This window comes from Brumimicrobium oceani (assembly GCF_003143775.1).
Taxonomy (GTDB): domain Bacteria; phylum Bacteroidota; class Bacteroidia; order Flavobacteriales_D; family Crocinitomicaceae; genus Brumimicrobium; species Brumimicrobium oceani.
Genome location: NZ_QFRJ01000012.1, coordinates 1 through 94,001, shown reverse-complemented (window position 1 = coordinate 94,001; position 94,001 = coordinate 1). Strand labels below are relative to the sequence as shown.

90 protein-coding genes are annotated in these 94,001 nt (G+C 35.7%); 30 read left to right on the top strand and 60 right to left on the bottom strand.

Features of this window, described 5'->3' with window-relative positions:
* The 3 genes from DIT68_RS16450 to DIT68_RS13395 form a co-directional block, all read left to right on the top strand.
* The coding region (locus DIT68_RS16450; protein ID WP_199223424.1) for a hypothetical protein at positions 1-1,591 on the top strand (1,591 nt) is incomplete at its 5' end.
* 195 nt (positions 1,592-1,786) lie between these two features.
* Entirely contained in the window at positions 1,787-2,158 is a 372-nt protein-coding gene (locus DIT68_RS13400) for a hypothetical protein (protein WP_146194221.1), read from the top strand.
* Positions 2,159-2,160: 2 nt separating this feature from the next.
* Positions 2,161-4,905, top strand: a complete 2,745-nt coding sequence (locus tag DIT68_RS13395) for a T9SS type B sorting domain-containing protein (protein WP_109360324.1) — start codon at positions 2,161-2,163, stop codon at positions 4,903-4,905.
* Between the two features lie 95 nt (positions 4,906-5,000).
* Here DIT68_RS13395 and DIT68_RS16360 read toward each other — a convergent pair whose 3' ends face one another.
* The 16 genes from DIT68_RS16360 to DIT68_RS13315 all read right to left on the bottom strand — a co-directional run bounded on the left by DIT68_RS16360 (position 5,001) and on the right by DIT68_RS13315 (position 25,976).
* Positions 5,001-5,177 (bottom strand): hypothetical protein, encoded by a 177-nt coding sequence (locus tag DIT68_RS16360; RefSeq protein WP_158276193.1) that lies wholly within the window; start codon positions 5,175-5,177, stop codon positions 5,001-5,003.
* 62 nt (positions 5,178-5,239) lie between these two features.
* Positions 5,240-5,749 carry a hypothetical protein gene (locus tag DIT68_RS13390; protein WP_109360323.1) on the bottom strand — a complete coding sequence of 170 codons (510 nt, stop codon included), beginning with the start codon at positions 5,747-5,749 and terminating at the stop codon, positions 5,240-5,242.
* A 538-nt stretch (positions 5,750-6,287) separates the two neighbouring features.
* On the bottom strand, positions 6,288-6,788 hold the full coding sequence (locus tag DIT68_RS13385; RefSeq protein ID WP_109360322.1) for a hypothetical protein: 501 nt from the start codon (positions 6,786-6,788) through the stop codon (positions 6,288-6,290).
* 29 nt (positions 6,789-6,817) lie between these two features.
* Entirely contained in the window at positions 6,818-7,468 is a 651-nt protein-coding gene (locus DIT68_RS13380; RefSeq protein WP_109360321.1) for a CvpA family protein, read from the bottom strand.
* A 253-nt stretch (positions 7,469-7,721) separates the two neighbouring features.
* Positions 7,722-8,435 carry a YebC/PmpR family DNA-binding transcriptional regulator gene (locus DIT68_RS13375; RefSeq protein WP_109360320.1) on the bottom strand — a complete coding sequence of 238 codons (714 nt, stop codon included), beginning with the start codon at positions 8,433-8,435 and terminating at the stop codon, positions 7,722-7,724.
* Positions 8,436-8,606: 171 nt separating this feature from the next.
* Positions 8,607-11,015, bottom strand: a complete 2,409-nt coding sequence (locus DIT68_RS13370) for a TonB-dependent receptor plug domain-containing protein (RefSeq protein ID WP_158276192.1) — start codon at positions 11,013-11,015, stop codon at positions 8,607-8,609.
* Positions 11,016-11,831: 816 nt separating this feature from the next.
* Complete coding sequence (gene ruvB, locus DIT68_RS13360) at positions 11,832-12,827, bottom strand: Holliday junction branch migration DNA helicase RuvB (protein WP_109360342.1); 996 nt, start codon at positions 12,825-12,827, stop codon at positions 11,832-11,834.
* 111 nt (positions 12,828-12,938) lie between these two features.
* Positions 12,939-14,738 (bottom strand): cytochrome c oxidase subunit I, encoded by a 1,800-nt coding sequence (locus DIT68_RS13355; protein ID WP_109360317.1) that lies wholly within the window; start codon positions 14,736-14,738, stop codon positions 12,939-12,941.
* A 30-nt stretch (positions 14,739-14,768) separates the two neighbouring features.
* The gene (locus DIT68_RS13350; RefSeq protein ID WP_109360316.1) at positions 14,769-16,013 is read right to left on the bottom strand and encodes a cytochrome c oxidase subunit II; all 1,245 of its coding nucleotides are present in this window, start codon (positions 16,011-16,013) and stop codon (positions 14,769-14,771) included.
* Positions 16,014-16,046: 33 nt separating this feature from the next.
* Positions 16,047-17,255 carry a quinol:cytochrome C oxidoreductase gene (locus DIT68_RS13345; protein ID WP_109360315.1) on the bottom strand — a complete coding sequence of 403 codons (1,209 nt, stop codon included), beginning with the start codon at positions 17,253-17,255 and terminating at the stop codon, positions 16,047-16,049.
* Between the two features lie 34 nt (positions 17,256-17,289).
* Entirely contained in the window at positions 17,290-18,042 is a 753-nt protein-coding gene (locus tag DIT68_RS13340) for a c-type cytochrome (RefSeq protein ID WP_109360314.1), read from the bottom strand.
* Between the two features lie 3 nt (positions 18,043-18,045).
* Positions 18,046-18,585 carry a DUF3341 domain-containing protein gene (locus DIT68_RS13335; protein ID WP_109360313.1) on the bottom strand — a complete coding sequence of 180 codons (540 nt, stop codon included), beginning with the start codon at positions 18,583-18,585 and terminating at the stop codon, positions 18,046-18,048.
* Positions 18,586-18,588: 3 nt separating this feature from the next.
* Positions 18,589-20,340 (bottom strand): NrfD/PsrC family molybdoenzyme membrane anchor subunit, encoded by a 1,752-nt coding sequence (gene nrfD, locus DIT68_RS13330; protein WP_199223426.1) that lies wholly within the window; start codon positions 20,338-20,340, stop codon positions 18,589-18,591.
* Positions 20,341-20,370: 30 nt separating this feature from the next.
* Positions 20,371-23,766: a TAT-variant-translocated molybdopterin oxidoreductase gene (locus tag DIT68_RS13325; RefSeq protein ID WP_158276191.1), complete on the bottom strand. Its 3,396-nt coding sequence runs from the start codon at positions 23,764-23,766 to the stop codon at positions 20,371-20,373.
* Positions 23,767-23,798: 32 nt separating this feature from the next.
* Positions 23,799-25,106 (bottom strand): cytochrome c3 family protein, encoded by a 1,308-nt coding sequence (locus tag DIT68_RS13320; protein ID WP_109360310.1) that lies wholly within the window; start codon positions 25,104-25,106, stop codon positions 23,799-23,801.
* 417 nt (positions 25,107-25,523) lie between these two features.
* Positions 25,524-25,976: a 6-pyruvoyl trahydropterin synthase family protein gene (locus tag DIT68_RS13315; RefSeq protein ID WP_109360309.1), complete on the bottom strand. Its 453-nt coding sequence runs from the start codon at positions 25,974-25,976 to the stop codon at positions 25,524-25,526.
* Between the two features lie 452 nt (positions 25,977-26,428).
* Here DIT68_RS13315 and DIT68_RS13310 point away from each other — a divergent pair, with 452 nt between their 5' ends.
* Entirely contained in the window at positions 26,429-27,718 is a 1,290-nt protein-coding gene (locus DIT68_RS13310) for an alginate export family protein (protein WP_109360308.1), read from the top strand.
* 211 nt (positions 27,719-27,929) lie between these two features.
* On the opposite strand, the gene DIT68_RS13305 is transcribed toward DIT68_RS13310, so the two are convergent.
* The 9 genes from DIT68_RS13305 to ric form a co-directional block, all read right to left on the bottom strand.
* Positions 27,930-28,634, bottom strand: coding sequence for a Crp/Fnr family transcriptional regulator (locus DIT68_RS13305; RefSeq protein ID WP_109360307.1), 705 nt, complete (start codon positions 28,632-28,634; stop codon positions 27,930-27,932).
* Positions 28,635-28,777: 143 nt separating this feature from the next.
* Entirely contained in the window at positions 28,778-30,451 is a 1,674-nt protein-coding gene (locus DIT68_RS13300; protein WP_109360306.1) for an FAD-dependent oxidoreductase, read from the bottom strand.
* A 27-nt stretch (positions 30,452-30,478) separates the two neighbouring features.
* Positions 30,479-31,510, bottom strand: a complete 1,032-nt coding sequence (locus tag DIT68_RS13295) for a COX15/CtaA family protein (RefSeq protein WP_109360305.1) — start codon at positions 31,508-31,510, stop codon at positions 30,479-30,481.
* A 249-nt stretch (positions 31,511-31,759) separates the two neighbouring features.
* Positions 31,760-32,536: a class I SAM-dependent methyltransferase gene (locus tag DIT68_RS13290; protein WP_109360304.1), complete on the bottom strand. Its 777-nt coding sequence runs from the start codon at positions 32,534-32,536 to the stop codon at positions 31,760-31,762.
* A gap of 747 nt (positions 32,537-33,283) precedes the next feature.
* Positions 33,284-33,610, bottom strand: a complete 327-nt coding sequence (locus DIT68_RS13285) for a metal-sulfur cluster assembly factor (RefSeq protein WP_109360303.1) — start codon at positions 33,608-33,610, stop codon at positions 33,284-33,286.
* Positions 33,607-34,875 carry a hypothetical protein gene (locus DIT68_RS13280; protein WP_109360302.1) on the bottom strand — a complete coding sequence of 423 codons (1,269 nt, stop codon included), beginning with the start codon at positions 34,873-34,875 and terminating at the stop codon, positions 33,607-33,609. Before DIT68_RS13280 ends, DIT68_RS13285 begins: the two co-directional genes overlap by 4 nt.
* Positions 34,868-35,695 (bottom strand): DUF2249 domain-containing protein, encoded by an 828-nt coding sequence (locus DIT68_RS13275; protein WP_109360301.1) that lies wholly within the window; start codon positions 35,693-35,695, stop codon positions 34,868-34,870. The genes DIT68_RS13280 and DIT68_RS13275 overlap by 8 nt, the downstream gene beginning before the upstream one ends.
* Positions 35,696-35,717: 22 nt before the next feature.
* Entirely contained in the window at positions 35,718-36,290 is a 573-nt protein-coding gene (locus DIT68_RS13270) for a DUF1858 domain-containing protein (RefSeq protein WP_109360300.1), read from the bottom strand.
* A gap of 21 nt (positions 36,291-36,311) precedes the next feature.
* Positions 36,312-37,256: an iron-sulfur cluster repair di-iron protein gene (ric, locus tag DIT68_RS13265; RefSeq protein WP_109360299.1), complete on the bottom strand. Its 945-nt coding sequence runs from the start codon at positions 37,254-37,256 to the stop codon at positions 36,312-36,314.
* A 203-nt stretch (positions 37,257-37,459) separates the two neighbouring features.
* Here ric and DIT68_RS13260 point away from each other — a divergent pair, with 203 nt between their 5' ends.
* The 3 genes from DIT68_RS13260 to DIT68_RS13250 all read left to right on the top strand — a co-directional run bounded on the left by DIT68_RS13260 (position 37,460) and on the right by DIT68_RS13250 (position 40,034).
* Positions 37,460-38,044, top strand: coding sequence for a GNAT family N-acetyltransferase (locus DIT68_RS13260; protein ID WP_233244198.1), 585 nt, complete (start codon positions 37,460-37,462; stop codon positions 38,042-38,044).
* Positions 38,045-38,193: 149 nt separating this feature from the next.
* Positions 38,194-39,645: a sodium:solute symporter family protein gene (locus tag DIT68_RS13255; RefSeq protein WP_109360298.1), complete on the top strand. Its 1,452-nt coding sequence runs from the start codon at positions 38,194-38,196 to the stop codon at positions 39,643-39,645.
* A 38-nt stretch (positions 39,646-39,683) separates the two neighbouring features.
* Positions 39,684-40,034 (top strand): DoxX family protein, encoded by a 351-nt coding sequence (locus DIT68_RS13250; RefSeq protein ID WP_109360297.1) that lies wholly within the window; start codon positions 39,684-39,686, stop codon positions 40,032-40,034.
* On the opposite strand, the gene nadB is transcribed toward DIT68_RS13250, so the two are convergent.
* From nadB to DIT68_RS13205, 8 genes are all read right to left on the bottom strand, one after another.
* The gene (gene nadB / locus DIT68_RS13245; RefSeq protein ID WP_109360296.1) at positions 39,987-41,501 is read right to left on the bottom strand and encodes an L-aspartate oxidase; all 1,515 of its coding nucleotides are present in this window, start codon (positions 41,499-41,501) and stop codon (positions 39,987-39,989) included. The genes DIT68_RS13250 and nadB overlap by 48 nt on opposite strands.
* Positions 41,491-42,447, bottom strand: coding sequence for a quinolinate synthase NadA (nadA, locus tag DIT68_RS13240; protein WP_109360295.1), 957 nt, complete (start codon positions 42,445-42,447; stop codon positions 41,491-41,493). Before nadA ends, nadB begins: the two co-directional genes overlap by 11 nt.
* 1,240 nt (positions 42,448-43,687) lie before the next feature.
* Complete coding sequence (locus tag DIT68_RS13235; protein ID WP_109360294.1) at positions 43,688-44,059, bottom strand: hypothetical protein; 372 nt, start codon at positions 44,057-44,059, stop codon at positions 43,688-43,690.
* Between the two features lie 904 nt (positions 44,060-44,963).
* Positions 44,964-46,535: an L-piperidine-6-carboxylate dehydrogenase gene (gene amaB / locus DIT68_RS13230; protein ID WP_109360293.1), complete on the bottom strand. Its 1,572-nt coding sequence runs from the start codon at positions 46,533-46,535 to the stop codon at positions 44,964-44,966.
* Between the two features lie 177 nt (positions 46,536-46,712).
* Entirely contained in the window at positions 46,713-46,991 is a 279-nt protein-coding gene (locus tag DIT68_RS13225) for a Txe/YoeB family addiction module toxin (RefSeq protein ID WP_109360340.1), read from the bottom strand.
* A 1-nt stretch (position 46,992) separates the two neighbouring features.
* Positions 46,993-47,244 (bottom strand): type II toxin-antitoxin system Phd/YefM family antitoxin, encoded by a 252-nt coding sequence (locus DIT68_RS13220; protein ID WP_109360292.1) that lies wholly within the window; start codon positions 47,242-47,244, stop codon positions 46,993-46,995.
* Positions 47,245-47,688: 444 nt separating this feature from the next.
* Positions 47,689-49,041, bottom strand: a complete 1,353-nt coding sequence (locus tag DIT68_RS13210; protein WP_109360290.1) for a dihydrolipoyl dehydrogenase family protein — start codon at positions 49,039-49,041, stop codon at positions 47,689-47,691.
* Positions 49,042-49,103: 62 nt separating this feature from the next.
* Positions 49,104-49,349 carry a hypothetical protein gene (locus DIT68_RS13205; protein WP_109360289.1) on the bottom strand — a complete coding sequence of 82 codons (246 nt, stop codon included), beginning with the start codon at positions 49,347-49,349 and terminating at the stop codon, positions 49,104-49,106.
* A 176-nt stretch (positions 49,350-49,525) separates the two neighbouring features.
* On the opposite strand from DIT68_RS13205, the gene DIT68_RS13200 reads away from it, so the two are divergent.
* Both DIT68_RS13200 and DIT68_RS13195 read left to right on the top strand, forming a co-directional pair.
* Positions 49,526-49,864: a hypothetical protein gene (locus tag DIT68_RS13200; RefSeq protein ID WP_109360288.1), complete on the top strand. Its 339-nt coding sequence runs from the start codon at positions 49,526-49,528 to the stop codon at positions 49,862-49,864.
* 240 nt (positions 49,865-50,104) lie between these two features.
* The gene (locus DIT68_RS13195) at positions 50,105-51,331 is read left to right on the top strand and encodes a hypothetical protein (RefSeq protein WP_109360287.1); all 1,227 of its coding nucleotides are present in this window, start codon (positions 50,105-50,107) and stop codon (positions 51,329-51,331) included.
* 124 nt (positions 51,332-51,455) lie between these two features.
* Here the strand turns inward: DIT68_RS13195 and DIT68_RS13190 are convergent, their stop codons facing one another.
* Positions 51,456-52,172 (bottom strand): VIT1/CCC1 transporter family protein, encoded by a 717-nt coding sequence (locus tag DIT68_RS13190; protein WP_109360286.1) that lies wholly within the window; start codon positions 52,170-52,172, stop codon positions 51,456-51,458.
* Between the two features lie 261 nt (positions 52,173-52,433).
* Here DIT68_RS13190 and DIT68_RS13185 point away from each other — a divergent pair, with 261 nt between their 5' ends.
* Positions 52,434-52,979 carry a hypothetical protein gene (locus DIT68_RS13185; protein WP_146194220.1) on the top strand — a complete coding sequence of 182 codons (546 nt, stop codon included), beginning with the start codon at positions 52,434-52,436 and terminating at the stop codon, positions 52,977-52,979.
* Between the two features lie 58 nt (positions 52,980-53,037).
* On the opposite strand, the gene DIT68_RS13180 is transcribed toward DIT68_RS13185, so the two are convergent.
* The 8 genes from DIT68_RS13180 to DIT68_RS13145 all read right to left on the bottom strand — a co-directional run bounded on the left by DIT68_RS13180 (position 53,038) and on the right by DIT68_RS13145 (position 58,069).
* Entirely contained in the window at positions 53,038-53,607 is a 570-nt protein-coding gene (locus DIT68_RS13180) for a DUF2306 domain-containing protein (protein ID WP_233244197.1), read from the bottom strand.
* Between the two features lie 183 nt (positions 53,608-53,790).
* A complete protein-coding gene (locus DIT68_RS13175) occupies positions 53,791-54,366 on the bottom strand; it encodes a hypothetical protein (protein ID WP_146194219.1) in 576 nt (191 codons plus the stop codon).
* A 127-nt stretch (positions 54,367-54,493) separates the two neighbouring features.
* Positions 54,494-54,832 (bottom strand): hypothetical protein, encoded by a 339-nt coding sequence (locus DIT68_RS13170; RefSeq protein ID WP_109360282.1) that lies wholly within the window; start codon positions 54,830-54,832, stop codon positions 54,494-54,496.
* Positions 54,833-55,044: 212 nt separating this feature from the next.
* Entirely contained in the window at positions 55,045-55,434 is a 390-nt protein-coding gene (locus DIT68_RS13165) for a DUF302 domain-containing protein (protein WP_109360281.1), read from the bottom strand.
* 91 nt (positions 55,435-55,525) lie between these two features.
* Positions 55,526-55,771 carry a hypothetical protein gene (locus tag DIT68_RS13160; protein ID WP_109360280.1) on the bottom strand — a complete coding sequence of 82 codons (246 nt, stop codon included), beginning with the start codon at positions 55,769-55,771 and terminating at the stop codon, positions 55,526-55,528.
* 63 nt (positions 55,772-55,834) lie between these two features.
* Positions 55,835-56,713 carry a hypothetical protein gene (locus tag DIT68_RS13155; protein WP_109360279.1) on the bottom strand — a complete coding sequence of 293 codons (879 nt, stop codon included), beginning with the start codon at positions 56,711-56,713 and terminating at the stop codon, positions 55,835-55,837.
* On the bottom strand, positions 56,710-57,456 hold the full coding sequence (locus DIT68_RS13150) for a phosphoglycerol geranylgeranyltransferase (protein WP_158276190.1): 747 nt from the start codon (positions 57,454-57,456) through the stop codon (positions 56,710-56,712). Before DIT68_RS13150 ends, DIT68_RS13155 begins: the two co-directional genes overlap by 4 nt.
* The gene (locus tag DIT68_RS13145; protein ID WP_109360277.1) at positions 57,443-58,069 is read right to left on the bottom strand and encodes a 4'-phosphopantetheinyl transferase family protein; all 627 of its coding nucleotides are present in this window, start codon (positions 58,067-58,069) and stop codon (positions 57,443-57,445) included. Before DIT68_RS13145 ends, DIT68_RS13150 begins: the two co-directional genes overlap by 14 nt.
* 200 nt (positions 58,070-58,269) lie before the next feature.
* Between DIT68_RS13145 and DIT68_RS13140 the strand changes: the two genes are divergently transcribed.
* The 12 genes from DIT68_RS13140 (at position 58,270) to DIT68_RS13085 (ending at position 67,930) form a co-directional block, all read left to right on the top strand.
* Complete coding sequence (locus DIT68_RS13140) at positions 58,270-58,800, top strand: YceD family protein (protein WP_109360276.1); 531 nt, start codon at positions 58,270-58,272, stop codon at positions 58,798-58,800.
* Positions 58,801-58,821: 21 nt separating this feature from the next.
* Positions 58,822-59,013: a 50S ribosomal protein L32 gene (rpmF, locus tag DIT68_RS13135; RefSeq protein WP_109360275.1), complete on the top strand. Its 192-nt coding sequence runs from the start codon at positions 58,822-58,824 to the stop codon at positions 59,011-59,013.
* Between the two features lie 37 nt (positions 59,014-59,050).
* Positions 59,051-59,989, top strand: coding sequence for a phosphate acyltransferase PlsX (gene plsX, locus DIT68_RS13130; RefSeq protein WP_109360274.1), 939 nt, complete (start codon positions 59,051-59,053; stop codon positions 59,987-59,989).
* Positions 59,989-60,981 carry a beta-ketoacyl-ACP synthase III gene (locus DIT68_RS13125; protein ID WP_109360273.1) on the top strand — a complete coding sequence of 331 codons (993 nt, stop codon included), beginning with the start codon at positions 59,989-59,991 and terminating at the stop codon, positions 60,979-60,981. The genes plsX and DIT68_RS13125 overlap by 1 nt, the downstream gene beginning before the upstream one ends.
* A gap of 38 nt (positions 60,982-61,019) precedes the next feature.
* A complete protein-coding gene (accB, locus tag DIT68_RS13120) occupies positions 61,020-61,529 on the top strand; it encodes an acetyl-CoA carboxylase biotin carboxyl carrier protein (RefSeq protein WP_109360339.1) in 510 nt (169 codons plus the stop codon).
* A gap of 50 nt (positions 61,530-61,579) precedes the next feature.
* Positions 61,580-62,914 carry an acetyl-CoA carboxylase biotin carboxylase subunit gene (gene accC, locus DIT68_RS13115; protein WP_109360272.1) on the top strand — a complete coding sequence of 445 codons (1,335 nt, stop codon included), beginning with the start codon at positions 61,580-61,582 and terminating at the stop codon, positions 62,912-62,914.
* A gap of 158 nt (positions 62,915-63,072) precedes the next feature.
* On the top strand, positions 63,073-63,654 hold the full coding sequence (locus DIT68_RS13110) for a porin family protein (protein WP_109360271.1): 582 nt from the start codon (positions 63,073-63,075) through the stop codon (positions 63,652-63,654).
* A 68-nt stretch (positions 63,655-63,722) separates the two neighbouring features.
* Positions 63,723-64,082, top strand: coding sequence for a hypothetical protein (locus DIT68_RS13105; RefSeq protein ID WP_109360270.1), 360 nt, complete (start codon positions 63,723-63,725; stop codon positions 64,080-64,082).
* A 308-nt stretch (positions 64,083-64,390) separates the two neighbouring features.
* A complete protein-coding gene (locus tag DIT68_RS13100; protein WP_109360269.1) occupies positions 64,391-64,993 on the top strand; it encodes a DUF6992 family protein in 603 nt (200 codons plus the stop codon).
* 157 nt (positions 64,994-65,150) lie between these two features.
* Positions 65,151-66,374 (top strand): glutamyl-tRNA reductase, encoded by a 1,224-nt coding sequence (gene hemA, locus DIT68_RS13095; RefSeq protein WP_158276189.1) that lies wholly within the window; start codon positions 65,151-65,153, stop codon positions 66,372-66,374.
* Complete coding sequence (gene hemC, locus DIT68_RS13090; RefSeq protein WP_109360267.1) at positions 66,371-67,255, top strand: hydroxymethylbilane synthase; 885 nt, start codon at positions 66,371-66,373, stop codon at positions 67,253-67,255. The genes hemA and hemC overlap by 4 nt, the downstream gene beginning before the upstream one ends.
* Before the next feature lie 3 nt (positions 67,256-67,258).
* Positions 67,259-67,930 carry a uroporphyrinogen-III synthase gene (locus DIT68_RS13085; protein WP_109360266.1) on the top strand — a complete coding sequence of 224 codons (672 nt, stop codon included), beginning with the start codon at positions 67,259-67,261 and terminating at the stop codon, positions 67,928-67,930.
* Here the strand turns inward: DIT68_RS13085 and DIT68_RS13080 are convergent.
* From DIT68_RS13080 to DIT68_RS13070, 3 genes are all read right to left on the bottom strand, one after another.
* Complete coding sequence (locus DIT68_RS13080) at positions 67,917-68,810, bottom strand: S66 peptidase family protein (protein WP_109360265.1); 894 nt, start codon at positions 68,808-68,810, stop codon at positions 67,917-67,919. The genes DIT68_RS13085 and DIT68_RS13080 overlap by 14 nt on opposite strands.
* 5 nt (positions 68,811-68,815) lie before the next feature.
* Complete coding sequence (locus DIT68_RS13075; RefSeq protein WP_109360264.1) at positions 68,816-69,670, bottom strand: ChaN family lipoprotein; 855 nt, start codon at positions 69,668-69,670, stop codon at positions 68,816-68,818.
* Between the two features lie 181 nt (positions 69,671-69,851).
* Positions 69,852-71,111 (bottom strand): carboxypeptidase-like regulatory domain-containing protein, encoded by a 1,260-nt coding sequence (locus DIT68_RS13070; RefSeq protein ID WP_109360263.1) that lies wholly within the window; start codon positions 71,109-71,111, stop codon positions 69,852-69,854.
* Between the two features lie 278 nt (positions 71,112-71,389).
* On the opposite strand from DIT68_RS13070, the gene DIT68_RS13065 reads away from it, so the two are divergent.
* Positions 71,390-72,508 carry a DNA polymerase III subunit gene (locus DIT68_RS13065; RefSeq protein WP_109360262.1) on the top strand — a complete coding sequence of 373 codons (1,119 nt, stop codon included), beginning with the start codon at positions 71,390-71,392 and terminating at the stop codon, positions 72,506-72,508.
* Here DIT68_RS13065 and DIT68_RS13060 read toward each other — a convergent pair whose 3' ends face one another.
* Together DIT68_RS13060 and DIT68_RS13055 are read right to left on the bottom strand one after the other, a co-directional pair.
* Complete coding sequence (locus tag DIT68_RS13060) at positions 72,509-72,901, bottom strand: DUF7793 family protein (protein ID WP_109360261.1); 393 nt, start codon at positions 72,899-72,901, stop codon at positions 72,509-72,511.
* 470 nt (positions 72,902-73,371) lie between these two features.
* On the bottom strand, positions 73,372-73,737 hold the full coding sequence (locus DIT68_RS13055) for a hypothetical protein (protein WP_109360260.1): 366 nt from the start codon (positions 73,735-73,737) through the stop codon (positions 73,372-73,374).
* A gap of 144 nt (positions 73,738-73,881) precedes the next feature.
* Here DIT68_RS13055 and DIT68_RS13050 point away from each other — a divergent pair, with 144 nt between their 5' ends.
* Positions 73,882-74,166, top strand: coding sequence for a hypothetical protein (locus DIT68_RS13050; RefSeq protein WP_109360259.1), 285 nt, complete (start codon positions 73,882-73,884; stop codon positions 74,164-74,166).
* 95 nt (positions 74,167-74,261) lie between these two features.
* A complete protein-coding gene (locus DIT68_RS13045) occupies positions 74,262-75,116 on the top strand; it encodes a hypothetical protein (RefSeq protein ID WP_109360258.1) in 855 nt (284 codons plus the stop codon).
* 147 nt (positions 75,117-75,263) lie between these two features.
* On the opposite strand, the gene DIT68_RS13040 is transcribed toward DIT68_RS13045, so the two are convergent.
* From DIT68_RS13040 to DIT68_RS13020, 5 genes are all read right to left on the bottom strand, one after another.
* The gene (locus tag DIT68_RS13040) at positions 75,264-75,662 is read right to left on the bottom strand and encodes a hypothetical protein (protein WP_109360257.1); all 399 of its coding nucleotides are present in this window, start codon (positions 75,660-75,662) and stop codon (positions 75,264-75,266) included.
* 61 nt (positions 75,663-75,723) lie between these two features.
* A complete protein-coding gene (locus tag DIT68_RS13035; RefSeq protein WP_109360256.1) occupies positions 75,724-76,131 on the bottom strand; it encodes a hypothetical protein in 408 nt (135 codons plus the stop codon).
* A 4-nt stretch (positions 76,132-76,135) separates the two neighbouring features.
* Positions 76,136-77,365, bottom strand: a complete 1,230-nt coding sequence (locus tag DIT68_RS13030) for a serine hydrolase domain-containing protein (protein ID WP_109360255.1) — start codon at positions 77,363-77,365, stop codon at positions 76,136-76,138.
* Positions 77,343-78,047: a lipoyl(octanoyl) transferase LipB gene (gene lipB, locus DIT68_RS13025; protein WP_109360254.1), complete on the bottom strand. Its 705-nt coding sequence runs from the start codon at positions 78,045-78,047 to the stop codon at positions 77,343-77,345. Before lipB ends, DIT68_RS13030 begins: the two co-directional genes overlap by 23 nt.
* 3 nt (positions 78,048-78,050) lie before the next feature.
* Positions 78,051-79,037 (bottom strand): bifunctional phosphoglucose/phosphomannose isomerase, encoded by a 987-nt coding sequence (locus DIT68_RS13020; protein ID WP_109360253.1) that lies wholly within the window; start codon positions 79,035-79,037, stop codon positions 78,051-78,053.
* Positions 79,038-79,388: 351 nt separating this feature from the next.
* Between DIT68_RS13020 and DIT68_RS13015 the strand changes: the two genes are divergently transcribed.
* The 3 genes from DIT68_RS13015 to DIT68_RS13005 all read left to right on the top strand — a co-directional run bounded on the left by DIT68_RS13015 (position 79,389) and on the right by DIT68_RS13005 (position 82,485).
* Complete coding sequence (locus DIT68_RS13015; protein WP_109360252.1) at positions 79,389-80,084, top strand: response regulator transcription factor; 696 nt, start codon at positions 79,389-79,391, stop codon at positions 80,082-80,084.
* A gap of 384 nt (positions 80,085-80,468) precedes the next feature.
* Positions 80,469-80,903 carry a deoxycytidylate deaminase gene (locus tag DIT68_RS13010; protein ID WP_109360251.1) on the top strand — a complete coding sequence of 145 codons (435 nt, stop codon included), beginning with the start codon at positions 80,469-80,471 and terminating at the stop codon, positions 80,901-80,903.
* A complete protein-coding gene (locus DIT68_RS13005) occupies positions 80,896-82,485 on the top strand; it encodes a S41 family peptidase (protein ID WP_109360250.1) in 1,590 nt (529 codons plus the stop codon). The genes DIT68_RS13010 and DIT68_RS13005 overlap by 8 nt, the downstream gene beginning before the upstream one ends.
* A gap of 287 nt (positions 82,486-82,772) precedes the next feature.
* Here the strand turns inward: DIT68_RS13005 and DIT68_RS13000 are convergent, their stop codons facing one another.
* From DIT68_RS13000 to DIT68_RS12985, 4 genes are all read right to left on the bottom strand, one after another.
* Positions 82,773-83,165, bottom strand: a complete 393-nt coding sequence (locus DIT68_RS13000; RefSeq protein WP_109360249.1) for a hypothetical protein — start codon at positions 83,163-83,165, stop codon at positions 82,773-82,775.
* A gap of 59 nt (positions 83,166-83,224) precedes the next feature.
* Positions 83,225-84,781, bottom strand: a complete 1,557-nt coding sequence (locus DIT68_RS12995; protein WP_109360248.1) for a sensor histidine kinase — start codon at positions 84,779-84,781, stop codon at positions 83,225-83,227.
* A gap of 419 nt (positions 84,782-85,200) precedes the next feature.
* The gene (locus DIT68_RS12990) at positions 85,201-85,971 is read right to left on the bottom strand and encodes a nitrilase-related carbon-nitrogen hydrolase (RefSeq protein ID WP_109360247.1); all 771 of its coding nucleotides are present in this window, start codon (positions 85,969-85,971) and stop codon (positions 85,201-85,203) included.
* Positions 85,959-87,098, bottom strand: a complete 1,140-nt coding sequence (locus tag DIT68_RS12985; protein ID WP_109360246.1) for a methionine aminotransferase — start codon at positions 87,096-87,098, stop codon at positions 85,959-85,961. Before DIT68_RS12985 ends, DIT68_RS12990 begins: the two co-directional genes overlap by 13 nt.
* A gap of 114 nt (positions 87,099-87,212) precedes the next feature.
* On the opposite strand from DIT68_RS12985, the gene DIT68_RS12980 reads away from it, so the two are divergent.
* Both DIT68_RS12980 and DIT68_RS12975 read left to right on the top strand, forming a co-directional pair.
* A complete protein-coding gene (locus tag DIT68_RS12980) occupies positions 87,213-87,506 on the top strand; it encodes a type II toxin-antitoxin system HigB family toxin (RefSeq protein WP_109360245.1) in 294 nt (97 codons plus the stop codon).
* 1 nt (position 87,507) lies between these two features.
* Positions 87,508-87,864: a helix-turn-helix domain-containing protein gene (locus DIT68_RS12975; RefSeq protein WP_109360338.1), complete on the top strand. Its 357-nt coding sequence runs from the start codon at positions 87,508-87,510 to the stop codon at positions 87,862-87,864.
* A 148-nt stretch (positions 87,865-88,012) separates the two neighbouring features.
* Here DIT68_RS12975 and DIT68_RS12970 read toward each other — a convergent pair whose 3' ends face one another.
* The 4 genes from DIT68_RS12970 to DIT68_RS12955 all read right to left on the bottom strand — a co-directional run bounded on the left by DIT68_RS12970 (position 88,013) and on the right by DIT68_RS12955 (position 93,728).
* Positions 88,013-89,557: an acyl-CoA carboxylase subunit beta gene (locus tag DIT68_RS12970; RefSeq protein WP_109360244.1), complete on the bottom strand. Its 1,545-nt coding sequence runs from the start codon at positions 89,555-89,557 to the stop codon at positions 88,013-88,015.
* Between the two features lie 295 nt (positions 89,558-89,852).
* Positions 89,853-91,037, bottom strand: coding sequence for a hypothetical protein (locus DIT68_RS12965; RefSeq protein ID WP_109360243.1), 1,185 nt, complete (start codon positions 91,035-91,037; stop codon positions 89,853-89,855).
* Between the two features lie 357 nt (positions 91,038-91,394).
* On the bottom strand, positions 91,395-92,420 hold the full coding sequence (locus DIT68_RS12960; RefSeq protein ID WP_109360242.1) for a hypothetical protein: 1,026 nt from the start codon (positions 92,418-92,420) through the stop codon (positions 91,395-91,397).
* A gap of 9 nt (positions 92,421-92,429) precedes the next feature.
* Positions 92,430-93,728, bottom strand: coding sequence for an MBOAT family O-acyltransferase (locus DIT68_RS12955; protein WP_233244196.1), 1,299 nt, complete (start codon positions 93,726-93,728; stop codon positions 92,430-92,432).
* Positions 93,729-94,001: the final 273 nt, after the last annotated feature.

The window sequence follows — 94,001 nt, the reverse complement described above, 5'->3', positions numbered from 1 at the left end:
TAATTTCACTTTCAACAGTGGAACAGGAAAGGTTGAATTGACGACTGGATTAAATCCTGGAGTAAATACCGTGAGAATTAGCGTGACCAATGTTCACGGAAATGCTTTCGATGAAACTCAGATTGTTTACAGAAAGAAGGAAAAACCAACTCCGCCAACCGTACAAATTGTTACGCCAAATGCAAATCCGTTCAACACCGTGCAAGCAACACAAAACATTGTAGCAACTACAAGTTTCATTGCTTTAAAACAACAAGTGGAAGTACGCGTGAATGGAACAACAACAAATAATTTCACTTTCAACAGTGGAACAGGAAAGGTTGAATTGACGACTGGATTAAATCCTGGAGTAAATACCGTGAGAGTTAGCGTGACCAATGTTCACGGAAATGCTTTCGATGAAACTCAGATTGTTTACAGAAAGAAGGAAGAGTTAAAGCCACCTTTTGTAACTTTTGCTGCCCCTTTAAACGGACAGCCTGCAGTAACTCAAGCAAAGTATAGAATGAGCGCAAGGGTAGATAATATTAACTCAAAATCAGAGGTTCAGGTCTATTTCAATGGGCAAGTCATCAATCCAAGTGAGTACACTTACAGCTTGCAGTTCAAAACCATCAACTTCAAAACAGATTTAAAATTCGGGATGAATACATTTGTGGTAAAAGCCTCTAATTTAGCAGGAACCCACCAAGCAAGTGCTAAAATAGAACTCAAAAGAAATAATTTAGAAGAAGACGCTGGGCAAGTTGGGATCGAAAATAAACCCTGCGACTTACCAGAAATAAGAAATTCTGTTCCCCAAAGCACAAACTACTCTTCTGAGGTGGAAACTTTTAGTGTGCGTGCTTTCATTGAAAACATCAATAATGTCAATCAGATCGAAGTATATATCAACGGCAGAATTGTTGACGGTTATCTTTACAATGAAAAAACCAAAGTTTATTCTCATAAGATAAAACTAACTGCACGTCAGACCAAATACCTCATTAAAATCACGAATGATTGTGGTACCATAGAAAAGGAATTTACCTTTATTTATGACCCAGCTGAAACTTGTGGGGTAAGCTTCGATATGAAGAATAAGTATGCCGAATTCTGCTTAGTTACACCATCTGGAACTTTTATCAGTGGTACTTTACTCTCCAATCCTAATTTCAGCTATAAAGGAAAAGCTTCCTCACTTTATTTTAAAGCAACCGAAAACGGAAAAGCGGAGGTAAACGGAAAAGACTACACTTTGGTGAGTGGAAATTATTATCACTTTGCGGGTATCTTAACTGTTGATATTGGGAAAAACAAAGCTGGCTATTCAGGAAAATGGAGTGTTTGCATTGAATCACCCAGACTACCAATATTTGGAACAGGGAGCTCAAAACCTTCCAATCCTTGCGAAAACGCAACAAATAAAAAACCAAATACAGAATCTCGACCAAATGTTAGAGAAAAACCAGAATCGGGAAAAGTGAACACGGAAAGCAAACCTCCAATTAGGAAAAAACCAACGACAACAAAATCAAGTACTAAGGAGGACCAACCGGAAACAGAAAAAAAACCAAAACCAGAACCTCGAAACGTAAGGAGAAAAATATAGACTAAGAACAAAGAAAGAGATCAAGAGAGGTCTCTTTCTTTGTTTCAAGCCCTTAATCCCTAAATATTCTGCAAGGTAGATCAAAAGATTCATGATTTCATGCACTTATTCTAGCACAAGAGCAATTCGAAGTGTTATATTTGCCACCGTGCAACTATTTTTTAGGCTGCATCGTCTAATTTTAAAATGTATATTATGCTAAAAAGAACCATTCTATTTTTCCTGCTTTCGGTAGCCTTCTATGGTTATTCCCAGGAAAACCACGACAAAAGATTACTTGAAAGATATTCGAACGAAGAATTAACAAGTATGCAAAACAACAATCCTGAAGAATATGAAATCATTGTTCACGCTTTAAAAGTGGGGATTTCCATTGGCGACATTCAGGATGGTAAAGGAAAAGAGATTGTATATAATGGAGAACTTGACAAAGACCCAAGTTTAGATCATACTTACATCAGTTTAGGCCTAGAATTGAAAGATGACGCCTACCAATACTACAAATTTAAAGGAACAAATAAAATGGTAATTGTTCGCCCAAAAAATTACATCACCAAAATTAAATAATTATGAAAATATTATATTCAGTATTAACTATTTTGTTGTCTGTAGCAGTTTCTTATGGTCAATTTAATATTTCAGGGCCCAATTATCCGCCTTCAAATCCAATAACGTGTGCTACAAATTCAGACATTACAGCTGTTAACTTTTTTGATGATGGTGGTGCAGCAAGTGACTATGCTCCCGGCCAAACGCAAGTGGTAACTATTTGTCCAGACATGACGGGTGGAACACCAAAAATTCAAGCTTCTTTTGGAGGAACAGGTTTCTCTTGGGATGTTCATTCCAGTGATGAACTGAGAGTTTACGATGGACCTACCACTGGCGCTAATTTAATTGGAACTTACAACAATGCTAACTCACCTGCAGGTTTTGTAGCTGTTGCTTCATGGGCCAATGCTTCAGGATGTTTAACCTTCGAATTTGTCACAGATGGTGCTAACGAAGGAACTGGATGGGAAGCAAATATTGCATGTGTTTCTCCACCTCAAGATATGGAACTACATATTGAAGCTTTTGTAAACAATTCAACTACCAATGATTTATTTCCTCTAGACACAGGATATGTTGATATCTGCCAAGGCGATTCAGTTTTATTTGTAACCAACCCTGTTTTTCCTTATTCATTAGAAAATTCAGGAACTGGATATTCACAAAACATTACAAACGTTGACTTTTTATGGGAGTTTAGTGATGGTACTGTTGGACCAAATAATGACAGTGTTTGGTATGTTCCAAATGGTCAAAACGGAGTTTTTGTGCAATTAACAGCGACTGATTTGTATCCTCATAACACCTCAATAAGCGCCAAAGTTCGAATCAGTACTACACCAGTGTTTAATACTTCCGGACCAATTGAAGATTCTGTATGTTTTGGTTTAACAACAGATTTAATTGGTGGGGTTACAAATTCAGATACATCTGGAGTGAACATTCCACCAAATAGTTTTCAATTAGGTGGTAATTATGCTGGCTTGACCTTCTTACCTGATGGAAGTGGAAATATCTATACAACTGATATTAATATGAGTGGATTTCCTGCGGGTTCAGTTGTAACCTCTGCTGCAGATGTACAGCAAATGTGTGTAAATATGGAACACAGTTTCTTGGGAGATTTAGAAATGTGGCTGACCTGTCCTAATGGAACAGATGTGCTTATCTTTAATTCTTATGCCGCAGGTGGAACTTATCCTGGAGGTTTTGGAGGAGGTGGAACTTTCCTTGGCGAGCCTAATGATGGATTTGGTGCTCCTGGCCCAGGAAACGGGTATGAGTATTGCTTTTCTTCAGTAAACAACAACTGGGGAACATTCGCAACAGATTATCAAGCTAACACTATTCCAACAGGCCCAGGAGCTCCTACAGCAGGAAATACTGTAGACCCAAATGGTATTTATGCCCCAGAGGCAACATTTGCAGACTTCGCGGGTTGCCCTTTAAACGGTACTTGGACATTGAACGTTCAGGACAGCTGGGGAGGTGATGATGGTTACATTTTCGAATGGGGAATTTTCTTCGAACCATCACTTTACCCAAACAATGAAACTTACCAAAACACAATTGTAGATGCGTTCTGGACTCCAGATCCTACAATGGTTTCTAACCCAGCAAACGATACAGTTGTTTCTGTTGCACCTCCAGGAATAGGAGATTACCTCTATACTTTCAATGCAACTGATGATTTCGGGTGTTCTTACGATACAACTTTAACATTGCATGTTTTAGATACGCTTATTGATGTTACTACATTTGACCAATCTTTAGTTTGTCAAACAGATAGTGTTTTATTAAGATCTCAAGCTACAGGAACAGTTGAACCATTTGATTTTGCATGGGAAGGTGGTCAAGGAACTACAGGAGTAATGGCAGATACAGCATACTTCAGTGCTTTAGAGAATGGTGTTTTTGAATATCCATTTACAGTAACTGATGGTTGTGGATTTATAGTCAATGACACCGCCACAATTACCATGAACCAAACCTTAGCCATTGATACATTGATTCAATATATGGCCGATTGCGGCGAAGAAAATGGAGCGGTTTCTGGTATAGGAAGTGGATTTACAGGAACACCTAAATACAAATGGAAAGGCCCGGGGACTACTTTAGATAGCATAACCGCTTCTGTTTGGCCAAACAAACCAACAGGATGGTATTACTTTACTATTCAAGATGATGTTTGTATTGTAAGTGATAGTCTGTTCTTAGAACAAGATCCACCACCAACAGCAAGTTTTGATGCTAATCCTGAGTTTGGTTACGCACCACTTGATGTTACTTTTATAAATAACTCAGACCCTGCGACAACCTATTACTGGGACTTCGGAAATGGCGAATCAGCGATTGTTAACAACACAGACGACCAAAGTACCACATATCTAACACAAGGAGTTTATACGGTAACCTTAACTACAGAAAAAGGTGCATGTACAGATGATACAACGCGTAATATTGTTGTTACCCTTCCGCTGATTTATGAATTACCGAATGTATTTACGCCAAACGGTGATGGTGATAATGACTTCTTCACTATGAACGTAGAAAATGCACAAAGCGTAGAATTAGTTATTGTGAATCGTTGGGGTAATCTTGTTTTCGAAAGCACAGATATAAATGCAATGTGGAACGGTGAGGTAAACAACTCTGGTACCGAATGTTCTGACGGGACTTACTTCTATACCTTTACAATTGTAGATTTAACGGGACAAGAGAGAAAAGAACATGGATTTGTTCAATTGGTTAGAGATAACTAAAATTTCATAGTCAAACTTGATACTAACGAGGGGCAGTTTTGCTCCTCGTTTTTTTATGGAAAATCATAAGCTTACATTTAAATTAGCAATCAGATTTAATCTTTTAAAACCACTTTATAGCCAAAAGCTTTAACTGGAATTCTAACATTGATGTCATTCAAAATTCCTTCTTTTAAAAGCTTGAATTCTTCTTGAGAGTGGAAAACAAACTCCTCCCAATCATTTCTACTTGGTGTTTTATTGATTGCGTATTTCCAATGGTAGAATGCCAAAGCTAAAAAGCGCTCTTATCTTCTTCATTCTAATTGTAACCATTTATTTCCTAACAAGTTGCTTAAAGCCTGTCAATAATCGATTTATAAAAATCTATCAACGCCTTTGCAGCTCCAATTTTATCTTTTAAATGCAAGTGATATTCGGTTTTGATGAATAATGAATTATCGATTATTTCTGTTTTAATTGTTGGTTCAAAAAGGTTTTCTTTCGCTATATCTTTCATACCAGAAAAACCCAAAGCTTCGTCAAGAAACAATTTATTTTGAACAGTCTTAGATTTTACGCTAAAGTACCTTTTTCTCATGCAAAATAGATTCCTAAGGTGATTTCTACTGCTTATCTCAAAGTCTGGAAGCATTCCATTTAATACCTCCATTTCAACAGTCCCCGTATTACTTGCTCCATACTCATTGATCAGCGTTATTTTGTGATTATTATAGGGAATAGAAACCATAAGTCTACTCATTGTAACGGACACACCAGTTCCTAGGAGTTTGGCTTTGTACTCTTGATGTTCTATGCTTGCACCATCATAAGCCGCAGTTAATAATTCGTATTCTTTTATCACTATGTTATAATATTTCTTAATCTTAAACCCATCTAATTTAAGTATAGATATTCACCAATTTTCGTCAATTTTACAATTATGATTATTTCGTTTTCCACAAAAGAAGAATCAAAAAGAATGGAAGAGGAACGCTTTTTAGATTTGACTCCTTCGGAAAGACTCATGGAGTTATCAACTGTCCTATTCCGTGCAACTCTTTTCTAAAAATGTGACTCATAAAAATAAATGCCTATCCGATACTTTACCAGTAAATATATCTAACCCAACCATAATGTGATTCAGCGTTAAACTAACAAGATCCTTCGCAAATTTCTTTTTTCAAATGGTTGAAAAAAGAAATCCGCTTCAGAATGCCATTAAGTTAGGGACATATTTCAATTGAGAGGGGAAAAGCAAAAGCGCTTTAGCGCTTTTGCTTTTCCCCTCTCAATTGCCTCCCAACGCCTACAACTGTCATCCTGACTAGGGTTGGAAATCTTAATTTTTAACCCGGGAAGGATCTGGCCTAGTTAAATAGAGTACCTTATTATTTCATTTTTCAATTTCTCTTCTTCCGTTTATTCCATTTAAAATCTCTTCTATTTACCAGGATAAATCGTGCGTTGATGAACAATTGATTGGTTTCTGTGAAGAGTTTAGAAGGCGTTAAAAACATATACCCTGCTCTTACATGCAAACCAAAAATCTTGTAACCAATAACCGGAGCAATTCCGTAGCGTTCCGTTTTGAAATTAGAACGTAATGTAACATCAAAACCATAAGTTAAATCGAAACGACTTGCTTTGTGCCAATAACCTGCATTTACTCCTAAAGCATTGTTTGGTATATTGTATTCCAGTCCAGCATGTAAAGCATTTGTTTTTGGTCTTTTAAAATTGATTTCTTTAAATTGTGCTTCCATACCAATTTCCCCCACTAAGAATTTACCTTGTTGAAGTCCAAAATAAGGACCTAACTTCCTAACACTCGGATCTAATAAAGGCTTTTTATTTGATTTTTGAGCAGAAATAGGCAGGCTTATTAGTACTAAGCCCAGCATTAAAAAAAGTTGAAAAATGTACTTCAATTTTATTGTTCATTGGTGTTTAAGGAATCTCGATATTGCTCTTTTAGCATCTTCAAATCGTCCATTGTTAAGCCTAGGCTATCTGCATTCCTTTTAAGCAATTCCATGTCATCCAAGTTAAAATCGTATTCTTTTGAAAGGGTTTCATTAACGCTATTCTTTAACCAAATTGTACTTTCTTCAATGGCAGGAATGGTTGCAGATGCTGTTATTTTTACGGGGTCATACAAATAAGATTCCTCTTTTACATCTAGCGGAATAAAACTACCTCTTTCATCGTAGGTTTCAATCAAAATAATTAAAATTGACAAAGTATAAAGCATTTTAATGACTCCGAAGAATAAGCCTAAAATTTTATTAACTGGACTAAGGTTCACTACTTTCAGCATGCGTTCAATCATCTTTCCAGCGAAATAAACCATGGCACCAACCGCTAAAAACGTGAGGGTAAACGCAACAACGGGAAGATATCTACCTTCAATATTAATTTTGTCTTTAATTAAGTCTGATGTCCAATCTGAAAAATGAATACCAGCATATATTCCCACCAATAAAGCCAGTAAAGTAAAAACCTCCACGATTAATCCCTTTCTAAAACCCACCCAAGCGGCGTACATTAGCGGTACAATAATGACAATATCAACAAAATTCATAAGGCTAATTTACAACACTATTATTTAGCAGTTCTCCTGCGTTTAAAATGTTGCTAACAATAGACCTTTGATTTGTTCAGTTTTCGATAGCTTTTTGTAGTCGTTCACTTCGACAAGTTCAATCAACGGTCATCTCTTCGGAATCATTCAATTAGCCATTCACAGAGCATAATCTCACTGACTGAGGCTGCCGAAAGCAGTGAAGGCGTTGAAGGCATTGAAAGTAAGACAGTGCTTTGTCTTTTTAAAGCGATTAATCAATATTGGTGAAAACCTGTTGAATATCGTCGTCGTCTTCAATTTTGTCAAGGAGTTTTTCTATTTCCAAAGTTTGCTCTTCATTCAAATGAATAGGTGCTGTTGCAAACCTTCTCAATCCAGAAGTTGTTACTTCAATATTCTTTTCTTCCAAGGCCGCTTGAAGTGTTCCAAAACTGGTATAATCTCCATAAATAGTAATTACACTGTCTTCATCTTGTTCAATTTCTTCCAATCCAGCATCAATAAATTCAAATTCCAATTCTTCAATATCCAGACCTTCAGATTCTTTGATTTCGAAAACTGCTTTACGATTAAACATAAATTCGATAGAACCATTAGGAACCACTTGTCCGCCTGCTTTGTTGAAATAAGACTTCACATTCGCAACAGTTCTGGTGGTATTATCCGTAGCGCATTCAACATAAATTAAAACTCCATGAGGAGCTTTCCCCTCATAGTTTACTAATTCATAATTTTCGACATCTTTTGAAGTTGCTCTTTTAATAGCTTTCTCGATGTTGTCTTTAGGAACATTTTTTGCTTTCGCATTTTGAATTGCCGAGCGCAGCGTAGAGTTCATAGCTGGATCTTCTCCGCCTTCCTTTGCCGCCATCGTTATTACCTTTAATAATTTTGGAAACAACTTAGACATTGCACCACTTCTCTTTTCCTTAGAAGCTCTTCTTACCTCAAATGCTCTACCCATAATGCTTATTCGTTTTTTTACAAACCAAATGTACTATTTTTAAACGATAAAAAATTGACTTGTGTTTTGATTTTTTTATCCCATTACAAAAATAAGGGCAGACCTGCGTCCACCCTATTTCTTATTATAATGAATTCAAAAACAAACTACCTCAAAAATTGACAGAATAGCTTAAAATTTATATCCAATAACTATTGCGAAGTTTCTTGGAGTAACACGATTGATAAACCTTGTTCGATAAGCATCATATCCAACAGTATTCATAATATTATTAGCCAAAATCCTCACATTGAAATTTTGCAAAGTCTTATCTTTTACATTTTTAAAGTCATAATTTACTTGAGCATTCAATAATGAGTATGCTTTATTATTCCATGGCTCTACATTTGGAGAAATTCCGTGGAAGTCTACATTACTCTGTGTCCAATCATTGTAAGGTCTTTCGCCTAAATAATAGAATCCAGCACCTAAAGACAGTCCCTTTAAAGCCTGGTTTTCGAAAGAATAATTTAAGTATACATTTAGCGTGTGATCTGGTGTTCCATTTGGCGAAGAGCCTGGCACAAAGGTCGTGTGCTCTTTGTATTGCGCATCAATATAAGAGTATCCAATTATTAATTCTAAGTTCTCCAATAATCGACCAACAAGCTCTATTTCTACACCTTTTCTTTCATCATTTCCTCCTTGAAAATAATAATTTTGAAGCTCAATTAGTCCTGTTACAGGGTTTTCTTTGGCCGCTTGAATATTCATACCTTTATTAGTAATGAAGTAATAAGTTGCGTTAAACCTCAAACGGTCTTTAAACCATGATGATTTTATTCCCGCTTCAAATTGAGAAATAGTTTCATTTCCTAAAGGATTGCCATCTATATCAAGATAGGCCGCTGTTCGTGGATTTGTGCTGTTGGTATAAGAACCAAACAAACTCAATTCCTTCCAAACCTTGATCATCGCACCGGTCACAGGATTAATAAAAGTTTCTGTAGTGTTTGCATTCGCTAAAGGACTATAGCTATTTGAAGTTCCAAAACGTACACCACCAAAGAGTCTAACCCGTTCTCCAATTTGCAAAACTTCTTGCGCTGAAACACCAATACCACTTGTGGTTGATTCTTGGGTGTCAGTTAATGTAAAATCTTCTATATCCGCTCCTAAATCATTGTTCACTTCATTGGTAACATTTATTGTATCAACGACTAATGAATTAAAACTACTTGTTGTTAAATCCGTCGATCTGTAGTCAATACCTGCCTGAAAAGTGTGCTTAAAAATGCCTGTTTTAATTTTATGTCCTATTAAATCCATTTGGATAACCATACTTTTGTCATGTCTAGCATTATTTTTCCCAATTGATCTTTTGTACATCGAATTTTCAAAAACATTGATGTCTAAACTATCATTTCTATCCAAAGCATTAAGAGAAGAAACAACGGCATCTGAATTATAATCTGCGAAGTAAGCTGCACCCCTCAAGTATAATTTTGGAGAAAGGTCTCTTCTGAAACGTGCAGTATAAGTTGTAGTTTTCTGAATTGCATTGTTCCCTCTAAACCCTAAAAAGCGATCCATTGGCAATTCATATATAGCATTGGTTAAATTGTCCTGATCCATGTTTACAGTTCCGGGATCAAAAGCCCTTACATCGTCCAGGTAATCCAATTCTAAGATGATTTCTGTTTTATTGTCAGGTCTAAAAGCCAAAGAAGGATTAATATAGAACTTTTCTTGTCCAATTCCTTCAATGTTCTGGAATGTTCGGATGTTTTCATAGGCTCCATTTATTCTGAATGAAACTCTACCCTCCTTTCCTATAACATTTTCGACATCGAATGTAGGTCTAAATTGATTAAAAGAGCCCACTCTCATCGATACATTTCCTCTGTTCTGGAATTTAGGAGATTTAGTCACAATGTTTATAATACCACCTGGACTCCCTAAATCTGTAGCCGCACCCATTGTAATAGAATTTGCTCCTTTCAAAACTTGAATTGATTCAACACCAGAAAAATCCGTTGAAAAACCTGACCCTCTAAAATCAGTATGAATTCTAACTCCATTTTTCAAGACCGGAATTCCACGAAAACCACGGGAAGACATACTTTCTCTAACACCACCATATGTTGCATAAGTATAAATACCGGCAACGTTTCTTGTAGCCTCGGAAATACTTAAATTCCCTTGTTGTTCAATTAGCTTTTCAGATATAATAGAAATACTCTGAATTTGCTCTGTTGGCAATAATGGCAAGCGGGTAATAGCATCCAGTTTATCGGGTTGCTTTTCTTTTATTCCAAAGACCTCCATTTGATCAAGTACTTTTACTGGAAATGAAAGCGTTTTATTGAATACAGTAGTTTCAGAATTTACGATTAAATCATTTTCTTCAGGGATGAATTTCTCGCTATTAAATTGAACAGAATATGAACCGTATGGAATTCCAGTTAATATGTAATTCCCATTTTCATCAGAATAAGTATTAACAGCCAATTCACTTATAAGAATATTAACCCCAGCTATAGGCAGTGGTTTACTTGAAGTAACTTTTCCATAAACAACACCTGTTTGACCCCAAGTCATATTATTAAAACAAAAAATTAGGAACGAAACTAAAATGCTCTTTGATATAATATTTAAATTTTTCATGTTATTGTTATTTAGACTAATTATAAATAATCGTTATTTTCGGAGACAAAAGTAGAGGATTTAAACACAAATTAACATCCCCTTTTTATGGTATTTATTGAATAATAGTGCCCAAAAGCTAATGTTTATTGAAAACAATTCATGAAATCAATCTCGTTAATACAGATAACTTAACCGCTGACGCCAAAGCAGTTAAAAATGTACCTAGCGCCTGACTACCAACACAAGGTAATTTATTGCATCGTAACAAAGAAAATTACCAACAATTTAGAAGAAAATTATTTAACAGATAAAAGTTGCTTTTTACTCAACCTTTGCAGTATATTAGAAGAAATGTAAAAGAATACAACAATGCTTGAGTTAAGTAAGAATATTCTAACGAAAGTTAGCTTTGACAGACAACTCTTTCAAAAGGAGTTAGAAAAATCTGTTAAATGGATCAATAAATCCGAAGATCTGCATTCTTTAAAAGAATGGTGTATGATTGAGTTTGGCCAACTCTACCCTTCAATTCTAAAAAAGGTTTTTTATAAGAAATAAAAAAAAGGAGCATTAATGCTCCTTTTTTAATTAGAATATTAAGTCCATAGAACATAGTTTAGGTCAACTCATATCTCGAGTTAGACCGAAAATGCGTTACCGCAATAATAACAGCCTAAAATAAGAACTGAGCCAGTTAAGATTACCCAAGTTTAGATTGATTTGTATCAGCAATATATATCAATTACTCCAATTTTTTATGATTCTTTTTTAGAATAAATCTCCTTGAGAACTAGCAGGTTTCTTTCCTAAATGCTCATAAGCCTTAGTTGTCACTTTCCTACCACGCTGCGTTCTTACTAAAAAACCTTCTTGAATTAAAAAAGGTTCGTAAACCTCCTCAATAGTTCCTGCATTTTCACCCACAGCAGTAGCCAAAGTAGTTATTCCAACAGGACCACCACTAAACTTTTCAATCAAAGCGGTAAGAAGTCGGTTATCCATTTCGTCCAAACCATTTTGATCTACATTGAGTGCAGTTAAGGCAATATTGGTAATTTCAATATTGATTGTACCATTCCCTTTTATTTGAGCAAAATCTCTCACTCTTCTAAGCAATGCGTTAGCTATTCTAGGTGTCCCCCTACTTCTACTCGCAATCTCATACGCTGCATCATGCTGAATAGGAATATCTAGTAAATCTGAAGAACGATTAATAATGGAGGTTAGAGTTTTAGCATTATAATACTGCAAACGAGCATTGATACCAAATCTAGCTCTTAAAGGTGCCGTTAATAGCCCTGAACGAGTAGTTGCGCCTATTAAGGTAAATGGATTTAATGCGATTTGCACAGTTCTTGCGTTAGGCCCTGAATCAATCATAATGTCTATCACAAAATCCTCCATAGCCGAATAAAGGTACTCCTCTATAACAGGAGACAGCCGATGAATTTCATCAATAAACAGAACATCTCCTTCACCCAAGTTCGTAAGTAAGCCAGCAAGATCTCCTGGTTTATCCAAGACGGGTCCAGAAGTTACCTTAAAACCAACTTCCAACTCATTAGCAATGATATTGGCCAAAGTCGTTTTACCCAAACCTGGTGGGCCATGTAGTAAAACATGATCTAAAGGTTCATTTCTCTGTTTCGTTGCTTGTACAAAGATTTGAAGATTCTCAACAATCTTTTTTTGGCCAGTAAAATCCTCTAACGACTTCGGACGTAAAACACGATCGAAATCAGAGTCTGGGTTGTTATTCTCCATTTTGTAATCAAAATCCTCCTCTTCTTCCACTTTCTTTATAATTGGTTATCAAATATAAGAAAAGCCCAGCACACAAAATGTACTGGGCTTTATAAATATTATATAATAAGACTAATGCTCTTCTTCACCCGGCTTTAATGGAACTGTTTGAGGAATAAAGTCCTCTTCCGCTCCTGGCTTAGAATAATCATAAGGCCAACGGTGAACAGTTGGTAATTCTCCAGGCCAGTTCCCGTGACCAGGAAGAGCTGTTGGAGTCGTCCATTCCAATGTATTTGACTTCCAAGGATTTAAAGGAGCTTTTGGACCTCTGAAAATACTGTAAAAGAAGTTAAAGAAAAAGAACAGTTGTCCGAACGCACCAATAATTGCGAAAACGGTAATAATTACGTTCAAGTTTAACATCATTTCACCCGCTGTAGGATTAAACGTATCAAAAATGGAGTTGTCATAGTATCTTCTTGGCGCTCCACCAATTCCTACAAAGTGCATTGGCAAGAAAACTCCATAACCACTTACAATTGTAGTCCAGAAGTGAGCATAACCTAATCGGTTATTCATCATCCTACCATACATTTTTGGGAACCAGTGATAAACACCAGCAAACATACCAAAGATAGCTGAAAGTCCCATTACGACGTGGAAGTGAGCGACTACGAAATAAGTATCATGAACTTGAATATCCAATGCAGAATCGGCAAGAATAATACCTGTAACACCACCTGAAATAAATGTAGAAACTAATCCTACTGCGAAAAGCATTGCTGGAGTAAATACAATTGATCCTCTCCAAAGAGTAGTTAAATAGTTAAATACCTTTACAGCAGAAGGAATTGCAATTAATAATGTCGTAAATACGAAAACACTACCTAAAAACGGATCCATACCCGACACAAACATGTGGTGTGCCCAAACAATAAAGGACAAGAACCCTATAGCTAATAACGATCCAATCATCGCACGATAACCGAAGATAGGTTTACGTGAATTAGTTGAAATCACCTCAGAGGAAATACCCAAAGCTGGTAGAAGTACAATATAAACCTCTGGGTGCCCTAAAAACCAGAAGAGGTGTTGATAAAGAATTGGTGAACCACCAACATTATCTAACATCTCACCTCCAACGATAATATCACTTAGATAGAAAGAAGTACCCATCACCCTATCCATGAACAATAACAACGCCGCAGATAATAAAACTGGGAATGCCAATACACCCACAATTGCAGTAACCAAGAATGCCCAAATTGTTAGTGGCAATCTAGTCATTTTCATTCCTTTCGTTCGAAGGTTTACAATCGTTGAAATGTAGTTCAAAGATCCAATCAAAGATGAGGCGATAAAAATAGTTAGGGATATTAGCCAAAGTGTCATTCCTAATCCAGATCCAGAAACCGCTTGAGGTAGCGCGGACAATGGAGGATAAACAGTCCATCCAGACATTGCAGGACCTGACTCAACAAAAAGAGAAGCCAACATGATAATGGAAGACAAATTGAACAACCATGCAGACATCATGTTAATAAATCCAGATGCCATATCTCTTGCACCAATTTGTAAAGGGATCAATACGTTAGAGAAAGTACCACTCAATCCTCCTGTCAAAACGAAGAATACCATAATAGTACCGTGTATTGTTACCAAACCAAGGTACATGTCTTGGTTAAGAATTCCCTCTGGCGCCCAACGGTCACCCAAAAACATATTTAAAAAGTCTGAAGATTCTCCAGGCCATGCTAATTGTATTCTAAAAAATACAGACAACATCATCCCTACAAGACCCATAAATATAGCAGCAAGCAAAAATTGCTTACCAATCATTTTATGGTCGTAGCTGAAGATGTACTTTGATACAAAGCTCTCTTCGTGGTGATCGTGTTCGTGAATTGCTTCTTGAGCTGCAGCTGCCATGTTGTAAAATATTTATTTATTGATAAATGATTAATTCTCTATAACTCTACTTGCGATTGACTCGTAGTACTCAAGCAATTTAGCTTCATTACCTTCAATCCAAGGTGTTCCATCGTAAGTTGCTTTTGTTTTCTGCCATTCTAAAAACTCTTTTGGTTCCAGTACTTTTACAGACATTTTCATTCTATAATGAGAACCACCACAGATTTTGTTACACAACATTGCGTACTCAAATTCTGGGTTGTTTAGTTTTCTCTTCATCTCATCAGAAGAAAAAATTGGCTGGAATTTAAAGTAAGTTGTCATCCCAGGAACGGTGTTCATTTGCATTCTGAAATGAGGGAAAAACGCACTGTGAATAACATCTTTAGAACGGAAGGAAAGGTTATATTTTTGTCCTTTCAACAATACTAAACTATCCTCTAAAATCACATCGTCATTTGCCAATTCATCCAAAGAATCAGAATAAGTAATAGACATCGCTTCCAAAAGTCTAGACATTCTCTCTTTTCTACCTAGCTCCGTCTCCAAGTTTTTACGTTCTTTCGCAGAAAGCATGATTGTACGATCATTCAACTGGTTTTCTAACCTCTCAATACCATTTTGACCAGGCTCTCCTACTTTCATTAAAGATAGAGAACGCTCTATGTTGTCCTTAGTCATAATAGCATAAGGATTCTCAGCAGTTGTAAGCTTATAATCGAACTTACCAAGTTCATTATTCATACCTGAGTAACGCGCAGTCCAAGCAAACTGATATGCAAATATTTCAATATTCTCGAATTCCGCACCCGCTTTTTCTGTGGTATCATTCCAAGTTCTCAATCCTAAAATAATGATCACTGAAAGCACAGCCGCTGGAATCACTGTCCAAACCATTTCTAGTTTATTATTGTGGGCATAGTAGAATGCTTTAACACCAGGTTTCCTTGCATACTTCCAAGCGAAAACAAATAACAACGTGTTTGTTAAGAAAAATACTGCAATAATAATGATCCAATTAAGGTCAAACAGCCAATCTATTTCTTGTCCATGTGCTGAAGCTGCTGGTCCCAAATCAACGTAACCATATTCCAGCATCATATAAATAAAACCAGCGTAAAGAGCAACCATGAAAACAAGCATCATGTTCGCGTTGAATTTATTTTCATTCTCGGGAATTTCTTCCTCTCTTCGTTTGGCCTGTTTGGCACTTAACTCACCTACTCGCACTAATTGTGCAATTGCAAGAACACCAAAAATGATCACCAATATTATAATCAACTTACTACCCATCTCTCTAAAATTAACTTATTCTAAATTTAAAAATTATATCTCGTGATGTAAAGATTCATCCAAAAACGGATGGTTCTTGCTCACCAATGGAGACTGTGATAACTTAAGCAAAATTACTCTCACGAAAAGCCCACAGAACAATACTGCCATACCGATTTCCATAAATCCAATACTTGCAGTTGGTCCCATTGAACCTCCCATAACCATAATCCAAACATCTAACCAGTGTCCCGCCAATATAACTAATCCTACAAAAGTAAGAATACCAGCGTGTCTTTTAGCATCTCTTGACATTAAAAGTAACATCGGGAAAGCAAAATTAATAATAAACATTCCAAAATAAAGAATTTTGTAGTGCTCAATACGCATTAAATAGTAAGTTGTCTCCTCTGGGATATTTGCATACCAGATTAGCATGTACTGAGAGAACCAAAGATAAGCCCATAGGAAAGAAGTAGCAAAAACCCACTTTCCGATATCATGGATATGGCTTTCGTTCACCTTAGGCAAATATCCAAGTTTCTTTAAATACAACAAGAGGATAATTGTAACCACCATGGCGCTTGTCCAAGAACCAGCAAAAACATACCATCCAAATAATGTAGAGAACCAGTGAATATCAATAGACATAATCCAGTCCCAAGAACTTGTTGAGCTAAAAATCGCGAAAAACACAAGGAAAAGAGCTCCTCTTCTGTAATTCTTAAAGTGTAACTGCTCTGCTAGATCTGGATTATTGTCCATTTCTAATGAACGTTTCATAAATCCTTTCCACATAATGTAGTAAATTGCTAAATAGGCAACAGTTCTAATCCAAAAGAACGGTGTATTCAGATAAGCTCCTTTGCCGGCAGAAAGAGCGTCATAATGTGAACCTCCTTCATTCATAACCTCAGGGTCCATCCACATATAAATATGAGAACCATTCGTAAATGTTAATGAAAGAAAAGTAATAACCAATAGTCCACTACCCATTGGTAAAAAGCCCGTAATTGCTTCTAACACCCTTTTGATATATACGTACCAACCTGACTCCGTTGCATATTGCAGAGCCAAAAAGAACAGCGCACTAATAGCAATTGAGAAAAAGAAAAAGCTGTTTGATAATAGGTTTCCTAAGAATTTTTGTCCAAGATGACCATCACCTGAAGCTGCGATTATTCCGATACCTGTAAATAGAACTCCAATCACCATAGCGGCTGTCGTCCATAATTTAGCCTTGTTTGAAACTTGATAATCCATTTTATGTAATAATTTTCTTAATTATAAAACTCTATTATTGTTCGCCATTTTCATCATCCGTAGATTCAGCTACTACACCAGTGTTTGCTGTTGCAGCACTATAGTCATCGTAACGAAGTTTATTGATGTGGTGAACAACAGTCCATATTTCTTTATTACTCAACAATGGTGCATGTGCTCCCATCATACCTTTTCCGTAATAAATTGAATAGAACACTTGTCCATCCGCTAGCTCCATAAGATTTGCGAAATTTGGTACACCTAAATAGGCTCCACTTTCCACCATTGGTCCTTTTCCGTCACCTTTCTCACCATGACAGTGAGCACAGTTCACGTTGAAAAGCTTCTTACCCTTAGCGAAGATTTCCTTCTCATTATCTTCAGTAAGCACAATTGGATTTTTATCTTCGGCAGCCTTAAAATAGTCTCCGATTGGATCTTCACTTATATTCCAACCATACTCCGCCTTCAAACCATGTGTTACAGGTGCAAAACTAGTAACCTGACGGTGGTATGGCAAGTGTAATTCCAAATCCTCTATATCCCCTTTATAAGGAATGGTGTACATTGGTGGGTGCTTTGCAGACTGCGACATCATCGCTTCAGTATTAATTTCCTCTTTAACCCAGCCGTAGTCTACATAAGTTTCAACTGCCGGAGAACGATACATATCTGGCATCCATTCCAACCCTGGTGAATCTGGATCTGAAACACAAGATGAAAGTGCTCCGATACCAATTGTTAGCACCAAAGCTTTTGCTGATATTGCCTTAAATTTCTTCTTCATGACTTATTTAATGTGTTTTTGATCTAATTCTACAATACCTGTCTCCATCAACATCTCTTCTAATTCCTTTTCAGAAAATTTACTGTTGTCGCTTAACCTCAATTCCATAACGAAACGATCATCTGTTGTACGTGGATCTGGATTCTCTGCTGGCATACCTGGTATTGTCTTATTTACCAAGAAATACGTAATTGCCATGGCGTGCGCAGCAAAAAGAACAGTTAACTCAAAAGTAATTGGAACAAATGCCAACATATTCTCTAGAAAAGAAAAGTTTGGTTTACCTCCAATATTCATCGGCCAGTCCGTAACCATCATATATCTCATTCCAATTAAGGCAAGCACTAATCCGGTTAAACCATATATAAAAGCCATAATACCCAGTCTCGTCTCCTTTAATCCAATAATTGGATCTAATCCGTGAATTGGAAATGGTGAGAATACATCTGCTACCTTAACTCCTTTTGCAACTAACTTTTTTGCACCATCTTTCAGCACATCATCATCGTTATACATTGCATAAAAAACTACGTTCGATCCCATGTCTTATTTATTATCGTTTTTTAATTTTTCTTCTGCTTCTGTTTTCCATACCAACAAGTTTGCTTGATTACCTGCTGCACCTAGATAGGCAGTTAACAAGCCCAGATCTGCGGTTGGATCTATTTTTGCAAGTTGAGCGAAGGTGTAAATTCCTATTTCGTTCAATTTCTTTTCTGTTGCATCCCCCAAACCAGTTAGTTCTTTCAAATTATCCTTATGCTCAGCATTAGTTACTCCTAAGGTTCCAACCATAGCAATTAAACTAGGATCAAGCGCCGGAGTTTCCTCTACAGAATTGCCAGCTGTATTAGTTTTACTTGCTGGTTTCATTTTGACATCCGCTAAGTGTTGTTCCTCAATTGAGAATGCCGGTGTTTTGGCGTCTCCATCTTTAAACGATTGACCTGAGGACTTCAAAATTGTTTTCACCTCATTTAAAGCTAAAACTGGGAAGTATCTCGTAAATAAAAGGAAAAACACAAAGAATAAACCAATAGTTCCCACAAATATTCCAATATCCACGTGCGTTGGATAGAACATGCTCCAAGAAGATGGAAGATAATCCCTGTGAAGTGTAGTTCCAATAATAACGAAACGTTCGAACCACATTCCGATATTCACAACTATAGCAATAAGGAAAGTAAAAGTTAAACTTGTACGCAGTTTTTTGAACCACATCAACTGTGGTGAAACCACGTTACATGTCATCATCGCCCAATAAGCCCACCAGTAAGGTCCAGTTGCTCTATTGATAAATGCATAGGCCTCGTACTCCACACCAGAATACCAAGAAACGAACAATTCAGTAATATAAGCTATACCTACAATTGATCCAGTAGACATAATAACAATGTTCATGTATTCAATGTGCTTCGTGTGGATGTAAGCCTCAAGGTTATAAGCCTTTCTCATGACCAACATCAATGTTTGCACCATAGCAAAACCAGAGAATACCGCTCCAGCTACGAAATATGGTGGGAAAATTGTGGTATGCCAACCAGGAATTACAGAAGTGGCAAAGTCAAACGATACAATAGAGTGTACCGAGAATACCAATGGAGTTGCCAAACCTGCAAGGATTAAAGAAACCATTTCAAATCGGCTCCATTGCTTTGCACGACCTGACCATCCGAAGGATAGCATTCCATAAATTTTCTTAGCAACCGGTTTTTTAGCTCTATCTCTAATTGTTGCGAAATCAGGAATCAATCCAATATACCAGAACACTAAAGACACCGATAAATATGTGGAAATCGCAAAAACGTCCCATAGAAGCGGTGAGTTAAAGTTTGGCCAAAGTGATCCAAATTGATTAGGTAAAGGCATTACCCAGTAAGCAACCCAAATACGACCCATGTGGATCAAAGGGAACAAACCAGCCATAAATACCGCAAAAATAGTCATCGCCTCAGCAGAACGGTTGATGGCCATTCTCCACTTCTGACGGAACAATAAAAGTACAGCGGAAATCAATGTTCCTGCGTGACCAATACCTACCCACCAAACGAAGTTAGTAATATCCCAAGCCCAGTTAATGGTCTTATTCAGTCCCCAAGTACCAATACCAGTACCCAAAAGATACAGAATACATCCTACTCCATACACACCAATGATGGCTGCGATAGCGAAAAGGACGTACCAAGTCTTTGGTGCTTTACCTTCAATTGGTTTACAAACATCCTCAGTTACCTGATGAAAGGTCTTGTGCCCCAGAACTAAGGGCTCTCTAATTGTTGCTTCCTTATGCATTACAATATATTTATTGTTTTAATACTTATAATTCAATTAATGACTTGCTTCTTCAGATTCTGCATGTCCATGATCACCTTCGTGCTCTTTAGCCATTTGAATACCTGCAAGAATATCATTTTCTTCGTTACGTACTTTAACTTTATACCACATGTTTGGCTTTAAACCAATTTCTTCAAGTGCTTGATAAGAACGTTTGTGATCTGCTGATTTTCTAATTTTAGAATTAACATCATTCCAGTCACCTACGATAATCGCATTTGTTGGACAAGCATCACCACAAGCTGTTGTAACATCTCCATCAGCCACTGGACGAGATTCTTTCTTAGCTGTTAACTTACCTTCTTGAATACGTTGTACACAGAATGAACATTTTTCCATTACACCACGTGTTCTCACTGTAACATCTGGATTTAATACCATACGTCCTAAGTCATCTTGTGCTGGATTCACTTCACCAAACTTCTTGTAAGATGGATAATTGAACCAGTTAAAGCGTCTTACTTTATAAGGACAGTTGTTTGCACAATAACGTGTACCAATACAACGGTTATATGTCATCTGGTTCAACCCTTCATTTGAGTGCGTTGTAGCAGATACTGGACAAACTGTTTCACATGGTGCATGGTTACAGTGGTGACACATCATTGGTTGGTGAACAACCTTTGGATTCTCAGCCGCAATTTCAAGTTCTTTATAAGAGAAATTGTCTTTGTCTTTACGCTGTCCAACAGTAGCTTCATCATTTGAGGCATAGTAACGGTCAATGCGCAACCAGTGCATTTCACGACCTCTTCGAACCTCGTCTTTACCGACCACTGGTACATTGTTTTCAGCCTGACACGCAACCAAACAAGAACCACAACCAATACATGCACTTAAATCAATAGTCATCCCCCAACGGTGACCAACATTCTCAACAGGATGAGCGTCCCACAAATCAAATTCGGCTAGTGGTGCTTGAACGTGCTTACCATTCTCATCGATTTTTTGAAGCATCCAATCTGGATTATACGCATCTTTTGATAGTGATGTATAAGTATCCAGTGTTGTTTCTCTTACGATAGAATTTCTCGCCATCACAGTTCTGTGAATTTGAGTTGTAGCTATTGGGTAATTCGTATTTTTATTTTCGATAGATCCTGCAGCGGTATACTCCATAGTACCTCCAGCAGTTTGGATCATTCTAAATGCATTTTTCCCTATTGGTTTTGGATTTCCGTTTTCGTCAGTAACATGTCCACCGTATTCTTTCGTTTGGAAAGCCGCCTTACCAATATTAGCGTTCCCTTCTCCTCTTCCGTATCCCAATGCGATACCTACAGTCCCAGGTGCTTGACCTGGTGAAGGATAAACTGGCAATTCGTAAGTAACACCTCCAACAGTAATTGAAGCTAGAGTACATCCGTGCTCTTGATCAATGTGTTCATTGTACCCTTGATCTTTCATGATCGTTGGATTCATGGTGATGTAATTATCCCAAGTCACCTTAGTAATAGGATCTGGTGTTTCTTGCAACCATGGATTTGCTGCTTGATCTCCTCGACCAATTGCCGCTTTTTGATATAAAACAACCTCTAACTCACCGGCTTCTGGCAACTGTTTAGCTACCTGAGAAAGTGCACCATCATTGAAACTTAAAGTTGATGGTGTAGACATTGTTTTTGTGAAAACAGAGTTATGAATGGTTTTATTCCAGAACACATCAAAATTTGATGATCCCGCAAATCCATTATTTGTCCAATTCTCTTTTATATAATTGAAATAAACTTTACTGTCTTTTCCTTCACGCTGTGCTTTTCCTGACCACACTAAGAAAGATTCTTGTGCTGCGACCGTATCATAAAGTGGTCGAATAGTTGGTTGCGCCAACGCATACTCATTCTCCTTTGGAGAGAAATCGTTCCATGATTCTAAAGCATGATGATCTGGAACCACAAACTTACAATTAGCAGCTGTCTCATCCATGACACCCGATAGAGATACCGTCAATGAAGTATTCCCAAGTGCTTCAGCTAAAGCCACACCATTTGGCGCAGTGTACACTGGATTTACACCATAGAAAAACACAGCATCTGGTCCTTTACCCGATACTACGTCATTTACAAATTTCATCATCTTGTCATCCTCAGATGCAAACATGTGAACAGGATTATTCAAATTAATTGTGGAGTTGTAGGCTCCAATTAAATGATTTGCTTTATTCACTAAAACTTGAACAGCAACGTTGTTTGATCCTGAAACGATCAATCCGTTACCCTTCTTCAAATCTTTGGCCATTTTCTTCACGTTGTCAGCACCTATTCTCTCAGGAATGGAAGCAGATACACCGCTAATTGAACCACCCAAATCTTTAACTAAAGCAGCTAACAATCCAGCTTCTTCAGAAGGCTTGATCATCATTCTAACATCAGCATTAGATCCAGTGATTGACATGTTTGACTCAATTTGGTAGTGCTTACTCATCCAATCTCCATCAGGATCGCGTCTTTGCGCATACTGCCCTGTATATTGAGTAGCCATTAGCCAAGTGCTTAAGAAGTCAGCACCAAAACTTACAATAGTTTTTGCTTTTGCAAAGTCATAATCTGGAATCACAGATTTACCAAAAGAAAGTTCGTTTGCTTTTCTGATACCCGCATAAGATACAGCGTCGTATTGAATATGCTCAAACTGAGCACCGGTTGCAGAGCTAGTTGACATTGCGGCAACCGCTGCATCCTCTCCGTTAAATACATCTTTTACCTTATCTACAACCTTACCTATTACGCCATTTTCGTCTTTCGCTACAACTGGAGTAGTTTTTGGTGATACACGACCTGTGATAGATCTTTCTAGCTCTTCAACTGCTTTATATGAAGAAGGAGAAGCAAGTGTGTTGGAGACAAGAACAACTTTACCCCCTTTGCTCTTAATTTTATTTAGTTCGGCAACAATTTCGCTATCAGCATCAGCTGTAGAAATTCCTTGGCCATCTTTAAATGCATATTGTAGCCTTGCTTCATTATACAAGGAGAGAACAGAAGCAATAATTTGCGGATTAACGTTTCCGTTTGTAAATCCAAAATCTTTGTTCCCTTTAATATAGATAGGACGCCCTTCTCTTGTCTTCACAAGAATGTTAGCGTAAGAATTACCGTCATAATACGTTGATGCGTACCATGTTGCTACTCCAGGAGTAACATCAACTGGTTTGTTAACGTAAGGAATAGCTTTTGTTACAGGAGCCTCACATGCCGCAATTGTAGCAGCAGCAACACTAAATCCTAAGAATTTCAAGAAATCCCTCCTTGGAGTTGATGATTCACTTAACTTTTCATCCGCTAAAAACTCATCAACACTTATATCTTGACTAAACTCTTGGTCTCTATTCTCGATAAATTCGGGAGTTTGATTTAACTCTTCAAGACCTTTCCAATATTTTTTGCTCATTGCCATATCTTATTTAGCTATCAACTTTTTAATTAGTAGTGACACTTAGCACATTCCCATCCGCCAAGTTCGTTTACTGTTACTTTGCCATCTTCAAGGTACTCCTCGTACAATGACTCGTCATTTTCTAAAAGACGTTTATGAATTTCATCGTAGTACCCACCTTTACCTTCAAGTGTTCCTGTAGATACTTCTTTAACATTGTGACATTCAATACACCATCCCATTGATAGAGTTGGTCTAGTTAACTGAACATTACCTTCAATCTCATTTAATTCTTCAACTGGAACCACACGTGGCAAAGCACTTTGTTTTGTCATATCACCATGACACTGCTTACAATCTATACCACCAACCTCAACGTGTTGTGAGTGATTAAAGTAAACGTGATCTGGCAAATTATGTACTTTATTCCAAACAATATTCTCAGTTTCACCGCTGTAGCTACCACCTCCTTCTGGAGAGAAACCAGCAGATTTATAAATGTTCTTGATTTTCTCAACTTGATCACCTTCACCTTGGATCTGCTTGTGACAGTTCATACAAACGTTTGTAGTTGGTATACCCGCTGATTTTGATTTATCTGCTGAATTATGACAGTACTTACAATCAATTCCATTAATACCAGCATGCTTATCGTGTGGAAATGCGATTGGCTGACTTGGCTGGTAACCTGTTACAATACCAATATCATTCAAGGCAACGAAGAACCAAGTTACTCCTGCCAATACAACGACAAGAACACCCATCCCAACATATTTTCTGTTTTTGAAGATCCAAACTTTCGACCCTACTTTCACATGTTTATCAGCGTCTTCGTCCAATTCTTGCAATTGACGTCGAACTCCACCAACAGAAAATATAATAACCAAGAAGACAACACCTAAAACGTACCAAATCCAGCTAAAGTCATTTTCTTCTGTAGCTACGTTCGTAGCAACCGCTCCCACTGCCGCACCAGCATCACTAGCTGCACCTGGCAAAGGCTGCGCATCAACATAGTCAAAAACTGCATCGATTTGCTCATCGCTTAAATCAGCAAAAGTGGTCATTGCTGATGGAGCCCAATCCGCTACTTCTTTCGCATATGGATCTGTCGCTGCTGCAACTTGCCAATTTCTCACCCATTGATAAAGTGAACCTTCCATGGCACCACCTTCTTCCCATTTTTGTCGAACTTCGAACAATTTAGGCCCGGTCATGTCCTTGTGCGGAACGTGACAAGTAGCACATTTTGAATTAAATATTGACTCTCCTTCTTGTGCGCTCGTCACAAAATTGGTCAACATGAATAGCGTTAATACAAACGCAAACAATCCTTTATTTCCCTTATTAAACATCTGATTCTTAGATATTTTGATTTATAATTTCACAAATATATGTGATAATTCGCAATACTTATTGGAAGCAAAATTAGCAGAATATCCATAGTCAATGACAGTTTCATGACAATAAAAACCCTTTTAAAATTAATTTAGAATCATTCTAAATACTTAGGTCTTCCTAGTGACAGATACATTTGTTACAGAAAAGCGAGGATAAAATGAGTTAGGTTATTCATTATCAATTTACAAAAGTTTGTTAAAAAGAGATAAATTAAGTGAACTAAAGCAATAAATCACAAAACTCTCTTTTGAGAAAATAATTTCAGAAAGCAAAAATAATTTATTGCAGATGTGAATATCTTTTTCTCTTCAAGTCACCCCAAATAACAAGGGGTGACAAAAAAAAGGAAATATGTTATTAACAATTTACAATTAAAAATTCTGGTCATGTATATCCCATTCAGCGAAAGAACCCTCTGTTTCGTACAACTTGATATTCGCCAAAGTCAAATCGTCTGGTAAATCACTCAATAACTCGTTTTTGAAATGAAGCAATAGATTCTCGCAAGTTGGTTGAACAGGAAATAACAAAATACGTTGATTTGGTTGATTAAATTTAGTTTTACTTTCATCATTCGCATTCAGCACCAAAGTATGGTCAAAACGGTCAATAATTTTATCATTTACAATCTTTTTTAGACTAGAGAAATCACAAACCATTCCGTCTTTCGCCATGTTTGGGCTATCTTTAACCAATCCCAATAAGGTCACATATAACTTATAGGAATGTCCATGTATATATTGGCAATTTCCATCGTAGTTCATTAGGGCATGCGCCATTTCAAATGTAAATCTTTTAGTTACACGTAGTATATTTCTATTCATGACTTACAGCTTTTAAAAGTTCAAAGTTGAGAATATAAATGATGAGAGAACAATAACAGAAAGAAAAAGGAACGGATACTGATTAAAATCAGGAAAGAATGGATGTTTGAAAAACTAAAACAGATTTTCACATAAAACTGCTAGATTATATAAGAACTCTTATGCTGCCTTTAACATTAAAAAATCTTACAGCTATTTTAACTCCCAAGTACACCTACTTAATTGACATTTGACTGGTATAGTTAGCATTCTTTATGAGCTAATCGAAATTTAAAAACCCATCTATATTTTAGAAATTAAAGGTGAGTTTTTACTTTTTTCAAATATACAAGACGCTAACACCTCCAAATAGATCCTCTTTAAAGATTCATGCCATTTAACATGATAAAAATTGATTATTGTCATTTCTGTTTTATCTTCGAAATCTCACTTTTACAGAAAATTTAGAAATTATGAAACATCTAAGAAACTCCTTATTAATCGGATTAGCATTATTAACTTCTATATATAGTAACTCGCAACTAGAACTTACGGGTCAATATAAGGCAAGAGCTGAATTTGCAAATGGCTATCAACAACCACTAATGAGCGATCAAGACCCTGGTTTTTTTATTGCTCAAAGAGCTAGATTGGGTGCTAAGTATACTCACGAAAAATTTGCTTTTAACTTAAGCATGCAAGATGTAAGAACTTGGGGGAACACTTCTCATTTAGCAATTGACAACAATGGACTTTTATCCATTTACCAGGCCAATGTTTCTCTATTTTTAAATAATAAATGGACATTAAAAGTAGGTAGACAACCTATCTCTTATGATAATCAAAGAATATTTGGTGGTTTAGACTGGGCTATGCAAGGGCGCAGACATGATGGTGTAATTTTAAAATTCAGAGATAGTTCTTGGAGTGTTGATGTTGGAGCGACTTATAATCAAGAAAAAGCTTCGAATACTGAAATATTTTATACACTTAACAATTACAAGACTTTCCAATATTTATGGGCGAATAAAAAATGGGATAATTTTAGTGCAAGTGTCCTGGTCCTAAACAATGGTGTTGATCAAATCTATTTGGAGGACAGTGTATATAAATCAAGAACTAATTTTTCTCAAACAATTGGAACACACTTAGAATATAAAAGAAAAAAGTTTGATGTTATAGCTTATGGATATTATCAAATGGGAGTTGCACCAAATAAGCAGACTTTAAGTGCCTACAATGCGAGTTTAGCAGGGACTTACAAACCAAATAAAAATTGGGGAATTACTTTAGGAGGTGAAATACTATCTGGAACATCTGATGAAGCCACAATAAATGATAGAAATGAATCTTTTACACCTTTATACGGAACCAATCATTTGTTTAATGGATTCATGGATTACTTCTATGTTGGAAACCATGGTAATAATGTGGGGTTGATGGATGGGTATTTAAAAGCTAAATATTCGAAAGGAAAATATACTTTTGGCTTAGCTAATCACATGTTTTATGCTGCAGCTGATGTGGCAAGACCAGGTAATTTCACACCAAACTTTATAGCAATGGATCCATATTTGGGTTACGAGATTGATTTTACTGTGAAATATCAATTTGCGGATGAAGTAACAATACAAGCTGGATATTCGCACATGTTTGGAACTGGAACTATGCGTGAATTGAAAAATGTAGATAATAATGATACAAGCGGATGGGCTTATGTGATGCTGACTTTGAAGCCGTTTAAGAATTTTCAGTTGAAGTAAGGAGCAGAAAAGTGGGGGGTATTTTCTCCCGCGGATTTTGCAAATTTTCGCAGAATTGTTTTGGAATTGCTGGTGCTCTATTTCTCCCGCAGAATTCGCAAATTTTCGCAGAATTGTTTTGAGTGATGGCGCTATGTTTTTGCCGCAGATTTTGTAGGTTTTCACAGAATTGTTTTGGAATCGCTGGCGCTTGGTTTATGAGTAGAGGGGTTTAATCAAACAAAGTTGTTCCTGACATTAATTTCTTAAAATCATGAACTTTAATTTCTTTTTTGCTGAGCACAATATACCCTTCTCTTTCCATTTTAGCTAAAGTACGGATGGTGGATTCTTGAGTTGTAGCGGCTAGATTTGCGATTTCTAATCGTGAAAGTTTTACATCAATTGTTACCCCATCCGATTTGAAACCGTAGGTATTAATAAGTAAAACCAAGGCTTCGGCTATTCTTTCTTGAACACTTTTTTGTGACAGACCAACAATGTTTTGCTCTGCTGTTTTTAAATCATCGCCTAACAAATTGATGATGTTTTTAGAGAATGAGCGATTGTTATCCACCATATCTAAGAAAGATTGTTTCAAAATTAGACAAATATGAACTTCTTCAATAGCAACTGCATTAACCTGATAAGCTTCTTGATTTAATAGCGAGCGATAGCCGATGATATCACCTGGTTTATAGAAACGTAAAATCTGCTCCTTTCCGTCTTTCCCTATTTTTGTAAGTTTAACCTTTCCTTTGTAGAGACAATACAAGCCAACGGGATGTGTTCCTTGAGAAAATATATGATCCCCTTTTTTGATACTTAGGTGCTTTTTGTCTAAACCAATATCTTTCTTAACGTCTTTCGAAAAAGCACAGAAAAAACCCTCCTTAATCTCACAATTCTCACAACTCGGAAATACTACACTTTTCATAGTGATTATCTTTAATCAAATTATGAACGAAGTTAGGCAAATGAAAGATAATGAACTCAAAATGAGTAATGAGTTAAGTCAGTTTTTAAATTAAAATCCGCAGAAAGGATTTCTCCCCACTGCGGATTTTGTTAGATATAGGATTATGCTTTCACTAATTCTTGTATTCCTAGGCCATAAGTATTTTTCCAAAATTTATAGCCACCAGTCAGGTTTTGAACATCATAACCGTGCTGACTCAATATTCTAGACGCCAGATACCCTCTAAGTCCGACCTCACAATAAACATAAATTGTTCTGTCTTTTGAAAGCTCAGGCAGATGATTTCTGAGCTCATCCAATTCAATATTAATAGCGTTTGGAATAGAACCCGCCTCAAACTCCAATGGAGTTCTTACATCAATTAAGAGTTCGGAGCTTCCAATTTCTACCGCATCTGCTGGACTATAGATATGCATTACATTGTCCATTATGTTATTTGCTACAAATCCGGCCATATTGACTGGATCTTTTGCAGAAGAAAATGGTGGAGCATAAGCCTGTTCGAATTCCATTAAATCATCAATAGTTTGTTTGTTCTGGACGTATGTGGAAAATATATCGACACGTTTGTCTACCCCTTCTTGACCAATTACCTGTGCACCTAAAAGTACACCTGTTTCTGGATTAAACGCAATTTTAATTACCATTTGAGAAGCCCCTGGATAATACCCTGCATTAGAAGAACCATGAGTTACAGACGTTATATGTTTGATCTTGTGATTGGTCAACATTCTGCTATTTGAACCAGTAGCACCAATAGTTTTTCCAAAAACTTTTACAATTGTCGTGGATACAGAACCTTTGAAAGCCTTTGTATTGCCATTTACCATGTTGTTTGCGCAAATTCGGCCTTGTTTATTTGCTGGACCCGCCAAATATATTGGGTAAGAAGCTTCACATATTGGGTGATGGAATTCGATTACGTCTCCCACAGCATAAATATCTGAATTTGAAGTTTGCATAAATTCGTTTACCAACACCCCTCCTCTAGCACCAACATCAAGACCAGCAGCTTTTGCTAGGAAACTATTGGGTAAAACACCAATAGATAAAATTACAAGATCTGTTTGAAATTCCTCACCATTTTCAAGAACGATTGTTTTTGAACTATCAGCATTGTCTTTTATTTCAGTAAGTCCATTGTTAACATCCACGACTACACCATGAGATTCAATTTCCGTTTTCGCCATTAAGGCCATATCTTCATCAAGAAAAGTCAAAAGTTGAGGCGCTCTTTCGATTAAACGAACATTTATGCCTAAATGAGACATGTTTTCCATCATTTCAATTCCGATAAAACCTCCACCAATTACTGTAGCGTGCTTTACGTCCTCATTTTTTATTACTGCCTTCACCAAATCAGTGTCATGAACATCTCTTATTGTAAAAACATTTGAAGAATTTATCCCAGGAATCGGCGGTTTAATAGGAACCGCACCTGTTGAAAGCACTAATTTATCGTACGATTCTTTGTAAGTTTTTTGCGAATCTAAATCCAACAGCGTTAATTCATTATTCTTTGGATCAATTTCGATGGCTTCTGTTTTAACCCTAACATCTATATTGAATCTTCTTTTGAAAGATGCGGCATCTTGAATAAATAATTTATCACGATCTTTAATCACATCTCCAATATAATAGGGTAAACCACAGTTTGCATAGGAAACATAATTTCCTTTTTCAATCATGATGATTTCCGCAGTTTCATCCAATCTTCTAATTCTAGCGGCCGTGCTTGCTCCACCTGCCACAGCGCCAATAATTATATATTTCATTGTATTGTACTTTTATTATTTTCTTGTTTAATTATTTAACTTTTTAAATTCCATAGTGTAGTTGGCTGTAAATAGTTGAAGAGTCATCATTAATAAAATTAAGATTGCAATTAATTGGTGCAAAACTCCAAGTGAAATAGGCACAATATAAAGTAATGTAAATACGCCTAAAATTGCTTGTAATAAAATTCCTAAAGCAATCCATTTTGGCATTGCATAGAATTTGAATTTTCTCCAAAAAATAAATGCAACTATCACAACTATCAATGCAAATGTTCTGTGAATAAACTGAACAGTTCCAGGATCTTCAAAAACCACCATTATTCCTAGTTCTGGGTAGTTATTCCATAAACTTTGGGGTAGCCAATCTGCTCCCATTTTAGGATATGTGTTGTATAAAAAACCTGCTTTTAATCCTGCAACAAGAGCTCCGTACGCTACTTGAATTAGAGTGACAATAAAGATTAATAATGTCCATTTTTTTAATGCCATTTCTGGTTTCCAATTATGGTTTGGATACCTCACCAATAAGGCAGTATAGAAAATAAAAAGCACAAGAGAAATAGCGAAAAACAAATGAAGAAACAAGCGGTAATGACTTACATGAGGATTATCCACCAAGCCGCTTTTCACCATTAGCCACCCCATCACACCTTGACTTAATCCGAGTAGGAAAATGATTCCTAAACGTTTCTTAATTCGTTGATTAAAAGATTTTTTTAACCAAAAAAAAAGAAAAGGAACAATAAAAACAATTCCAATTACGCGCCCAAAAAGTCGGTGAACATATTCCCAAAAATAGATGTCTTTATATTCTGATAAAGTGAAATGGTGATTAAAATGTTTAAATTCTGGAGAAGCTTTGTAGCCATCAAATTCTTCCTGCCAAGCCTCTTCTGTTAAAGGTGGTAAAAATCCTGTAACAGGTTTCCAATTTGTCATGGAAAGCCCCGACTCTGTAAGTCGCGTTATTCCACCTACGACAACCATCAAAACAATTAAAATACATCCTGAGAGTAACCAGAAGTACACTTGTTTTTGATAATTGTTTTTAATCATTTCCTATTTTATTGATAAAGAACAAAGAAAGGGCTTCAACAAAGGAAAAAACATGATTCAAGTCATTTATTATCCTGACCCATTGCAATAATGTAGAAACAGTAACAATTGCTACATAAATAAAAGAGAGTGACCGCCAAATTGTAACTAGGGCGCAGGAGAAAATACAGCAATTTCACCCACATATTTTCGAGGGAGAAATTGAATGATCGAAAACAAGGTGAAAATTGCCGTTAGATGTGTTTTTGATTATAGTTTTCTTGCTACCATTACAACTGCATTCATGTGACTTTCATGCTTACGAAAGACCTTTTGCATTGCTAAAATTCGTTTTCGGGCGGGTCCATTACTCATAATATTCCATCCAATTTTAAGGCTATTAAAAAAGCCTTCATCACTTACAATTCTTTTACTTTCAAGTAAGTGCATTCCGTTTGTACCTTGGTACACGACTTCAAATCCTGCATCAACCAGTAATCTTGTCCATTCATCAATTGTTAACGGTCTAGCATTCACTCGAATGGTTGTGGCTAAATCTTTTTGAATTTCTGCTTTCAATTCCTCAGAAATAGTATTTGGTGTTAACCCTATTTCATGAATCGCATACAAGCCTCCTGGTTTCAACAAACGATGAGCTTCTTTGATAATATTTGCTTTTCTATGATCTGCATGCATTGTTAACATTGCTTCACCATACAACTTTGTAGCACAGCATTGTTTTAGATTTACTTCTTGGGCATTTCCGTTGACAAAGCTCAAGTTTTTTCCCTTAATTTTATTCTGTAGATAGGAGATTGCTTCTGGATCTGCATCAACACCAATATAAGAATGAGGCTGCCTTTTAAGTGAAAGATTAGCTGTAAATCCTAAGCCTGGAGCAAATTCAATTACATCATCTTCTTTATTAATTTTCAGATTTTCAACTAGCTTTTCTGTAAGCTCTTTTCCTCCAGGACGAAGTACTTTTTTTCCCATTTTAGCAAGGATCCAATGTCCAGGCGCTGTACTTATATCTTTAACTTCCATTACTTTAGTTTTAGGTAAAACTACTATTTAGAATCATTCTAAACAACACCCACAATAAGGTATATTTCAAATAAAGGATGAAGAGAAACAGCGGCGGGATAGAAAGGCATCGAAAGAATAAACTTCTCTTACAGGATAAGTTCAATGCCTCTCCAAATAAATATTTTATCGGTATACTTGATCTGGCACGAACATCTTGAAATACTTCTACCGATCAACTAATTCCATTAAAATTTCAGGACATTTAATATTTATTATTGGGTTACCAAGATCAGTCGTTAGCTAAAGTTTATTTGAAGGAAATCTTATCGTCACCGTCAAGCTTTTTTTCAGCCAATTGAGAAGTTTTAAAAATAAATGAATTATTTGGATTCGACTTATCATTAATTTGTTTTGAAATTTATAATTGCCTCTGAGTGGCGACACATGGGTACAAGTCAAGTTATTAGCGCCCTTTCTTTTCTAAAAAAAGAACTAGTATAGGTTAATGAAAGTATTAATTCTGGTTTGTGTCACCGCTCCTGTGGCTTAATAAAAAACGCAAGCCGTTTTTTATTAACATATCACCCACTCTGTGGGCTTAGCTAGGATTACAGCATAGAAAAATCCCCTTCTATAAACGACCTAACTTGGTAACCTAAATTTATTATATTAAATTTTCTTCATCCCCTCAGATTTATAAGCGTAATGAGTTGATTAAAAAAAGTTAGTTCTTTTGTAGTCATAAACCATTTGAATTTAAAAGAACTAAAATCCATTCAATTTAGCATGTCCTTCATCTGTTACCATATCCATACTCCATGAGGGTTCCCAAACCAAAACAACCAACACATCAATTCCTGGATATATTCTCTTTAATGTTTCTTCAACATCTTGAATTATTGCGTCTCCCATCGGGCAACCTTGTGAGGTTAGCGTCATTTCAATTTTAACATTAAAGGTTTCTTTATTGAGAATCACAGCATAGACTAATCCCAAATCCACAATATTGACATACAGCTCCGGATCAATAACTTCCTTCAGGCTTTCATAGATAGCCATTTCTGTAACTTCCTCTTTATTAAATTTATTCATAGCGTTTGTTTTTTGTGCAATACAATTTGCATTACATTAATTAGAAACAGAATGGCACCCACCAAAAGCAAACCTAATCCAATATAAAACAAACTAATTAATTGGAGAAGTAAGCTTCCGAAAAACAAGATAAAGCCACTCACATGCGAGTAATATTGATACTTCAAAATAGTATAATTGTAAAGATCCTTGGGCAAGAGAGTTTTTTCTTTTCCAACGAAAGGTTTATAAATTTTCAACCAAACAATAAAAGGTAAGGTTTTATAGAATTGTCCCAAGATTAAAGTTGCCACAAAGCCGATAAGCAAAACAATAATATAAAATGCTGAAAGATGAAAATCGGTTTTTACCCCAAGAAGGTAAAGTAACGAGGCCAACAACACGATAAGCAAAGTAGGAAAGGCAATCATGGTTTTTTTTAGTCCAAAATCTAATTTTCTCCTCAGCCTAGTTTTGTAGACTACATGCATGAAATTGAGATAATAAATAAAACCTATAATTCCCAATCCATAACTGGTGTACAGTAATATTTCCAATCCTGAAAGTTTGCTTACGACACCTAATAATAAACTGAATAATAGAAAAAAATAAGCAAACTTTAATGGTCGTTGATCTAAATTATGTACCAGAAGAAACATTGGAATTAAAACACTTGTAACTCCAATAATTAGAAATATGAACCACCCTATAATTCCAAAGTGCGCATGAACTTTAAGCAGTTCTAAATGCGAAAACGGCAAGAAAGGAATTAAAAAATTAATGGCTAAAAATAGTCCCGCAATAGCCGTTAGCATTAGCCAAACAGCACTGGTTTTAATGAAAAGCCTTGGTACTTTATTTTGTTGAGAATTCCCAATCGTTTTCCAAACATTAATAACAAAAAGAATTACCGCTAAGTTCAACAAACTTCCGAACAATGTTAAGCCAACTCCATTACTCCCAAAATAAAAGGATGAACTTAAGCCTGCTGTTCCGAAAATGAGCAGATAAAATATTGATTTGGTTAATCTTTCAGAATATATTCTCTGAATAAAAATAACAGGCAGAAGTTGAAAAAGGGCTCCAAAAATAACTGAAGTTACAAAACCTAGTACCAAAATATGAGTAATCGTGAGCATTGTTTCATTGAAGTATGCAGAATTTAAAACTGCATTGGGGTGGAAAGCTATAAACACTAATCCCACAAGCCAACTTATGGCAGAGAATACAAAAAATGGAACGACAGACTCTGGCGAAGGGGCGTTATTTGAACCCTGATTAAACATTTCTTTTGGATATAAATAACATTACATTTCCCTCTGAAATAGCACAAATAAAAGTGTTGAGCTTTTTAGTTTCCAATTCTGGTAACAAGTGCTGTGGAACTCGTTTATGAAAAACTTTCAATGCTGTTTTTTCATCAAGATCTTCAATTGCTTCAAGAATTTTCACTAAAGGCTCTGGCATCTCAAGAGATCTCACGTCAATGGTTTTAATTACTCCTGGGTAGGTCTTTACCAATTGATTAAATTGAGATTCGTTCACGGTTTTCACCGCTTCTCCTATCAATTCAGCTTGTGAAATTTTACCTTCACCCAATTTAAAAAAGCTATGACAGAGGCCATCTTCAACTACTGTAAGATTAAGGAAACCACGCTTTTCTTGAATTCTAATCAATGGAATGGGTTCAAAATCGATTAATACCTCTAAAGCCTCATGAGTCTCCAGTTTTTTTAAGGCTTTTTGTAAAACATTAAAGGGATCCTCTCCCTTTGCCAAAAACGGACGAACATCCAAGCTTATTATTTTTTTACCTTCTAGAAACTTATCCTTTTTTTTATTTTCAGGAAGCTCTGTTTCAAAATCCACTAACGAATTTTCGTCTTCCAATTCAAATCCAATTGCCACCAATGCATTCAGCATTTCATTAACATCACATTTTCCTATTTTTGCCGCTTCGGATAAATTTACCCTAGGGGCAAGAAGCCTTCTTAATATTGGATTTCTAAGTTTAGTAAAATGTGGATTCAAAGAAGCAATAGCTTCTATGGCTTCAACATTTTCCTTGATCACTTTAGATACCTTTGTGTTTCCATTAATTTTCATGACGATGACTTTTGTTCAACATTTATTCGCTAAAACCTATTGCTTTGAATAGTTTATTCTTCTTTTTAAATCTGGAATGATTTCGCTTAAAATACACATCATACACACCATCGCCCGAAAATGTTAAGGTAGCGAATCCCATTCTCTCAAATAGCTTGGTTAGAAAAATAGGGTTGGAGTCTAAGCGCGTACTCAGTACTTCGTTTATTTCAAGCTTCGTCACTTCCCTTTCTAAAAGAGCGATTAAATCCTCCTCACTTCCTGCTAAAATTGAATTTAGATCTATTGACTTTACTCGCTTTTCCTTGATAAAATCTGCTTTTGCATTTAAGAAGTAAAGCTCTTTTGCATTGGGAATAGGCTGTACCAGATCTTCTGTTTCAAACCCAATTTCCCTTAATTTCCATAACAACAGGTGAGTCTCACACTTCAGTTTTTCTGCAAATTTATCAATGGTGATGTGACTTGAAAAAAACCAATAAAAAATTGGGTTTTTTAGTCTAGAAAAATTGGGGTTTAAAGAGGCAATCACATCAATTGCCTCTTTATTCTCCTTAATCACCTGAGATATTTTAGTATTTCCGTTGATTTTCATGAGCTGCTTTTTAATTTGAGTTTACGCCATCACTTCTTTTTCTAGTTCTATTGCTTTTTTGAAAAGAATGTTATTCTCTAAATGAATGTGTTGGTGTAGGTCTTTTTCGAACTCTTGTAGTTTTGCATACAATACCCTGTAAGTATTACAAGCGCTTGCTGGTGGTTGATAGTTGTCACTTAATTCATGAATTTTCTCCATATCATCACCTGCAACTAAGTGCTCCGCCTCCATCATATTGATTGGATTAACGATTGTACCAAATCCTGGTTTTTCAACCTTATTTCCTGCCTTTTTAGCGGCAACCATTTCTTTAATATAAGGGAATAAGATATTCTCTTCTTTTGGCATGTGATTCATCAACTCTTCCGCTACATTTTTAAAGAAATGAGCAATATCTATTGTTTCAGGATGTGCTTCTCCATGAACACGTGCAACTTTCGCACTGTATTCCAACAACATAGGCAAGGAATCTGTCACATATTTGTGGTGATTATTTACGATAAAATCACTTAAAAAATCTAATTCCCACTCATTGAAATTTTCATTTCTTGAGCCATTTGCATTACTTATTGCATCTAGTTCCCTTTGAACTTCCCTGTGGTCAATTCCTTTTTTCTCGCATGCCCTCTGAACAGTAATTTTACCTCCGCAGCAAAAATCAAGACCAAATTTTCTAAAGACCTCAGCTTTACGGAAATCTTCAGCAACCATCTCTCCCATTGTAGCGATCTTTTCTTCTTTCGTTACTTTGGTGATTTTTACCTCCCAAAACTCAGGGCCTTCCAGAATATACTCCCAAGTAAAGACCTCTCCTAATTCAGCCAACATTTGGTAATATAGTGGCTTTGGATCGTGATCATTGTGAATAATAAAGTGTTCTTTATTCTCTAATTCTGCAAACTTTTCAAATATTGCAGGATGCTTAAACTTTGGTTCAATCTTCGTTACATCTAATGTTTCCATAACTTATTGTTTTACTATTTAGAACAAATCTACGGAGAGATCACAAATAAAAGACCTTTTTATCTTTTTTTATTGGGTGACTTTTGTCAGTTTCTAGATAAAAACTATTTGCACCTCCAAATAGGTGGCCTTTCTCAGAGAAAAAAGAAATGACCAACAGCCCATAACAGAGGGGGGAAAACAGAAATTCATAAAGCATTTTTATGATTGTCGAGACAACGGAAGAAACGCTTGGTTTGGGAAAAAGAAATTTAGGATTCAATTATGCAAGCAAAAATATTTTATTAGTTTTAATAATTGAAAAACCTATACGAAATATGCAGGATATAAAACTTAGACTAGCAACGATAGAAGATCTTGATGCTTTAGAGGAATTTGAACAAGCGGTGATTCAATATGAGCGACCTTTTGCTCCACAACTCAAAGATGGTCCAATACATTATTACGCTATCGAAGACCTTATAAAAAATGAAAATTCGTGCTTTGTAGTTGCGGAATACAATAATCAACTCGTTGCTTCTGGATATGCCTCTATGGAAGAGGCGGAACCAACCAAAAAAGAGCGTTTCCATGCCTATTTAGGCTTCATGTATGTTGTTCCTGAGTTTAGAGGAAAAGGAATAAATGGTATGATTGTTCAGCATCTTATTGATTGGTCAAAGAAGCATGATTTATCAGAAATTGTAATAGAACTCTATGCCGAAAATCAAAGTGCGTTGCAGGCGTATAAAAAGATTGGCTTTCATCCTGATTTGTTAAAAATGAGATTGAATACGGAAGAGGAATGAAAAATGAAAATGAAGAATGGGAAATGGAAAGCGTACAGTGTACCGTGTTGAATGAAAAGTGAAGAATTAAAAAAGTTGAATTTCGAAATAAAATAACAAATCCTTATTTCCTTTAATGGTTTACAATACTGTTCAAAAGAAATTACTCAATGTCCAGAACCCAAATCACCATATTGTTTCTTGTAATTTATACTTTAACAATGATAATTGTTGGAATAGCAAACAGGAAAAGTGAAAATAGTGAAGATTACTTTTTAGCCACCAGAAAACTGCCTGCATGGCTATTGGCCATTACTTTTATTGCTTCCTGGTGGGGTGGCGGTTCTGCAATTGATGTTGTCGATCATGCCCATCAAAATGGTTTAAGTTCTTTTTGGATTTATGGTGTTCCTGTCTTGGTAGCAACAGTTTTAATGCTAATCTTTGCCAAAGGAATTAGAAATATAGGCACAATTTCACAAGCTCAATTAATGGGCCAACGCTATAACAGCAAAGTCGCATTTTTATTGACTGTATTCATTGTAGTTTTCATGGTTCTTGCCTCAACCGTACAAGTAATTGTGATGGGTCGTTTCTTTAATGCTTTCTTCGAAATGAGTTATGAAAACGGTGCTGTTTTGGGAACTGCAATTGTCTTAACCTACTCTATGTTTGGCGGTTTTAAAGGTGTTGTTATTACAGATTTACTTCAATTTCTTTTCTTTCTCTTCACCGGAATATTCTTGTTCTATTTGGCCTATACAAAGGCAGGTGGAATGGAAACAGTGATAAAACTTGCTGAAGTAAAAGGAAAAGAAGGATACACGTCATTTTTCCATAATGTGAGTGATAATTTGGCTTATGTAATCACTTTTGGAACTTCATGGATGATTCAAGCCAATGTTTGGCAAAGAATTTCCGCTGCTAAGAAAGCTACAGACGCTAAAAAAATGATGCTCATTAGCTTTCTAGCATTTATTCCGCTCTACCTCATGGTAACCTATACCGGAATGTTTTCCTCCGTTTTTTATGAAAATGTGCCCGAAGGAGGAGTTGTACCCAACATGATTAGCCAACTTTCTAATCCTGTTTTAAGTGCAATTTTATTCGTAGGATTAAGCGCAGCTATAATGTCTACAATGGATTCATTAATCAACACGGGAGCCTTGTCCTTTACGGTAGACCTCTATCAGAAATACATAAATCCTAAGGTGAGTCCAAGGAAAAGCGTTGTCATAGCGAGGGTCTCCACCTTAATTATCGCCTTATTAGCATTACTCTTTGCTTTACGGATTGATTCGGTATTGAAAATTTCTTGGATAGGCTCTGACTTTCTAACCACTGGTGCTTTCATCCCATTGGTTTTCGGATTTTTATGGGCGAGAGGAACAAGCAAGGCCGCTTTTATTTCTATGCTGTTTGGTATTCTTTTTTCGACTTATAATTTACTAGTGGCTTTAGGCGTTTCGCTCCCTACTTTATGGGAAATAGCATCGGTCGAACAAGCAATTATCGGAATTTCAATTTCTTTAATCTTGTATGTCGGAATTAGCTTACTGACAAAAAGCGACAGCGATAAAAGCAAAAGATTTATTGAAAAAGCGAATATTTTGGAACGGTAGAAACATTATTCTTACTTTAACACATCAAAACATATACAATGCACGAAATAGGACTTTACATCATGGCAATAATTTATAGTCTAGCAGGAATATTGCATTTCATTAAGCCTAAACCTTACATGAAAATCATGCCGCCGTCAATTCCTTATCCCAAAATGATGGTTTATATTTCTGGTTTTTTAGAATTGCTTTTCGGAATGGGACTGCTCTTTGAGGCAATACAGTCTTACGCAGCAATTGGACTTATCCTTCTGCTGATTGCTGTTTTTCCTGCCAACATCTACATGGCCAAACGCATGCACGAAAAGAAAAGTAAAAACAGCTGGATTGCTTTTGTGCGCTTACCACTGCAATTTGTGCTCATCTACTGGGCTTACCTCTACGTTTAAAGAATCATTTTGCAGTAACATTTCTACAAGCTCAAGCTTCCATCTAAAATGAAGCTCAGACAATTCATTTGAGTAAATATTACTAAGTTGTTCTTTAAAGTAAGTTACCATTTCTATTAAGTCCGCTTTATCATTTTCACTTTTCGAAATAAAGTAAGCGGTAAGCAATGCTTTCAAGACATCGGTTTCTGCTTTAAAGAAATCAGGCTCCTCATTTGACAGTTCAGTTTGCTTAGCTGTTTCTGTGGGATGATAAACAAGGTTTGCTACATTATTTTGAATGTGATTTGCTACATTTCGGGTAAAAACTATTGCTTCTAATAAAGAATTGGAAGCTAATCTATTGTTTCCATGTAGCCCCGTGTTGGCACATTCCCCAATTGCGTAAAGATTTGGGATGCTACTTTCCCCCTGCATATTTACTTGAATCCCCCCACAACTGTAATGCGCAGCAGGTGTTATGGGAATAGGCTGAATGGTTAAATCATAACCTCCTTCTTTACAATTCTCTATAATGTAGGGAAATTCATGCGCTAACAATTCCTTCGAAATGTGTCTGCAATCAAGATAAACCCCATCATTTCCAGAAGTCTTAATTTCCTGATAAATGGCAGAAGAAATAACATCGCGTGTGGCAAGTTCTCCCCTTAAATCATATTTAAACAAAAAACGTTCGCCTTTTTCATTTATAATATGTGCCCCTGCTCCTCTAACCGCTTCTGAAATAAGAAACAATTTACTTTTTCCGAGTTCTCTAAACGCAGTGGGGTGAAACTGAATAGAATGTAAATTAGCGATTTTCGCACCAAGTGTACTTGCCAATACAATTCCATCGCCAGTGGCTATAGGAGAATTAGTAGTATATTGAAATAATTGACCCATTCCCCCTGTGGCCAGCACAATGGTTTTTGAGTTAATTTTAGTTGTTGCCTTTTCCGCATAATTATAAATCCAGGCTCCAGCAGCTTCACCATTTGCATTTAAAAGCAATTCAACTACTTCGCAATATTCTAATACCGAAATTGTATTGTGATGTTCTAACTGTTTTATAAGCTCATCATGCACTGCGGCCCCTGTTTGGTCTTTAACATGCAAAATTCTAGCTTGTGAATGTCCACCTTCTAGCCCAAGATGATAATCATTTTGAACTTGATCAAAACGGACACCCCAATTTTCTAATTGATGAATTCCTTTATGTGCATTTTCTACCACGAAAGAAACAACTTCTTTATCTGCCTTATGCTGAGAAGCATTTAGGGTATCTTCTATATGCGCTAAATAACTGTCGCTTTGTGTGGACATCACAGCCGCAATTCCACCTTGTGCATACCGTGTATTTGTTTCTTTTAGTGCTGACTTACTCACTATAGCTATGGAAAGTGAGACCACTTTTTCTGTCAAGGCAATGGCCTGAGATAATCCAGCGATACCTGCGCCAATAATTAAAACATCAAAATTAGTTTTCATGCGGAACCAGTTTAGAGAATTCAATCATCTTTACAATAGGAGCCTTTGCTTTATCAAAAATTGCAGGGTCAATATTAATTTCTGGAGTTTCATTCAACAAACAATTATATACCTTTTCTAAGGTATTTACCTTCATGAATGCACATTCACTGCAGGCACAAGTATTGTCTTCATGAATAGGTAATGGCACCAAATTCTTCCCTGGAGCTTGCTTACTTAGTTCGTGCAGAATTCCTGCTTCTGTTCCCACTATAAAGGTTTCTGCATCAGAATTTTTAATGTAGTTGATCATTTTACTGGTAGAACCAACATAATCGGCTACTTCCAAGATGTGAGGCTCAGACTCTGGATGCGCAACAAGCTTTGCATCAGGAAGTTCAATTTTTAATTTCAGCAATTTATCAAATGAAAAAGCCTCATGCACTATACAAGCACCTTCCCACAATAGAAGATCACGGCCTGTTTCCTTTTGTAAATACTTCCCTAAATTTTGATCTGGGGCAAATATTATTTTCTGATCAATTGGGAAAGAATTAATGATATCTACGGCATTGGAAGAAGTACAAACGATATCGCTCAACGCTTTCACCTCTGCTGTACAATTCACGTAAGTAACCACCTTATGATCTGGATGTGCCTCTGTAAAAGCCTTAAACTGTTCTGGTGGACATGAATCCGCTAAAGAGCACCCTGCCTTAAGGTCTGGTAGCACCACTTTCCGTGTTGGATTTAATAACTTTGCTGTTTCAGCCATGAAATGAACCCCAGCAAATACAATAATCTCAGCGTCGGTCTTGGACGCTTCCACGGCTAAGCCCAAACTATCTCCAATATAATCTGCAACATCTTGGATATCTTTTTCTTGATAATAATGTGCAAGAATTACTGCATTCTTCTCTTTTTTTAGCTTTAAAATTGCTGATTTTAATTCTTCTTTATTTGACATTTCAATGTGGTATTTTCAATAATTGCCGAGAACAACTCAAACAACAAATTGCCGAAAGAGTATAGTTTTCGAAAGATCAGTTCAAATGTAGAAATAGAGCGAATGATAAAAAATGACCTAAATCATCTTTAGCGAATTAAAGATAAATTTGTCTTTAATTCTTTGTTTTATGATAAGAAAAAGAAACAATTCTCAAGTACACTTAGAGAGATGAGAAAATGTTGATTTGAGAATCGTTTCAATTTTCTTTTGTATTTTGTGTCTGGTTAGAATCAAACGAAATTAAATCCACTTCTTTTGAGCTTATTTTTTTCTTTTCGGCTGATGCGCGCATCTCCTAAAGAAATAAAAGCAAACTAATACTCAAAATCTTTTCAATTTATAAAAATCCTTTGTTTCCAATCAGCCACTTTAACTAGCAGCTCAATTGCAATTAAATACGGTACAAATATAAGTCACGCTTTTAAAATGAAATATGATGTAAATCATGAAAGAGAAATTTATTGAAATTTCTTTTTTTAAACGATCGGAAATTCTATCCACTAATTTCTAATGTGGTTACCCGCTATCTTACCAGTTCTATATATTAGAAATAACTAGCTATAACTTATGACTTTGAAGCCAAATTAATATTTAACGATAATCAAAAAGAGATTCCTCAGTCGTTTCTTCGGATGAAAGGTGTTATATATTATTGTTTGGGTGATGAAGAATTAGAATATAATTCTAGTCTGAACAGTGAGGTATTTGATAAGTATTTTATTTTTATACCTATCGGACCCTTTACCCAATCTACTATATGAGTAAAATTAGCATTATTCATTAGTGTTTTTCTTTTTGGCATTTTGCATTCTAGTCTATTTCTATTTGAATTCATGCCCTTGCTTCGCTTCGTTTCTTGTCTCTACTCCTAAAAGTAGATAATGTTCCCGATGAAAAATCGTTACCGAAAAGCTATAGAACTTCCGCCATTATCAGCGCCTTCTAGCCTGCTCCACCTTCAAAAAAGGATAAAGCGCGTCCTAAAAAAGAAGAATTTCCACCCTAATAACTATTTGGAATTTCATATTGAAGGGATAAAAATTTAGGTCTTCAATAAAATTAAACTAACAATTCGCAAAGCAAAATTGAAATTCGGGGTTTAAATAGTTTAGGGGTAAAGAAGACGATAAGTATTTTAACTCTAAATGTATGGTAGGGCGTTATAAAAAACATCTGCGCCTGTACATCAACGACAAAATCAAAATGCTTTCAAACTGTCTTTGTCCATAATCATTACATAGGCATGTTGATCATCCATTTCATTAACGTTAATATCAAGTATTTTAGAACGTTGCATCATTTTTAGTCCTTCGTAAACCTCATCGTTTTTCTCAAATACCAAAAAATGTTGATCTTCTATTTGATCTAAAACTTCTTGCATTAATTCAATTGAATCTTTCACAGGCTTATTGATGAGCTGTTCTTTTCTTTCGTTTGTTAACTTTAAAGCAGCATTTGCAATTTCTTTAATCTCAGCATTTCCCTCCAAGAACTCTTTGAAAGAGGCAATATTCCAAATTTGGAAACCTTTGTAATCTACTGCTTCACCTTGTAAAATTTCTGCAATCATAACTTAGTCTATTTGAAATGCAAAAATAAATGATGTGCTATGGAAGAAAAATGACTTTCATCAGCAATACTGAGTTGAAAAGCGACAAATCAGTAGATTTTTTTATCTCTGTTAATAAAGCATTTAATTTGATTAAAATAATTGGCTCCATATACTATTAAAGAGTTATAAATTATCCGGATAAACAATAAATGTTAGCGTCTTTTCCTGTGTTTTGAAAAAAGCTTTAAAAATGTATTTGGTTAAAACCAACCTGATGTTTAACTGCAAGCATTTAATAATTAGCCATTGGGTTAAATTGATGAAAATTGACAACAGTAAGAGATATTTAGGCTAATTTTATTTCTTACAATCGCAAATAGTCCATGCAATCAATAATTATTTTTTTGGCAAATGAACAGACTGTAGTGGAATGATTGGAGACAGATTAAAGAAAAGAAACAATTCTCAAGTACACTTAGAGAGATGAGAAAATGTTGATTTGAGAATCGTTTCAATTTTCTTTTGTATTTCGTGTCTGGTTAGAACCAAACGAAATTCAATTCAATTCTTTTGAGCTTATTTTCCTTTTTTTCTTGTCGGCTGATGCTCGCATCTCCTAAAGAAATAAAAGCAAACTAATTCTCAAAATCTTTTCAATTTGTAAAAATCGTTTGTTTCCAATCAGCCACTTTAACTAGCAGCTCAATTGCAATTAAATACGGTACAAATATAAGTGGCTATTTTCGTTTAAAATATGATGTAAATCATGAAAGGGAATTTTCTGTGAAATTATTTTTAAATGTATCGTAGGGACGTTTTACAAAACGCCTGTACTCATGCATTCATAATTGAGGAATAACAAAAAAGTCCCGACGTTAGCGCCGGGACTTTCAAAAATATATTTGTAGTTTTCTTGCAAAGATTACAAATCAAACTTAATACCTTGTGCCAATGGCAACTCAGTAGTATAGTTAATTGTATTTGTTTGTCTTCTCATGTAAACTTTCCAAGCATCAGAACCAGACTCACGTCCACCTCCTGTTTCTTTTTCACCTCCGAAAGCTCCACCAATCTCAGCACCTGAAGTACCGATATTTACGTTGGCAATACCACAATCAGATCCTTGAGCTGATAAGAATTGTTCTGCTTCACGCAAGTTTGTTGTCATAATTGCAGATGATAAACCTTGCACTACTCCGTTTTGAAGTTTAATTGCTTCAGTAACCTCTCCTGAATATTTCATTACATATAGAATAGGTGCGAATGTTTCGTGTTGAACCGTTTCGTAGTGGTTCTCAACTTCTAGAATAGCTGGTTTAACGTAGCATCCAGACTCATATCCTTCTCCTTCAAGAACTCCACCTTCAACCAATACTTTTGCTCCTTCTTTCTTTGCAGATTCAATTGCGTTTAAGTAATTGTTTACAGAATCTTTATCGATAAGTGGTCCAACGTGATTGTTTTCATCCAAAGGATTACCAATCTTAATTTGACCGTAAGCATCAACGATAATTTTCATTACTTTGTCGTAAATGCTATCGTGAATAATCAAACGACGTGTAGATGTACAACGTTGTCCAGCAGTTCCCACAGCACCAAATACAGCACCTGGAACAACAATTTTCAAGTCAGCATCTGGAGTAATGATCATTGCATTATTTCCACCTAATTCTAACAATACTTTTCCTAAACGTTTTGCTACAGCTTCGTTAACAGAACGCCCCATTCTTGTAGATCCTGTTGCAGAAACCAATGCAATTTTCTTGTCGTTTGCCATTGCTTTTCCAACATCTGGACCACCAATTACCATAGTAGAAACTCCTTCTGGAACATTGTTTTTAGCAAATACTTCTTGTGCAATATTTTGACAAGCGATAGATGTTAGAGGTGTTTTTTCTGATGGTTTCCATACACAAGAATCTCCACAAACCCATGCCAAAGCCGTATTCCAACTCCAAACTGCAACTGGGAAGTTAAATGCTGAAATTACTCCAACCACTCCTAGTGGGTGATATTGCTCATACATTCTGTGTCCTGGACGCTCAGATGCAATTGTTAAACCATACAATTGACGAGAAAGACCTACTGCGAAATCACAGATATCGATCATTTCTTGAACTTCTCCTAAACCTTCTTGGTAAGATTTCCCCATTTCGTAAGAAACCAATTTACCCAGTGGCTCTTTATATTCTCTCAAAGCATTTCCTAACTGACGAACAACTTCACCACGCGCTGGTGCTGTCCATTGTCTCCACTCATAAAATGCGTTAGTTGCTACTTCAACTGCTTCGTTGTAGTCTTCAACAGATCCTAACTGTACCTGTCCGATTTTTGAACCATCTACTGGTGTAAATGAATCAATTACGTCGCCTTTAGTATCAATCCAGTTTTTTCCTGTTGATGCTCCCTTGTTGACTCCGTCTTTAACTCCTAATTGACTTAGTACGTCTTTGATATCAATTCCTGACATGTATTCTTTGATTTTTTGATTCATGCAAAAGTAAGGAGATTTTAGGAGAAAGGAAAGGAAAACTCAGTATTGAGGTTTTAGTGGGTAGTTTTGAGGTTTGATTAAAGAAAAGAAGTAATAAGTATTGCATTACTCTATACTGACTGTGGCATAACTAGTAATGAGTTAATGTTTAAACATGAATTCTACAGTTCTTTTAATTTACTTTTTGTCATAATGAAATCTACATTGTAAAATTGTGCATTTTTGATCAATACCTCTTTTACCAATTACTTTATAAACTAATCTATGCTCTCCGGTAATTCGCCTGGACCAAAAGCCTTTCAATCCATGTTTAAGTGGTTCTGGTTTACCCAAACCTTTAAATGGGTTTTCTTTTATTGATTTAATCAGATCTTTTATTTTCTTGACCACTTCAACATCAGTTTCCAACCAATAACAAAAATCGTCCCAGCCTATTTTCGTAAAATCAACATTCATTTTAACCTTCATTAAATTGAACTACCTCACCGCTATCCATCTGATGAATTGATTCATATAATCTGTCCCTATTGGCTTTCGTGGATAATAAATGTTCTGTTTCTTTCAAAGAGTTGTACTCCCCAATTGACATGATTACAATTGCGTCTTTTTCCTCACTTCTGGGTACAACTATTACTCCCATTGAATCTGAAACATAATCGAAATGTTTTTTTATATTCTTACGAAGTGTTGTTATGGTTATTGCTTTCATAATTTCTGAAATTAGCGTACGTTTAAATGTACGATCTAAGTTACAACCAAATAGTTTAAAAAACAAATGATTCTATAATAATAGCACAATTTTAAAAAACTCACCCATATTATAAGCTGTGAAAATTACGAGAATGGAAAGTTCATTTTTGTAATTCTTGAAATTTGATAAAATCAATACAAAACAAATGATGGGAATTAGCATTAAATATCCCATTGAATTAGCGAATTGAAAATTCGTTGTTTTCATTAAAAATGATGAAAAAATGAAAAAACTGATGAAAAAAGCCAAGTATTTCTTCTTTTTTAGACTAAAAACAGCAAAAACCAAACTCAGGGATTCAAAGAGATAAAGTGATTCCTATTACAGGAAATTATTGCTGTTATTTCACATAACACGAAAGAAATAACTATAAAATCAAAGTTGAGTGAAAAATTTATTATCCTACAACATCGCTTTTATATCAGAACCCCAAGTAGGATAAGTAAAGGCCAGTGCTTTAATCTCGCTCACTTTCATTTTTTGATTAATTGCCAAAGTAAAAAGATTGATGAGTTCTCCTGCATTTGAAGCCAAAATATGTGCTCCAAGAATGGTCTGCTGCTTTTTGTCAATGATTACTTTATAGGTGTAATTTGACTCATTTAAATGCTTAGCACTAAACCAATGCGGAACTCTCTTGTGGTTAACTTGATATTTGTCCTTGCTGTCTTCGATTTCCGATTCGCTCATTCCAACCATTGCCAATTGAGGAACACAATGAACGACTGATGGAACAACAATTTTTTGGAGTTTTTCTGTATTGCCTTTTCGAATATTTGCTGACAAAACCACCGCTTGTAAATTCGCAGTTGGGGTTAATGGAGGCTGTGGCGTGGCAGCAACATCTCCGCAGGCATAAACATTTGGATTACTCGTGCTTTGTAAAAACTCGTTTACGGTAATTCCTCTTTTCTCAAACTCTACATTTCCTTTGGTTAAATCTAAATCTGCAATTGATGGAATTCGACCTGCGGTATTAAAAACCAGTTCTGTTTTTATCGATTGAATTTCTCCTTCTGTTTCATAATATACACGATAGTTCTTTTGGAGTTTTTCTATTTTATTGGCTTTGGCTTCTAAAAGAATAGTGATCCCTAAATCTCTGGAAATTTCCGTTAATTCCTCGGTCAAATCTTTATCGAAACCATCTAGTATGGTATCACCAAACTCGATCACTGTAACTTTTGCACCACATCTGGCTGCAATGTGAGCAAGTTCAATCCCGATATATCCGCCACCAATAAAAGTGATGTCTTTTGGAAGTGTTTCAAGCGCTAAAAAATCATCGCTCAATTTTAAATACTCTCTTCCAGGGATTTTTAATTCCATAGAAACCATTCCTGATGCAATGACTACCTTCTTTGTTTTAACCGTTTTTCCTTCTACAGACAAGGTGTTTTCATCTAAAAACTTAGGCGATTGATGGTACAAAGAAATACCCGCCTTTTTTAATCGCTTTTCATTTACTGCGGGCACTGCACTCGTAAATGTTTGCTTATATTCCTGTAGGTTTTCCCAATCTATTTTTGGTATACCAGTCAAGCCCTTTCCTTCAAGATTTTTAGCCGATTGATACACATCTGTAACACCAGCGATTACCTTTTTAGGATCACAACCGCGATTGGCGCACGTGCCACCGTATTCTCTATTGTCTGCAATGGCAACTTTCATTCCTGCCGCCGCACAATCAAAGGCAATTGTTTTTCCGGAATTGCCTGTCCCAATCACAAATACATCAAATTCTTTAATGGCCATACCGTTTAAAATTATTAGAGATTATTCTATCTGCGATAGTTAAAGGATGAAAATTCAAACAATTATTTCGCACTTATTTCTTTCCAAACGCTTTGTAATTGACTCCCCATTGAATCCATTGTGTTGCGCGCTTCACTGGCTTCTACATGAGTTTTTGCAGATTCATTCATGTATCTTTTGGCTGTATCGATTAGTCTTTCTTTCATCGGATGATTAAAGGCTTTTTCAAAATTTTCGTCTGTTGTTGAACTTGGTTTTTCACCTGCTGTTAATCTGGTTGCGATGTTTAAAATTTCGTTTGTTTTCATGTGTTTTAATTTTTGTTGAATCTCAATATAGGAATATATTAAGCGACTAAAAAACAGAAACAATGTAAAAATGATTCTTTTATGTTTAATTAAGGAATTCTAAATTCTGTTGATTTTCATAAAAATGAAATAAATCTTTATTTTATATTTGATATGCTCAAACAAAGTTTACCCAAATGATAATCGAAAAAAGAAAATATCGTCAGCCCATTATTTTATTGGTTTTTGGAATCGTTTTTAGTCTATTTTCTGATTATGCGTCTTTAGATTCAGAAGGAGATTGGTTTGCACGGTCGGGAGCAGTTTTAAGCTTTGTTTCTGTTGTAGTTCAGTTCTTGCTTTCCAATTTAAAAAAGACCGAGTTAGAAAGTTTATTTCGTTCCAAAATTGGATTGAAGGCCAAAATACAAACCGTAAAAATTAAAGATAAAAGACATGAATTTTTGTCTTTCGCTTCAGGTATCACAGGATTAGTTGGAACTTTGATTTGGGGATATGGAGATTTGCTGTTTTAAAACTAAAAAATCCCCCAGCTGAAACTAGAGGATTTTAAGATTTTAGTGGCTTCTTGGTTATATTTTAAGCTAATTCATTACGAAAATGAGAAAAGCTGAATTTCCAATAAACATTTGATGTTCGACCGACAAAACAATTCTTTACATCTGAACAACAATTCAAAGTAACGAAAACAATTTCGTGAAAAACCATACATTAATGTACAGTAATCTTATATTTATACTCTACACACTTATGATATGGCAAGAAAGGCGACAGAAATCAATAAAAAAAACTTAGAAAAGCTTAAAGAAAGCGTACTGAAAAAGATTGATTTTAAACTTCTAAGATCTGTTGATTGCGATAAACTAGCCAAAGTAACATCCAAAGAAACAGAGAGTTACATCAACGGAATAACCTTTAAACGTATTTACGGCTTCACCAAGTACAATTTTAATCCCTCAGTTCAAACTTTGGATATAATTAGTCAATTTGTAGGATTTAATAATTGGTATGAGTTTGAAATGTCATTAAATAAACATCAACCAATTTCTGATAGAGAATTAGACATTTTGTTGTCCTTTTATGATTTTGATTTAATCAACAATATAGAATTTCATGATGGAGGAATACAATCTATGTCGCGAAAAATTGCCTTACGATTTAGAGAAGATGTAAGCGCTTTTAAAAGAGCTATTCCATTTTTGGCGAAGAATAAATATGCCCAAAAATTTTTCATTGAACATTTTCCAGATTACGATAACCTTTGCAATTATTATTATTTGCTTTATGAGGAGTACTTAAAACAATCGGAACGAAGATCTGCTCAGCTACTCTGTCACTCCATGCTTTTCTTAAAATCTTTCTGGACACTTAATGAGGAAGATTGTGTTTTTCATATTTCTGAAATTCGGAAAATAGGTATTTCTAAGGGCGATCACACTTTTTTAATAGGTCGTTATTACGCATACAACATATTATATGAAACGAAATATGGAAAAAAGGAAATGGCCTATTCATATTATGATGAATACTTAGCATTAAGGGACCATTTGCCAAAAAGTGGCAAAGGATATTTAGATTTCCCTGCGTCTGAATACATCATTTCTGAAGCTTTGTTATACTTAGAGGCCTACCCTAAATGTATTGAAATTATTGAACTGGCCTACGAAGAGTTTTCTTTAAAGATGGAATTTGTACGAAAAGGCTACTATCGTCAGATGCACCTATTCTGGTTGATTGCAAAAAAGCATGTAAACCCAAGCTTTAAAATTGAAAAGCAACTTCAAAAGATAAATCCTAATATCTTTTACTTTATATCAATGAAGTATTTTAGTGTAACTTATAATTATGCGAAATTTCTAAGTAGTGGGGATTTCAACTATCTAGAGCAGTCAAAAGAAACTTTTGAGGAAATGGGCGTCACCTTTTTTACCGACTTGCTTATTCCTCAATCTCTGAAAATACAAGCAATTGATTTTCCATAAACAAAATTAACTCTTAAACCAGCGAGCAGCTTATATAGTGAAAGGTCAAACTGTACTTTAAACGAAGCGGTATGCAGTTTTTAGTGGGTGATGTCCTTAAAGAAGCTCAGACCAATGTTAGAAATTATCCTAAATTCACATTGAACAAATACCCCACAAAAGCCGTTAAACCCATTGCAACCGTACCCCAAAAAGTTATTCTCACAACGGCTTTCCAGATACTGGAGCCACCTGTGTAAGCGGATAAGGCGCCCAACATCATCAGAAATAGAATGGCGAATCCGTATAACGCATATTCCATAAAGACCATAGGGAGAAACAGGGTTACTAGAAAAGGCAATAAACCACCAATGGTAAAGGCTGCACCTGAAGCAAAAGCAGCTTGCATTGGTTTAGCTTTGTTGGCTTCATTAATTCCAAGTTCATCTCGAACGTGTGCCCTTAAAGCATCTTTTTCTGTGAGTTCTTTTGCAACAAGCATGGCGGTTTGTTTATTGAGTCCTCTGGCCTCGTAAATATCAGCTAAAAACTGTAATTCTTGCTCTGGCATTTCTTTGAGCTCTATGCGTTCTCTCTCAATATCTGCTTTCTCTAAATCAGTTTGAGAGCTTACGGAAACATACTCACCGGCCGCCATAGATAATGCACCTGCAACTAAGCCCGCCAAAGTAGCCAATATAAGCGCATCTCTTGAATCACTGGCTGCAGCTACCCCAATTGCTAAACTTGCAGTTGATAAAATACCATCGTTGGCTCCCAACACAGCAGCGCGCAACCAATTACTCCGATGGATATAATGATTTTCTAAATAGTTATCTAAATTCACTGAATCTCCTTCCATTCGTCTTGTTTTTTAGCACCGACGCAATACAATCAGAATTAGAAAAATCCCGCAGTTAGTCCTCTTGCATTTCCCCGATGAAACATAAAATCAATTTCAACTGTTAAATTACAAATGTTTTTTGAATATTCGCCCCTTGCATGTTTTAGGTAGTGTTGGTATACAATTTAAATTTACAAGACTCTTAATTCCAGAGCGGCGGAGACACTATATGTTCGAAGCTAATTGCACAATTTTAAAATAAATTATGCCTCTCAAATTATGATAAAACCTAGTTTATGTATAGTTTTAATGAAAATAAACTATTCTATGCGATTAAGCGTCTTATTATTTATTGGAACCCTTCTTATTGCAATGAGTTGCGCAACAACAGCTCCTATCGCAACAACAGAAGTAGAAAAAGTTGAAACACCCGAAGAGTTCTCCTCACACATTGTAATCGTTGATTTTGACGTTATAAAAAGTAAGAACAATAAATACGAAATATCTTACAAGAAAGTTCAATCCATTCCGGGCAAGCTAAAGGAAAGCGTAATTATTTATCCGCCCAGAGAGCTGGGTAAACTCGTTGTTCATTTACTAGATGATAAAGATGAAATTATAGAAGAATTAGTGATAAAGAAACCATATTTACAAATCATAGAAGAATATGACCGAGGCGGAAATACTGAGCTTAAAAATGATGATGTAAGAAAAAACCAATTCTCGGTTCGCTTTAATGAAAACAACAAAGTGAAAGCAATCAAAATATTTAAAATTGGTACTGGAAACACTGTTCCGATTTTCCATGAAGCCATTAACTTTTAAGCCTGTTAATCAAGTTCATTTGAATTAAATTGTAAAGACTTTTTTTGAGGTCTTTACCTTATTCAAAAGAGTCCTTCAGTTTTTGAGATTCTACCCTTTTCGTCCAATAAGCAATGAAGAACCCACCAATTATTCCTGGGATAAACCAACCATAGAAACTAGGAAAAAACTGATTAACTACTACAAAAGCTGTCGCAGCAGAAATATAAGCTCCCATAATATTTCCCAAATGCATTTTAAGCCACCCCTTTCTCAATCTTTCAGGGTTTTTATAGGCCCTTAAGTTTTTAATGGCTGAAAAAACTCCAACTATTCCAAATACCGAAAGAACTATATTTACTTTTTGATACAAAAACACTGGAAGAATAATCATTAAAACACTAGTGATGATCATGATCAATGCGATAGATTTATCGAATAATAGGTTGGGGTTTTTAAACTTAAATTTCAACGCGCGCTTACCCACGACCACAAAATATAGACTAAAAACACCCACAGCGAAAAGAAAAGGGCTTTCGTGATTGGGCAGAATAGCAATTAACAAGGCACTTAATGCAGAAATGACCATAGCATAAAAGAATACCAAACCTGATTTCCTATGTAAAAAACGACCCTTTTTCGCGAACATCGAAATAAAGCCAGACACAAAAGCTATTCCCCCGAATGCAGCATGAATGATGATAAAATTTGTATCGCTTGTTCCATAAATGTAGTTTTGACTGTAAAATACAGAAATCTGTGGATAAACGGTTTATTTTCTTTCAGCCATTTCGGTTCGTTTTGTGCCACCTTAACAAAAAAAAGACTCCTACTAGAGCATTGGAAGTTTTTTCAATTCTTCCATAAAGTCGAGCTCTTTCACAGAAGAAATTGAAATATTTCCTTTCTTGTTTTTGTGCATTGAGTCGACATAAATTGCAAAGTTTTTATTTGACCTAAACACACCCAACAGATAGTCAATTGAGTCAGACTGTTTAAAAATATAATCTTTTCTTGCCGTGTCTTTATGTTTACAATAACCATATACATGGCCTCCATTGATGTCATTGTAGGTTATTATGGCAGAATGAAAAATACCAAAATTTGAATGTAAGGCTTCAATTCTAAACCAATCTCCCTTCTCCTCTACCTGAATATTCTCTATACCAATCAACTGGGCATTTATATTTTCAATATGCTGTGAATCAACGTGATTTTCACTTGGTTTGATAAAAATAAAATTTCTGTAATCTGAATGTTCAACGGGATACCAATCGGGATCGTTTTCAGGCGAGGGTGGTACAATGTAATGGTGTGATTTTTTCTTGAGCAACCGACTTCCGGGACCTATTCCAAAATAGATAAAAACAATTATAAGCAGACCAAAAAGGATATATTCCAATTGCATAGCAGTATTGTTTAGCACTAACATTTAGTCAAAAAAATAAGCCATAAAACTGAATTCATGACTTACTGTAATATTTTTATTAATTCTAAAGTAAAGGAGCTGCATTGAGAACTCCTTTTTGTTCAGATTACAACAAAATGATTAGCAAGATTAGAATAAGAACCAAACCTCCAACAGAGATATAAATTCCTCCACCACCATTCGTAGTGGTCTTTTCTATTTCTCTCACTTCTTTTCTCAATGCTCTTTTTTCGCCAAAACTCATATCTGATTTATCCATTTCATAAATTTCAACTAGCCTTGATTCTAGTTCCGCAGAACGTTCCGTTTTTTGTTTCACCACTTTGTCCATCAATCTTTCAGTTAATGGTTTATCTGTATCGGTATTGTTGTCTTGGGCGTTTAATGCATTGGGCACTAATAAAAGTGAAAACGCGGCGAAAATAGTAATTGCTGTTTTTTTCATATTGTTTTGTTTTAGTTAAGAGCGTTATTCAAAAATTGACTAACACTCCTAAAAGTAAGTAATATTCGATAAGGAATCGATTCTATACTTTACAAAAAAGTTAAAATATTAAAAACAGGGTGTTTACGAATCTTAATCTAATTGCTTTAAACGAACACCTAATGTGATGTTTACTTTATTTCCGTATGAATTTATGTCACCAGCTTTCAAGCTTATCCTAAGTTTTTAATCACATTTTCCAACATCGAAGTCACTTCTGTTGCCACATCTTTTAATTGATCATTTTCTACTGATTGCATGGACAACATAGGATTTACTGCCGCTACTTCAATGACTCCATCTTCAAGCTCCTGCACAATCACATTGCATGGCAACATAGTTCCAATTTTATCTTCGGCCTGTAAAGCTTTGTGCGCAAAAGTGGGATTACAAGCTCCTAGAATTTTGTAATTTCTCATTTCAACATCTAGCTTGTTCTTAAAGGTCTTTTTCATGTCAATTTCTGTGAGCACACCAAAACCTTCCGTTTTTAAACCTTCTGTCACCCTTCCTATCACCTCGTCAAATGACCCTTTAATGGATTTATTAAAATAGTAATTCATAATTCTAAATTTTATTTGATTCTAATATAATGTAAAGTTGAGAATAAGCAAATGAAAACAGTGTAACAATGGGTACAGATTAGTAACAATCTCACCTAAACACCTCAGAATAATCCCTCCCTATCCTCCACCCAAATTCTAACTTACTTTTAAAATCGACTACTGCCACTGAAGTCAAAACAATTTCATTTTTAGGAAGTGTTATGGATGAGTGCTCATTTCCACAAGAATATCTGTCTTGAAATTCAACCGCGTTCCATGCTCCTTTTGCTTCTTTACCTTCTGAAATTAATGAGATTTGATCGCCATAACCTCTTAAAGTTTCACCATCAGTCATGTTATTTAGAGTCAAAGAATTGCTGTCGTAAACAAATTCTTCATTTCCTACTTCTTCTGTTGTCTAGCCTTCACAATCAGCAAACACAAAATTGAGCAGCACCAATATAACGGCTACAATAAAAAAGGGAGATTTCACCATTTCAATGAGCCGAGGTTTCGGCGCTTTGCGTCGTGAAGCAAATGCTGCTGAACTGATAAAACTCTCCACCAATGTGCGGTCTTCTTCCTTTACATCTAAACTACGTAATGATTTTTCAACTTTATCCAAGAGCATTGGACTCAGATCATTTCTTTTAACCAGTAATTTTGTGGTTTCAAAATAGTTCAATGCCTTGTAATAATAGCTTTTATCTAAAGCATTTAGAACATCAATAAAAGTTAAGGAATAAACGATAGTCAATTGTATTTCAAAGTCTCTACCATAACTCACTTTCAATTGATTAATTGATTGGTCCAAAAACAATACAATGGGCTTTTCAATTTTAACCCTGTTTTCTTGAGACAAAAACGGACTAAATTTCATGTGGTCCTTTAACTCAATTAAATTTTCTTCTTTCACAAACCTCCCTATTTTATCAGATAAAATGGGAACTAAAAATGGCCGCAGAAAACTTTTATATTGTTTAAACAATGGAGAATCCTTTGGAAGTATAACCTCCTCATCGGGCAATATTATTTCTCCTTTGCTAAAAAGATATTCCACTAATAAATGGTCATCCTCTATCCATTCATGAAATATATGTGCTTCTTTTTCTTGCAATTGCGCTAAAATAAAAGTCAATTGCTTTTGAGTAAAGTCTTCACCGTAAGCCCTTAAAACTTTATGAGATTGAAAATATTGTTCAATAGATTTTGATAGCGCTTGAATAAAATCAGCATTAAATTCTGAGATTTCAAGCTTAAAAATTGCTGCCAGTCTTCTAAAACTAATGAACTTCATGAAGTAACTTTAGATTTATAATTTTGAATATCTAATAGAAAGTCAATATCCTCTTCAATTTTATTTCCGATTACAATAACATTTGTTCCAGCAGTTTTTAAAACTTCGATTTCCTCAATGGAACGTACACCTCCACCTACAATGACAACTGTTTTCAATTGCTGATTTACTTTTTTAATTAGCTCAGCATCAACAGGCTGTCGCGCGCCGCTTCCCGCATCGAAATAAACTATTTCATTGCCTTGTAATACTCCAGCAACAGCTGTGTTTAACGCAATTGAAAAATTATCGCGTGGAATTGGTGTAGTTTGACTCACATAAGCCACGGTAGACTGTGTTCCGCCACTAATCAAAACATAAGCTGTAGGAAGAATTTCCAAATCCAGCTTCAGCACTTCTTGAGCACTTTTTACATGCTGACCAATTAAATACTCCGGATTTCTTCCTGAGATTAAACTTAGATAAAGTAAGGCCTCTGCATCATTTGATAATTGTTGATGATCTCCTGGAAAAATAACCAATGGAATTTTAGTTAACGACTTTAAAATAGCAGTTGTTTTTTCAAAATCTGCTCTAGTTACCGTACTTCCTCCAATAAAAAAATAATCAACTTGGGCAAACTCCGCTTTTTCAACAATGGGCTGAAGCTTCAATTTGGAATTTGTTACTTCTGGGTCAATCAACACTGCAATTTGACCAGTTTTAGCAATAAATTTCTGAAGAATATGTTTAGTTGACTTCATAGACTGGTGATGCATTAATTGAAATTACAAAGTTGTTTTTTCTATCTAAAATGAGCTCTACCTCTTTTTTATTGTTTGGAAAATATATGCCTCCCTTCCATTTCAATTCATCCAATCTGGTGAGCAGTAAATTTTCTGCAAATATAATTTCCTTCCGTCCAGCTAGTTTGTACAAAGCTTCTTTACCAGACCAAACCTTAATCATTTCCTCCACAGATGAGGTATCGGTTAATTCTTCTTCTTCTTTGCTTAAAAACTTATGCTTCACCCGCATCACCTTTTCATGGATTGGCTCTAAGTCCAAGCCGACTTGAAAAGTTTCACAATAGGCCATTCCCACAACATGATTTGCATGAGATATCGAGATAAATCCTTCGCCATCCACATAGGGTGCTCCGATATCCGAGTACAGAATTGCTTCGTTTCCAAAGTGCATGGTTCTTAAAACCCGTGTAGCCACATATTCTCTTCTTCTTGCCGGGTGTTTTAGTGTGGCCAGCTTTAGTTGTTCCGCAGGCAAAAGATTGTGTAAGTGTTCCTCCGTTACAAAATCTTCGTAATAGAGCAGAAACACCGAAACAGGTCCGTATTTAATTTTTTCTGTGTGAAACATAGTTGTAAAATTAACATTTGCCCGCGTAAAAGCTGATTTTGAAATATAATAATAGCACAGAAAACAACAAAAAAATAAAAGTTAACAAGTGTTCATAACTTGTTTAGCTGAAAATTGAGTAACTTTGTAGATTCTTTTGTAAGAAGAAGTGCGATGTCTATATATTTTTATACATTTGCACTCCAAATTTTTTGGACATTATGGCTTCGAATAAAGAGTTTATTATACCGTTTGAGGGCTTAAAGAATGGAAAACATTCGTTTGAGTTCAATATAACAACAGCGTTCTTTGAAGAGTTAGCGTATTCTATTATTGAAGGTGGCGATGTAAAAATCGACTTTCAATTGAATAAGAAAGATACAATGTTAATTGGTGATTTTGAAATGTCAGGTACAGTTCAAAAACCATGCGATCGTTGTACAGAATTAATGGACGTCCCGGTGGAAGTTTCGCATCAAATTGTTTACAAGTTTGGCGAAGATGAAAGTGTGGATGAAAATTTAATTATTCTTCCTATTTCCGCATTTACGATTGATATATCGTCTACAATATATGAACTATTAACAGTGGCCTTGCCCAGTAGAACGGTTCACGACGAAGACGAATGCAACGAAGAAATGTTGGATTTAATAGATAAGTACGTTGATTCATCAGAATACAATGAAGAAGATGATACCGACGAAGAGGACGATACAGACCCGCGTTGGGACGCATTAAGAAATTTGAATTAAAAATCTTAAATATAAAGTAAAATGGCACATCCAAAAAGAAGAACGTCGACAACAAGAAGAGATAAAAGACGTACACACAAAAAAGCAGTAGCTGGAAACATCTCAACTTGTCCAACAACAGGACAACCGCATTTATTCCACCGTGCGCACTGGTACGAAGGAAAACTTTACTATAAAGGTCAAGTAATTGCTGAGAAAGAAGTAGCAGTATAATTTGCTTATCCAGCACATTTAAAGTGTATTCACACTTATGAAACTTGGATTAGATATTAGTGGTGGCGATTTTGCGCCAAGAGCAAATGTTCTTGGCGCAATTTTGGCCCTAGAACAACTGCCCGACGATGTAGAGTTAGTACTCATCGGTCGTGAGGATGAGATACGCTCAATTTTGAAAGAAAAAGAGTTTGTTTCAGACCGTATTTCTGTGGTTAATGCTCCAGACATCATTACGATGGAGGATCATCCTACTCGCGCTATACCCCAAAAACCTAACAGTTCAATCTCTGTTGGTTTTGAACTTTTAGCCCAAAAAAAAATAGACTCCTTCGCTAGCACAGGTAATACCGGTGCTATGCTTGTTGGTTCTATGTATAAAGTAAACGCCATTCCTGGTGTAATTCGTCCTTGTATTACCTCTGTGTTACCTATTGTGAATGGACAAAACTCCATCATCTTGGATGTAGGTTCAAACGCAGATTGTAAACCAGATGTGTTATACCAATTTGCTAGTTTAGGTTCTATTTATGCCAAAAGCGTAATGAACATCGACAACCCGCGTGTTGGATTACTAAATATTGGTGAAGAAGAAGGTAAAGGTAATCTACTCACGCAAACCGCTTATAAATTAATGAAAGGCAGCGAAGATTTCAATTTTGTTGGAAACATCGAAGGCCGAGATTTATTTACAGGTAAAGCAGATGTTGTGGTGTGTGATGGGTTTACAGGCAATATCGTTTTAAAACAAGCCGAAGGAATGTACTCCATTACAAAGGAGTTGGGAATAAAAGACAACTACTTGGATCGCTTTAATTATGAAAATTACGGTGGAACTCCTATATTGGGCGTTAATTCAGATGTAATTATTGGTCACGGAATCTCTAACGACATTGCAGTAAAAAACATGATGTGCCTTGCACATGATGTTGCGAGTTCTGAATTAACTAAAAAGATTAAAGAAGCTTTTAAATAATGAAAAAAATTACAGCAGCAATAACAGGTGTTCATGGGTTTGTCCCAGAAAATGTTCTTACAAACAAGGACCTTGAGAAGATGATTGACACAACAGATGAGTGGATCACTTCTCGAACAGGAATTAAAGAAAGGAGAATGCTTGGCGACGGTAATCCTACTTCAGACATTGGAGTAGCTGCTGTGAATGGGCTTCTTAAGAAAAAAGGAATTTCTCCAGAAGAAATTGACCTAGTTATTTGTGCTACTGTTACCCCAGACCACCCTTTTCCAGCAACTGCAAACATTATTTCTGATAGAACAGGAATGAAAAATGCTTGGAGTTTTGATGTAAACGCAGCTTGTTCTGGATTCATATATGCTCTAACTACCGGTTCTCAGTTCATTGAAACAGGGAAATATAAAAAAGTTATTGTCGTAGGTGCAGATAAAATGTCCTCTATAATCGATTATGAAGATCGCGCTACATGTGTGATTTTTGGAGATGGTGGAGGTGCTGTTTTATTGGAACCAAATGAAGAAGGTTATGGTGTCGTTGACAGCATTCTGAAAAGTGACGGAGAAGGTAGAAAATATTTGGTACAACCTGCTGGTGGATCAAAACTTCCAGCAAGCCAAAAAACGGTAGACGAACGTTTACACTATGTTTACCAAGAAGGAAAAGCAGTTTTCAAATTTGCAGTTACCAACATGGCAGATGTGTCTGCTGAAATCATGGAGCGTAACAATTTAACTGCCGATAATGTAGATTGGTTGGTTCCACATCAAGCCAATTTGCGTATAATTGATGCAACAGCAAATCGCATGGGATTATCAAAAGACAAGGTGATGATCAACATTCAAAAATATGGTAACACCACTGCAGGAACACTTCCTCTATGCCTTTGGGACTGGGAGAAAAAACTCAAAAAAGGTGATAACATAGTGCTCTCCGCATTTGGTGGAGGTTTTACTTGGGGAGCAATTTACCTCAAGTGGGCCTATAATTCTTAAAAAAATACGTACATTTATCCTATAAATATTCACACATGATGAATCAAAAAGAAATTCAAGAACTAATTAAATTCGTTTCTAAGTCTGGCGTTACAGAAGTAGAAATCGAAGAAAAAGACTTTAAAATTACAATAAAGTCTGAGCCAAAAAGAAGCAAAGAAGAAGCACAAGAAAAGGTTGTTTACATACAACAACCGATGCAAGCAATACCTCAAGCTTCAGCTCAATTGCCTCAAGCAGCTCCAGCAGCGGCCCCTGCTCCAGCGGCAGAAGCTAAAAAAGAAACTGCAACTGAGGACGAAAGTAAATACATAACAGTAAAATCCCCAATGATTGGAACATTCTACCGTTCTCCATCTCCTGACAAGCCAGTATTTGTAGAGGTAGGAAGTACAATTAAAAACGGTGACCCTGTTTGCATCATTGAAGCAATGAAATTGTTTAATGAGATTGAAGCAGAAGTACAAGGTAAAATTATCAAAGTTCTAGTTGATGATGCTACTCCTGTAGAATACGATCAACCATTATTTTTAGTTGATCCGTCGTAATTAATTTAAGCGCTAGAATTATTTTAAGCAAAACTAAACACCCAAAAGGCATGTTCAAAAAAATATTGATTGCCAATAGGGGCGAAATCGCCTTACGTGTTATTAGAACATGTAAGGAAATGGGAATTAAAACTGTCGCTGTATATAGTATAGCAGACAAGGAAAGTTTGCATGTTCGTTTCGCCGATGAGGCTGTATGTATAGGTCCAGCATCAAGCTCATTATCCTATTTACAAATACCAAATATTATTGCTGCAGCAGAAATTACAAATGCTGATGCAATTCACCCAGGATATGGATTCCTTTCTGAAAACGCTAAGTTTTCAAGAGTTTGTCAAGAACACAATATAAAATTTATTGGAGCTACCCCAGAACAAATTGATGGAATGGGAGATAAAGCAAACGCTAAAGCAACAATGATTAAAGCAGGTGTTCCTTGTATTCCTGGTTCTAAAGGTCTTCTAAAAAACTTAGAAGAAACTTACAAAATCGCAGATAAAATTAAATATCCGGTAATCCTAAAAGCAACTGCCGGTGGTGGTGGTAAAGGAATGCGAATTGTTTGGAAAAAAGAAGAAATGGAAGCAGCATGGGATTCTGCACGTCAAGAATCTAAAGCAGCGTTTTCTAACGATGGATTGTATATGGAAAAGTACATCGAAATGCCTCGCCATATCGAAATCCAAATCGCCGGAGACCAATTCGGAAACGTTTGTCACCTTTCAGAACGTGACTGTTCTATTCAACGTCGTCACCAAAAATTAGTAGAAGAAACTCCTTCTCCATTCATGACTAAAAAGTTACGTAAGGAGATGGGAGCAGCAGCTATTAAAGCAGCAAAAGCTGTAAAATATGAAGGTGTTGGTACTGTAGAATTCCTTGTTGATAAAAACAGAGATTTTTATTTCATGGAAATGAATACACGTATTCAGGTCGAACACACAATTACTGAAGAGGTAATTAACTTTGACTTGATTAAAGAGCAAATTAAACTGGCAGCAGGAAGCAAAATTAGCGGTAAAAATTATGAGCCTATCATGCACGCGATTCAATGTAGAATCAACGCTGAGGATCCCTATAATAACTTCCGTCCTTCTCCAGGGAAAATCACAGAATATCACGAACCCGGTGGACATGGAATTCGTATTGATACGCATGTTTATGCAGGATATACAATCCCAGCGCACTACGATTCGATGATTGCAAAACTAATTACAGTAGCACAAACACGTGAAGAAGCAATTCTTAAAATGCGTCGTGCTTTGGATGAATATATTATCGAAGGCGTAAAAAGCACTATTCCATTCCACCAAAAATTAATGGTAGATGAGAAGTTTAATGCAGGAGATTTTACAACTGCCTTCATGGATGAATTCAAATTCTAATATTTGTCTCGAGACAAAACAAAAAAGTCATCTTCGGATGGCTTTTTTTTGGTTTAAAGTAAACCCAAGTAGGCGGATCATGGAAAAACGACTAACGGAAACGCACTGTTTATTGAGCTAATTTGATTAGCTTTATGAGCTCACTAAAATAAACAATCATGAAAAGAAATTTACTAATTACATCATTGCTGATTTTGTTTTTCTCAGCAACAGCTATCTCTCAAATCGGAATTAAGGGTGGATTTGCATTAGGTGAACCGCTAAATGACAATGCCTCTAACATGCATCTAGGTTTTGATGTGGGAGTAACTTACGACATTACGGAAAACATTACAGCCGAAATTTTACTAGAATCACTAAATAGAAAAGAAAGTTTAAGCATTCCTTTTTTTGGAACGATAGACATTAAATCCAACGTTATGCCTGTTACAATTGGGGGTCATTACAAGTTTCTAACAGACAAAATTCAACCTTACGCAGGATTAAATTTAGGGATCTATAGATTTAAAAGTGAAGCGTTTGGTACCAGTGCAAGTGAATCTTATTTCGGTTTCCAACCTAAAGCTGGGATAAGCTTAGAAATCACAGAAAATATATTTATTGATCTAACAGCGAAGTATCACATTGCATTTACTCCTAGCACCATCCAGACAGATGAATTTGGCAACTCTACTGGCCAAAGTAATTCAAACACTACAATTTTCGGAGCTAATATTGGAGTGATTTACAAGTTCAATTAAAAAATAGACAAATCATGCGGTTAATTGCTTTAAGGTATTAAATTTGTGTTCTAAATTTTAAGAAGGTTATGAAGACAGGTATAGCAAATAAAAAAATAGAAAAGATCATCGCTTTAGTTGAAAAAGAAGGCGTACTTGCAGAGAATTTGATTCAGGAATTAACTGAATTGAGAGAACTAGCGTTAAAAGAAACAGATCCTCTATTGGCAAAAGTTACACGTTTAACTTTCGAATACCTCAAAGAAAATGAAGCTTATGATGTTCAAGCATTGTGGGAAGAAGATGAAGAAGGTGGAGAATTTCCTTTAGAAATCGACGATAAAGAAAATTTATTAAACCTGTTGAACCTGATGCTAAATTCTGATCATAAAATCAATAGAGAAGAAATTAAGGATTACCGCACAGCTTTAAAGGAAGAGCTTTACTAGAATTATAGATTAAACAGCTAATATATTTGGTCCACTTTTCCCTAAAAGTGGACCTTTTTTATTTCCATAAATTACTCTAGAAATAGGACGTTTTAAAATTCTGTTTGTCCGGTCTTTTACCTACAGTTCATTCCTTATACTAGAAAATGATATTCTCCTTAATTAATCCACATCCCTCCATTGCTGAAAACGAGGGTTTTCCACCAAAACCAGGACGACAACTGACGATGAGATCTACAAGAGCTGTAAATAAAGATTTAAACTCTGAATGCAAATTGGTGTTTACCTAAGGAATCAATTCTAATATTATGATCAATAGTAAAATAATAATTTTCATTTTGTCATTGGGTTTTTCACTAAATGTCCTCTCTCAATTAAAAAGCAATACCGAATTCAATAAAGACAGATTGCGAATCAACAAAACTGGAATGCTTGTTTTGTCTTCTTGGGCTGCTGCAAACATTACTATTGGTTCAATTGGCTGGGCAACCACCGAAGGAGAAAGCCAATACTTTCATCAGATGAATGTCTTTTGGAACATTGTTAACCTAGGAATAGCAGTTCCAGGACTATTTACTTCCAACGCAACCAACGCGAAAAAGGTGAGTCCTGGGGAGCTCATTAACAAACAATATTCAACAGAACAAATATATTTGATCAACAATGGATTAAACATGCTGTATATTGGTTCAGGAGCCTTACTGCAATCAATAACAGAAAAAAACCAAAAAAATTATTCAAGGTTTAAGGGGTATGGAAATGCACTACTGCTTCAAGGTGGTTTTTTACTGATTTTCGATACATTTCAATACCTGAGACACCGAAATCACAGAAAAAACGCCAAACATCTATTTTTTGATCAGCTTTCATTGAGCAATTCAGGAGTTGGACTAAAATATACTTTCAATTAACTGCATGTCAGTGACAAATCAATCCTAAACCTTTGGTTAAAAAGACAAAACACTCTTTTTATAGTTTAAAAACATTCTAAATAAGAGGATTTGACAATGCTATGACAATAAAAACGGGCTTTATCACGATATTTGTAGCAAAATAAGGGAGAAGAGAGTGGAAGGAATTCACATATTTGCATTTACACATCGCCAGCTTGAGGTTAATCAGATTGGGAGATTACATATTGCACCTGATCATCAAAAGGAAAAGCTTACCCGCTTAAAGGAGAAGTTTGAATTAGATGAGCTGATGTATATTTCAACTTGCAACCGTGTAGAATTTATTATTTCTAAACAACAAGAAATTGAAATCCCCGAATTTCAACAGTACTTGGAATTCCTTTTTCCAGAATTCGATCAAGATCAACTCAATTTATTTGGTCACCAAGTAGAAAAATATAAAGATTTTCACGGTGTAGAACATCTGATTAAGGTAACCTCTTCCATAGACTCCATGGTAATTGGAGAAAGAGAAATCATTACCCAAATTAGGAAATCATTTGATATTTGCAGAGAATATCAACTTACAGGAGATTCTATCCGACTGATGATTCGTCATACAATAGAAACGGCTAAACGCATTTATACCCAAACAAGTATTGCTCAAAGTCCTGTATCCGTAGTTTCCTTGGCTTACCATACATTGAGAGAAAAAGATATTCCCTTAGATGCTCGAATTCTAATCATAGGCGCAGGAGTTACCAATACAAACATGAGCCGCTTTTTGAAAAAGCATGGATACACAAATTTCTCTGTATTCAATCGTACTTTAAGCAAGGCTCAATTGCTTGCTCAACAACTAAATGGAAGTGCTTATTCTTTAAATGAATTACCCCTTTACGACAAAGGGTTTGATATCATAATTACCTGTACAGGAGCCGACACCTCCATTATTAGCCCTGTACTTTACGAACACTTGCTCCAAGGCGATACAGATTCGAAAATGGTAATAGACCTTGCCATTCCTAGTGATCTTGACATCAAAGTGACAGAACAATTTTCTTTAGATTATATTTCGATTGACTACTTACAAAAAATATCCTCCAAGAATTTAGAGAAACGCGCAAGAGAAATCATTCATGTAGAGGAAATAGTCGAAGAGGCGGTGGGAATTTTCAAATTAATGGCCCATGAACGTGAAGTGGAAAGGAAAATGAGAATAGTTCCTGAAACAGTAAAAGAAATTAAGGCAACAGCAATACAACATGTTTTTGCTAAAGAATTTGAAAGTCTCGATGAAAACTCTAGAGAAACAGTAGAAAAAATGATGGCATATTTCGAAAAGAAATACATGAGTGTTCCAATGAAAATGGCCAAAGAAATATTATTAAAGAAATGAAAAAGATAATCATAGGTTCACGTGGCAGTGACCTTGCATTGTGGCAAGCAAATTTTGTAAAAGATGAATTACAAAAACTAGGACAAGAAGTTGAAATCAAAGTAATCTCTACACAAGGAGACCGAATTCAACACTTGAGTTTTGACAAAATGGAAGGAAAGGGTTTTTTTACCAAAGAAATTGAAGCTGCACTACTTGACAAAACCATTGATTTAGCCGTTCACTCACATAAAGATTTAGAAACAACTTCACCTGAAGGATTGCAAATTGCAGCTGTTTCCTATAGAGAAGACCCTTCAGAATTATTGCTTATTAGAAATGAATCTGTGGACAATAATGAAGAATTAGGAATTAAGAAAAACCCTATAATAGGAACTTCCTCAGCGAGAAGAAAATCTCAACTCATCACCTTCAGAGACGACATTGAAATTAAGGATTTGAGAGGAAATGTAGGTACAAGAATCAACAAATTGCGAGAAGGACAATACGACGCAATAGTATTGGCTATGGCTGGTGTAAAACGTTTAGATCTAGATTTATCTGATTTAACAATTAGCACCTTAGACCCAACAATGTTTATCCCATGTCCGGCTCAAGGAGTCTTAGGATTACAAATCAGAGCGGAAGATACTGAACTAGCAAAGGTATTAGAAGAGATGAACGATAAAGAGGTTGAAAAACGAATCGGAATAGAAAGAGGGGTTTTGAGAAAGCTTGATGGTGGATGTCAATTGCCATTAGGAATCTATTGTGATGAAGAAATGACCGTTCATGTAGCTTTTGCGAAAGAATGGGAAAACGGTGCAGAATTCAACACTTATTCAGCTGTGGATAACCCTGAAATTATAACAGAAATTCTAAAGGATCTTCAAGCGCAATAGGCAATGCTCTTTATCTCCAAAAAAGTCACACAACCCGAATTTATAGCTTATGCTGAGCTTGCGGAGATCGAAATGATAGATACTTCAATGATTTCTTTTGTTGAAGTCCCTTTTGAATGTCCACAGGAAAGCTATGATGTAGTGTTTTTTACAAGTCCTCGCTCTGCAAAGTTTTATTTGAATCGCTGTAAGCTTGCGTCCAACACCGAAATAGCAACAATTGGAAAAGTCACTTCCGACTTTGTCACTTCACTCGGGCACGAAGTTTCATTTACGGGCGTCACCAGTGGAATACCGGCTTTAGTTAGCAAAGAGTTTGCAGCATTTGTCGGCCAAAGAAAAGTACTATTTCCGCAGTCAAACTATTCACAAAAGTCTATGCAGGAAAGCATAGCCAATAATCAAATTACAGATTTAGTCGTTTATAAAACAGCGCTAACGCCTGTTCGCCTAAAAGAAAAACCATCCGTCTTAGTTTTTACTAGCCCCACAAATGTTGAGTCTTTTTTACAATTGAATAGCATTACACCCGAACAAAAGGTAATTGCTTGGGGTAAAACAACGGAAGGGTTTTTGGCTAAAAATGGAATAGAGGCTAATTTCACACTAGACTATTCTTCCTTTGATGAATTGAAAACAGTATTAGAAAAGCACTTCTACCCTATTGATAAATAAGTTCAGCATTTTTTTCTTGAACTATAAACTTTGCAGATTTTCCAAAAATTAAAGCTCTGTTATCGTTTAAATGTCCAGCAGGAAAATCGAAGGCTATAGGTATATCATGGTAAGCGAAATGTGCTTTAATCAACCCTTGTAGATCGCTTCCAAACGGGATTTCCGTATCTTTTACAGCACTAAAATCACCAATAATTAAACCTCTAATTTGATCTAGTACTCCCGCTTTACTTAATTGATAAAAATGACGATCTATGGCATACAAATGTTCACCCACATCCTCCAAAAACAAAATTGTATTCTGATAATCAGGTTGATGTTTCGTTCCAATTAAACCGGCCAAAACAGTAAGGTTCCCTCCTATTACTTTTCCCGATACCTCTCCAGTACTATTTTCACACTCAGTTTTCCATTCATAATTCAAATCTTCATTTTTTAAACTTAAAAAAAGAGAATGTAAGGCCTCTTTGGAGTTAGACTCAAAATTAAGTGGCATTGTTGAATGAATTGAGGGTGCTCCAATTTTAGCTAAATGTTGATGAAATACAGTAACATCGGAGAAGCCCAACAACCATTTTGGTTCATCTAAGAACCCAGCCCAACTTACTCTATCCACAATTTGAATGCATCCATAGCCTCCGCGAGCACAAAGAATAGCTTTTACCTCATCATTATCAATTGCCCATTGTAAATCTTTGGAACGCTCCCCTATTGTACCAGAAAAATAATTACTCTGACCCAAGCAATTTTTAGAGACCAGCGCTTTGAAACCGTTTTCTTCGATGCATTTTACTGCAAAATCGATAAATTGTTTCTCAATTCCTTTTGCTGGAGCAACAATAGCAATGGTATCTCCTTCTTGTAGTTTTTTAGGAAACATAGTGCCTAGTAAGTTTTGGTCATGTCTTGGTCAACTACCAAAATAAAATCTGCCTGCCCCTTGAACTCATCTTGTAATTTAGTGACATCAGCCTGCTCTACTGTCGAGATAGTGATGATATGTAAGGCGGGATCCTTACGTTTTAAATACCAATAAATCCCCTCAAAATTCTTGCTATGGTAATCACCGTTAAAATGAATAAACTGGTTATTATTTGCATTATATTCCTGATAAATAAAGTGGGCCATTGTAGCATCCTTAATTGCCTGCGCCTTTGGGAAATTAGGATTTGCATGATCACTCATCATAGTGAGCATTGACTTGTATCCAGGTAATTCTGGATCATAGGCAATTGGTAAAGGAGCTACCCAAGTTTTCTCTTCGTCAGTTAAATCAGCTTCAAGAGATTCTATTCCGTTTCTATAAACGTGGCTGGCAAATTTTCTAGGAACATTTGTAGCAATAAATGGCAAACTGTTTTCTTTGGCGTGATCTACTAAAGGCTTATAATCTGTTTTATAATTCACCCACAAAGACGCCAATGAATCTAGTTCTTTTTGAGAAATTTCACCAGAAAGATACGCATTCAATTGTTTTTGGTTATTCGCTTCCAACATCTCGGCCCCTAGAGAAACGGAATGTATTTTACTCATTTCCTGTGTTGTTTTTAGTTGTAACCAATGCGCAATAGGGTTATCATGCAACTCACCAAATAAAATGATCTCTCCCTCTTCGATTTGCTTGATGAATTTTTTTGCACTTATTTTCTTTCCTTTTTTATTGTACAACTGAAAGGATTCAAAATTTTGTGCCAAGGTATATTGTCCAATGAAAAACAATAAAATTAATAGGTATTTCATGATACTCGTTTTTACAAATATCGAAATTCTAATAAATAGTTGGTAAACAAAAGCAAATCTTTTTACCAAATTACTTTTTTGGTCTTGTTTGATTTATGCAAAGAAAAGATATTCATCAGCCTAAATACAAAACAAGGGTTGCCCGTAAAGACAACCCTTGTTCACATCAGTACGGATTAGATTATTCGCTTTTGTATTTTTTCTTTAACTTTTCGAGATCTGAAGCGATGTTTTTCAAATCTTCATCAAGGCTTTTATGGGCGTCTAGAATTTTCTGCTGTTCTTTTCGTGCATCTTCAACATCAATTTTACCTTTTTCGATTTTCTTGTCAAGTTTTTCTTGCGCTTTCGTTAGCTTATCTCGTTTAATTTCTACCTTTTCTTGTTTTCTTACAAGTTTACCGAGACTCTTTGTGTACTTCTCTTCATTCTTTGCCGCTTTTTCGGCAACTTTAGCTGCTTGCTCTGCCTCCTTTCTGGCTTTAGACGCTTCTTTTGCAGCAGCCTTTTCTGCTTTCGCTTTCTCCTTTTCTGCCTTGGCAGCTTCCTTTGCTTCTTTTGCTCTTTCTTTTTCGGCATCTGCCTTTTCTTGAGCAGCTAACTTTTGAGCCTTAGCCTTTTCTTTGGCCTCTTTTTCCGCTGATTTAGCGGCTTGCTCGGCAGCCTTTTTAGTCGCTACCACTGCTGCTGCCGCCTCTTCAGCCGAGCGTTGCTTTTCCAATTCATTTATACGTTGTTGAGCTGCAGCTGCTTGTTCTTCTCTATTTTTAGGATCAGCTCCCGTTTTAGCCAACTGAGCCTCCATTTTTTTCGCTTCTTCTGCTGCTTCCTTCGACTTAGCTAATTCAGAGGCTGCTGCGGCTTCTGCAGCTTTCATTTTTTCCTGCTCCTCTTGCGATTTCTCAGCATATTCTGCGGCACTTTCCTGAGAGGACTTTGCTGATTCATTGGCTTTTTCCGCCGCAGCTTTTGCCTTTGCTTCAATTTCCGCTTGTTTCTTTAAATCCTCTGCAGAATTTTCAGATATTTTATCAATATCACTTGCAATAGCTGTTGTAACTACACCTGTTCCACGAACTAGAGAGAAATTATAATCACTTCCAGATTTAAGCACAAAACCTGTTAGCATTTGTGTTTTATAACCCTCCTTCTGAATTTGTAAAATTGTTGTTCCTCCCGTGTGATTCTCTACTTTAACAGTTGCATTTCCCTTTGCATCTGTAGTGGATTGCGCAATAGCACTTCCATCTTTCATGACGGAGACTGCTGCTCCATTGATAGGGTTTCCTAGGTAACTCACCTTAACAGAGAAAACAACAGTTTTCCCCTCTTGAGAAATACTTTCAATACTGTAAATTGAATTTGTGGAAGCATAAGTTAATGGAGTTATAGCCATTCCTAATGCAAAAGTAGCGAGTAGTGCTATGTTCTTATTTTTCATTATTCGATCTTATTAATAAATATATTATCAAGGTATGAATTTCTTCTTTCTTTTCCTACATCCAAATCATAACATTTTAAAAACGGTCCTTTTTGAACAGGAGTTTAGCCCTACAAAAAAATGCTTAAATAAAGTTAGATGTATAGACCTAACAACAACATTCAGTATAAATCACTTTTAAAAAAATCAGAGAAAAATAGAGAAATTAAAAGTAATTGATCACAAGCTTTCTTTACTTTTTTAATCTGTTACCGGTAAGAATTATTTATCTTTATCCAATGCTTTTTAAAGATGTATTAGGACATACCGAGCTCAAAGAGAAGTTTATTAATGACGTGAGAAGTCAACAAGTTTCTCATGCCCATTTGTTTCTGGGTAGCATCGGGTATGGAGGTTTACCAATGGCTTTGGCTTTTTCGCAATATTTAATGTGTGAAAACCAAAAAGAAAACGACAGTTGTGGGGAATGCCCCTCTTGTAAAAAAGTGCAGAAACTAGAGCACCCAGACATTCATTTTTCCTTTCCTACGGCACAGGTTATTTCAAAAACATCTGACCCTGTTTTTCCTTTATGGAAAGAAATGGTTCTAAAAAACCCCTATTTGGGATTAAATGAATGGATTAACGCATCTGATGACAAAGGGAGGAAACCAATAATTTCTGTTCATCAGAGTGAGGAAATCATAAAAAAGCTAACTTTAAAGTCTTTCGAGGGCGGATTTAAAATTAGTATTATTTGGTTAGCAGAGACGATGAATACTGCATGCGCGAATAAGTTATTGAAGATCATCGAGGAGCCGCCAAAAGACACCTTGTTTATTCTTATCGTGGAAAATGAAGATACAGTTTTACCAACTATTTTGAGTAGAACACAAATCACCAAGATTAAGCAACTAAATGATGATGAATTGGTTAATTTTTTACGTAACCAAGGAAACTCCAACGAAGATTTACTCAGAAGCGTTTCTTCTAGAGCTGAAGGGGACGTTACCGCTGCCCTTGAAATGATTAAAACTGGAGGAAGTTCTAATTTGAATTATCAGCGCTTTGTTGAATTAATGAGGGTTTGTTATAAAAAAGAAGTTCTCCCTATGATGTTTTGGGCTGAAAACATGTCTAAACTAAGCAGAGAAGAACAAAAACATTTCCTAAAGTATGCTCTATATATGGTTAGACAAAGTTTAATGAAAAACTATACTGAGGATCAGTTAATGCGTACCTCAACGGATGAAGCGAAGTTCTTGGCTAATTTTGCGCGATTTATTACTGGAAATAACGTTCTAGAATTCAATGATCTATTCAATGAAGCGCATTACAACATTGAACGAAATGCGCACAGTAAGTTACTGTTCACCAATATTACCTTTGAGGTGATGCGCTATATTCACAAAGCGTAATTAACTCTTTATCCTCAAAAGCCAATCGATGGCTTTCTGATTAGAAGCAAAAAAAGAAACGGGTGTTTGCATTTTCCTCAGATTGTTTACGGTTTTTATAAATAAGCGTTGGGAAAGACTTTTGATTACAAAAGCATCCCCTTTCACTGTTGCTGCTCTATTTGTTGATTGTATATAATCTAGTGCTTCTTGAGTTGGGATAATGTATCTATCTTCACCAGTTGACAACATCAAAGCTTTTCTACCTTTCATGTTTGTCATTCTAAAGTTCGTTATCTCTTTGGCTTGCTCGAGTGTTAATGGTTTTGCACTTAAAACATGCGTATGAAAAATGTCATTATCATAAATTGTTACATCCGCATAACCCAAAGATTTCTTTACAATTACTTTCATAAGACTAAGGTTTTTCACTGTTCTAAAAAATAATAACCCCGTAGTTCAGCAGATCTTTTTTAAAAATAATAATAGTTTTCAACAAACCCAAAAACATTATACCTTAATAAAGACTTTCAGTATTTTAAATCACTATTGTCCGATAAAAATAATTGGCGCTATATCTTTTTTTGTGGGGTTTAGTTTTGTCGTCAAGTACAACGTCTTTGACTATTAATATGCCCCTCAACTGGAGCTAAATTTAAAAACCTTAACTACTACACTCTAAGAAACCAAACCAAGTATGAAGCTTTCTAAATGGTTGGTATCCCATCAGTAGCTTTAAATTCAGATCAAATGAAATACTTTTATCGGACAACAATGATTTTAAATATTTTTGAGACCAAAAAAGTGAAAGATAGAATTTGTATATAATGGAGTGATTCGGCATATTTGCAAGCCACAGTATTTATTTTAACCCTAGTAACCAATCAGTTGCTTTCTGTTTGGAGGCAAAAAAGGATGTAGGAACCTGGACACCCCTCACAGTGCTCAATGTTTTGACAAACAATCTTTGAGAGAAGCTTAATAACGAAGGCATCCCCTAATACGTGTTCTTTTCTGTCTGTAGATTTTATATATTCTATCACTTCGGGTGTGGGTACTGTATAGCGATCATCCCTAGTGTATAGCATTAATGCTTTTTTGCCCCCCATATTATCCATTCTAAAGGCGGTAATCTCTTTAGCTTGAGCGACCGTTAAAGGTACTTTACCAACAACATTTGTATGGAAAATGTTATTATCATAAATCTTAATATCCACAAAACCCAAAGTTTCCTTTAAAACTATATTCATCTACTATTTGATTCTAATTTATTCAGCACAAACTGTGTCTAATTGAAGAGACAATTAAAAATAATAATAGTTTTTCAATATTCGCGAAAAGATTATACTTTATAATTCCCTATATTTGCTTTGAAATTTAAATAATACGATGTTATGGGGAATGCAAACGCAACTATTTGGAATAAATTTTTAGGAGAAAATTTAGAAGAAAACCGATTGGGAATTATAAGTGTAGTTTTACTAGTAATTGGTTGTTTAGGGGGAATGACAGTTGGATTAGGAGCCGTTCACCATACTTGGCAATTGTTCTTGGTTGTGCTTCCAACAATGCTTACCCTTTCATTTCTTATCGCCGTAGCGCCAGTTAAACAAATTTTAAACCTTGCTTTAATAACTGTTATAATAGATGTTATTGTGATGTCTATCAACTTAGTTTAAGTTGACTTTACATTTATAACAACGCTAAAGTGGTATTAAGCTACTAAGGTATATCTAAGGTGTGATTTTCATGCCTTTTTTGTTTTCTATACCCTATGAAGAAAAAAATTATCTTTATTCTAATTTTAATGTCAGTTGTTTTTCAACCTGCCATTGCACAACGCAAGAGTAAATTGAATACCAACGGACAAGGAACACTTTTTGCCCAAGTGGGATATAACAGAAGTGCATACAGCAACTCCGATGTTAGCCTAAACGGTAATTTTTATGATGTTGTGCTGAACAATACCGTTATTCAAGACAATGCAGAGGGAAAAGGAATGGGGTCTTTTTTATCAAGTTCTTCTCCTCAAATCAATATAAAACTAGGCTATTTCATTCAACCAAAATGGGCAATCACACTTGGTTTTGATCGCTACAACACGTTTTTTGAAGACAATCAAAGTGTTGGTTTAGAGGGCACATTCACACCAGAAGCTCATTCTAACTATATTGGAGCTGTTGATGATGAAATTCTACTTACAAGAGATCAATTCAGTATAGCACAAAGTCGCGGAATTAATTTCCTTTCAATCGGTGTTCAACGCAATGATCAACATTTTAAATCAAGAAAAGCAGAATTTGCATTTCACACCCTTTATGGAATTCAAGCAGGACCACTTTTAACCCAAGTTGATTATACTTATGATGGCTATGTGTCACCAAGTGTTTCTTCATTAAGCGGAATTGGTGTAGCAGCCAATATTGGAATACGGTTGCAGTTCATGCAATATATTTATCTTCAATTAGAACTCGACGGTGGATTATTGAATCAAAACAATATAAAACTTTCTAGCAATGGCGATACTACCGGAAAACAAGTAGTTGGTTTTATTTCTCCCTCTGTTCATTTAGGATTTAATATTTTAGCGGGTTCAAAAGATAAATGCGGAACTTGTCCGCAGTGGTAGCTTCGCAGTATTGAGGGAGAGTTTAGAGTATTGAGAAGGAATCAGTTTATCTTGTCTTTAGAGATTTAAAATAAACCTATTCATTGGTTTTTAGACAAATGCAGTAGAGCAGTAGAGCAGTAGGGAGTATTGAGAGAACAATTTTGACTAATTAAAGGTTTTAGCAGAGAAGGACAGTAAAGCAGTATTGAATATTAATCTGGTTAATATCGTTGAGCCAACACAAAAAAGGATTAAACCGTAATCATAAGGACGATAACTTAAATCTCCTTGTGTATACCACACAATAAACACAAACCATCCTATATGCATCAAAATATTTAAATTTCTGTTTTTTATCCAATAAGATTGAATTAAATTTAAGATTGGAAGTGTTATTAATATGAACCAAGTTAGGTAAATCAAAGTTAAATAATAAAAATCTACACTTCCACCATCTCTATAATATGGTTCATGGAAATAACTTGCAATCCAATAGAGCAAGAAATACAATAAAGGAATTGAAATTAATTGCAAAACAATAGATATAGCTGTCTTTTTTATCATTGAAATCTTGTCACTCCATACGCTCCAACTCCATACTCAGCACCCCATACTCCATACTGACTCACCCTACCAGCACTCCTTTTAAATTCAAGGTAGGAATGTATTCTAGATTTTCTTCTTTTATTAGGTTTGCCTGAACAACAAACTTCTTGTCATACATTTTATTTCCTATCCAATAACACACCCAATATTCGTTGGTTAGCGCCATAACATCTTCCATAATTGGCTCCACTTTTTGTGCTGAAAAAGGAATTAAGCCACCTAAGTCTTTTCTTAAAGTAGTGGTTTCAACTTTTTCATTTTTTTCGTTCCTTGCGTAGCCTTTAGAAGTAATTAAAACTTGTTCTAAGACGTCTTCGCTTTCATTGAGCAAATAAACATCATGAACGATGGTATTATCTTCACCTAACTCTTGCACAATGGCAACATAAACGTCTTTAACTTCAGGTCCTTTTAATTCTTCTTTCATAATTTTACTCTTGTTCTAAAACACTTTCGAGAATGGAAAAATAGTTAAAAAGATCTAATGGATGATGCTCTTTGTAGCTGTTTTTAAGTACAAAGTCAAAATCCTCTTTTTTATTTTTTGGAATAAAATACTTTTCCTTTCTTTCATGACCTGTTCTCACCATCACAACATCCAAAGATGGGATAACAATAATGTACTGACCTAGAATTCCTCGTGCATAAACGGCGGGATATTTTGGATGATTAAAAATCCAGAAATGCAAGCCGTAATGTGGCGATTTTAAATTGAAAGGAGAAATAAGAGTAGTCAATGTTTTTGGAGAGATAATTTCTTCTTCGTTCCACCATCCTTGATTTAAAATTAGCTGGCCAATTCTTGCGTAATCACGAGTTGTGGCATAGGCACAGCAAAAGGTCTTTTCCACACCGTTTTCATTGTCTAAACTCCATAATAAATCATTTTCTGAACCGATCTTGGACCAAATGTGCTCTTCAAAATATTCAGTTGCTGATTTTCCTGTTGCATTTTCTAAAATAAGCCCAAGCAGTTGACTATTTCCACTGGCGTATTTGAACTCTACACCCGGCGCTTCCACAAATTGCTCGTTTTTCATGAATTCCGTTAATTCTGATGTATAGTAAGCTTCTGCGTTATCCGACAAAGGGTTACTCCCACTTTCCGACCAATCTAAACCGCTAGACATCCCCAAAAGGTGTCGGATGGTGATTTCCTCATCGTGATGTAGTTCGAACGGCAAATAATCTCTAATTAGCGCATCAAAGCCATCAATTTCTCCTTTATCCACTGCAATTCCGACAAGTAATCCGATGAGACTTTTCGCCATTGAAAAAGAATTGCTCTTAATAACTTCTGAATGGTCACCAAAATAAGATTCATGAATGATTTCACCTTCTTTAATAATTAAAAAAGAAGTCGTTTGAATTTCATTCAAGAAATTCTTAGATTGTTGATCTAAGGTACTCAATGCGGGACTAGTTTCCCACTGTTTAGGAGAAAGATCATGCGCTGCAACGCGTACTGGAAAAACAAGAGAATCATAAATTCCTGGTCCAGATTTACCCTGTAAATATGTAGCTGCTACTCCCTTGTAAAGATAAGTTTTTCCTGTTATGAAAACGATAAGGTTAACGAGTGCAAAAAACAATAAAAAGAAGAGAAGAAGGCGTTTCACCTTTTTCCAAAAACTCTTTTTATGTGTTGATGTATTTTGCATTAAAAAGTTCTGCTACGTGATATTGAAGTTTGGATTTTACCTCATCCATGTCTACGGGATGACCCAACTCCTTCTCGAGTGAAGTTACACTTTTATCTTCAATACCGCAAGGAACGATGTAATTAAAATAGTTAAGGTCTGTATTCACATTAAAACCAATGCCGTGCATGGTTACCCAACGCGAGGATTTTACGCCCATTGCGCAAATCTTACGTTCTTTAGCTGTGCCTCCATCCAGCCAAACTCCGGTATAACCTTCTACCCTACCAGAATCTACTCCGTATTCGGCCAATGTTCTGATCACTGCTTCTTCTAAAAAGCGCATGTACTTATGAATATCTGTAAAGAAATAAGACTCTAAATCAAAAATAGGATACATCACCAATTGTCCGGGGCCATGATAGGTAATATCTCCTCCTCTATTGATTTTATAATAGGTTGCGTTGATTTCTTCCAAACGGTCTTCAGAAAGCAATAAATGGGTTTGGTCTCCGCTTTTCCCTAAGGTATAAACATGCGGATGCTCACAGAATAATAAGTAATTTTTTGTTGATTCAGAAGATTCATTTCGGCGAATTTCGATTTTAAGATCCACTGTAGATTTGAAGAGCTTTTCCTGATAATCCCATGCTTTTTTATAATCTATAGAACCTAAATCTTCTAGTACAACTTCCGCCAACATAAATTATGCTTTATCTAGTGTGCTCTTCAAATAATCGATAACTCTTACTTCTACAGGGTCTATATCCATTTGATCTGCTAAAAACAATGAAGCCCAGTCAATAATGTGGATAAAGTAAAATGATTCTTCAATAATGGATTTACCTTTTCCATGTATAGACAAAACATGCTTGGTTTTTTTACCGATAATCTCCTGACTCAATTCTGTTCTTTTCTTATTTCTATCAGACATAAATTGAGAAACAAAGAATACAGCTGCAAAAGCATTGTCGCCGCCAGCCCAACCCACCAATTCGTTGTGGTTCATTTCTGGAATAACATGGTGCCAGCATAATCGCTTGCTATTTTCATTGATTTGCTGACGTGCACGAATGGCTACAAATTCTAAATCAGAATCTGCATAAAATATACATTGTTTTCCGTAAAGATGTTTTGCTAATTTCTTTGCTTCATCTTTTATTGAAATTAATTCTTCGTTCAATAAATGACGACATTTTGCGAATGTATCAATAGCGTTGGCATCAATAATTCGGGCTTTTGATAAAATATTAATCAACTGAACAGCAGAAAAAGCCAGCATGCTGCGTGGCGGGTTTCCACCCGGAAGCTTGACGAAATCGTAGTGATTATCTTTACAAAATTGAGCCAAATCTCCGCCAGAGCTAACCCCAACAATCGTAGCTCCCTTTTGCTTGGCCATTTCAACAGCGGCTAACGTTTCTTCGGTATTTCCTGAATAAGAAGAACCTATTACCAAAGTATGTTCGTTCACAAATCCAGGAACTTCGTAACTTTGAGTTAAGATAATCGGTAGACTCGCTTGGTTTTCAAAAAGCTGAGAAACCATTTTTCCGCCTATACCAGACCCTCCCATTCCACAAATAACCACATTTTGAAAAGCTTTATTTTTATAAAAGGAAAAATCACTACGTGAAGCTATTTCAATAGCATCCGCAATTTGTTTAGGGAATTGAGCAACCAGTTTATCCATTAATATTTATTGTTGTTTTATACTAAAAAGTAACAAATCAAAACTACAGTTCAGAAATTGCAACTTTATATTTTGTGTAAAATAAACGAAAAAAAGATGATTTTAGATACTTGAAAGCATATATATTTTTGAAAATAAGTTTGGCTCTGTTAACTTTGGTGAAAATCCGCAGATTATAAGCTACATTTTGATAGTAAAACTCACTACGAATTGTATTTTTGTAGGTTGAAACAAGTGAAGGAATAAATTTTCATATTCTTTTCTGCTTTCTAGTTTTAAGTTTTAGAAATTAACGTTCGAATCATCTTTTGGTGGAGTGAACAAATAAAAAAATGTGAATATAAAAGCATAATGCCAAATAGCTCTAAAAAAATATTACTCATTGAGGACGAGCAAAGCTTAAGCAATGTAGTTGAATTAAACTTAAAGCTCGAAGGTTTTCAAGTCGTTTGTATTTCTAACGGAAGAACAGCGATTGACCATGCCCCAAAAGTGGGCGAATATGACTTGGTTATTTTAGATGTTATGCTTCCAGAGGTAAGTGGTTGGGATATATGTGCCATGTTTAAAAGCGTTGCCGATACCCCTATTTTATTTGTTTCGGCCAAAGGAACTTCTTCCGACAAAATTAAAGGTCTACGCCTGGGAGCAGACGATTTTCTTGCCAAACCTTTTGATTTAGAAGAATTGCTGCTTCGTGTACAAGTTTTGATTCTTAGACATCAGGGCAAAAAACCAATAGAACAACATTTAGAAATCGGAGATTTTAATGTGAATCTACTCACTTTCGAAGTGAAAAAAGGAGACGAATTGATCACCGAGCTCACAAAAAGAGAAATTGAACTGCTTCACCTTTTTGTTGACCATGAAGGAGAAGTACTTTCCCGAGATTTCATTCTAGACCAACTTTGGGGTACAGACACCTATCCCACCACAAGAACAATAGATAATTATATTTTATCGTTTAGAAAGTTATTTGAATTGGATGCCAAGAACCCTGAGTTTTTCCATAGTGTGAGAGGGGTTGGGTATAAGTTTGTGGGGTAGATTTTAGATGTCTGGTTGCGCTTATTGGAACGCGGGACTTCGCAGGCTCTCATTCGGCAAGCTCAGTGCATCGCATTCACCGCAAAACGGATGCATCGGTGGGCGCAGCAGAACTGCAAGCAGCGTGGATGATCGCGGACCCATCTTTCTACTCCTATTCATCAAACTTCCTTTGACAAGTTGAGCCAACTTTCTTATGAAAAACAAAAAGTTAATACGGAAAGACCGACCCTGATATCCATCTTAGTTTACACAGACAGTTCCTTTGGATAATGCCCAAAAAACCCAAATCCAACCCTACCACTCCCCTAATCCCCAAATCCTTCCATACATTCGACTGCCAAACTAAAATTAACCCTATTTTTGTGAGCACAAATTAAAATCATGAACAAAGCAAAGCAACTTCGATATGATAAAGCGTATTTACGAATGGCGAAAACTTGGGCGCAGCTCTCGCATTGCAAGCGTAAACAAGTCGGCGCTTTAATTGTTAAGGATGATATGATTATTTCAGATGGCTACAACGGAACTCCGTCTGGATTTGACAATTGCTGTGAGGATGATAATGAAAAAACACATTGGTACGTTTTGCATGCTGAGGCTAACGCGATATTAAAATGTGCTAAATCTTCAAACAATGCGAAAGGTGCAACGTTATACTTAACCATGTCCCCTTGCAAGGATTGTAGTAAACTGGTTTTGCAAGCGGGAATTACGCGCGTAGTTTATATTGACCATTACAAAGATGATTCAGGTGTGCATTTTTTAAAAACAGCTGGAATAAACATCGAACAAATAACAGATATCGAGAATGAATAGCTCAAACAAAGCATTATACCCACTTATTGGAAGTTTATTGGTTGTCGCAGGAATATTTTTAGGAATCTTCTTGGGCAACGGAAAAAGTTACAATACCTCTTCTGCGATTGAAGGGAAATATGAACAAAAATTGGCCGATATCATTCAGGTTTTGGATAGAGAATATGTGGATACTATCGACAAGAAAATATTGTTTGAAAAAACGATCGCTGACTTATTACACGGCTTAGATCCGCATTCAAATTATATCGCTGCAGAAGATTTGGCAGCCATGAGCGAAAGTATTCAAGGGAAGTTTGGAGGTGTTGGAATTCGTTTTACAATCTATGACGACACCTTGAGTGTGGTAAATGTAATTGGTCAATCTCCTGCTTTCAGAGCTGGAATTCAGAAATTTGATCAAATTATCAATGTAGATGGGGAAGACATTGCCAACGTTGGTTTATCCAATGAGCATGTGAGAGAATTATTGAAAGGTGAAGAGGGAACTCCGGTAACTATCACAATTTTAAGAAAAGGAGAAAAGCTCGAGAAAAAAGTGATTCGTGGAGCTGTTCCCATTGAATCTATTAGCGCTTCTTACATGCTAACCGACGAAATTGGGTATATTCGTTTGGGGCAATTCAGTATGCAGTCTGCCAATGAATTTTATGAAGCCGCCATCGATTTAAAAAGACAAGGGCTAAGGAAATTAGTCTTCGATCTGCGTTATAATGGCGGTGGAGTCTTGGGAAGTGCCGTTTCAATTTTAGATGCTATTCTTGAGAAAGGAACTCCAATTGTTTCTACAAAAGGGAAGAACAGTCCAGAAAGGGTGCTTTATTCTGAAAGTCAGCCGTTCTTGGGACATGTAGACATGGCGGTTTTGATTAACAGTAGTTCTGCTTCGGCGAGTGAAATTGTAGCTGGAGCAATTCAAGATAATGACCGAGGGATTGTTATTGGCCGCCGTTCTTTTGGGAAAGGATTGGTGCAACAAGATATTCAATTGAAGGACGGAAGTAATTTACGCCTGACGGTTTCTAGGTATTATACTCCAACAGGAAGAAGTATTCAAAAACCATACAACGAAGATTATGAACACTACATGATGGACGAACTAAATCGTTACGAAAACGGAGAATTATATGAATTAGATAGTTCTCTTTTGGTGGATTCTTTGAAATATACCACTCCAAAGGGTAAAGTTGTTTACGGAGGTGGTGGAATCATGCCAGATATTTTTGTTCCTCTTGACACTTCAGGAAGCTCAACTTATTACCGAAGATTGCAATATGCGAATGTTTTTAATGAATATTCTTATCAATTTGCACGTTTTCACGATATGAGCAAGTACAGAAATGTTCAGGCTTTCGACCGTGAATTTAAAGTGACTGAAAAAGTATTGAGTGACTTTAGGAAATATGCAGAAAGTAAGCACGACATTACTTTTAATGAGAAAGAATATCAGCAATCTCTTGAACGCATTAGGACAAGTATAAAAGCAGAAATTGCTAGACAAAGATGGTTGGAATTGGGCGCTTATTATATTTTTAATAAGACGGATAATGAGATCAATGTGGCGATAAAGGCGTTGCAATGATGGAACGCTACATGCGCTGTAATGGCACGCGGATGACACGGATGCTTTGGGCTTACGCAGCAGAACTGCAAGCAGCGCAGATTTTCACGGATTTTCATAGTGGTGGTTAAGAGTTTGATCGGGATATCGTAGGTTTTTCCACCTGTATTGAGGGCTATTAAAACGTTTCTTGGGACGGTATTATCTTACGCACCTAAGCGCTGTAATGGAACTAAGCCGCATCCTTCGAAATTGGTTTAAATTTTTAAATTGAACTTGCGCCTCAATTTGTTCAAATTCTATTTTGATCAAATAAACATTGGAATGAGGATTGGAAGAACTAGTGTAATAACTGTAAACAATGAATCCCCCACGTGTAGTTTTCGGTGATGCTCTTGATCCCAACTTGTTGACCAATATGATGTCATAATTGGCTCATATTTATAAATGAGTTTGAATAAGTACCTATATAAAAAGTAAATAATGAGAAACAAAGCTGGTGAAAATAAATCGTTTGCAGCATATCCGCCTTTCATTTGAAGAGACTCCATTCCCTGATATTTAAATGCCATAAAAGCCAAGAACAAACTGACTAATATGGCACTTATCAAAATCCACTTTTTCAATAAAAATTCGTGACCTAACCAAAATACAAAGCTTACTCCGTAACCGATTATGAAATATATGTATGGATTATCCATTTAAATAGTATTGTCTTAATATAGTTTCCAATGAAATTATACGTTAAATATGATATCGTCTAAGGCGTCAAAATTATCCTAAACGTAGTCCCTTTTCCGATTTCGGAATGAATAATCTTTAATCTTCCTTTGTGGTATTCGTGAATAATCCTCTTTGCTAATGGCAAACCTAATCCCCAACCCCGTTTTTTGGTGGTGAAACCCGGCTGGAAAACTTGCCGCTGTTGTGTGGGTGTCATTCCTTTTCCGTTGTCTGCAATATCGATAATTATTTGACCATTATTTCTGATAATACTGATGTCTATTTTCCCAACACCTTCCATGGCATCAATGGCATTTTTAGTGATATTTTCAATAACCCATTCAAATAAGGCAGTATTATGTGGAGTAATAATTTCTTCGTCTGAAGAGCTGAAATTTAATTCTACTTTTTTAGGAAAACGAGTACGTAAATATTCTAAAAAGTGACTTGTTGTATGCACAATATCAGCGTGTTTCAACTGTGTACTGGCTCCAATTTTAGAAAAACGATCTGTCACCTGTGAAAGTCGCTCAACATCTTTATTCATTTCTTTGGCAATATCCTGAGTGTTATCCATGCCTTCAAGCAATTGAACCCAAGCCATTAAAGAAGAAATTGGTGTTCCTAATTGATGCGCTGTTTCTTTGGCCATTCCTGCCCAAACTTTATTTTGTTCTGCTTTGCGGAAAGTGCTAAAGATGACGTAACCAATAAAAATAAAGAGTCCAATAATCAAAAACTGAATATATGGAAAATACTGCAACTGCGTTAATTCCGGACTAGTTGCGTAGTAAACATAGCGTACTTCATCATCGGCGAAACGAATCTTAATGGGCTCATTTTCATTGGATAGTTCTTCTAATCGATTGGCCAGCTGCAAACTATCCAGCTCTTCTTTTAATAAATTGGTAGCAATTACCTTTTGCTTCAAACTATCCGTTAAAACAACGGGAACCAATTCAGCATTTTCAATCAATTCATTATTAAAAGCTTGAAAAAGAGAGTCTCTTTCCTCTTCGAGTCGCAGGATATTTCGTGAATCATTATAGAAATAGGACATGAATAAACCATCATAAATTTCAATTGTAAACGAAGGATTGAATTTCACCCAACTATAAGCCAATTTCACTAAAGAATCAGTAAATAAATTCTCTATTTCGAGACTATCCATTTCAGGAAAATCATTTTGTAATTCTTCCTTGGTGAGTTGAATATTAATATAAGTAGAAACCTCATCTTCCTGATCCAAAACAATCACGGGAATATCATCATTTCTATTGATTATAGTCAGCGGAAAATCATAAGATTGTTGACTATCTAAAGAGGTTTTTCGAGAGATTTCTTTAGTTGCATCGATCCACAATTGCATTTCACTGAGTTCCTTTTTACGGAGTTCCTCAAAAGAACTATTGGTTAAACGCACAAGTTCTGCACGTTTTTTTATTGCATCTGCCCATTGTGTTACACGTTCGCGTTCACGCTTGGCCACTTCATTTACAATCTTGTTGGAAACAAATAACGAAGCGCCTACCAAAGCAATCGCTATAAAAAGCAATGCTATTTTAAATTTTTGTTTATTCGAGTATAGCTTCATTTATTTGTTTTGCTGTTGTTATAACGAATCATTGTTATTTATCTTGCTTTACCATAAAGATAATAAATTACGAATCGGGAAATTACGAATTACGAATGTTGTGTAGGATGGAACGCGGATTTTCATGAAATACATCCCGCAGATTTTCGCAGATTACGCAGATTTTCTTTGATTGGTTTTGCTTGAGTTTAGGTTTATGACCTCATGCTTGCTCTCTTTTTTCTTTCTTCCTCCGTGAACCTGTGTGTAAAACCTCCGTACGCTCTGTGTTAAAATCCAAGTGCCGCAGGCGCTCTCACCTATCCTTTAGAAAAGACATCACTCTCCTTCTCTCTCTCTCCTCCTCCTTTTTCCTCTGTGAACCTCTGTGAAAAACCTCCGTGCGCTCTGTGTTAAAAACCCAAGTGCCGCAGGCGCTCTCACCTATCCTTCAGAAAAGGCATCACTCTCCTCACTTCTTCCAAAGTCTCGCTTTCCAATTCTTCATTCACTACATGCTCATCATGGGAAACCAAGCTCACAATCATTCCAGATGGCGCAATGATGCATGAATCTCCAGAGTAATTTAGGCCTTTACCGCCTTCTCCTACCCTATTCACCCCAACCACATAACATTGGTTCTCTATGGCTCTAGCTTGCAATAAAGTCCTCCAATGTAAACTGCGTTTTTCAGGCCAATTGGCCACATTTATGAGTAAATCGTATTCATATTCGTCATTTTTGACTGAATTTCGTGCAATTTCTGGAAATCTTAGGTCATAACAAACTTGTAAGAAAACCTTCCAGCCTTTGTATTTAAAAATAGTATTTTCTATACCTGGAGTGAAGGTTTGATCTTCACTGGCTAAGCCAAATAACTTGCGTTTATTGTATTGTTGTATTGAACCATCAGCTTGAATAAAAACCATGCGATTATTGAATATTTCGCCTTCTTTTATAATGAGCGAAGCCACCATCGCGCAATCGTATTTAGCAGCCATTTTCTCTAACCATGCAATGCTTTCTCCATCCATGGTTTCCGCCATTTCTGCAGCATTCATCGTAAATGCTGTTTGAAACATTTCTGGAAAAACCACAATATCTGTAGGGAGTTGCACCTCTTTCAACATCGTTTCATAATGTGCAAGGTTGGCTTTTTTATCTTCCCAAACTTGGTCACATTGAATCAAACTAACTTTTAAATCTTGCATAATTTTTCTGTTGCTTTAATAATCGTTTCTTCATCTTTTGCGAAACAAAAACGAATCAAATGATCGTCGTGCTGATCTTTATTGAATCCTGAAACTGGAATTACTGCTACTCCGTGTTTTTGTGTCATTTCTGTAGCGAAATCTACATCGCCTAAGTTACTAATTTCGCTGTATCGCGCCACTTGAAAATAGGTTCCTTGGCAATCCAAGAGTTCAAATCGGCTATTTTTCATTAATCCACGGAAGAAATCACGCTTTTTCTGGTAAAATTCACCCAATTGAGATAAATCTGCTTGCGGTAAATAATTCGATAATGTCATTTGTGAAGTACTGTTCACACTAAAAACAATGTATTGATGGATCTTTTTTACCTCATCCATTAAGTATTTTGGCGCAACAAGATATCCGATTTTCCAGCCTGTCACGTGAAAAGTTTTCCCGAAAGACGAAACGATAAAAGTACGGTCTAGAATTGTTTTTCGCGTATTCATAGAAATGTGTTTTTCCTCGAAATGAATAAACTCATACACCTCATCTGACAAAAGAAAAATATGCGGATGACGCTCCATGATTTGCTCTATCGCTTGAATATCTTCTTCTGAAAATACTGTTCCTCCGGGATTATGCGGATTATTAACAATCAGTAATTTCGTTTTTGCTGAAATAGCATCTTCCACTTTATTCCAATCTACGGAAAAGTCTGCTTGCATGTTAACATGGATTGGTTTCCCTCCAGCCAATTCCACGGAAGGTGCATAACAATCATAGGAAGGGTCCAAAACAATTGCTTCATCTCCACGGTGAATTACGGCTTGAATTGCTGTATAAATAGCTTGTGTAGCTCCAGCTGTAACCAAAACTTCCTCCTCTGGATTAACAATTCGACCATAATGCGTTGCAATTTTCTGACTAATTTCCACCAGTAATCTTGGTGCGCCAGGCATGGGCATATATTGATGATAATCTCCTTTAATGACTTTCTCATAATTCTCTACCAACTCTGGCGCTACTGGAAAGTTTGGAAATCCTTGTGATAAATTGATGGCGTTATATTGTGCTGCCATTTTCGACATCACAGTAAATACGCTTGTTCCTATATGTGGTAATTTAGATTTGAATTCGCTCATTTTAATGTTTTTATTGGAGCATTAAAATAATGAAATGTTTTGGTTTGGAGAGTTTTTTATTAGAAGTTAACAATTTGGGAACTTTTTTCGCTATATTTACAACAAATTATTAGTGTGAAAATATTTTCAAGGGGAACATTACCAGATTTCTGGGAAAAACACAGCAACTGTGAAGTTCAATTAAAAACATGGTATCGTGAAACAGAAAAATCTAATTGGAAAACGATAAACGAATTAAAATCAGAATATCCTAATGCGAGTATTTTGAAGGACAATCGAATAGTTTTCAATATAAAAGGTAACGATTATAGGTTGATAGTAAAATTCAACTTTGGGTATCAACTGGCATGGATAAGATTTATTGGAACACATCCAGAATATGATAAAATTGATGCAAACACAATATAAAATGAAAATAAAACCAATTAGAAACGAAGCAGACTACGAGAAAGCGCTTGAACGTTTGGAAGTAATATTTGACGCGAAAAGAGGGGCTTCTTTGGGCGACGAATTGGAAATACTTGCAATTCTTATTGATAACTACGAAAGTGAACATTTCCCGATTGAAATGCCTGATCCAATTTCTGCAATTAAATTCAGAATGGAACAAATGGGATTAAAACAAAAAGACCTAGTAGAAATAATTGGATTTAAAAGTCGAGTAAGCGAGGTTATGAACAGAAAACGCAAATTAACCTTGGAAATGATTAGACAATTAAATGCCAAATTACGTATTCCAACTGAGATACTGATTCAGGATTATTGAGGATAACAGCCTTTCTATTTTTAACAATGTTGCGACGTACGGTCGAGCATCGAAACAAAAAATATCAAAATATATAAATTGGGATAATACCGTTTCCCCCCAATGTAGAGGCGCAATGCATTGCGTCTCTACATTGGGGGGAAATATTTTACATCGGAATATTCCCGTGCTTTTTCATCGGTAATTCCTCTTTTTTATTTTCTAAAATCTTAAACGCATTTGCCACGCGACTTCTTGTTTCTGAAGGTTTGATGACATCATCAATAATTCCTCGTTCTGCCGCTCTGTATGGATTAGCGAACATTTCAGCATATTCTGCTTCTTTTTCAGTTAATTTAGCTACTGGATCTGCTGCGGCTGCAATTTCTCTTCTAAAAATAATTTCAGCTGCTCCTTTTGCTCCCATTACTGCAATTTCTGCTGTTGGCCATGCGAAATTGAAATCTGCTCCAATGTTTTTAGAGTTCATTACATCAAATGCTCCTCCGTAGGCTTTACGCGTAATTACCGTCACACGTGGAACAGTTGCTTCACTAAATGCATACAATAATTTTGCTCCGTGTGCAATAATTCCGTTCCATTCTTGGTCTGTTCCTGGTAAGAATCCTGGTACGTCTTCGAAAGTTAATAATGGAATATTGAAAGCATCACAGAAACGCACAAAACGCGCTCCTTTTCTTGAAGAATCGATGTCTAAAACTCCCGCCAATGAAATTGGTTGGTTGGCAACTACACCAATTGTTCTTCCTTCAATTCTAGCAAATCCAACTACAATATTTGTTGCGAAATCTTTATGTACCTCACGGAAAGATTCATCATCAATTACTTGGTCTATCACCTCACGAATATCGTAAGGCATATTGTTGTTTTCTGGTAAAATAGAAGAGATTGTTTCTAATTTTTTACTGTCAAACTTAAAGTTCTTTTTGTGTGGTGCCAATGATTGCCAGTTCTGCGGTAAATAGGTCATTAAATCACGCACTTCTTTTAAAACGGTTACATCATTCGGACTTGTAAAGTGATTCACTCCAGACTTTTCAGCATGTGCTTTTGCTCCACCTAAATCTTCTGAAGTTACTTCTTCGTGGGTTACTGTTTTTACAACGTTTGGTCCTGTTACGAACATATACGAAGTGTCTTCTACCATGAAAACGAAATCTGTTAACGCCGGAGAATAAACCGCTCCACCTGCACAAGGTCCCATAATTACACTAAGCTGTGGAATTACTCCAGATGCTTTTGTATTTCTGTAGAAAATATCTGCATAACCCGCCAATGAAACAACACCTTCTTGAATTCTTGCTCCACCAGAATCGTTCAATCCAATAATTGGCGTTTGACTTTTCATTGCAAGGTCCATAATTTTACAAATTTTCTCTGCATAAGTTTCAGAAAGCGAACCTCCTAAAACAGTAAAATCTTGAGAAAACACATAAATTGGTCTGCCATGAATTGTTCCGTAACCAGTTACCACTCCGTCTCCTGGGTATTTTTGTTTGTCTAATCCAAAATCTTGCGAACGGTGTTCAACAAACATTCCCATTTCTTGAAATGAATTCTCATCTAACAAAAGTGTAATTCGTTCGCGTGCAGTTAGTTTTCCTTTTTTGTGTTGGCTATCAATTCGTGCTTGACCACCTCCTAACAATGCTTCTTCGCGTTTTTCTATTAACTTTTTATTGATGTCTTCCATAATTTCTTGTTTCAGTACTTTCTTAGATAAAGGGTAAATATCGTAAGAATTTTTAGAACTTGAGACAATCAGGATTAGTAAATTCGTATTAACAATTCCTTATGTGAATGGAATATTCTGATGAGGATACACTTTAAATAGTTAAGAGAAATAAAAAAACAACCGCTCCCTAGAGAGCAGTTGTTTTGCGTTTTTTTCCCGAAAGGAATAATTACCAAGTGTTAAATTAAAATATCAAAACAAGATGTTGAATAGACTTTATCATCTATCTAACAATTGCTTCTTACCTTTGCTTTTACCATTCAGCAGAAACACAACCTCCTGGATCTACTGTGATGTTTGAACCTATAGTTAAGTTTTGATTTTCAGCTTGCCCAAAATGTAATTTATAGTTCACTCCACATCCATCTCCGTTTTCAAAACTAACATCATGAATATTAAGTGTTTTATTATACCACAACCATACGTTAGTTTCAGGTTCACCGTATCCGCAGTAATGAAATTCCACGTGTGCAATTTCATTTTCTGGGTGGGGGCTATTAATGTAAATTCCTTGCCATGCTTTTGGAACTTTGGATACTCCGGTTAAAATAATTGGGTCTTCGGCAGTACCTACTGCAACTAAACCTCCTTCACTACCTACATTTATTTTCGAAGCTTGATACATTTCAATCTCTACTCCAGGATTAATTGTTAGAAGTTCATAAAGCGAAATATCACCATTTGTTCTATATTTTACATCTGATTTTTTCCAAGTATTAGCCTTCTTCATGTGAACTGTATTCACTAAAATAAAGTCTTTGGCATTGTCTTTACACTTATTACTTTCATGTATAGCATCAATTTGATTCAAACTTATTTTAATAGGAATATTGTTGTTTTTAAAAACATTATTTTTGAAAGATGTAAGGTTACTTGTTTGATAACTTGCATCTAATCCATGTGTTTCACTATTTGTAACTAAACAGTTGTCCATTTTTAATTTTGAACCACCATAAAGAACTACACCTGCTTTTTCTCCATTTCCTCCCATGGCAAGTCCTCCTGCGTCATGAACATGAACATAATTAAGTTCATTGAGTGTGTTACTACTATTGTATTTAACACCTCGCCAAAAGCCTGGATCATTTTCCACACCTCTAAAAATAATTGGTTTTTCTGCAGTTCCTACAGCTGACAAAGAAGTTAAAACGTTAAATCCTGCATCTTGCTCAAATTCTATTACAACACCTGGTTCAATCACAATATCACCCTGAATATCTATTTTACAAGTTACAATATAATCAACAGAAGCGTTTGGATTGTCGACCAATACTCTGTCTTCATTAAAGTAATTACAGTCTAACACGGTTGCTGGATCTGAACCACTAGGACCTGGGTTTGTTGGAGTAGGTTCTACTTCATCTTTTTTACAAGAGGTAACTCCGATTAGTATTGCACTCACTATAAGTGCTGTTGTTTTTAACTTTAGATGTACCATAACATTAGTTTTATTAATTAATAGTTAGCACAAATATGAAGTAAAGGGTTAGTAATCCCAAAGAGAAATAAGAGTATTTTATAAAATTCAGGGTTTACCCTTAAACGCTATACACCAACAAATTAAAAGTTTTTTATTGAATAAAAAACTTTATTTTGAAATTTGATTTACGCCAAATCATCAACAAATTTTTTGAGATTAAATCGTGAGATTAGAATGTGTTTTAAAAACTCTTATTCGCAACTTTGATCTCTCATTTTTTACAAATCAAAAGGGCTTTGAAGAACACTTTCTGTCTTTATTATTGTACAAGCATCTTATGAAGTTTTTGGAAAGGAATTTTACTACTTAAACAAATCACTTACTAGACTCGAAAAGATCTGCATGCCATTTTTTTAATCCCACAGCAACATTTTTTGCTACAGCTTTTCGCCCCTTTTCAGCATAGTGCTCTGTTGTCCAATCTTGATCTATGAACTGTTCATCTTCTACACTATTCAGATTATTTATAACAGTTACACCTTTGTTTTCGTAGTATTTAATCAATTTTTCAGTGTTTTGATTCATCATAAAAATTAAATCTTCACCCACTAGTTCATCTGCTTTTTGAGTGTTTTCGGCAAGCAAATTAAAAACCAAATTCCAATTTCTCTCTTTTGCTAATGCTACAATATCATCAAAATCTTTAATTCTTGGATTATTTTTAAGGTCAATTTGAAATCCATAACCCTTAATATAGTGACAAGCAAGCTCTATTTTTGACTGCTCAAACATTCCACTTGTGGCCATTCCATAATCCCATTCAGCCACATTTTTGTAGGGAAAATCGTGAGGCATCTCAAATTCATCATCTAACCATTTCTTATTGTATTGTCTTCTGCGCTCTTCATCCGAAGCAATATCATAGGATTTAAATGAAAGTAAAAAACGATTAAATAAAGGCGGGTAAGGTTTTAGCAGGACCAAGCTTTTTTGTAAAGGTGTTTCCAAGTCTGAATAAATCCATTGCGCATTAAACGACCTTAAATTTAAAGTGACAATAAGCGTTTGAATTTGGCTTTCTTTTGGAACTTTATTGAGCAAAACCTTATATATTCCTGCATGACTCCCAGGTTTTGTAATGTGATTTGTGTTTAATTCGGGATAATAATCACCTATAAATTCGGCAATTGTTCTTTTATCCTCATCACTCTCTCGATAGGTGGTGTTAGAAGATTCTCCTATGTAAAGTAGATCTGTATTTTCTGGTATTTCTCTAACAAAATTAATAATAGGAGAGTGTTCCTGAATATCTCTTTCATAAAACCATTTGGCATAAATAAAATTCATTGCAACTAGAATTATAGCCAAGAAAACAACTTTTATAAATATCTTTTTTAGCATATAATATTGTTAAAATTGAAAATAAATAAAAGGGAAGTTTTCTACACCTGCGAAAACTATAATAGCAAACATTAGAAAACTATAAATAGTCCACCTTCCAATGACTGGGAAGTTACTTAGCCACTTATCAAATCTCTGATTATAAAGTAATATATCGCTGATTATGAACAAAGAGAAAAACAAAATCAGATAATTTGGAATGACCAATTCTGCAGGCGATATTCCAATATTCTCAAATAATAATCTAAAAATATTTATTGCGCTTTCGAAGCTTTCACTTCTAAAAAACACCCAAATTAAAGTAACTATTAAAAAGGTTTTGATGGCCAAAAGAATATGACCAATTGAGTATGGTTTGAACTCTTTTTCAATTTTAAAAGTTTTGTTGAAAAGGTATTCTATTAGGTAAACCACACCAAATAAAGCTCCCCAAATAAGAAAAGTCCAACTTGCACCATGCCATAAACCACTAACCACAAAAACGGTAAAAATATTGAAAATCCATCTTTGTTTTGCTACTCTATTCCCACCCAATGGAAAATACAAATAATCTCTAAACCATGTAGAAAGAGAAATGTGCCATCTCTGCCAAAATTCAGCAATATTTTTAGCTAAGTAAGGAGTTCTAAAATTGTCCATGAGCTTTATTCCCATGAGTTGTGCACTTCCTATAGCAATAATGGAATAACCATAGAAATCGCTGTAAATTTGGAAGGAATAGATCATTAATCCCTTAAAAATATCTAAAGAAGAGTAGTTTTCAGGAGCGGCGTAAACCTCATCAACAAGTGCGGCCAAATTATCTGCAATCACCATTTTTATGAACAAACCATATAAAATAAGTCGTAAACCATTGGCTAAATTATCATAAGTGAAAGCATGTTTAATTTTAAATTGTGGAGTTAACCTTGAAAAGCGCTCTATTGGCCCAGCAACTAATTGCGGGAAAAAAGAAACATACAAGGCAAAATAACCGAGGTGTTTCTCTGCTTTTTGTCTTCCAAAATAAACATCTATAGAATAGCTTAAAGTCTGAAAAGTGTAAAACGAAATTCCTACAGGTAAAAGAAAATTCATTAAAGGAATATCCTGTTGAATTCCGATTTGATCAAAAACAAGGTTTAAATTATCTACAGCGAAATTAAAGTATTTGAAAAAGAATAAGAGTCCAAGATTGGTGGAAAGGCTTAAAAACAATAAGAGTTGCCGAGTTTTTTTTCTCTCAGACCTTTCCATTAAAATTCCAGTAGTATAATCTACTAAAGTTGAAAAAGCAATTAGGAAAATATATTCTACTTTCCAGCTCATGTAAAAATAGTAGCTTGCCGTTAGCAACAATACCCATCTAAATTTCTGAGGCGTCAGATAATACAGAAGGATAGCAATTGGTAAAAAAACAACAAAATCGATTGTGTTGAAAAGCATATTTTACATTTATTTTTTAACCCTTACTTTACACTACATGACAAAAATATAACTAATTAAAAATCAGTAAAATAAGCATGGAAACACTTGTTTAAAAGACTGGTATTCAGTATCTTAGATGAATAACTCCACTCATTTATCTATGAAAAAGAATAC

Bases quoted from the DNA above. Each gene is read 5' to 3' on its own strand.
- DIT68_RS13400 (WP_146194221.1), top strand. From the start codon at position 1,787: ATGCTAAAAAGAACCATTCTATTTTTCCTGCTTTCGGTAGCCTTCTAT.
- DIT68_RS13395 (WP_109360324.1), top strand. From the start codon at position 2,161: ATGAAAATATTATATTCAGTATTAACTATTTTGTTGTCTGTAGCAGTT.
- DIT68_RS13385 (WP_109360322.1), bottom strand. From the start codon at position 6,788: ATGCTGGGCTTAGTACTAATAAGCCTGCCTATTTCTGCTCAAAAATCA.
- DIT68_RS13380 (WP_109360321.1), bottom strand. From the start codon at position 7,468: ATGAATTTTGTTGATATTGTCATTATTGTACCGCTAATGTACGCCGCT.
- DIT68_RS13375 (WP_109360320.1), bottom strand. From the start codon at position 8,435: ATGGGTAGAGCATTTGAGGTAAGAAGAGCTTCTAAGGAAAAGAGAAGT.
- DIT68_RS13370 (WP_158276192.1), bottom strand. From the start codon at position 11,015: ATGACTTGGGGTCAAACAGGTGTTGTTTATGGAAAAGTTACTTCAAGT.
- ruvB (WP_109360342.1), bottom strand. From the start codon at position 12,827: ATGGAGAATAACAACCCAGACTCTGATTTCGATCGTGTTTTACGTCCG.
- DIT68_RS13355 (WP_109360317.1), bottom strand. From the start codon at position 14,738: ATGGCAGCTGCAGCTCAAGAAGCAATTCACGAACACGATCACCACGAA.
- DIT68_RS13350 (WP_109360316.1), bottom strand. From the start codon at position 16,013: ATGGGTAGTAAGTTGATTATAATATTGGTGATCATTTTTGGTGTTCTT.
- DIT68_RS13345 (WP_109360315.1), bottom strand. From the start codon at position 17,255: ATGGATTATCAAGTTTCAAACAAGGCTAAATTATGGACGACAGCCGCT.
- DIT68_RS13340 (WP_109360314.1), bottom strand. From the start codon at position 18,042: ATGAAGAAGAAATTTAAGGCAATATCAGCAAAAGCTTTGGTGCTAACA.
- DIT68_RS13335 (WP_109360313.1), bottom strand. From the start codon at position 18,585: ATGGGATCGAACGTAGTTTTTTATGCAATGTATAACGATGATGATGTG.
- DIT68_RS13325 (WP_158276191.1), bottom strand. From the start codon at position 23,766: ATGAGCAAAAAATATTGGAAAGGTCTTGAAGAGTTAAATCAAACTCCC.
- DIT68_RS13320 (WP_109360310.1), bottom strand. From the start codon at position 25,106: ATGTTTAATAAGGGAAATAAAGGATTGTTTGCGTTTGTATTAACGCTA.
- DIT68_RS13315 (WP_109360309.1), bottom strand. From the start codon at position 25,976: ATGAATAGAAATATACTACGTGTAACTAAAAGATTTACATTTGAAATG.
- DIT68_RS13310 (WP_109360308.1), top strand. From the start codon at position 26,429: ATGAAACATCTAAGAAACTCCTTATTAATCGGATTAGCATTATTAACT.
- DIT68_RS13305 (WP_109360307.1), bottom strand. From the start codon at position 28,634: ATGAAAAGTGTAGTATTTCCGAGTTGTGAGAATTGTGAGATTAAGGAG.
- DIT68_RS13300 (WP_109360306.1), bottom strand. From the start codon at position 30,451: ATGAAATATATAATTATTGGCGCTGTGGCAGGTGGAGCAAGCACGGCC.
- DIT68_RS13295 (WP_109360305.1), bottom strand. From the start codon at position 31,510: ATGATTAAAAACAATTATCAAAAACAAGTGTACTTCTGGTTACTCTCA.
- DIT68_RS13290 (WP_109360304.1), bottom strand. From the start codon at position 32,536: ATGGAAGTTAAAGATATAAGTACAGCGCCTGGACATTGGATCCTTGCT.
- DIT68_RS13285 (WP_109360303.1), bottom strand. From the start codon at position 33,610: ATGAATAAATTTAATAAAGAGGAAGTTACAGAAATGGCTATCTATGAA.
- DIT68_RS13280 (WP_109360302.1), bottom strand. From the start codon at position 34,875: ATGTTTAATCAGGGTTCAAATAACGCCCCTTCGCCAGAGTCTGTCGTT.
- DIT68_RS13275 (WP_109360301.1), bottom strand. From the start codon at position 35,695: ATGAAAATTAATGGAAACACAAAGGTATCTAAAGTGATCAAGGAAAAT.
- DIT68_RS13270 (WP_109360300.1), bottom strand. From the start codon at position 36,290: ATGAAAATCAACGGAAATACTAAAATATCTCAGGTGATTAAGGAGAAT.
- ric (WP_109360299.1), bottom strand. From the start codon at position 37,256: ATGGAAACATTAGATGTAACGAAGATTGAACCAAAGTTTAAGCATCCT.
- DIT68_RS13260 (WP_233244198.1), top strand. From the start codon at position 37,460: ATGATTGTCGAGACAACGGAAGAAACGCTTGGTTTGGGAAAAAGAAAT.
- DIT68_RS13255 (WP_109360298.1), top strand. From the start codon at position 38,194: ATGTCCAGAACCCAAATCACCATATTGTTTCTTGTAATTTATACTTTA.
- DIT68_RS13250 (WP_109360297.1), top strand. From the start codon at position 39,684: ATGCACGAAATAGGACTTTACATCATGGCAATAATTTATAGTCTAGCA.
- nadB (WP_109360296.1), bottom strand. From the start codon at position 41,501: ATGAAAACTAATTTTGATGTTTTAATTATTGGCGCAGGTATCGCTGGA.
- nadA (WP_109360295.1), bottom strand. From the start codon at position 42,447: ATGTCAAATAAAGAAGAATTAAAATCAGCAATTTTAAAGCTAAAAAAA.
- DIT68_RS13235 (WP_109360294.1), bottom strand. From the start codon at position 44,059: ATGATTGCAGAAATTTTACAAGGTGAAGCAGTAGATTACAAAGGTTTC.
- amaB (WP_109360293.1), bottom strand. From the start codon at position 46,535: ATGAATCAAAAAATCAAAGAATACATGTCAGGAATTGATATCAAAGAC.
- DIT68_RS13225 (WP_109360340.1), bottom strand. From the start codon at position 46,991: ATGAATGTTGATTTTACGAAAATAGGCTGGGACGATTTTTGTTATTGG.
- DIT68_RS13220 (WP_109360292.1), bottom strand. From the start codon at position 47,244: ATGAAAGCAATAACCATAACAACACTTCGTAAGAATATAAAAAAACAT.
- DIT68_RS13210 (WP_109360290.1), bottom strand. From the start codon at position 49,041: ATGGCCATTAAAGAATTTGATGTATTTGTGATTGGGACAGGCAATTCC.
- DIT68_RS13205 (WP_109360289.1), bottom strand. From the start codon at position 49,349: ATGAAAACAAACGAAATTTTAAACATCGCAACCAGATTAACAGCAGGT.
- DIT68_RS13200 (WP_109360288.1), top strand. From the start codon at position 49,526: ATGATAATCGAAAAAAGAAAATATCGTCAGCCCATTATTTTATTGGTT.
- DIT68_RS13195 (WP_109360287.1), top strand. From the start codon at position 50,105: ATGGCAAGAAAGGCGACAGAAATCAATAAAAAAAACTTAGAAAAGCTT.
- DIT68_RS13190 (WP_109360286.1), bottom strand. From the start codon at position 52,172: ATGGAAGGAGATTCAGTGAATTTAGATAACTATTTAGAAAATCATTAT.
- DIT68_RS13185 (WP_146194220.1), top strand. From the start codon at position 52,434: ATGATAAAACCTAGTTTATGTATAGTTTTAATGAAAATAAACTATTCT.
- DIT68_RS13180 (WP_233244197.1), bottom strand. From the start codon at position 53,607: ATGTTCGCGAAAAAGGGTCGTTTTTTACATAGGAAATCAGGTTTGGTA.
- DIT68_RS13175 (WP_146194219.1), bottom strand. From the start codon at position 54,366: ATGCAATTGGAATATATCCTTTTTGGTCTGCTTATAATTGTTTTTATC.
- DIT68_RS13170 (WP_109360282.1), bottom strand. From the start codon at position 54,832: ATGAAAAAAACAGCAATTACTATTTTCGCCGCGTTTTCACTTTTATTA.
- DIT68_RS13165 (WP_109360281.1), bottom strand. From the start codon at position 55,434: ATGAATTACTATTTTAATAAATCCATTAAAGGGTCATTTGACGAGGTG.
- DIT68_RS13160 (WP_109360280.1), bottom strand. From the start codon at position 55,771: ATGACTGATGGTGAAACTTTAAGAGGTTATGGCGATCAAATCTCATTA.
- DIT68_RS13155 (WP_109360279.1), bottom strand. From the start codon at position 56,713: ATGAAGTTCATTAGTTTTAGAAGACTGGCAGCAATTTTTAAGCTTGAA.
- DIT68_RS13150 (WP_158276190.1), bottom strand. From the start codon at position 57,456: ATGAAGTCAACTAAACATATTCTTCAGAAATTTATTGCTAAAACTGGT.
- DIT68_RS13145 (WP_109360277.1), bottom strand. From the start codon at position 58,069: ATGTTTCACACAGAAAAAATTAAATACGGACCTGTTTCGGTGTTTCTG.
- DIT68_RS13140 (WP_109360276.1), top strand. From the start codon at position 58,270: ATGGCTTCGAATAAAGAGTTTATTATACCGTTTGAGGGCTTAAAGAAT.
- rpmF (WP_109360275.1), top strand. From the start codon at position 58,822: ATGGCACATCCAAAAAGAAGAACGTCGACAACAAGAAGAGATAAAAGA.
- plsX (WP_109360274.1), top strand. From the start codon at position 59,051: ATGAAACTTGGATTAGATATTAGTGGTGGCGATTTTGCGCCAAGAGCA.
- DIT68_RS13125 (WP_109360273.1), top strand. From the start codon at position 59,989: ATGAAAAAAATTACAGCAGCAATAACAGGTGTTCATGGGTTTGTCCCA.
- accB (WP_109360339.1), top strand. From the start codon at position 61,020: ATGAATCAAAAAGAAATTCAAGAACTAATTAAATTCGTTTCTAAGTCT.
- accC (WP_109360272.1), top strand. From the start codon at position 61,580: ATGTTCAAAAAAATATTGATTGCCAATAGGGGCGAAATCGCCTTACGT.
- DIT68_RS13110 (WP_109360271.1), top strand. From the start codon at position 63,073: ATGAAAAGAAATTTACTAATTACATCATTGCTGATTTTGTTTTTCTCA.
- DIT68_RS13105 (WP_109360270.1), top strand. From the start codon at position 63,723: ATGAAGACAGGTATAGCAAATAAAAAAATAGAAAAGATCATCGCTTTA.
- DIT68_RS13100 (WP_109360269.1), top strand. From the start codon at position 64,391: ATGATCAATAGTAAAATAATAATTTTCATTTTGTCATTGGGTTTTTCA.
- hemC (WP_109360267.1), top strand. From the start codon at position 66,371: ATGAAAAAGATAATCATAGGTTCACGTGGCAGTGACCTTGCATTGTGG.
- DIT68_RS13085 (WP_109360266.1), top strand. From the start codon at position 67,259: ATGCTCTTTATCTCCAAAAAAGTCACACAACCCGAATTTATAGCTTAT.
- DIT68_RS13080 (WP_109360265.1), bottom strand. From the start codon at position 68,810: ATGTTTCCTAAAAAACTACAAGAAGGAGATACCATTGCTATTGTTGCT.
- DIT68_RS13075 (WP_109360264.1), bottom strand. From the start codon at position 69,670: ATGAAATACCTATTAATTTTATTGTTTTTCATTGGACAATATACCTTG.
- DIT68_RS13070 (WP_109360263.1), bottom strand. From the start codon at position 71,111: ATGAAAAATAAGAACATAGCACTACTCGCTACTTTTGCATTAGGAATG.
- DIT68_RS13065 (WP_109360262.1), top strand. From the start codon at position 71,390: ATGCTTTTTAAAGATGTATTAGGACATACCGAGCTCAAAGAGAAGTTT.
- DIT68_RS13060 (WP_109360261.1), bottom strand. From the start codon at position 72,901: ATGAAAGTAATTGTAAAGAAATCTTTGGGTTATGCGGATGTAACAATT.
- DIT68_RS13055 (WP_109360260.1), bottom strand. From the start codon at position 73,737: ATGAATATAGTTTTAAAGGAAACTTTGGGTTTTGTGGATATTAAGATT.
- DIT68_RS13050 (WP_109360259.1), top strand. From the start codon at position 73,882: ATGGGGAATGCAAACGCAACTATTTGGAATAAATTTTTAGGAGAAAAT.
- DIT68_RS13045 (WP_109360258.1), top strand. From the start codon at position 74,262: ATGAAGAAAAAAATTATCTTTATTCTAATTTTAATGTCAGTTGTTTTT.
- DIT68_RS13040 (WP_109360257.1), bottom strand. From the start codon at position 75,662: ATGATAAAAAAGACAGCTATATCTATTGTTTTGCAATTAATTTCAATT.
- DIT68_RS13035 (WP_109360256.1), bottom strand. From the start codon at position 76,131: ATGAAAGAAGAATTAAAAGGACCTGAAGTTAAAGACGTTTATGTTGCC.
- DIT68_RS13030 (WP_109360255.1), bottom strand. From the start codon at position 77,365: ATGCAAAATACATCAACACATAAAAAGAGTTTTTGGAAAAAGGTGAAA.
- lipB (WP_109360254.1), bottom strand. From the start codon at position 78,047: ATGTTGGCGGAAGTTGTACTAGAAGATTTAGGTTCTATAGATTATAAA.
- DIT68_RS13020 (WP_109360253.1), bottom strand. From the start codon at position 79,037: ATGGATAAACTGGTTGCTCAATTCCCTAAACAAATTGCGGATGCTATT.
- DIT68_RS13015 (WP_109360252.1), top strand. From the start codon at position 79,389: ATGCCAAATAGCTCTAAAAAAATATTACTCATTGAGGACGAGCAAAGC.
- DIT68_RS13010 (WP_109360251.1), top strand. From the start codon at position 80,469: ATGAACAAAGCAAAGCAACTTCGATATGATAAAGCGTATTTACGAATG.
- DIT68_RS13005 (WP_109360250.1), top strand. From the start codon at position 80,896: ATGAATAGCTCAAACAAAGCATTATACCCACTTATTGGAAGTTTATTG.
- DIT68_RS13000 (WP_109360249.1), bottom strand. From the start codon at position 83,165: ATGGATAATCCATACATATATTTCATAATCGGTTACGGAGTAAGCTTT.
- DIT68_RS12995 (WP_109360248.1), bottom strand. From the start codon at position 84,781: ATGAAGCTATACTCGAATAAACAAAAATTTAAAATAGCATTGCTTTTT.
- DIT68_RS12990 (WP_109360247.1), bottom strand. From the start codon at position 85,971: ATGCAAGATTTAAAAGTTAGTTTGATTCAATGTGACCAAGTTTGGGAA.
- DIT68_RS12985 (WP_109360246.1), bottom strand. From the start codon at position 87,098: ATGAGCGAATTCAAATCTAAATTACCACATATAGGAACAAGCGTATTT.
- DIT68_RS12975 (WP_109360338.1), top strand. From the start codon at position 87,508: ATGAAAATAAAACCAATTAGAAACGAAGCAGACTACGAGAAAGCGCTT.
- DIT68_RS12970 (WP_109360244.1), bottom strand. From the start codon at position 89,557: ATGGAAGACATCAATAAAAAGTTAATAGAAAAACGCGAAGAAGCATTG.
- DIT68_RS12965 (WP_109360243.1), bottom strand. From the start codon at position 91,037: ATGGTACATCTAAAGTTAAAAACAACAGCACTTATAGTGAGTGCAATA.
- DIT68_RS12960 (WP_109360242.1), bottom strand. From the start codon at position 92,420: ATGCTAAAAAAGATATTTATAAAAGTTGTTTTCTTGGCTATAATTCTA.
- DIT68_RS12955 (WP_233244196.1), bottom strand. From the start codon at position 93,728: ATGAGCTGGAAAGTAGAATATATTTTCCTAATTGCTTTTTCAACTTTA.